A 101,163-nucleotide genomic window follows, 5' to 3' on the forward strand; every position below is an offset into this window, starting at 1 on the left:
GTCAGATATAGAGTCGTTTTTTATTTTTTCTTCAATCAAATCTTTATTAACCATTAAAAAAGAAAAGATTTCAGCCATATCTTCTGATGGAATTGATTTAGAGTATTCTGTTAAAAAACCATTGGTATTTTTATATAAATCTAAATTTAATCTATCTGAGCAAGTGGAGCATTCAGCGTATTTAAAATCAGAATTATTAAATAAAGAAAATTTTTTATCATTAAAATCATTCTCATAACTATTTTGAATCATGTGAAAAATTTCATGATGAATCATTCTTTCAAAATATTTTTCGTTAAAGTTTATGTCTAATATTAAAGTTCTATTTTTATTATCTGGTATTCCGCCAGTATTGATGTTCGAAATAAATAAACCTTCACAAAATACAACATATTTTAAATTTATTTTTTTAAGAAATTTAGAATTGTATCTTTTAATATTTCTCTCAATCGTTGGAAATTTTGTATTAAGATTTTCTTGATTTGTCTTATTGCAAGTAATGTTGTCATCTACTCCTATTTTAAAATCTCCTTTTGCATTTAAATAACGGATATTGTTCTCATTTTTTAGTTTATAGATTTGTAAGTTCGGAATTTTGATTAGATTGTATATTTCATCAGCATTTACCTGTGAAAACTGAAATATTAAGATGAATAAAATAATAATTTTCATTAATTTATTATAGACGAATTAGATTAGATAATATTATCTTAGATTATTAAAAAATGACAAAAGAAAGAAACAAAAATCCTATTCAACCAGTAAGTGGAACAAAAGTACCTCGATATGCTGGTCCAAGTACTTTTGCAAGATTACCAGAATTAAGAGATGTCGAGAGCTGTGATGTAGCGATTGTTGGTGTTCCGTTTGATGCTGGAACCAGTTATAGACCAGGAGCTAGATTTGGTCCTCAGAGTATAAGACAAGCATCTAGACATTTAAGAACAAATTATCATCCAAGTTATGATGTGGAACCTTTTAAAATTCAACAAGTTGCAGATGCAGGAGATATTTCGTGTAATCCATTTAGCATTGATGAAGCTATTAAACAAATAGAAGAGGGAGCAACTGATCTATTAAACAAAGTAGGTGGAATAATTAGTTTGGGTGGCGATCATACAATTGCAGTGCCATTGTTAAGAGCAATTAATAAAAAAAATAAAGGACCAGTTTCTCTAGTTCATTTTGATGCTCATTTAGATACTTGGGATACTTATTTTGGTGCTCCATATACACATGGAACTCCTTTTAGAAGAGCAAGAGAAGAAGGTTTATTTTTAGATGATGCTTCAATGCATGTTGGCATAAGGGGACCTCTTTATAGTAGAGATGATATTAAAAATGATGAAAGTTTTGGTTTTAAAATAATTCACTGTGATGAATTTCAAACTGAAGGAACAGATAAAATTGCAGAAAGGATTAGAAAAAGAGTAGGAGATAATCCACTTTATCTATCTATAGATATTGATGTATTGGATCCAGCTTTTGCACCTGGTACAGGTACACCAGAAATTGCGGGAATGACTACACGAGAAATGGTAAATGTATTGAGGGGGTTGTCTGGATTAAATTTAGTTTCAGCTGATGTTGTAGAGGTTTCACCAGCATATGATCATGCTGAAGTTACGTCTCTTGCAGCTGCAACAATAGTTTACGAATTAACAAATTTATTTGCAAAATCATAAGGAAAGGATAATTTTAAATCATGTTAGACAAAAAAAATTTTTATATTAATGGAGCATGGGTTAAACCAAATAGTGCTGAAGAAATTAAAGTAATCGATCCAGCAACAGAAGAAAACTGTGCTGTAATTACTTTAGGAAATAAAGTAGATGTTGATTTAGCAGTTAGTGCAGCAAAAGATGCATACGAGTCTTGGGCTTTTTCTTCTAAAGAAGAAAGGATCACATTATTAGAAAAACTCTATGAAAATTATAAAAAAAGATGGGCAGATATTGCAGAAGCTATAACTCTTGAAATGGGTGCTCCAAAAGATTTTGCTACAAAATTACAGGCAGGAACAGGAGCAAGTCATATTAAATCATTCATCAGATATTTAAAAAATTTCGAATTTGAAAAACCATTAGGTGAACACGCTCCAAATCAAAGATTAATTTATGAACCGAAAGGTGTTTGTGCATTAATAACACCATGGAACTGGCCAATGAACCAAGTTTGTTTAAAAGTAATGCCAGCAATTGCTGCAGGTTGCACTATGGTTTTAAAACCATCAGAATTGGCACCACTTTCCTCAATGATACTTGCTGAAATTATTGATGAAGTAAAATTTCCAAAAGGTGTGTTTAATTTGGTTAATGGTGATGGAGCAACAACAGGCGATGCCCTTACAAGCCATCCAGATATTAATATGATTTCTTTTACAGGTTCAACAAGAGCTGGAGCTTTGATTTCTCAAAATGCTGCTAAAGATTTTAAAAGAGTAAGCTTAGAGCTTGGTGGTAAAGGGGCAAATATAATTTTTAAAGATGCTGATCCAGAAGCAATTGAAAGAGGCGCTTTAAGATGCTTTAGAAATTCTGGACAATCTTGTAATGCCCCAACAAGAATGTTGGTTGAAAAATCAATGTATGATGAAGCTATTGAGAGATTAAAAAAATATACTGAAAACTTTGAAGTTGGTGATCCTAAAAAAGAAGGGGAGCACATAGGTCCAGTTATTTCAGAAACTCAATATAATAAAATTCAAACTTTAATCCAAAAAGGTATTGATGAAGGAGCAAAATTAGTTGCTGGAGGAACAGGCAAACCTGATGGATTAGATAAAGGTTACTTTGTTAAACCAACTGTTTTTGCAGACGTAAATAACGATATGGATGTTGCAAGAACTGAAATTTTTGGACCTGTTTTATCTGTTATCCCATTTGAAACAGAGGAAGAAGCAATTAAAATTGCAAATGATACTTCATATGGATTAACAAACTATATTCAAACCCAAGACTCTGAAAAAGTTCAAAGAGTTGCTAGAAAATTAAGATCTGGAATGGTAGATGTTAATGGAGCTGGTATTGCTGTTGATGCACCATTTGGAGGTTTCAAACATTCTGGTATTGGTAGAGAAGCTGGTGAACACGGCTTAGAAGAGTTTTTAGAAGTAAAAGCTGTAGGTGGTTGGAGTTAATTTACCGATTTATCTTTTACACCTTCTAAAAATTTAAGGCATTTTTTCATTTCGTTTAATTCTATAAACTCATCAATTTTGTGAGCTTGTTCTATGGATCCAGGTCCACAAACAACTGTACTAATTCCTAGTTCTTGAAATAAACCGGCCTCTGTTCCAAAAGAAACCACTTCCCTTGAATTATCACCAGTTATATTTGATACAAATTCACATGCTTCAGATTCATCTAATCTATTAAACCCAACCACTTCACCAATCGTTTCTTTTTTTATGTAAGAATCAGGAAATACCTTTTTCATTTCCGGGAGCAGTACTTCATTTGCATATTTATCAATTTCATTTGTTACAAATTCTCCATCCTCTTTTACAACTGGCCTTGTTTCCCATTCAACACTACATTTGTCTGCAATAACATTATGAGCAATACCACCTTTAATGCCCCCAATTGATAAGGTTGAATGTGGAGGATCAAAGATACTATTTTCTTTAACTCGTTTTTTTAACTGTTCTCTTATTTCTAAAAGTTTTCCAACATACCTAGTAGCATATTCTGCAGCATTTACTCCTAAATGTGGCTTTGAACTATGTCCTGCTAGTCCTCCAAAGTGAACTGTGTATTCATTCATACCTTTGTGAGCATCTATTATTTTCATTGTAGTTGGTTCTCCAATTATACAAATTCCATTTTTGATATCTCTTTTTTTCAATTCCTCTATCAACAGAGGAGCACCAATACACGCAGTCTCTTCATCAAAAGTGTAACAGAAATGTAAATCTCTATCTAAATTACTTTCTTTAAATATTGGTGCATAAGCGAGTGTACAAGCAATAAATCCTTTCATATCACATGATCCTCTTCCATAAAGCTTATCGTTTTTAATTGTTGCAACAAATGGATCGGTGCTCCAACCTTTAGAAACTGGAACCACATCAGTGTGTCCTGATAAAATGATTGGTTTTTTTGTGCTTTGATTTTTTGCTTTTAAAGTTCCAAATAGATTAACTCTTTTTTTATCGTCATCGTAAACTTTGAAAGTATCTATTCCGATGTTATTTAAAATGTTTTCACAATAATCAATCAAATTACTATTATCTTGGCCTGAGATAGTTTTAAATGCAATTAAGTCAGTTAAAATCTTGATTGATTTTTCATATAAATTGTTATCTATACTCATATACTTAAAACACTATATTATATTATGATTAAAGAGCAAATTACCTATGACACTTTTGACAAAGTAGATATTAGAGTTGGCACTGTTATTTCAGTTAAAAAAAATGAAAAGGCTAGAAAGCCATCTTTAGTAGTTGAAGTAGATTTTGGGAGTGAAATTGGCGTCAAACAATCATCAGCTCAAATTACTCATTATTATAATGAGGAGAATTTAAAAGGAAAGCAAGTCATTGCAGTTTGTAATTTTCCTGAGAAAAATATTGCTGGTGTAGTTTCACAAGTATTAGTTTTAGGAGCAATAGATGCTGAAGGGAAAGTTACTTTAGTACACCCGTCACAAAAAGCTGAGAATGGTTTACCAATTGCTTAGCAATGCATCCTGAAATTCTTTCGATAACTTTATTTGGAATTGTTGCTGCATTTACACCTGGTCCTAATAACTTTGTAGCTTTTTATTCTGGTTTTAACTTTGGTATAGTTAGAACACTTCCACATATAATCGGGGTTACCCTAGGTTTTCCATTTTTATTATTATGCCTAGCTTTAGGTTTGATAAATATATTTAAGCTTTATCCTTTAATTCAAGAAATATTAAAATATTTAGGAACGCTATTTTTGATTTATTTAGCTTATAAAATTTCTTTTTCAGGTCCATCAAATCAAGAAAATAAAAATAAAAATCCGATTAAATTTCATGAAACTTTTATCTTTCAATTTCTAAATCCAAAAGGTGTAATTGCATCTATAATTCTTGTATCTACTTACATAAACCCAGGAGAAACATTTGTAAGTTACACGACTCAAATTCTTGTTATGGCTTTACTAGTCTCGGTAACAAGTATAACTCTTTGGACATTTTTGGGTAAATTCTTTAGGAAATTTGCGACAAATCAGAAATTTATTAATTATTTTAATTATGCTATGTCACTGCTTCTTTTAACAAGCATAATAACTTTTTATTTATAAAATATGACACCAGGAAACAAAAATTCTTATAATTCTCTTAAAAAAATTAAAATCAACAACAAAGAGTATAATTATTATTCATTAAGCGAAGCAGAAAAAAATGGGCTAGATGGAATTAATAAACTTCCAAAATCTCTAAAAGTTTTATTAGAAAATTTATTAAGATACGAAGATGATTTGAGTGTTACAAAATCTCAAATAGAAGCAATTAAAAATTGGCTGGAAACAAAAAAATCAAAAACTGAAATTGCATATAGACCTGCAAGAGTTTTGCTTCAAGATTATACAGGAATTCCTGCTGTTGCAGATTTAGCTGCAATGAGAGAGGCTGTTAAAGAAAAAAATAAAGATCCCAATACAATCAATCCATTATCAGCAGTTGATCTTGTAATTGATCATTCTGTTCAAGTTGATCAATCTGCAAAAGCAGATTCATTTGAAAAAAACGTAGATATAGAATTCAATAGAAATGGTGAGAGATATTCATTTTTAAAATGGGGACAACAAGCTTTTGATAATTTTAGAATTGTCCCTCCAGGAACAGGAATTTGTCATCAAGTAAATTTAGAATACTTATCTAAAGTAGTTTGGTCTGAAGAATTTAAAGGTGAGAAATATATATTTCCAGATACACTTGTTGGCACAGACAGCCATACAACGATGGTTAATGGACTTTCTGTTTTAGGCTGGGGAGTAGGAGGTATTGAAGCAGAAGCAGGAATGTTAGGCCAACCTATATCTATGTTGATACCTGAAGTGATTGGTTTTGAAGTTAAAAATAAAATGCCCGAAGGTACGACGGCAACAGATCTTGTTTTAACAGTGGTTAAAATGTTAAGAGATAAAGGCGTTGTTGGAAAATTTGTAGAATTTTATGGAGATGGATTAAAAAATCTAACTCTTGCAGATAGAGCAACTATTGCAAATATGGCTCCAGAATACGGTGCTACTTGTGGTTTTTTTCCAATAGATGATGAAACCTTAAAATATCTAAAATTTTCAGGAAGAGATCAGCACACTGTTGAAGTAGTTGAAAAATATGCAAAAGAACAAGGTTTGTGGGCAAGTAATGATTTAGAATTTACTGATGTAATTTCATTAGACATGTCTACGGTTGTACCAACTATTTCTGGGCCAAAAAGACCTCAAGATAAAGTTTTGTTAACCGATGCACCAACTTCATTTAAAAAAGTTTTATCTGAAGCAACTAATAAAGATAAAAAATCAATATCAAAAGTTTCAAATACTGATTATGAAATTCAAGATGGTTCAATTTTAATTGCTGCTATAACTTCATGTACCAATACTTCAAATCCAAATGTTTTAATTGGAGCAGGTTTGCTTGCTAAAAAAGCTGTTGAGCATGGATTAGAAGTTAAGCCTTGGGTTAAAACATCATTAGCACCTGGATCTCAAGTAGTGACTGACTATTTAGAAAAAGCTGGTTTAAATACTTATTTAGATCAATTAGGTTTTAATTTAGTTGGATACGGATGCACTACTTGTATTGGAAACTCAGGACCATTACCTGAAAATATAGTAGAAGCGATTCAAAAAGAAAATATTCACGCCGTTTCTGTACTATCAGGAAATAGAAATTTTGAAGGCAGAATTTCCCCACATATTAAAGCAAACTATTTAGCTTCTCCACCATTGGTGGTTGCTTACGCAATAGCAGGACATATGGAGTTTGATTTATACAAAGATCCTCTTGGAAAAAGTAAAGATGGGAAAGATATATTTTTAAAAGATATTTGGCCATCAAATCAAGAAATAGAAGATACTTTAAAACAATCTTTGAATGCTGATATGTTTATTCAAAGATACTCAAATGTTTCTGATGGTCCTACTCAATGGCAACAAATTAAAACTGAAAAAAGCAGTATTTACCAATGGGATGAAGGTTCAACTTATGTAAAAAAACCTCCATTTTTTGAAGGTTTGTCTGATGAGCCAGAAGGATTTAAAGAAATTAAAGATGCAAGACCGTTATTAATATTGGGTGATATGATAACAACAGATCACATTTCACCAGCTGGAAGCATACAAAAAGATAGTCCGACTGGAGAATATTTTATGGAACATCAAATTTTACCTAAAGATTATAATTCTTATGGCTCAAGAAGAGGAAATCATGAAGTTATGATGAGAGGAACTTTTGCTAATATTAGAATTAGAAATGAAATGGCACCAGGAACTGAAGGTGGATTTACAAAATTATATCCTGAAGAAAAAGTAATGCCCGTTTATGATGCAGTTGTTGAGTATAAAAAAAGAGGAACTGATTTAGTAGTAATAGGTGGTAAAGAATATGGAACTGGCTCTTCGAGAGATTGGGCTGCTAAAGGTACTAAACTTTTAGGAGTAAAAGCTGTTATTGCTGAAAGCTTTGAAAGAATTCATAGATCAAATTTAATTGGAATGGGAATTTTACCACTGCAATTTAAAGATGGAGAAAATAGAAAAACCTTAAATTTAGTTGGTTCAGAACTAATAAGTGTAGTTGATATTGAAAAAGGCATAAATCCTTCTGATGAAGTTGTTATAGAGATCAAATATATCTCTGGAGAAATTAAAAAAGTGAAGACTTTATCTAGAATAGATACTAAAAATGAGCTGGAGTATTATAAAAATGGAGGAATTCTCCAATATGTGCTAAGGAACATGATTTGATATGGATGAAGATTTATCAATAATAAATGCAAATACTAGAAACGAAAAAATTAAGAATTTTTTTGTTAATAACAAAAAGGTTCTAATTTCTTCAGTTATTGTTTTAGTTTTGGTTGTAATTGGTGTTTACAGTTATGATAAATATACAACCGATAAAAAAAGACAGATATCTGATAATTTTAATGCAATTACTATTGATCATTCTGAAAGTGATAAAGAGACAACTTTAAATAAATTATTGGAGATAATTAATCAAAAAGATCCAACTTATTCTCCACTCTCTCTTTATTTTATAATTGATAACAATCTCCTTTCTGATCAAAGCGAGGTTAATAAATTATTTGATGTCATAATCGATGAAACATCACTAGATAAAGAAATTAAAAATTTAGTTATCTATAAAAAAGCACTATTTAATGCAGATCAGGCAAATGAAGCTGATTTACTAAATATGCTAAATCCATTAATTAATTCAGAAAGTGTATGGAAATCACACGCATTATACTTAATGGCCGAATATTTTTATGCACAAGATCAAAAACAAAAAGCAAAAGAGTTTTTTCAACAAATAACGACTTTAGAAAATCCAAATCCAGATATAAGAATAGAATCAGAGAAAAGATTAAACAGAGATTTGAGTGATTAGACTATTAGCATTATTTATTACATTTTTTCTTTTAAATAATTGTTCTTTCAATGAAAATTCAAGAATTTGGAAAGACAAGGAAAAAGATTTTTCAGAAAAAGAAAATGTAAAAAAAATATTTGCAGAGGAAGAAGTAAAAGTATCTGAATTTAATCAAGAAGTTAAACTTGATTTATCTGGATTAAGAACATCCAATAAAATAATAGATAATACCAATAACTATGGCGCTCAAAGCTATGAGGGTCAATTAGAAAAAATTGGTAGTTTTAAATTCTCAAAGCTAGATGAAATAAATAATCTTAATTACAAGCCAATTTTCCTATCAGGTGGATTAATTTTCTTTGATAAAAAGGGGACAATTATTAGATACGATAATAATAAAAAAGTGTTATGGAAAAAAAATCATTACTCTAAGTCAGAAAAAAAATTAAGACCAAAGTTAAATTTTGCAATTAAAGAAAACAATATATTCATTACGGACAGTATTGCTAAATATTATTCGATTAATCTTGAAACTGGTGAATTGAATTGGGTAAAAAATAATACCTATCCATTTAATTCAGATATCAAAAGTAACAAAAACAAAATTTTTGTCGTTGATTATAAAAATACTTTGAGATGTTATAAAATTGAAGATGGATCTGAATGTTGGAATTTACAAACAGAAGATTCTTTTACTATATCAAATGCAAAATATTCATTAATTGTAATTGATGAAATGATAGTATTTAGTAACTCAATCGGAGATATCACAGCAGTTGATATTGAAACTGGATTAATTACTTGGCAGTTGCCAACTCAAAGCAGTAGTATCATCAATGAAACTTATAACTTTAAAATATCAAAATTAGTATCAGATGGAAAATCCATATTTTTTTCAAATAATAAAAATGAATTTTATTCGGTGGATGTAAAAACAGGAGTAGTTAATTGGATAAATGATTTAAATTCTAATATTACTCCTATAATTACTGGTAATTTGATTTTTACAGTTTCGAATGATGGATATTTGTATGTAGTTGAAAAAAACAAAGGTAACATACTTAGAATTACGGATCTTTTTAATAATTATAAAATCAAAAAAAGAAAAGAAATTGAACCAGTTGGTTTTGTTATAGGTAATACCAATCTATATTTAACAAATTCTGATGGAAAAATAATAATTGCTGATTTAAGTGAAGGAAAAGTTTTAAACGTAGAAAAAGTTTCTGGAGATATTGTTTCAGAACCATTTATATTTAATAATAATTTGTATGTAGTTAGAAACGGTTCTATCGTACAATACAATTAAATATGATCTTGAAATTTTTAGAAAAGATCGGAAGAAAAAAAGTAGTTCTAGATAGAGGACCGTCACACCCAAAATTTGATCAAGCAAAACCATGGATGAATAGATATTATGTGATATTCAGAAATAGACCTAAATGGTTTCCGTTTAATATATTGATTCATGAAATGTTAGATGATGATCATGGTGATGGGGTGCATAACCATTTATGCCCATACATTACAATAATTTTAAGAGGAGGGTACTGGGAAACAACAAAAAATGGAAGATTTTGGCGAAAGCCTGGATACATTGGTTTTAGATCGGCAAATGCTTTTCATAGAGTTGATTTAGAACCAGGCACAAAACCAATGACAATATTTATTCCAGGACCATTTGGTTTACGAAAAGGACCACGATCAGAATATGGTATCGATTTTAAAACTAAAAGAAGTTAATGGCCTTACCTTTTGAAAAAGAATTTATATCTCACTGTAAAAAACAAAATTTAGAAATTAATCCTAGTCAGATAGATTTAGTAAAAAAATTACAAGAATACTACGAGGGTAATTTTCAATCATTAATATCAAAAATTTTTCAAAGCCAATCTTTTAAAAAAGGATTTTATTTATATGGTGATGTTGGTGTAGGCAAAACAATGATTTTAGATTTCTTTTTTGATCAATTAGATCATAAGAAACTAAGGTCACATTTTAATGAGTTTATGTTGAGTTTTCATAATTTTGTTCACGAAAGAAAAGGTAGTAATCAAGAAAATATTATTAATGAATTTGTTAAAAATTTAAAATCAAAAGCATTGATAATTTACTTTGATGAGTTTCAAGTAACCAACATTGTTGATGCTATGATTTTAGGAAAATTATTTGATCAAATCTTCAAAGAAGATATAAAAATAATCGTAACCTCAAATACTAAAATCTCTGAGCTTTACAAAGATGGTCTTCAAAGAGATCAGTTCAAACCATTTTTAAAAATAATGGAGGATCAATCTTTTCAATACGAACTTGTAATTGAAGATGACTATAGAAAATCTAATAATTCTCAAGATAGATACTTTTTTCCACTTGATGAAGAGACTAATTTTAAAATAAATAAATTTTTTAGAACTATTACTAAGGATAAAAATAAAACTGAGAAAATAATTAATGTAAAAGGAAGAAATTTTAAAATAGAAAATTTTTATGAAGGAGTGGCTAGATTTGATTTTAAAACATTATGTGATCAGAATTTAGGTGCAGAAGATTATTTAGAAATTATTAAAAATTGTGTTTTTATAGTAATCGATCAAATACCACAATTTGATAATTTTAATTCTAACCAACAGCAAAGATTTATAACTTTATTAGATATAATTTATGATAATAGTGTTCCAATTGCAGTAACAGCTAATCAAAGTTTGGATAAATTTACATCATCAAAACTATTAGAAAAACCATTTGAAAGAACAATCAGTAGATTATACGAATTAACATCTAAAGTGATGAATTCATGAAACAAGAATTTTTTAATCTTCAAATAAACACAAATGGTCAAAAGTTATATGAATTTACAGATCAAACTCTTAATTGGATAAATGAAAATAATTTTAAGAATGGAATTTTAAATTTGAGCATCCAGCATACCAGTGCGTCTTTAATTGTACAGGAGAATGCCGATCCAGATGTACAAACTGATTTGATTAAATATTTTGATAAGCTAGCACCAATGGATAATTCGCTTTATGTTCATACAACTGAGGGTAAAGATGATATGCCAGCTCATATAAAATCTGCATTAACGAATAATCAAATTTCTCTTAGTATTAAAAATAAAGAATTATTACTTGGAACTTGGCAAGGTCTCTATCTATTTGAACATAGAATACAGTCTCAAAAAAGATCTATAATTCATCATTTTTTGGGAGAATAAGTTATTTTTTCTTAAGAGATTGAAATGCATCCAATGCAGCAGCTCTTGCTTTTTCATGAATAACTATTGGTTGTGGATAGTCTTTACCTATAATTGTTTTAATTGCTTCTTGATATTTGATTTCCATTTCCCAAGGTTTGTGAATGAATTTTGCAGGAACTTTATTTAATTCAGGAACCCATTTTTTTACATAAATTCCTTCCTTATCAAATTTCTCACCCTGAAGAATAGGATTAAAAATTCTAAAGTATGGCGCAGCATCAGCTCCACAGCCTGCAACCCATTGCCATTGTGCTACATTATTAGCTTTATTAAAATCAAGTAAGCAGTTTCTAAAATGCTTCTCTCCCTCTATCCAATTAATTCTCAAATGCTTTACTAAAAAGGATCCAACAACCATTCGAATTCTATTATGCATCCATCCAGTTTCGTATAACTCTCTCATACCGGCATCAACTATTGGATACCCTGTCATACCTTTTTTCCATGCTTTTAAAAACTTTTCATTTTTAGCCCACGGGAATTTGTCAAACTCTTTTCGAAAGTTGCCTTTCAAGAATTCAGGAAAGTAATTAATTAGACTATGAGAAAATTCTCTCCAACCAAGTTCGTTTATATATTTTCTATATCCTATTCCTTTTGATTTTAGCTCACTACACTTTTTCCAAATTGTATTCACATGAATTTGACCAAATTTTAAATATGGGGATAACCTAGAAGTACCATTTACAGAAGGGATATCTCTATTAGTCCCATAATCTTTAATTTTATTTTCTAATAAATCTTTTAGAATTTTTTGAGAATCATTTTCTGAAACTTTCCAATATTTATCAAATTTTTCATACCATTTTTTATTGGGTAAAATATTTTTGAGATCTATAGAATTTTTAAAAAAATTGATGGCTTTAATTTTCTTTTTTACAGTGTAATTTTTACTTGGAGGTTGATTTAGATAAATTTGTTCAGCAGTTCTCCAGAAAGGTGTAAATACTTTAAATGGTGTACCATCATTTTTAGTTACTTCTTGAAATTCATTTAAAATATTACCTTTAAAATATTTGTATTCTATTTCGTTTTTTATGAATAGATCTCTTATTTTTTTTCCTTTAGATATAACATCTGGTTCATAAATTTTATTCCAATAGATACATACATTATCTTTTTTTTTAAGCTTTGAAAAAATATCTAACTCATCACCTTTTAAAATTTCTAGATTGATTTTAAATTTTGAAAGTTCTGTTTTTATTGACTCTAATGATTTAAATAACCACCATTTCTGAGCTTCTCTTTTGTTGTCAAATTCATTATTGTTATAAATATATAACGCAATCACATTCTCATGATTATTAGTTGCAAAGGAAAGAGCTGGATTATTATCAATTCTAAAATCTTCTCTAATCCAAAATATTCCAGTGCTTTTCATTATAATTATTTTTGATTTACTAATTTTTGATACATTTCTTGATCGGTATCACCCTCACAACCAAAAATTAATACATTAGAATTTTCATTAAGATCAATTTTTGTCTTAATTGTTTCATCTTCACAGCTTGCAATTAAACTAATTACACCTGGTGCAGCATTTTCACCTGCAATTATACTTTCTTCACTAAAGCTTGCATTTCCAAGTAATTTCATAGTTTTAGCGATATCATCATCCGGTAAACTTATACAGTGTTTAACTGAGTTTTTTAAGATTTCCCATGGCACAAGTGACACTTCTCCACACGACATCCCGCCCATTAAACTTTCTCGTTTAATATCAATTTTTTCTATTTTTCCAGTTTTAATACTTTCCATTACGCAAGCTGCACTATCTGGTTCTACGACAATTATCGTAGGAATATTATCTAGGTATCTCGCTATCCCAGCTACCATTGCACCAGCCATACCACCGACTCCAGCTTGTAGAATAATATGAGAAATTTTTTCATCACTAATTTGTTCAGCTATTTCTTTCATCATTACTGAATAACCAGCCATTGTATATTTAGGAACCAGCATATAATCTTTCCAAGCAACATCCTGAACAATTTGCCAATTATTTTCTGTAGATTGTTTTATGCATTCAATCAAAGAATTTTCGTAATTGCCTTTAACTTTTATAACTTCTGCACCAAGTGCTTCCATAGCTTTACCTCTTGCATCACTTACAAATTCACTTATGAAAATTTTGCATTTTAAACCTAATCTTTTTGCACCCCAAGCAACAGATCTACCATGGTTTCCAGCTGTAGCAGTCGCTACGATTATTTCTTTATTTCCTTTGGTAACTTTTTCGACAGCATATGCTCCTCCTAAAGCTTTGAAGGATTTTAAATTAAATCTTTTGTTTTCGTCTTTATAAAAAATATTTTTTAAATTTAATTCTTTAGTTAATTTGTTTAATTTAATTAATGGTGTAGGGGAGTATCCTTCCCACTTTGAGATAGAATTATAAGCATCATCTAGATCTTTTGAGGTTAATGAGCTTAAGATTTGATCTCTATCAAATGAATATTTTTTATTATCAGCAAATTCAGTCAATTTCCATTGATGACCGTTAGATAAAATACTCATAAACTAACAATCTAATGTGTTATCTTTTTCCCATTTAGTAACTGCTTTGGATTTATCAAAACTTTCTTTTGATTTAAATTCTTTAATTTCTGTATCTCTTAATTTTATATAACTTGAAATAACATCCGATCCAAAAGCTTCATTCATACTTTTATTATCTTTTAATTGAGAAAGTGATTGATCTAACTCATCTGGTAATTTTGGTAAGTCAGGATATTTTGCAAAGTCTTCGTACATATTGCAATACAAAGGATTGCCAGGATTGATTTTATTTTTGATACCATCTAAGCCAGCAGCCAAAATACTAGCTTGTAATAAATATGGATTTGCTGATCCATCCATTAATCTTAATTCAAACCTTCCTGGATCAGGAATTCTAATCATATGTGTTCGGTTGTTTCCAGTGTAAGAAATACTGCTTGGTGACCATGATGCTCCAGATTTTGTAGGTGGTGCATTAATTCTTCGGTAGCTATTAATTGTTGGATTAAAAAATGCCGACAACGATGATGCGTTTTTAATTACTCCACCTAAGAAAATATATGCAATTTTACTCAATCCAAGTTTATCAGATTTATCTAGAAACTTATTTTTCTTACCTTGCCAAACTGATACATGAGCATGACACCCATTACCTGTTAAATTATTAAATGGTTTAGGCATGAATGTTGCTCTTAATCCGTGTTTTTCAGCAATTGTTTTTACCATGTATTTAAAAAAGGTATGTCTGTCTGCAGTTTCTAAGCAGTCAGAGTAATCCCAATTCATTTCAAACTGTCCGTTTGCGTCCTCATGGTCATTTTGATAAGGACCCCATCCCATTTCAATCATGCAGTCACAAATTTCTTTAATTAAATCATATCTTCTCATCAATGCAGATTGATCATAACAAGGTTTTGATTGAGTATCTCTTGGATCAGCAATTGTCTCTCCATCAGGTGATATTAAAAAATATTCACATTCAACACCCGACTTCATTGTTAAATTTTGTTTCTTAAGTTTTTTAATTTGATTTTTTAACATTACTCTTGGAGAGGCTTCCACTGGTTTACCGTTCATCCATAAATCAGATGCTAACCAACCAACTTCTTTATTCCATGGTAATTGAATCAAGCTATCAGGATCAGGGATCCCAAACATATCAGAGTCTGCTGGCGTCATATCTAGCCATGCTGCAAAACCTGCAAAACCAGCACCTGCATTTTGCATTTCTTTGATTGCATGAGCTGGAACAAGTTTTGATCTTAAAACTCCAAAAAGATCGACAAAGCTAATTAAAAAATATTTAATTTTTTTTTGTTTTGCAATTTTAAATAAGTCTTTAGCCATTACCTAGCTTAACATAATTATTTAAAAAAAGATAAGATAGTTTCTTTATAATAAATCAAATTTACAACTATGATAATTATTATTGCTAAAATTACACCGTATTTAGCTTTAGGAAATGCAACTCCTCTCATTTTTGAGGGTCTTAATTCTTCATTTTCATCTGTCATAAAAAATTTAGATTAAAAAGGGCGCTATTAATTAAAACAGCGCCCAAATTTTTATTTTAATTACCAATCGGTAATATTGCTTTTATGATCATTAGCACCATGTCTCTTCTTTGCTAATCTTGAAAGTTCATCACTTTCAGATTTTGCAGTTAACACGTGCCAACCAATCCATAAAATTATAGCAATGATTACCAGTATACCTTCACTAGATCCAGCACCAGGGTAAACAGCGCCAACTACTTCTTCAGCTGGCTTGTTAAGGTGATCTATCCAGTTTGTTACTGTAGCCATATATTTCTCCTTTACCTGGTTGCAGATGAAACTGCTTTTTCATCTTCTTTAGCAGCCTCCATCATTTCATAATCTAGTCCAGCTATTTCTACCTCTCTAGGGATTCTTAATTTACCCATACCGTGAAGCACTTTAGCTATGACATAGCCTGGTATTAGTCCAAGAACAACAAACATAATTATTGCTCCGATGAACTGTCCAAGAGGATTGATTGTTGCATAAGTAGTTCCATCCCACATAGCACCCACGCTGTATCCAGATGAAGGGTAACCCCATAAAACAAAACCACAAATTATTAGACCAACAACTCCCGCATAACCGTGAACTGCTACTGCACCAACTGCATCATCGATTTTGAACTTTCGTTCAACCCAGTAATGTAGTTTGTATGCAATCACAACACCGATCATACCAATGATCATTGATTGAATTGGATGATATAAGTCATTTCCAGCTGAGGCACAGATAACACCTGCTAGTCCACTAGAGTATGTCCAGAAAGGATCACCTTTAGCAATCCAATATCCGGCCAGTAATCCTCCTGATAATGACATCAAGAAGTTAAAGGTAATACCACTAAGTGTAGTAGGAGTTACGTAAATGTTTGTAGCTGTCCAATAAGATATACCTTCCATTCCATATTCTGGACCTAAGTCGAAAATTGGAATGTTACATGCAGCATAAAATCCCCAGAAACCAGTATAAATTAAAAATAATCCAACTGTTACTAACCAAGGATTTCTAGGCCCTATGTTTCTAGGTTCACCACTTGATGAGAATTTTCCAATTCTTGGACCTAAAACCACAAGAACACCTAAAGCAAATCCACCTGCAATTGCGTGAATTACTCCTGATGCATATGCATCATGATATCCTAAAAGTTTTAACATCCATCCATCAAAGTGCCATCCCCAAGCAGCATCAATTGTCCAAAATACAGATCCGATTGCAATTGCTAGAATACCAAATGCAAAAGTTGTAATTCTTTCAATGATTGCTCCTGAAACGATAGAAGCAGCTGTCCAAGAGAAAAGCAGGAATGCAGCCCAGAAGACACCAGAAATGTGATCTCCTAGATTGATCGCCATAAGTTCACTTGTAGCTGTATACCAAGTAGCACTAAACGCAGACTCGTCTGTGATTAGAGCAGTACTCTCATTCATTATTGAAGGTGCTAATCCAGGTCCTGTTGGAAAAGCCCAGTAAATCCACCAACCAAATAAAAACCAAGTTACTGTCACCAGTGGTATCAGCATTGTGTTTTTCATAAGAGTATGTTGATGGTGTTTGTATCGAGAAGCTCCAACTTCATACATACAGAATCCAACGTGAATTAAGAACATCAGCACCACTGTTACCCAGTAGTAGAACTCTGTAAATATGGTAGTAAGAGCAGCTAACTGATCAGTCATATTCTCTCCCCATATTTGTTATTCTAAACCCTATAAAATTATTAGATTAGTTACAAATATAAAGAGAGACTAAAAACCTAGTGTGGTCACTAGGTTTTTAGAATTAAAATCAACTATTGATTGTTATTTAAAATTTTAGGTATGCCTTTTTCAAATCAACAAGAGGATGTTTTGGAGACATTTGAAACTTAACTAAAAGCTCTCTTGCAATCATGTCTCTGTCTTGTTGATTGTTAGGTAGTTTAATTGATTTTGGAATTGTTACCCATCCATTTGCATTTCTGCAAAACACAGCAGGTCTTCCTTCTTCGTAACCCATGTGTACATCTTCCAACCAATTTAAATCATCCCATCCCATTGCCTCAATATATTTTTTTAAGAATGGAGTTATTTTTTTATAATCAGGCAACAGGTTAACGTCATATCTATAACCAATCGACTGGCCTATCATTTTTTCTCTAGCAGTTTGTTTTTTTACTCCAAACTTAACTTTTGAAACTTTAGCTTTCGATTTAGTTTTTTTAGTTTTCTTTTTAGCCATCGTTACCTCTTATATTTTATGATAGTTATCAACACCAACAGTGTAGTTTGTACCTGCAAGTGGAACTTTCGCTAATGCAGAAGCTTCAGAAGTTAAAGCTGCTAAATCTTCTGGTTCTAACGAATGAATATTTGTCTTACCACAAGCTCTAGCTAATAATTGAGCTTCCAAAGTCATTGAGTGTAGATAGTTATATACTCTCAACGCTGCATCATCAGGATTTAATCTTGCTCTTAGTTTAGGATCTTGTGTAGCAACACCAACTGGACATCTTCCAGTATGGCAGTGATAACATTCCCCAGCTTTTACACCCATTTCTTTTTCGAAATCAGCTTCTGGAATATCTTTGTTGCAGTTAAGTGCAATCATTGATCCAGTACCTATAGCAATTGCATCAGCTCCAAGAGCTAAAGCTTTAGCCATATCAGCACCATCTCTTACACCACCTGCGTAGATTAACGTTACTTTTCCAGTTTTTCCCACATCATCAATTGCTCTTCTCGCTTCTCTAATAGCAGCAATTCCTGGAATTCCAGTATTTGCAGCAGCAATGTGTGGTCCTGCTCCAGTAGATCCTTCCATACCATCTAAATAAATAGAGTCTGGGTCACATTTTGCAGCCATACGCACATCATCATAAACTTTAGATGCACCAAGTTTTAATTGAATTGGAACTTTATTTTTTGTCAATTGTCTTAACTCTTCAACTTTTAGAGCTAAATCATCTGGACCTAACCAGTCAGGGTGTCTTGCAGGTGATCTTTGGTCAATACCAGATGGTAGTGATCTCATTTCTGCAACTTGGTCGGTTACTTTTTGACCCATTAAGTGTCCACCCATACCAACTTTTTGTCCTTGTCCAATAAATACTTCAATTCCATCAGCCAATTGAGCGTGATGAGGATTGAAACCATATCTTGATTGAATACATTGGTAATACCATTTCTCTGAATATCTTCTTTCATCTGGTATCATTCCACCTTCACCTGAACAAGTAGCACTTCCTGCCATAGTAGCTCCTCTTGCTAAAGCAGTTTTTGCTTCATATGAAAGTGCACCAAAACTCATTCCTGTAATGTAAACAGGTATATCTAATTCAATTGGGTTTTCGCATCTTGGACCAATTACAGTTTTAGTTTCACATTTTTCTCTGTAACCTTCGATTACAAATCTTGTAAGTGTTCCAGGCAAAAATACCAAATCATCAAATGTTGGAATTTTTTTCATTAATGCCATTCCACGCATTCTGTATCTTCCTAATTGAGATTTGATGTGAATGTCGTCTATTACTTCAGGAGTAAAAATAGCATTGTGTCCTAGTAGACTTTTATTTCTTTTACCTTCTTCATGAACATGAACGTCAGCTTTTCCACCAACGCCTTTACCGTTCTTTTTACTTTTTTTCTTAGGCATTAAATTGCTCCCTTCTTCTCTGTAGGTTCTAAATTATCGTAATTCCAAAGTTTTTTACCAGCTACAATTTTTTTCATTTTACTAACGTCAAAATTTTCACCAATTTCAGCAACTTTTAATTTTCTTTTTAGCCAATCTTGATCGCTTGCTGTTAATTCAGCATCTACAGCATCACTACCATAAGATCCAATTTCTCCTCCTACGAATATTGTCCCATCGTACATTGAGTCGCCCAGGTTAATTCCAACATCTCCAAGAATTATTATTCTTCCTCTTTGCATCATAAAACCAGTGAAAGCACCTGCGTCACCACCAATAATGATAGTTCCACCTTTCATGTCAATACCAGTTCTAGCACCAACGCTACCTTTGCAGATCAAATCTCCACCTCTGATAGCTGCACCAAAACAAGATCCAGCGTTTTTCTCAATTACAACTTTGCCAGCCATCAAGTTTTCTGCACAAGACCAACCAACTCTTCCATTGATTCTAACAATTGGTCCATCACATGAACCAATTCCAAAATAACCTAAACTTCCTTCAAAAATTAAATTTAATTTATTAAGGATACCCACACCTAAACTGTGTTTTCCTTGAGGGTTTTTGATTACAATTGTTCCGTAACCTTGGCTCATTAAATTATCAATTTCTTTATTAGCCTCCGCAGCAGTCATATCTTTAACGTCAAGATCAGTTCTTTTGTTAAAGTCTACGTCATAAGTTCCAAAGTAATAAAAATTCTCTGCCTCATCTGGGTTAAAGAATTTTTGTTGAGTTCTCCCTGTTAGAACTTCGGTATGCATACCCATTGATTGGGCTTTAGATTTTTTTGATACTGTTTTTAGATTTGCCATACTTTAACCTCCCCATCAAATGGATCATATGTGTCTATTTCTTGTGGTAACACTGATCTAATAGCTATCTCCTCTGATCCCATTGCAACTAAATCATCTGATTCATATAAAACTAAAGGTTTTGCAGCCATAGTGTCTTTAGCCATTCCCAAAGAGTCTTTTGTAGCCACAAAATAAGTAAATACACCGTCTAAACCAGTTAAACTCTCTTTCATGCCTTCTTCTAAAGTTGCACCATCTCTCATTTTTTCTGCAAGATAAACAGCGATTAATTCTGAGTCACACTCAGACATAAATCTCATTCCTTTATTTTCCAACACTCTTCTGTTGTTCCAATAGTTTGTTAACTGACCATTGTGAACTACAGAAACGTCACTAAAAGGATAGCCCCAGAAAGGGTGGGCAGATTTGATATCAACACCAGACTCAGTCGCCATTCTAGCATGACCTATTGCATGAGTTCCAACAACTTTATCTAGGCTATATCTATCACAAACCATTTTTGCGTTACCTAAATCTTTAATAACTTCTAATGATTTACCCATAGATAAAATTTCTACACCTGGAATACTTTCTATTCTTTGAGAAAAATCTAACAAATCTTTTGCGTTGTAATCAATCTCATATCTTAAAGAGTAGGGAAGTGTTCTTTCTTCTTTAACAACTTTAGCTCCCATTTCAGCTAGAGTTTGATCTACAACTTTTTTTCTTTCATCGTATACAGAAACATCTTCCATAACAGACGAACTTCCTTCTCCTACGTTTTCACCAACTTTAAAACGCATGATGAAATTTTTGCCATCTGTATCTCCATACAAAGCATATCCAGTTGAGTCTTCACCTCTATGTTTTAACGCCTGAAGCATTCCTTGTAATTCGCTTCCAACATTTGAGGATTTTCCTCTATGAATTAATCCTGCTATCCCACACATATTTTTATACCCTTTCTATTATTTTATGACCTACGGTAAACAATCAAGATAAGTATCCAGATCCCATTGAGTTGTAGCACCCAAGAATCTTTCCCACTCATCATTTTTGTACCAATGGAAAACTTTATACATTTCATCTGGCATTGCAGATTTAATTACTTCATCCTCTGCAAGTCTAGCCAAAGCTTCACCAAGACTTAATGGAAGTTTCTTAACATCTTTACCAGCCTTTTGAGCTTCGTAAATATTTCTAGACTCAGGAGCAGCTGGTTTTAATTTTTTACTAATTCCATGATCACATGCTTTTAGTAACGCTGCACCTAATAAGTATGGATTGTGCATAGAGTCTACTGATCGGTATTCAAATCTACCTGGTGCAGAAACTCTTAATCCACATGTTCTATTTTGGTATCCCCAGTCAGCATAAACTGGTGCCCAGAAACCTTGATCCCATAATCTTCTATAAGAGTTAACTGTAGAAGATCCTAATGCTGTTAGTGCTGGTAAGTGTTCCATGATACCTGCAATTGATTGTAAACCAATTTTACCTGGTAACTGCATATCTTTAGTATCAGGCATAAAAGTATTTGTTCCACCTTCAACGTAACTAAATACTTCCTCAACACCTGGAAGATTTTTGTTTCCAAGTTTGTTTACTTTAACTTTTCCACCTTTCCATAGAGACATATTTGTATGACATCCACTTGCAGAAACTCCCATGAAAGGTTTAGTCATAAAGCAAGCTATCAAGTTATGTTCTCTTGCAACTTGAGCACAAATTTGTCTGTATGTTGATAATCTATCTGCGTTTCTTAAAACGTTATCATAAGTCCAGTTTAATTCTAATTGACCTGGTGCATCTTCGTGGTCTCCTTGAATCATATCAAGTCCCATCGCTTTTGCGTATTCAATTACCTTCATAAATACAGGTCTCAACGACTCAAATTGATCAATGTGATAACAGAATGGCTTAGAAAAACCTTTACCAGTAGGGGTTCCATCTTCATTTTTTGTTAACCACATCATTTCAGGCTCAGTACCAACTCTTAATTCTAGACCATGTTTTTTCTTAAATTCATCCATGAAAATTCTTAGATTTCCTCTGCAGTCTGAAGTTAAGTGACCGCCTGGATTTTGTCTTTCTTCCCTGTTTCTAAAACATGTTACAAAAACTCTTCCAACTCTTTTGTCCCAAGGTAATTGTACAAAAGTATCTGGATCAGGTATTCCAACAAGCTCCATAGCCTCTGGACCATAACCAATGTAGTTATTATGACGATCTAAAAATAAGTTTGCTGTTGCTCCGTAAACTAATTGAAATCCTTTTTCTGCTGTTCTTTCCCAGTGATCGGCAGGTATACCTTTACCTACGACTCTTCCTGTTACAGAAATAAATTGATAATAAATATAAGTTATTCCAAGTTCGTTAATTTTTTCTCGAACTTTTTTTACTAATTTAGCTCTACCTGGCTGGTTAACATGTTTTTCTAGATCCGTCATTTTCACCCCTCAATGAATTATTAATTATTCAAGCGTAGCTGAAAACTTTATTCGTGTCTAGGCTTAGAGTTTAACTCCAAGGGAACGGACTGTTAGAAGTAGGATGAAGTTCACCCTTCTCGTAACGGTTGAATCTAAACGGTTTCAATAAATCACTTTCAGTACCAAGAATTTCTTTTGCAACAAGTTCACCAACACCAATCATTTTATATCCGTGATTAGCATCAGCAATCATGTAAACGTTTTCAAAAAATCTATCGAAGATAGGAAAAGAGTCAGGTGTCATACATCCTAAACCACCTGATGGTCCTTTTCTGTATAAGTCTGATTTTCCTTCAAATCTTTTTTGGCAATGCGCAAGTGCTGAACACCACATTTCACTAAAAGCGTCTGTTGTTTGATACTCTGGAGATTCAATTCCATAAGGATCAACATTTACTTGATCAAAATGTTTTTTAACAATGTAAGGAGAAGTTCCACCTTGTACACCTAAACCTTCGATATCAGGTTTATAATAAATTCCCCAAATTTTATCTGTTAGTAATTTTTTTGTTTTGTCAGAGTACAAAGGTGCTGTTGAGTCAACGTGAACTACAGGTGGTTGTTTACCGTCATTTGTTTTTAAGAAATCTGGCTCAACACCGATAACTCCTTCTTGAAGCATCCAGTAAGTCCACATATCAGTTTCATGCATCTTACCATCTTTACCTTTTATGTGAGCTGTCTTTGGTAACTCTAACATATTCCAAAAATCTCTTGCCCATGGTCCCGCACCAACAACTACTTGTTCGCACTCAATAGTTCCTTTGTCGGTTTCAACACCAGTTACTGCTTGACTGTTACTTCCTTTTTTAAAACCAGTTACTCTTACACCTTTCATAACTTGAACACCATTAGATGTAGATTTGTTCTCTAGGGCTTTAATTGAATCTTTATTAAAAGCGTATCCACCTTTTTTTTCATGAAGTACAGAAGTGATACCTTGAGCTTGCCAATCATCAAAAATTCCCTTCATGTAATTTGTGCAATCTTTTTCACCTTCAATAAAAACTGATTCATATCCAATTGCTTTTTGTTGTTCATATATACTTGCAACATCTTCATGCATTACTTCTGGAGATATTTGTAAGTATCCTACTGGATTATATTTAAATGCTTTAGGATCACTTTCCCAAACTGAAACTGAATGAGCCATCAATTCTCTCATTGCTGGCTGAAAATAATTATTTCTTACAACTCCACATGCAATTCCACTTGCACCAGCAGCTGTATCTTTTTTTTCTAATACAACTATGTCGCCAGGATTTTTGTAAGTTTCTGAAAGTTTCCATGCAGTACTCAAACCGTGTATTCCACCACCGATTATCACTACTTTTGCTTTTGAAGGTAATGTCGTCATATCAAAACATTATTTTTTGATAATGTTAATTAATATACTTATTTATAGAAGTAAAAATTATATATAAAAATTAGATACTTTTTATATTAGTCAAAAAATTAATTAATAACTGATGTTTTTTAGTGTTTCTAAATAGTTATTAAATTCTTTTATAAATGACTCACTTGGGACTATATTTTTAATTCGCTGGTCAGTTGAAGTTTTTTCAAGTTTAAAGAATCCTTTTTCACAAGCCTCTGTAATTATTAAAGCTGATTTTGGCCTAGATGTTTTAAATAATTTTGTTTTTAATTCTTCAACAGATAGTTTTGTTCCTTCTTTAAAAGCTGACATAACTAATAACATCATGTGATAGTGAGAAGGTGACTTTCTGAAAAAATAATTACTAGAAGTATGGGATTGTTTCATTTGTTCTTCCCAGAAATCTAATAGGGTTTTTTTTTCTTTCGGCATTTTTTTAAGATCTTACTCTAGACTTAGTTGGATCGTAGAATGGGAAGCCAACAACTTTTGCACTAATTCTTTTTTGGTGACCATCAATTTTTCCAACTTCAACTTCAGTTCCAATTTCTGAATATTGAACATCTATTCTACAAAGAGCTACATTTTTATTTAGAGTTGATGATAGACATCCACTTGTAACAATACCCACTTGAGCTCTACCAATATGAACACAATCACCATGACCTGCAATTTCTTTTCCAATCAATTCCAAGCCAACTAATTTTTTTTGAGGATTGTTTTTTCTTTTAATTAATTCTTCTTTACCAATGAAGTCTTCTTCTTTAGTTTTCAAAGGAACCGCAAAACCTATCCCTGCTTCAAAGGGATCTTGTTGACCATCAAATTCATTTCCAAATAAAATTAATCCAGCTTCTATTCTAAGCTTATCAAGAGCAGCAAAACCAGCAGGAATTAAACCGTCATCTTTTCCTGCTTCCATTAATTTATCCCAAACTTCAGGAGCATGGTTTGGATGACACCATACTTCATAACCAAGCTCACCTGTATAACCAGTTCTAGAAACAATTAGCGGAATACCTTGTAATTCTTCAATTCTACAAATTGTAAATCTAAACCAACCTAGCTCATCAATAGATGGTTGGGTAGGTGGTGTAAAAATTATCTTTTTTAAAATTTCTCTACTTTTTGGACCTTGTATAGAAACATTACTGATTTGGTCTGTTGAATTTTTAACATTTGCATTAAAATTTTTTTTCTTCGCTATTTCTTTTAACCATTCTCCAGCATACTCATCACCACATATCCATCTAAATCCTGTTTCGCTTAATCTTAATAATGTTCCATCATCAAACATCATTCCATTTTCATAACACATTGCAGAATATACAACTTGGCCAACTGATAATTTTTTAATGTTTCTTGTAAGTGTGTAATTTAATAATTCCTCAGCATCTGGACCTATTATTTCAAATTTTCTAAGTGAAGATAGATCAATTAATACCGCATCGTTTCTACAGGCATTATATTCATTTACTATTCCGTGTTTCGTATAATCATTTGGAAGCCAAAAACCTCTTGCATCAACAAAATTTCTAGTAAGTTGAGATGTACGTTCGTGGAAACCTGAATTTCTTGTTAATTTTTTTTCTGAATCTGTTTTCATTCGAAAAGCAAATGACTTTCTAAATTCTTTATTTTTGTCATAAGTTCTAACAAAAATTTCAGTAGGATTCCATGAATTACAAGCATCAATATCACTAGGACAAGCTGTAGTACCAATTGTTAAATCTTTTAACGCTCTAAACATTACATAATCACCAGGTCTAGAATAAGATTCATCAGATATTACTGAATTTAATCCAGCAGCTGAAGTATTAAAAAATAAATTAATTGCATGCCATCCTTTTTGTTTTTGAACTCCATATTTAGACATACTCTCAGTTAAATTATCAGAGCAATTAGGATGACCAAAGTAACCAGCATCTTCATAATATTTTGAAGTACATGCAAGATTAAAAGTATCATGTTTACCAACGGTATCTCTTATTACTTCTACTAAGGGTTCATGATCAGTATCATAAAATTTTGAATGTAATCCAGGACCAGGAAAAGTGTTTCCCATAAAAGTTCTAGTAGTTTGCCAATCTAATCCTTTTTCAATCCCTTTTTCTAATTTTTTTGTATCAAATGCCACAAAGTCTGAACATTGTCTCCCAGTTGGACTTATGACTTGAATGTAATCTCCTTCTTTAACTTGGTAAGATGTTGAAGTTTCTTTATCTATGTTTTCTTCATAAAGTGGTTCAAAAACTGGATCAGGTATAACGCTTAGCTCTTTATCATTTGTAATTTTTGCTCTTTTAATAAATATAGTTAAATCTGTCGGTGGATTTTGTTTGGTAACATCCATATCTTCACCTGGTGCAGCAAAGATTGCATAACATTTATCTTTTGATTTAAGTTCAATCTTTTCTTCAGCTTTTGTATCAAGATCAAAAACTATTGATGATTTAGACTCTTTTATATTTAAGCTTCTTTTTTTTAATTGATAATTTGTTGCTAAGATTGTTTCATCTTTTCCATTTAAAATGTCTCTTATGAAATTTTTTTGACTGTTTTCTTTTAAATTTAAAATTCCTAATTCTGACTTTCCATCTTTATTAAAACAAATTATTTCACAAATTTGATTTCCTTCATCGTTGATTATTTCTATTTCATCATCTGGAAAAATTTGAAAAGCAGTAAGAGCACCACCATTTACAATATGTCGTTCAACTCCAGGTGGTAAAATATTTAGTCCAGGATTTTTAATGTCTTTACTTGTTCCAAACATTTTTAAAATTTTTTAATATTGATATATTTTTTATCACCATTTTTATTGATTAAATATATATATATTTTTTAGAACTAATAATTCTTTACCTGGCTATTCGTTTTAACATAGAGTGTTAATATTAATATTAATAGAGGGGAAAAAAATGAAAAAAATAATGTCATTATTATCTGCTCTAGTTATTTCTGTAGTAAGTTTCTCAGGAATTTCTAACGCTGATAGCAAAAAGCCCATCGTAATCCCAACTCATAACTGGTCATCTCAAATTGTGATGGCTTACGTTATTGGTGGAATTTTTGAAAGCATGGGTAACAACGTAAAATATGTAAACGCTGACTCACAAGCAGTTTATGAATCAATAAGAATTGGAGACGTAACTATTTCTCACGAAGTATGGGAGTCTGCATTCGGTAAGTCATTTACTACTGCTCTAGATAAAGGTGGTTTACTTGACTGGGGTGATCATGAGGCAAGAACTCTTGAAGATATGGGTTACCCGAACTGGGTTGTTGAAAAAGGTTTGTGCCCAGGTCTACCAGATTGGACAGCTTTAAAAAATCCAGACTGTGCTAAAAACTTTACAACACCTGACTCTCCAGATGGAAAAGGAAGAATGTTGGAAGGACCTCAAAGTTGGCATGGTGATTTAATTCCGCAAAGAGTTGAAGCTTTAGGTTTAGGTGATCTTTGGTGGGTTAAATTTGCTGGAGGTGCAGATGCACTTTGGGCTGAATTAGCAGCTGCTGAAAAAGAAGGAAGAGGAACTATAATCTTCAACTGGACACCAAACTTTACAGATGGTGCTGGTTTTACATTTATTGACTTCCCTCCATACACAGCAGGTTGCAGACCAGAAGATGGTGGTGATGGTAAATGTGGATCTCCTGATGGATACTTGAAAAAAGCAGTTCATGAGGATTTCCCAAAAACTCACCCAGACGCAGCAGCAGCATTTAAAAAGATGTCATTCTCAACAAGTCACATTGGTGCGATGGCAGCTTTAGTTGATGTTGATAAAATGACTCACGAAGATGCAGCTAAAAAATGGTTAGCTGACAACGAGTCAGTTTGGAAACCTTTTACTAAATAAGGGTAAAAGTTAAAAAAATTAAAATCTCCCCCAACTTGTTTGGGGGGGATTTTTTTTTATTCTAATTTGTGTAAAGTGACAAAATGAAAAAATTTCTAATTTTCATATTTTTAATTTCTTTAATCAACTCATCTGCATTTGCTCGAAGTACAGGATGTAAAGAAGGAAACTGTGAAAATGGTTTTGGCAAATGGATTTATACCGATAAGACAACTTATGAAGGTGAGTGGGTTGCAACAAAAAAAGAAGGTCAAGGAGTTGAGACATGGCCAAACGGATATATTTACAAAGGTGAATTTAAAAATAGTGAATGGAGCGGAAAAGGAGTTTTAACTTTTCCCGATGGATCTACTTATGATGGTGAATGGTCCAAAGGTTTTATGAATGGGCAAGGAACATTTACTTGGGCAGATGGAAAACAAAAATCAGGTACTTGGGTAAACGGAAAGTTAAAAGAGTAATGTCAAAGGAAAATAGTTTAAATAAAACTGAAGACAATTCAAACTCAACAAAGCAATTCATTGGCTTAATAATTGTTACAGCAATAGTGATAGTTTTTTTTGCTGTTTTAAATGGAATATTTGGAGGGGGAGACGAGCTTGTAGAAAAAATGAAATTGGAAGAACAAAGAATTGCTGAAGAGAGAAAACTAAGTGAGCTCATATCTAAATTACCTTCAGGAATATTAGTATCCTTTGATGGAACTGACCATTATAGATTAACTGATGAGGTATATGAGCAAGTATGTAAAGCTACAAAATTAATTCCACAACGAGCAATAATGGGTGCTAATTTTTTAAATTTTAGAGCACACGAGATTTACACAATTAACGGAAATAAAATTGATGAAACTTTTGTTAAATGGGATCAAGAAAAAGGCAAGTGTTATGCAGGTTTTACAGTAAGTGGAAACAATGTTGGGGTAGATGAAACTATTACTGTTAGTGGAGAAGCTTTGAGTTTTTTAAGTACAGGTATTGATACTAGAGTTTACTATATTAAGAATTTTTAATGATGAAAGGTTACAATAATTAACATTTAAATTTTATTGAATTTCATATAACTTTGAGAAGATTTATGTCTGAGACCGTTATTAAGTGTGAGTCAGTTTATAAAATTTTTGGTGAGAATGCCAAAAAAATGCTTGAAGAATCTAACGGCAATGTAGATGCAAAGACATTTCAAGAAAACGGTTGCATAGTAGGAGTTAACAACGCTTCGTTTGAAGTTTCAAAAGGAGAAATGCTAGTAGTAATGGGTTTATCAGGATCGGGTAAATCAACATTACTAAGATGTATTTCAAGATTAACAGATGCAACTGGAGGAAAAATTTTCATAGAAGGTCAAGATTTACTTCAATTGAATAATAAAGAATTAATTGAGCTTAGAAGAAACAAAATGGGAATGGTTTTTCAAAGCTTTGCCTTGTTGCCTCATAAAACAGTTGTAGAAAATATTGCTTTCCCACTTCAGATAAAGGGCATTAAGACTGAAGACAGTATTAGTAGAGCAATGGAAATGGTTAAACTAGTTGGACTTGATGGAAGAGAAAATTATTTTCCAAGAGAACTTTCAGGAGGTCAACAACAAAGAGTTGGGATTGCTCGATCTTTAGCAGTGGAACCCGATATTTGGTTCTTAGATGAACCATTTTCAGCATTAGATCCATTAATTAGAAAAGAAATGCAAGACGAGTTTTTAAGATTGCAAGAAAAATTACAAAAAACAATTATGTTTATTACTCATGATTTTGATGAAGCTTTAAAATTAGCAGATCGAATTGCGATCATGAAAGATGGTATTATAGAACAGTTAGATACACCTGCTAACATAGTTTTAAATCCAGCTACAGAATATGTAAGAAAATTTACTGAAGAAGTTCCAAGAGAAAAAGTTTTAGTCATTGAAGATGTAATGGATAGTTCAAATAAAGATAATTTAGGAGATATAAAAGTTTCAAAAGATGACATTATTGAAAATGTTGCAGAAAAAATTCTTACCCAAGAAAAAATTGTAGCAGTGGTTGACTCCAATAACAATATTATTGGTTCAATAAAACCTTCAACAATTATAGATACAGTTTTTGGAGGAAGAAAAAATAGCAGCTAAACCATGGAATATTTAAAAAAATACCCAAAGTTGTTTCAATGGATATTTTTGTTGGTTGTATTTTTTGCCCTATGTTTTGCAATTGAAGTTCCTGAAACTTATAAATTTATAAGAGGCCAAGCAGAATTTGTAAAAGACCCTAACCAAAGTGTTTATTTTTTTCTAGGTAAAGAAGTCAGATATTATGCGTTTGATGTGTTTTGGAGATTACCACCTTTACTTGGTTGGTTGCCTATTTGGATAAACGACTCTTTATTTTTCTTAATGAACGAGTGGATGCCAATGGAGTTTTGGAATGAAGATACTCAAGAGTTTAAAACTAGACCACTTTTATTAGAGATTAGTAGAAATTTAACGTCTTTTATGACGTTTTTGATTGAGTTGATTAGAGAAATATTGCTTGGAGGATTAGAAACTATAGTTGCATTCACGAGCTGGGACTTTATTGATGCTTATCCTTGGTTAGAATTACCAGGTTTACCTTGGACTATCGTTGCAGCAGGAGCAACAATACTTGCATATAAGTTAAGCGGTATTGGCCTTGCATTGTTTGCAGGTTTAACAATGGTCTATATTTCAATTTTTGGTCAGTGGAAACCTTCAATGCAAACACTTTCTTTTATCTTAGTTGCTGTTCCTCTGTCATTTGTATTTGGTATTAGTTTAGGTATTGCAGCTTACAAAAGTAAACGAGTAGAAAATGCTTTGTATCCAATTCTTTTAGTGATGCAAACAATGCCTCAATATGCAGTATTGGTTCCTGCGCTTGTTTTATTTGGTGTTGGTGATCATGCAGCTGTAATAATTACAATGGTCGTAGCAGTTCCCCCAATGATTTTATTAACCATTCTTGGACTAAGAGCAGTTCCTCCAGAAGTAATCGAAGCAGGAAGAATGAGTGGATGTACAAACTGGCAGTTAATGACTAAAGTACTTATTCCAACCGCAAGAAGAGATATCTTAATTGGAGTTAACCAAGTTATTATGGTTTGTTTTTCTATGGCAGTAATCTCTGCGTTTATTGGTGCTAAAGGATTAGGATTTAATCTATTGCTTGCTTTAAACCAACTTAACATTGGTCTCGCTCTTGAAGCAGGTTTATGTATTAGTTTGATTGCAATTCTATTAGATAAAATGTCATTAGCATGGGCAAATCAACAACAAGATTATTTCGGTAATCTTACTTTTTTCCAAAGAAATAAAAATATTATATTTTTTGGTGGATCAATAATTGTTGGAGCTATTCTTGCTTATATCGGAACATTTATTTTTAAAGATACGTTTAATTATTTATTTGAAGTTCCACACAACAAAGGATTTTCAACAGCTGATTTTTGGAATAAGGGTGTTGATTGGATTTTTGATACATTTTTTGTTTATATAAAAGCATTTAATACATGGTTAATTACAGAAGTGCTTCAACCAATGAGAGCTTTATATTTAAGAATGCCAGCTGTTGCCACTTTAGTATTAGCTGTAGGAGCTGGTTATCTAATTGGAGGAATTAGATCAGCATTAGTTGTTGCTGCTTTAACTTTATTTATAGCATTAAGCCCATGGTGGGATAGAGCATTGGTTACATTGTACATGGCAACTTTTGGAGTAGTTGTTTCTTGTTTAATAGGTTTTACAGTTGGAACTTTATGTTTCCAGAATAAAAAGTCCGCAGCATTTATGTTAGGGGTTTGTGATATTTTTCAAACTTTCCCATCGTTTGTATACTTAATTCCAGTAATGATGTTATTTGGAATTACAGATACTTCAGTTTTAATTGCTGTAATTGTTTACGCTACAATTCCAGCAACCAGATATACTATTGAAGGGTTAAGAAGTGTACCTGCTGGTTTGCATGAAGCAGCAACGATGTCTGGTGTTAATAAATTTCAAAGATTAACTAAGATTGAATTTCCATTAGCTTTCCCACATATGATGCTTGGGATAAATCAAACAATCGTATTTGCTTTATTTATGGTCATTATTGGAGCCTTTATTGGAACAGAAGATCTTGGACAATATATTTTAAAAGCTTTGTCAGATAAAAATGGAGCTGGAATAGGTTTAACATTGGGTATTTGTGTTGCTTTCATAGGTTTGATTTTTGATAATTTAATCAGAACTTGGGTTGAGAAAAGAAAAAAACATTTAGGTATAGCTTAGTCCATTGAAAAAATTAATTATTTCTATCGATCAAGGAACAACATCATCAAGAGTAATTTTATTTGATACAAAAGGCAATATTGTTTTTGTTTCACAATTTGAATTTAAACAATATTTTCCAAAAAATGGATGGGTAGAACATAATCCGAATGAGATCTGGTCCACAACACTTAAAGCTTTAAAACAAGTAATAAATAAAGCCAAAAAATTAAAAGGTCACATACTTACAATTGGAATTACAAATCAAAGGGAAACAACAATTCTATGGAATAAAAAAACAGGAAAGCCAATTTACAATGCAATTGTATGGCAAGATAGAAGAACCCAAGATTACTGTAAACTGCTTAAGAAAAAAAATTATGAAAATCTATTTAGAAATAAAACTGGATTATTTATAGATCCATATTTTTCAGCAACTAAAATTAAATGGATTTTAGACAATGTTAAAATTTCAAAAAAACTTCTTAATTCAAATGATTTATTGTTTGGGACTGTAGATACATTTTTAATTTGGAAATTAACAAAAGGTAAACAGCATTTAACCGAAGCATCTAATGCAAGTCGGACAATGTTGTATAATATTAATAACAATAAATGGGATAAAGAAATTTTAAAAAAACTAAATATTCCACAAAAAATTTTACCAGAGGTAAGGAACTCAGCAGATAATTTTGGAAAAACAGATAAAAAAATTACAGGAGTTGAAATTTCAATTTCTGCAGTTCTTGGTGATCAGCAGGCTGCAGCATTTGGACAAACTTGTTTTGAAAAAGGATCTATAAAAAGTACATATGGTACTGGTGCATTTGTTATTATGAATACTGGTCCAAAAAAAATTAATTCGAAAAACAAATTACTGACTACTATTTGCTATCGATTAAATAATAAGAATACTTACGCCTTAGAGGGATCAATTTTTATAGCTGGCGCAGGAGTACAATGGCTAAGAGATAAAGTAAAATTGATAAAAAAAGCACCTGAAACTGAAAAAATTTCAAAATCATCTAAAATTAATGATGGTGTTTTTGTTGTACCAGCTTTTAGCGGAATGGGAGCACCTTATTGGAGACCAGATGCAAGAGGAGTAATCACAGGACTAACAAGAGACAGTGATTGGAAAAGTATAGTTAGAGCAACAGTAGAATCTGTTGGTTATCAAAGTTTTGATTTGTTTAACTCAATGAACAAGGATGGTTTGAAACCAAGAATAGTTAAGGTAGATGGCGGAATGGTTGCAAATAATTGGTTCACACAATTTTTAGCTGACATTATTAATTTAAAAGTAGTTAGACCAAAAATATTAGAGACAACTGCTTTGGGTGTAGCTTTGTTAGCTGGACTTCAAATAGGAGAATATAAATCTTTAAATCAAATCAAAAATATGTGGAAAAAAGATCGTGTTTTCTCTCCAAATATTAAAAAAACATTAAGAAACGAACTTTTAGCGGGGTGGAAACTAGCAATTAAAAAAACTTTAGCGTAACTAGTATTATGAAAAAAGTTTTAATAATAGGAGCGGGCGCAATGGGTGCTGCATTTACTTTTCCTCTTGCTGACAATAATTATAAAGTAACTTTAACCGAGCCTTACAGCAAAGATCTCTTAAATAAATTAATAACAAAAAAAAAATTTCATCCAGCATTAAAACTTAAATTATCAAAAAAAGTTTCTATCAAAAAATTTTCATCAGAATTACTTAATGAAAAATGGGACTTAGTTGTTGTTGCAGTAAGTTCTATTGGAATTGAAATGGTTAGACAGCATTTAAAAAATATAAAAAGAAAAGTTTCTATTCTCGTTTTGACCAAAGGTCTTAAATATGATCGAAATAATAAAAAAATTATTACTATGTCTGAGCAACTAAACAAAGGAAATCAAAATTTAAATATTTCAGTATTAAAAGGACCTTGTTTAGCAAAAGAGTTAGCAAAAAAAATCAAAAGTTACACTGTGATAGCAAATAAGAATATTAATATTGCAAAAAATATAGGAAAATTAATCTCAACTAAATATTACAAAACAGAATATTCAACTGATGTAAAAGGAGTTGAATTTTCATCTGCAATTAAAAATATATATTCAATGATTATTGGATCAGGTGAAGGTGAAAATACTGCTTCAGCTTTATTTAGAAAATCATTAGATGAAATGGAATATTTAATAAAATATTTTAGAGGTAAAAAAGAAACAGTTCATGGGTTAGCTGGAGTGGGCGACTTATATGTTAGTGCAGTTGGAGGTAGAAACAGTAAAATGGGTGAATATTTAGGAAAAGGTTTTACTTTTAAAGTTGCAAAAAATAAATTTATGAAAAATGATACAGTTGAGGGCGCAGATCTTGCTAGAGAGATAGCACCCTATATATTGAAAAAAATTAATAAAAATAAAATACCACTTATGCATGCACTATTAAGTGCAATCATAAAAAATAAAAAATTAAATGTTAACTATTAATTATTTATTTAAAAACGTCTTCATCGAGTCATCCATTGCAGTTTCCCATGGAGTATGGTGTATAGGTGCAACAGAACCTGTAACAGGTGATGAAAACGATTTATTTCTGTAAGTTAAAATATCTTCTACCTTATGATGTTCCCATTCTTTGAAATGTTTTCTGATTAATTCAAAATCTATTTTTGGATAATCAGACATATCATGAAGTTCTTTTGTGTACTCGGTTTGAAAATCAATCATTTGATCTGGGTTTTCTAATTTTTCCTCCATAGCAACCCATTTATTGATATCTTTGTTGATTTCATCAGCACTTGGCATTTTAATTTTCCCCATAATCACATCTCTTGCAAACCATGCTTGGCAATCAAACATATTAAAAGTATGGAATTGGTCTTGCATACCAAGATATAAAAGTTTTTGATTATCTTGCCAAACAACTCCTTTATATAATTTCGGCGGATATAATCTGTTATGTGTTTTTAACTTAATACTTTCATCTAAAAATGGAAAATGATGCAGGTAACCAGTGCACAAGATTATTGCATCTGCATCTTGTTCAGTACCATCTTTAAAAATTGCTTTTTTTCCTTCCAATCTATCTAGATAATGAACTTCTTTCATACCTTTAGGCCATTTAAATCCCATAGGTGCATTTCGATATCCAATAGTTACACTTTTAGCTCCGTATTTATTACACTGCAGAGCAACATCCTCAGCTGAATAACTGCTTCCTAAAACAATCACATCTTTTCCTCTAAACTCTTCTGCATCTCTAAAATCATGTGAATGCATTATTCTTCCTGGAAAAGAATTCATTCCTTTATATTCAGGAATAAAAGGAACAGAAAAATGACCAGTAGAAACAACTAAATAATCAAATGTATTTTTTGAAATTTCATCTTTAGCTTTGTCTTGATAAGTAATTTCGAATTTTTCATTTTCAAAAACTACATTTGTAACTCTTGTGTTTAGTTTTATTTTATTTTTAATTTTGCCTTTGCTCACTCTACCTAAAATATAATCTTGCAAAACTTCTCTTGGAGGGAAAGAAGGAATTGGTTGTCCAAAATGTTCATCAAAAGAATAATCTGCAAACTCTAAACATTCTTTAGGACCATTTGACCATAAATATCTATACATACTATTATGAATTGGGTCCCCGTATTGGTCACTACCTGTTCTCCAATTATAGTTCCACAAACCTCCCCAATCTTCTTGTTTTTCAAAACAAACTATTTCAGGAATTTTTTCACCTTTATTTTCTAAGTGTTCGAATGCTCTTAACATTGATAGACCGCAAGGTCCTGCTCCAATAATTGCAATTTTACTCATTGTGTTTTCTCCAGTTTATAAATATGCTTACCAAATATAAACAAATTAAAAATAAAATTACAATATAATTATTAACTCAAGATGGCTGAGATAAATATTTCTAATATAAATAAATCTTTTGGATCTACGCATGTGATCAAAGATGTGTCTTTGGATATAAAAAGTGAATCTTTCACTGTATTGGTTGGACCAAGCGGATGTGGAAAATCAACAATGTTAAGAATGATTGCTGGCTTAGAGGAGATCAACTCAGGAACAATTTCAATAGATGGACAAGTTGTAAATGACCTTCCTCCTAAAGAAAGAAATATCGCAATGGTTTTTCAATCATATGCTTTGTATCCACACATGACAGTGTTTGATAATATGGCTTTTGGATTAAAGATTGAAAAAAAATCTAAAGAAGAAATTACAGAAAGAGTTATGGAAGCTGCTAAAATTCTTCAAATTGAAGAATACTTAGAGAGAAAACCAAAACAATTATCAGGGGGACAAAGACAAAGAGTTGCAATTGGTAGAGCTATTACAAGAAAACCAAAAGTATTTTTGTTTGACGAACCTTTGTCCAATTTAGATGCAGCTTTAAGAGTTCAGATGAGAGTAGAATTAGCTAAATTGCATGATCAATTAAATGCAACAATGATTTATGTTACACACGATCAAACAGAAGCAATGACACTTGCAGATGATATAGTTGTATTGGACCAGGGTATTGTTTCTCAAAAAGGATCACCTTTAAAATTATATAATGAGCCAGAAAATTTATTTGTAGGTGGATTTATTGGTTCACCAAAGATGAACTTTATTAATTCTAAAGTTCTAAGTTCTAATAATTCTGGAACAGAAGTTGAAATTTCAGGACAAGGGAAAATTATTGTTCCAAAAATTTCAGATAAAGTTTCACCTGGTGATAGTGTTAAAATTGGTATCAGACCTGAGCATATCTTAATCAATGGAGGCGAAAATTGCTGGGAAAGCAAAGTATTCGTAATTGAAAAATTAGGTTCATCTACTTTTTTGTATCTTGAAAAAGAGGGAGAACCTCTAGTAGTTCAAACTGATGGAGCCAGCAAAGTTAACGTAGGCGACAATCTTAGCTTAAGTTTCGATCTAAACAAATGTCATTTATTTGATAGCAATAATTTAGCCTTTAAATAAAGGTTTTTTTCATTTCTTGTTGAAACTTACTCAAACGAGATATGACACTATTGCATAAGAAATTTCTTTTTAAAAATAATAAGGTTTAATTAAAATAATAATAAGGAGATAACAATGTTTAAAAAAACATTAATAGTATTATCTGCTTTAGCATTTTTTATTAATAATGTTGCTTTTGCAGATATCAAGTTTTGGACAACTGAAACTCAACCAGCAAGAATGGCTAAGCAAGAAGATATGGCTAAAGCTTTCGAAGCAAAAACTGGTATTGCAGTTGAAGTTATTCCAATCGATGAGAAAGAATTAGGTAAAAGAGCAACAGCTGCAGCTGCAGCAGGTGATTTACCTGATGTAATTTATCATACACTTCAATATGTATTGCCATGGGCTGAAGCAGGAATTTTAGATGTTGATGCTAACAATGATGTAGTTAAAGAATTAGGTAAGAAAACTTTTGCACCTGGAGCATTAAAAATGGCTAAGCAAGGATCAAAAATTGCTGCTGTTCCAGTTGATGGTTGGACTCAAATGATCGTTTATAGAAAAGATCTTTTTGAGAAAGCGGGTTTAGAGCCACCAACTAGTTATGCAAATATCACCAAAGCAATAGAGGTTTTATCTTCAAGTGATATGTTTGGATTTGTTGCTGCTACAAAAACAGACGAAAACTTCATGAGTCAGGTTTTAGAACATGTATTATTGGCTAATGGAGTTAACGTAGTTAAAAAAGGTGGTATTAAAAAACAAGGAAACAAACTTAAAAAAGCTTTAGAGTTTTATAAAACAATTGCAAAAGCTAGTCCAGAAGGTGAATTATACTGGAAGCAATCTAGAGAACTTTATTTTGCAGGTAAAACTCCAATGATTATCTGGTCTCCATTTATTATGGATGAGTTAGCAGGGTTAAGAGATTCTGCTCCTCCAACAATAAATGACGATCCAACTTCAAGTGAGTTAGCATCAAAAACTGGTTTCATTACAAACTTTAGTGGACCGAACAATAAAAAAGGTGCTGCTTGGGCAGATGTAAGATACTTTGGTATAACAGCTGATGCAGATACGGATGAAGCTAAACAGTTTATTCTTTATTCTATGGATGAAGGATATACTTCAACTTTAGCAATTGCTCCTGAAGGAAAATTTCCTGTAAGAAGAGGTAATGCAAGTGATCCAGCTGCGTATACTAAAGCTTGGTCAAAACTTCCAGTTGGAGTAGATAGAAAAGCTCCATTAACTGATCTTTATTCAGCAGATGTTATCGATAACATTGTAGCTGGTTTAGATACTGCTAATAGATGGGGAGTTAAAGAAGGTGAACTTTCTAGAGCTTCTAAAGTTATCAATTCTCAATTCATTAATAGAATAACAAGATTATATATTGATGATCAAATTGATGTTGATGAAGCAGTTGATATGATCAATACTGCATTAGCACAGTTCAATTAATTTTAATTTTTTAAAAAAGCGGATAATATTAATTATCCGCTTTTTTTATGAGTAATTCACTTTCAAAAATAGAAAAAAGAACTGCTTATGCCTTAACTTTGCCAGCAGTTTTAATAGTATTTGCAATAGTATTATTTCCAATATTTTCAAACGTTTGGATTAGTTTTAAGGAAGTTCAATTAAAAGATATAAGAATTCCAGAGCCACGAGCTAAAAAAATAGTTAAATCTATTAAAAACGAAGATTCAAAAATAAAGATTATATATAAATTAAGAAATAGTTCCTTAATTCAAGATATTAGAAATATTAAATTTCAAGATAAATTCCCAAGTAATGTTAAACCGATTGATTTAGATGAGAGATGTAAGTTCACTTCAAATAAAGTTCAGTGTGATTTTGGTAATTGGTCAAAAAAATACAGAGAGCAATTTATAATTTTTTTTGAGACAAAAAATGGTGAAAAAATTGATAAAAAACAATTTAAATTAAATAAACCTAATTTAAAGGGAAAAGCAGATAACATACTTTTGACAAGTGATTTTACTTTGTCAAATTTTAAAAAAGTAATCACAAACTATGAATTTAAAGATTTATTATTAACAACATTTTATTATACTTTTTTTGGAACTGTGGGTGCGATTGTTTTTGGAATTTTGTCAGCACAAATGGTAAATCAAAAGTTTAGAGGTCGAAGCTTTGTAAGAAGTACGTTATTGTTTCCTTATGTGGCTCCAGTTGTGGCCTTAGCTTTTACATGGGAACTTCTATTAGATCCTAATAGTGGTACTTTAAATAATCTATTACTGAATTATAGTATAATAGATAAGCCAATAAATTTATTAGGTCAAAAGTATGTATCAATTTTTATTTTTGGTTTTGAATTTAAATTAAGATTAGCGCTTACAACTGTTATTATCTTTGAAATCTGGAGATATTTTCCTTTAGCTTTTCTTTTTATATTAGCAAGACTTCAAGCAGTTCCTAAAGAACTTTATGAGGCAGCAGATATTGATGGTGCTGGGCCTTACACTAAATTTATGAATATAACATTGCCACAGATTACTGCAGTGATTTCAATTTTGTTTATGATTAGGTTTATTTGGAATTTTAATAAGTTCGAAGATATTTTTCTTTTAACAGGAGGTGCGTCAGGAACAAGAACACTTCCAATTAATGTCTATGAACAGGGATTTTCAATAGGAAATATTGGAATGGGATCTGCTGTATCAATGGTGATTGTATTATTACTTTTATTTTTTATGTTAATTTATTTTAAGCTTATAGGAAAAAGAGCCAATGAGAATTAAATCAATTATCACATTTAGTCTAATTTCCTCATTTTTTTTATTTTCACTGATTTCTATTTGGAAAATTTTATCCACATTACAAGGAATTGAGCTTCAAACTTTAAATTTTAATTTTTATTTTTTAAGTGGAATTATAATTTCTATTATTTCAATTTTCTTAAGTGAAAAATTTAACAAATTATCTAAAGTAATTTTATTAGCATCTGTGTTTGTTTTAGTTGATTATTTTATTAATAGTTCTTTACCTGTTTGGCATTATATAGGTACATTTCTTATACTATTATTTTTTGTTAATAAGCTATCTAATTATAATAAAAAACATTTTAATTATGATTTTTCTGCACAAATTATATTTTTTGATTTTTTAACCTTATTTGGAATAATCTTTTTTTCTTTTGTAATTTTATTCCCTTTTTACTTGATGCTAGTAACAAGCTTCAAAACCCAAGCCCTTTTATTAATTAATCCTTTAGATTTCAGTGTTGATTTAACACAAGATATAAAAACCTTATTCAAATCCTATATTGTGGTTTTTACAGAATATAATTTTGGCAGGTACATGCTTAATAGTTCAATTGTTTCAGTAGGCACGGTTATAATTACTTTATTACTTGGGATCCCAGCAGCTTATGCAGTAGCAAGATTAAACTTTTTTGGAAAACATTTTTTATCTACTTCTATTTTAATTATATATATGTTTCCAGCTATTGTCCTCGTCATACCTCTTTACACAGTTTTTAGTCAATTAGGTCTAAGAAATTCTGTATTTGGATTATTAATTATTTATACAGCCACAACACTGCCAGTTGCAATTTATATGCTCCAAGGATATTTCAAAAGTATACCAAAAGAACTTGAAGAAGCGGGTATAATGGATGGACAAAATTGGTTTGGAATAATTGTTAAAATCATTTTACCTTTAAGTTTACCAGCAATTGCCTCTGTAGCATTATATGTATTTATGATTGCCTGGAATGAGTTTTTATTTTCACTAATGTTTTTAGATAGCCCTAGCTCATTTACATTATCAAGAGCAATACAGTTCTTAAACGTAGGAGCTGAAACACCAAGACAATATTTAATGGCTGGTTCAGTAGTTGTAACTTTACCAATTTTATTTATTTTTGTTTATTTTGAAAAATATTTAGTTAGTGGATTAACATCAGGGAGCGTTAAGGGTTAATGAGTTTGTTAAAAAGAGAAGCTGAGAATATTTTATTAAATAATAGGCGTGAGGGATACACTCTGCCTACAAACAATAAGTTGTACCCAGCTCAATGGAATTGGGACTCAGCATATATAGCCCTCGGTTATTCTTATTTTAATAAAGAATACGCAATAGTTGAGTTAGAAAAGTTGTTCGAAGGACAATGGTCAGACGGTATGGTTCCTCATATTTTGTTTCATCAAAAGGATGAAAATTATTTTCCCAATCATAATACTTGGCAGTGTGGCGATAAAATTCCATCATCTGGAATAACTCAACCACCTATAGTCTCAAGTATTTTAAAATTAATGTTAGATAAGAATGAATTTAGTTCGAGTGAAATGAAAAGAATTTTGAACTTAATAAAAAAAACAAAAAAATATTTAGAATGGTTTTATAAATATAGAGACCCAAATGATACTGGTTTAGTATCAATATTACATCCTTGGGAAAGTGGCACAGATAATTCGCCTTTATGGGATTTTCCTTTAAGTAAAATTTTAATTGAAGAAAATTTGGAATATAAAAGAAGAGATTTGGATGTCTCAAGTAGTGATGTACGACCACTTAAAAGAGATTACGATTGTTATATTACTCTTTTAAATCAGTTCAGAAATGAAAAATATAATCCTGAAAAGCTCTATGATATTTCAATGTTTAATGTTGCTGATATAGGTTTTAATTCTTTGTTTTTGAAAGCTTGCAAAGATCTAGTCTATATTGCAACAAAAAATAATATTGACTGTGCTTCAATTGAAAAAAAAATAACAAAAACTGAAAATAAATTGATTAGTTTATATAATCAAAATGATAATTCATTTTATTCATTCGATGTTTTAAATAAGCAATCTTTAGAAATCCCTTCTATTACAAATTATTTTATTTTGTTTGCAGATATTCAAAATAAAGAAATTAATAATTCGATAATTCAAAGTTTAAAAAAGTATAATTCGAATGAAAAATATTTCTTTTCGTCAATAAAGCCTGATAGCAAATATTTTGAGGAGATAAGATATTGGAGAGGACCTGTTTGGATTAATTGTAATTGGATCTTATATAAAGGATTATTGGAAAAAGACCCTAATTTTGCTAATAAAATAAAATCACATACATTAGATTTAATGCATGAAAAGGATTTTCATGAATACTACAGTTGTAAATCAGGAACTCCTTATGGTGCTAATAATTTTTCTTGGTCAGCAGCTTTATATTTGGATTTAATAAATTAAAAGTCTAGTGGAATGGAATTCTCTTCCACAAGTTTTTTGAAAAAATAATATGACTTTTTAGGAGTTCTTTTTAAAGTCTTAAAATCAACGTGCACTATTCCAAATCTCTTTTCAAATCCTAATGCCCATTCAAAATTATCCATGAATGTCCATGCAAAATAGCTTTTAACTTTAGCTCCATCATCAATAGATTTTTTTACAGCATTTAAATATTTTTTAAAATAATCAATACGATCGGTGTCGTTTATTTCTCCATTTTTTTCAATTAAATCTGGATATGCAGCTCCGTTTTCAGTTAAATAAATATCTGGATTTCCATAATTATTTTTTAAATCCATAATTTGATCATAATAAGCATCTGGAACAATTTCCCATCCCATAAGAGTTAACTTTGTATCTTTATCTTCAAGACCAAAAGGTAATTCATCATTAACTGCTCCTCTTGCTTTAAGTAAATTATTGTTGTCAGCTTTAATTCTATAATGTTGATAATGGTTTAATCCTATAAAATCATTTTTTTGAAAAATAGTTTTCATGTCATCTTGTTGAATATGTTTTGAGACATTATCAATTAATAATTCTGGATACTTTCCAAGATACATAGGGTCAGCAAATGATCTATTCCAATAAGTATCAAATAATTTAGTAGCATGAAGATCTTCACTTGATTTTGTAGCAGGAATACAGGGTGCCATATTAAATGAACAACCAATTTTAATATTATTGTTTAAAGCTTTCATTGCTTGAAAAGCTGTACCATGTGCAAGATTAACATTATGTATTGATGCAAAATATTTCTCTAAATCTTTGTATCCTGGAGCCATATAACCATCTACATATCCATAAATTGTAAAAACAGCTGGTTCATTAAATGTGATAAAATGATTACATCTGTCTCCAAAATTTTTAACAATAGACTCTGAATAATCTGCAAATATATTTGTCATATCTCTATTTGCCCAACCTCCTTTATCTTGTAGAGATTGAGGAAGATCCCAGTGATATAAAGTTATGAAAGGTTCAATATTTTTTTCTAAACATTTGTCAATTAATCTTGAATAAAAATCTATCCCTTTTGGATTTATTTTACCTTTTCCTTCTGGAATAATCCTAGTCCACGCTAAAGAAAATCTATAGGAATTTAGATTTATATTAGCCATCAACTCAATATCTTCTTCGTATCTATGATAATGATCTACAGCTGTATCCCCGTTTTCATTATTTTTTACTTTTCCAGGTGTATGTGTAAAAGTATCCCAAATACTTTTACTCTTTCCATCTTTATCAATAGCACCCTCTATTTGGTAACTTGCAGTTGCAGTCCCCCAAAAAAAACCATTAGGAAAGTTATTTTTCATGTCAATTAAATTTTGGTATCCAATTTTTATGAGCTATTAACAACTCATCTACCATAGAACTTATTTGATCTAAACTTAATAAAGAGGAAGTAAGTGGATCCAACATAGCTGCATGATAAATAGCATCTTTCTTTTTAGTTCTTAAAGCTTCAACAGTTAACTGTTGTACATTTATATTAGTTTTCATTAGGTTTGCTAAATGCATTGGTAAATCCCCAACTTTTTGTGGGTTAATTCCTTCATTATTTATTTTACATGGTACTTCAACACAACAATCATCTGGTAAATTAGAAATCAACTTGTTATTCAAAACATTACCATTAATTGTGTCTTCTTTTCCGTCAACAATTGATACAATAATCCGTGAAGCATACTCTAAAGATTTCTCACAAACAAATTTTTCTCCATCTAATAAATTTTGCTCTTGTTGATCCCACTCTTTAATTTGTTTTTTGCACCTTCTAATATATTCATTAATTGGAATATTGAATTCACTCAATAAATCCTCTCTGTTATTTTTAATAAACCAAGGAGTATATTCTGCAAAGTGTTCGGATGATTCTGTAACAAAATATCCAAATTTTTCTAAAACTTTATATCTAACTTCATTCGTGCATCCGTCCCAATTGGTTCCAAATGTTTTTTCTTTTCCAGCTTTAAAAATTTTAGGATAAAGATTTTCTTTTTTTCCATCAGAATTAATTTTTTCAAACTTAGTATAAAAAGACATATGATTGATACCTGAACATTCATAACTAATATTTTTAATATCCTCACCAATATCTTTTGCTAAATCTTCAGCAGTTCCTTGCACAGAATGACAAAGCCCAACATATTTAAGCTCAGGGGCAAATTTAGACAATGCTAAACAATTAATTGCCATAGGATTAACATACTGCAACATAGTTGCGCCCGGACAAACTTCATTCATATCTTTTGCAACGGACAACAGGGCAGGAACTGTTCTCAATCCTCTCATAATTCCACCTATTCCTAAAGTGTCACCAATAGTTTGTTTTAGTCCATACTTTGCTGGTATTTCAAAATCAATAACTGTAGAAGGCTCATAACCTCCTATTTGAAACATTAATATTACGAAGTCAGCTCCACTGAGTGCTTTTTTTTGATTTTTTTCAATTATAATTTTTGGATTTACACCTATTGATTTTGCAACTTTTTCTGCGACTAAATTTGAGGTTTTTAATCGTCTTTCATCAATATCTTGCAAAACTATTTCACAGTTACTGAATTTTTTTTCAAGCAAAATATCTGTAAGTATATTTTTCATAAACACAGTACTTCCAGCTCCAATAAATGTAACTTTAATCATACTAACCTTTAGTTGCCCCAAGAGTTAATCCAGCAATAAAATGTTTTTGCATTAAGAAAAACATAACAACGGGAGGTATAGCAGCAACAATGGATCCAGTTGATAACAAGTGATAAGCTGTAATCCATTGACCATTCAATGATTTTAATCCAGCAGTAATAGGCATTGCATGATCACCTTGTATTAAGACAGTTGCCCAAAAATAATCGTTCCAAATAAATGTAAAAATTAATACACAAAGTGCTGCTATAGCTGGTCTAGTTAAAGGTAATATTATTTTCCAAAATATTTTAAATTCAGATGCTCCATCCATTCTTGCGGCTTCAATAAGCTCTTGAGGTAGAGCTTTAATAAAATTTCTCATAAAAAGTGTACAAAACCCTGTTTGAAAAGCTACATGAAATAACACCAATCCTGTAATAGTGTTGTAGAGACCAATTTTAAAAGTCAGGTCTCTAACTGGTATCATTAAAATTTGAAATGGAACAAAGTTTCCAGCTATAAAAATAAAAAATATTGTTAAATTTGTCTTAAATTTATAGTTAGCAAGTGCAAAGCCAGTCATACAACTTAAAGCAACCGCTCCTAACATTGTTGGTATAGTTACTTTAAAACTATTTAGAGTATATTTAACCATTGGAGTGTTAGTGAAAACATCGTGTAAATTTGAAAAAAGTAAAAATTCACTCGGTGTTCCCCACATGTTTCCAGCTGTAATATCTCCCAGGCCCCTGATAGATGTCATTAAAATACCAAATATTGGTATCAGCCAAATAATTAATGAGATAGGTAAAAATATTTTATAAATATATTGATTTACAACTGGTCTTTGATGAATAGGAGTAGGGAACATTTAGTTATTATCCTCTCTCTCATTTCGATACATTCTGTATATGAAAAACAAAATATAAAACATCATTATCGTAAATAAAACAGTTGCTATTGCTGACCCGTATCCCATTCTGTAACCATATTCACTTAAAGCTTGCTCAAACATGTAGTACGCCAAGACATTTGAATATCCATAAGGACCTCCTTGAGTCATTATTGCTACCATATCGAAACTTCTTAGTGCACCAATTACAGTAACTACAATTGCTAGAAAAGTTGCAGGTCTAAGCTGTGGGAGTACTATGTTCCAAAATAAATGAAACCCTTTAGCACCATCCATTCTTCCAGCTTCGATTTGTTCAGGGTTAATATTATTAAGTCCTGTTAAATATAAAATTAAACAATAAGCAATTTGCGGATATAGACCTGCAAATATTATCCCATAAGTAGCAGTATCTTCATTTGCAAGAATTGAAAATCCCTCTAACCCAATGAAATTTAGAAATGGTGCAATGACCCCATAGTTTGGTTGGTAAAACCAGGTAAAAATTAGACCAATAACCACTTGAGATATAACAAATGGAAAAAAAAATAGAGATTTTACTAACCTAATTCCAAAAACAACTTGATTTAAAAATATTGCTAATCCAAGACCAATAGGAACAGCTAGCATGAAAAATACTAACCACTTAACATTATTCCAAAGTGAAATATAAAAATATTCATCATCTAGTAGTTCAATATAATTTTGAAGACCAACATATATCGAAGGGGACAAGCCATCCCATTGATAAAAAGATATACCAATAGATACAAATATTGGAGCTATTACATAAATGAAAAAAAATATCAAACCTGGAGCTAAAAAAATCCATGGGCTTACTTTAATTTGATTTTTTTGCCACCAAGTAATTCTTTTTGCTTTTGAATTATTTAGTTCCATTTAATTCTATTTTAAAAATTGATGAAATCGATTTTAAACCTAGGGGCTAATAAGCCCCTAAGTTAAATTAAAAGTTTATTTATAAACTCTTTGACGTACTTTTTCTAATCTTTCCAAGATTTTTTGTCTTCTGTCTGGATTAGACATGTATTCTTGGAAGCCCTTCATACCTTCTGATGCCATTTGAGCTGGAGCATCTCTATCGTAGAATTGCGCCATCGCATAAGCATTATTAAGCATATTTAATCCTGCTGATAAGAAAGGATCTCCTTCTTTAACACCAGAGTTTTTGTTAATAGGTAGCTGACCTAATATTTTATTAATCTCTTCTTGCACATCAGCTCGAGACATAAATATTAAGAAACGTTTTGCATCAGTTTTATTCTTAGCTTTTGAAGGTATATGTACTGTATCAGTAGGTGCCTCCTCAGCCATTGGAATACCCGGAGTTATTTCAGGAAATTGAAAGAATCCTAAAGTATCATCATTTAAACCACCTTCTTTTAAAGGAGCAACTGCGAAATTACCCATAACATACATTGCGGCTTCACCATTAATCATTGGTGTTAGAGCTTCTTGCCAACTTAGAGCAGCATGATTTTCTAAAAAGTAACCAGGTTTAACTAATTCATCCCATTTATCAAAAACTGCTTGAACTTTAGCATCAGTGTAAGGAACTTTTCCTAAAGTAAGATCCATATGGAATTCATATCCATTTGTTCTTAAATTTAAGTAGTCAAATACTCCTGCAGTAGTCCATAGATATTTTGATCCAATAGTTATCGGTGTAACACCACTTGCTTTAATTGTTTCACAAGCTTTAACGAACTCATCCCAAGTTTTTGGAACACTAATACCTAAGTTATTAAAAATATCTTTTCGGTAATAAACTCCCCACTGATAGTAAGTATAAGGAATTCCCCATTGCTTGCCACCAATTGTCATGGATTTTTTAGCATGCTCCATATTTTCACTTAAGTTTCCATCAACCCAACCTGAGTCAGACCAAATATCAGACACATCTTCAAATAAACCTGCTCTTACAAATGGCAACATTCTGTTTCCAGCATACCAGTTTGCTACGTCAGGTGGATCAGTGTTCAAGAAATTTCTAATAGATTGTTTGTAACCTTCATGGTCAAAAACATTCCATTTTACTGTGACATCAGGATTTTCATCTTCAAATTTTTTAATGATATATTCAAAAGCTGCCTTAGGTGCTGCATCAGATGTATCTGTGTTTATTACTAAAGTACCAGCAAATGAAGTTGAAGAGATTATTCCAAACGTCATTATTAATGAGATAATAATCTTTTTCATTTATACTCCTTTTATTATGTATGAGTAATAGACTATGTATTTTTGAAATTGATTACAAACAAAATTTCGATCATTATTTGTCGCAAAAAATAAAGTCCTCAATTTACAAATAGTTTTCTATTATTAAATTATATAAAATAACTATATAATTTACTTAATTATAATTTTTTTATGTCTTGGAATTATCCTACTACTATTTGGTTTGGAGCAGGTAAAATAGAAGATCTTGCAAATGCCTGTTTGAACTTAAAAATTAAAAGTCCCCTTTTTGTAACTGATAAAGATCTCTTAAATCTTTCGATGACATCCAAAGTAATTGAAAACTTAAAAAATGATTTTGACAATTTAAATGTATTTTCAAAATTTTCAGGAAACCCAACTGGGAAAAATGTAATGGAAGGGGTCTCTTTATATATAGAAAAAAACTGTGATGGAGTAATTGCCTTTGGGGGAGGTAGTGCATTAGATGTTGGAAAGGGAATAGCTTTTATGTGTGGTCAAAAAAGACCTATATGGGATTTTGAAGATATAGGTGATTATTGGACAAGAGCTGATGGAAATAAAATTTCTCCAATTATAGCGGTTCCAACTACTGCAGGAACAGGCTCAGAAACAGGAAGAGCTTCAGCTATCATTAATGAAGAAACAGGAATAAAAAAAATAATTTTTCATCCAAAAATTTTACCTTCTATTGTAATTTTAGATCCGAATTTAACCAAAGATCTTCCACCAAGAATAACAGCTGCAACAGGAATGGATGCACTTGCTCATAATCTCGAGGCTTTTTGTGCACCTGGATTTCATCCAATGGCAGATGGAATTGCACTTGAGGGTATGAGATTAATTAAAAATTCTTTAATAGAAGTTTATAAAAATGGTAAGAACATAGAAGCTAGATCTGAAATGTTAGCGGCATCTAGCATGGGTTCTACTGCTTTTCAAAAAGGTCTTGGTGCAATACATTCTTTAAGTCATCCAATAAATGCACAGTTTGATGTACATCATGGTTTAAGTAATGCTATATTTATGCCTTATGTTTTAACTTTCAATAAATCAGTTATTGAAAACAGAATTAAGTCTATTTGTAATTATCTTAATCTAAATAGTACATTTGAAAACTTTTTAGAATGGATATTAAATTTGCGTAAAGAATTAAATATTCCTCATAAACTTTCAGATGTTATGGATTGTAATGAAATTGATTTAGAAAAACTTTCTTTAATGGCATTTGAAGATCCATCTACAGGAGGCAATCCAAAAAAAATAACACAAGATGATTTAAAAGAGATGTATAAAAAAAGTATTTCAGGAGAATTATTTTAATGAAGAAAATTTTGGTAGTAGAAGGTAATTTACAAGAGGAAAATCAAAGTTTTACAGAAGCAGGTATTCAAACTCATACTGAAAGCTTAAAACATAGTCTTTCTCATTTTACTGATCAACTAAATATAGATGTAGTTAATCCATCTTCAGATGAAAATATAAGCGAGAATATTGATCCATTAGAAAGTTATGATGGTCTTATTTGGGGTGGAAGTAGTTTAAATATTTATAACAAGACACCTGAAATTTTAAGACAAATAGAATTTATGAAAGAGTGTCAGAAAAAAATTAAAAAAGTTCTAGCGATTTGTTGGGGAATGCAAGTTGCAGTAACTGCCGCTGGTGGTGAGGTAAAAAAAGCTGAGAAGGGGTCACACCGAGGGATTGCAAGAGATATTGAAATTAATGAAAATGGTTTAAATCATCCATTATATAAAAACAAAAATAAAAAGTTTAATACTCCAGCATTTAATTTTGATGAAGTTGTAACTCTTCCAGAAAATTCAACACTGCTCGCTTCGAACCCAATTAATAATGTTCAAGGTTTAAATTTTAAAATTGGAAATTGTGATGTGTGGGGTCTTCAGTATCATCCAGAAATTACTTACAACAAGATGATTAACTTAATTATTTTTAGAAAAGATAGACTTATAGAACGTGGTGCTTTTAAAGACCAAAATCATATTGATGATCACATTAAAAATATAGAAATAGAAAACAAAAAATTAGATAAAATTTCCAGAATGAGAGAATTAGAGAATTGGTTAGATTATCTTAACTTAGAATAATCCTTCAATCTCACCTTTTTCATTTAGTTTAATAGAGTCAGCTGCAGGAATCCTAGGTAATCCAGGCATAGTCATGATTGCACCGCAAATAACCACAATGAACTCTGCTCCTGATGATAGCCTTACCTCTCTTAATGGTAAAGCATGACCTGTCGGCGCTCCTTTAAGATTTGGATCTGTTGAAAAACTGTATTGAGTTTTAGCAACACAAATTGGTAAATCACCATATCCAGCTTCTTCAAAGTTTTTAAGTTGATCTCTAATTTTTGTATCAGCGATTACTTCATCTGCTCTATAAATTTCTTTTGCAATAGTCTCTATTTTTTTAAACAAAGGTGTTTTGCTTTCGTATAAAAATTGAAATTTAGCTTCATCTTTTTCACATAATTCGGAAACATGAGCTGCTAATTCTTTTGTACCTTCACCACCATTTGCCCAATGAGTACATAGACTAGCTTTAACACCTAAATTATCACAAAAATCTATAAGTGCTTTCACTTCATTATCAGTATCTTTTATAAAATGATTAACTGCTACAGCTACAGGTAAACCAAACTTTTTAACATTTTGAATATGTCTTTCTAAATTTACTAAACCTTTTTTTAAAGCTTCAACATTTTCATTCTTTAAATCATCTTTAGCAACACCACCGTGCATTTTTAAAGCTCTTATAGTTGCAACAATTACAACACAGCTTGGTTTTAAATTTGATTTTCTACATTTAATATCTAAGAATTTTTCTGCACCAAGGTCTGCACCAAACCCTGCTTCAGTTACAACATAGTCTGCTAATTTTAAACCAGTCTTAGTTGCGATAACGGAGTTGCAACCATGAGCAATATTTGCAAATGGACCACCATGAATAATTGCAGGATTGTTTTCCAAAGTTTGTGTAACATTAGGTCTGATAGCTTCTTTTAAAAGAACTGTCATAGGACCTTGAGCATTTAGGTCTTTCGCATAAACTGGTTTTTTATCTCTAGTATACCCAATAGTTATATTTCCAATTCTTTTTTCTAAATCTTCCAAATCATTTGATAAGCAAAAGATTGCCATTATCTCTGATGCAACTGTAATATCAAAACCATCTTCTCTTGGAAAACCATTTGCTACACCACCTAAGTTTATATTTATGGATCTTAACGATCTATCATTCATGTCCATAACTCTTTTCCAAACAATTCTTCTTACATCGATATCCAGTTTATTTCCCCAATAAATATGATTATCGATTAATGCTGATAATAAATTATGAGCCGATGTAATTGCATGAAAGTCACCTGTAAAATGTAAATTGATTTGTTCCATTGGAACGACTTGAGCATAACCTCCACCAGCTGCTCCACCTTTCATACCAAAAGAAGGACCTAAGCTTGGTTCTCTAAGACATACGATAGATTTTTTTCCAATTTTATTTAAACCGTCATTTAATCCAACTGAAGTTGTAGTTTTCCCTTCACCTGCTGGGGTTGGAGTAATAGCAGTTACTAAAATTAATTTTCCATCTGGCTTGTCTTTTAGTTGCTCTAAATATTCTAAATTTATTTTTGCAATATGTCTGCCCATAGGACTAAACGCAGAGCTTTCATCAGGTACATTTATCTTTGCTAAAATATCATTTATTGGTTGCATTTTAGCTTCTCTAGCTATCTGTATATCTGATTTTACTTCGCTCATTCGTTATCCTTTATTATAAATTTTTTTGCATAATAATTATCTTATTTGAGATTTTTCGAAACTTCTAAAATATATATATAAAAAAAATAAGAACTATTTAAATTCATTAATATAAAATTCTAATATGCAAAAGTATTCTATTTTTAGCTTGGTTAAAAATGCATTAACTGGCCATCAAAATTGGGATTTAGCTTGGAAAGATCCAAATCCTAAAGAAGAGTATGATGTTGTTATCATCGGGGGTGGTGGTCATGGTTTAGCTACCGCATATTATCTAGCTAAAGAGCATCAAATTACAAAAGTAGCCATCATTGAAAAAGGATGGATTGGCGGTGGAAACGTTGGACGTAACACTACAATTATCAGATCAAACTACATGCATGATGAAAATGGTCTTTTCAGTGAGTTTGGAATGGATCTATGGAGAAAGATGAGTCAGGACTTAAATTACAACGTAATGTTTTCTCCAAGAGGAATTATTAATCTTGCACACTCAGATGCACAAATGAATGCATATGCAAGAAGAGGAAATTCGATGAGATTAAATGGAATTGATGCGGTTCTTTTAAACAGAGAAGAAGTAAAAGAATTAATTCCAATGGCTGACTTTTCAGACAACGTAAGATTTCCGATCTTTGGTGGATTGATGCAACCAAGTGCTGGAACTGCTCGTCATGATGCAGTTGCTTGGGGGTACGCTCGTCAAGCAGACTCTATGGGGGTAGATATAATTCAAAATTGTGAAGTCACAGGTTTCGATGTTTCTGCGGGAAAAATAAAAGGCATCAGAACATCGAGAGGAAATATTAAAGCAAAAAAAGTGGGTCTATGTGTTGCTGGTAGCACAAATATTTTAGCAGAAAAATTAAATATGACTTTGCCAATTGAAACTCATCTTTTACAAGCTTGTGTTTCTGAACCAGTGAAACCAGTTTTAGATAAAGTTGTAACTTTTGGTGCAGGTCATTTTTATATTAGTCAATCAGACAAAGGTGAAATGGTAATGGGTGGAGACCTTGATGGTTACAATAGTTACGCTCAAAGAGGTAATCTTCCAACATTACAACATGTTTTAACTGAAGGAATTGCGATGATGCCATTTTTAAGTAAATTAAAAATGCTAAGAACTTGGGGTGGGATTATGGACATGTCAATGGATGGTTCACCAATAATTGATAAAACTCATATTGATGGTTTGTATTTAAATTGTGGATGGTGTTACGGAGGCTTTAAAGCAACTCCAGCATCAGGATGGACATTTGCACATACTATTGCTCAAGATAGAGTTCATGAATTAAATGCAGGATACAGTTTGAACAGATTTAGTACTGGTCATCTTATTGATGAAAAAGGTCTTGGTACAAAAACTTGGATTTCATAAATGTTACATATTAAATGCCCACATTGTGGAATGAGATCTCAAAATGAATTTTCTTATGGTGGAGATGCTACTGTTAAAAGACCAGAACTAAATAAAGAAGTCACAGATCAAGAATGGGATAATTTCGTATACAATAGAGTTAGTCCCAGAGGAAAACATTTAGAACTTTGGCAGCATTTATCTGGTTGCAGACAGTGGATAAAAGTTGAAAGAGATACTGCAACACATGAAATTTTTAAAACTTATAAAGCTAACGAAGAAATTGCTTAATGACACAGAGTTATCGAATAGAAACAGGTGGCTTAATAAATAGAAATAAAAAAATTTCTTTTAAGTTCAACGGCACATCTTATTTTGGATATGAAGGTGATACATTAGCTTCAGCTTTACTAGCAAATGGTGTTCATTTAGTTGGTAGAAGCTTTAAATATCACAGACCTAGAGGGTTTTTTGGTGCAGGAGTTGATGAACCTTACGCTGTTGTTCAACTTTATAGAAATGGTGAAACGGAGCCAAATATTAAAGCAACCGAACAAGAATTATTTGAAGGATTAGAAGCAAGCAGTGTTAATTGTTGGCCAAGTGTTAACTTTGATATTGGAGCTATAAACAATTATTTAAAAATATTTTTACCTGCTGGATTTTATTATAAAACTTTTATGTGGCCAAAAAGCTTTTGGTACAAAATTTATGAGCCGTTTATCAGAAAAGCAGCTGGATTAGGAGTAGCATCAACAGAACATGATAAAGAAAGATATGAACATAAATATGAGTATTGCGATCTTTTAATTGCTGGATCTGGACCATCAGGTTTAGCGAGTGCGTATTCTGCAGCGAAAAATGGAGCCAAAGTAATTTTGGCTGAAGATAAACCAAGATATGGTGGTTCATTATTAACAAGTGATGTGAATATCGGTAACCAATCTGGAAAAGATTGGGCAGACGGTATCATTTCAGAATTGAAAGAGATGCCAAACGTAATAGTAAAAAATAGATCTCAAGTTTTTGGATATTATGATCACAACATGTTGGTAATGTCTGAAAAAGTTAGTGATCATTTACCTAAAACTAAAAAATATCATCCAAACAAAAGACTTTGGTACATTAGAGCAAAAGAAGTTCTAATTTCATCAGGATCAATCGAAAGACCAATTGTTTTTGGAAACAATGATACTCCTGGAGTAATGCTTTCATCTGCAGCTAAAGAATATTTAAAAGTTTATGGCGTCTTAGTTGGAAAAAAACCTTTAGTGTTTACAAACAATGATAGTGGCTATGAAACTGCAATTGAATTTAAAAAACATGGAGTTGAGCCTATAGTTTTAGATTCTAGATCAAATCCACAATCAGAAATTATTGATGAAGCAAAAAATTTAGGAATTAATATTAAAAATTCATATGTAGTAGTTGCAGCACAAGGTTATAAAAAAGTAAAATCAGCTGATGTGGCAACTATTTCTGAAGACAAGAAAACACTTGGCAAAATAGAAAATATAGTTTGTGATTGTATATGTGTTTCTGGATTTTGGACACCTACAATTCATTTGGCATCACAATCAGGAAATAAAACTAAATTTAATGAAGAGATAGACGCGTTTGTTCCAGGAGTTTCAAAACAAAATGAAACAACTTTGGGAGCTGCTAACGGTGTGTTTACTCTAGAAGAAACTTTAAAAACATCATTTGAAAAAGGAAAGGAATTATCAAAAAAAATTACCGATAAAGATAACGAAATATCTATTCCAAATGTAGTTGAAAAAAAATATTCTAAACATGATAAGTTTTGGTGTGTTCCATTACCAAAAGGTAAAAGTTATAAAAGATTTTTAGATTTCCAAAATGATGTTGCTGTTTCTGATGTAGAGATTGCATTAAGAGAAGGTTATAGATCAATCGAACATGTAAAAAGATATACCACTTTAGGTATGGCAACAGATCAAGGAAAAACAAGTAATCTAAATGGACTACAATTAGTATCTGAGATTGAAAATAAAGTTGTTCCGTCCGTTGGCCACACTACTTTTAGACCTCCTTATACACCTATTTCTATCGGTGCTATTGTTGGTAGAGAAGTAGGAAAGCATTCAAAACCAACAAGAAAATCTCCAATTCACAATTGGCATGAAGAGCATAACGCTGTTTTTGTTGATGCAGGAGTTTGGTTAAGACCAAGATATTATAAAAGAGGAAATGAAACTTTGTTCGAAGCTTCAAAGAGAGAAGCGAAAAATGTAAGAACAAATGTTGGTGTTTGTGATGTAACAACTCTTGGTAAGATCGACGTTAAAGGTCCTGATGCTGCTGAATTTTTAAATAGAGTGTACACAAATGCATGGTTGAAGTTACCTGTTGGAAAAGCAAGATATGGAGTGATGTTAAGAGAAGATGGGATAGTGATGGATGATGGTACAACTACTAGAATTTCAGAAAACCATTATCACATGACGACAACTACTGCTCAAGCAGCTAATGTCCTTTCGCATTTAGAGTATTATTTGCAACTTGTTTGGCCTGAACTTAATGTAAATGTAGTTTCAACAACTGAGCAATGGGCAGGAGCTGCCATAGCTGGTCCTAAATCAAGAGATTTATTACAGAAATTGTTCCCTAAAACAGATGTATCTAATGAAGGTCTTCCGTTTATGGGATATGTCGAGGGTGATTTATTTGGTGTTAAAGCTAGAATTTTCAGAATTTCATTCTCAGGTGAATTAGCTTACGAAGTTAATGTTGAGTCTGATAACGGAACATTTATGTGGGAAAAAATAATTGAACTTGGAGAAAATTTTCAAATTCAACCATATGGAACTGAAGCATTGTCTACACTTAGAATTGAAATGGGTCATGTTGCAGGTTCTGAATTAGATGGAAGAACAATTCCTTACGACAATGCATTAGAAGGGTTATTGAGTAAAAAGAAAGATTTTATTGGAAAAAGATCACTACAGAGATCAGCTTTTGTAGCTGAGGATAGACAGCGAATTGTAGGCGTTGTTCCATTGGATAAAAAAACTAGTATTCCAGAAGGTTCACACTTAGTTAAAGACGCTAATGCTCCTTTGCCGAATAAAAAATTAGGTCATATCTCAGCTTCTTGTTGGAGTGTTGAGCATGATAATCCATTTTCACTAGCAATATTAAAAGATGGAAAAAATATGATTGGAGAAAAATTATTTGTAATGTCTCCATTAAAAAACAAAGTTATTCCAGTAGAAATAGTTTCATCACATTATGTTGATCCAAAAGGAGAAAGAGTTAGATCATGAGTTTAATTTCAGCTTTAAATAATGTGCATACAAAAGGTCAATTTGGAGATTTTGAAGGTAAAGATGAAAAAAATTTACTTTCAATATCTGAAACTACTAATTTATTAATTGTACAGATAGTTCAGTATAAAAGTTCAAACTCATCATTAGACAATATACAGGTAGATGGTCTAAATTTAAGAGACAATCCATCTTTAGTTAGCTCCAATGATAACACAAGAATACTTTGGAACGGTCCAAGAAATTGGATTTTAGTTTCTAAGAAAAAGGACATTTTAAATGAAATAGAGCAAAAATTTAATGAGAATGAATTTGCAATAACAGACATATCTCATTCAAAAGCAATAATCGAAATTGAAGGTAAAGAGGCTAAGGAAGTTTTAAAAAAAGGATGCCCATTTAATTTTGGTGAGCTAGAAAAAAATCAATCTTTAAATTCCACTTATAACGGAATGTCAGTAACTATTGATATGCTTGATGATGATCCAGATAAATTTAGAATATTTGGATTAAGAAGTTTTGGTGAATCTCTTTATCACTCAATAACAGACGCATCTTTAGAATTTGGATATATTGCAAAGTAATTATTTATCTCTAGTAGCAATATAAACACCAATAGTAGCTATAAAAAATCCTAAAAGATCTAAATTAGATAATTTCTCATTTAAAAATAACCATGCCATGAACGCAGATGTGGGAGGAATTAAAAAAAATATCGAAACTGTTTTGCTTGCGGAATTTTTTTTAATTAAGAACATAAGTATTGTGAATGCTCCAAAGGACACTAAAAAAATTTGATGACTCATTGCAATTATAAATGTTTTTGAAAATTCAATGTAAGGATCAGCAAAGAAAATTATAATTAATAAATGAAATGAAAAACCCCCAAGTGCTTGGTTCATGTTACTTACTGATAAGGGTAGGTTATTACTTATTGTTTTTTGCCAAAGAGTTGAACTTGTTATTGCTATCAAAGCTATAATGGTTGCAATTAATCCAGCAGTTGGAATTTTTGATCCAATTTCAAAACCTAGAACCAAAGATGCTCCAATAAATCCCAGTAAAACACCTATCCATTGTTTAATAGAAACCTTCTCTTTAAGTATTGGTCCACTTAATGCGTTAGTTAGTATTGGCTGAAGTGTTACAATTAAAGCAGCAAGGCCAGTAGGCATTCCAATAGAAATTGAATAAAAAACACCTCCTAAATAAAATCCATGAAAAAGAACTCCACTAAAAAAAGATTGTAAAAAATTTTTTTTATTTACAATTATTTTCTGCTTTGAATAAATAGAATAAATTAAAAAACCAAATGCTACTATTGCAAATCTAAAGGCCAATGCAGCAAAAGGATCGCTGTAATCTATTATTGGTTTTGTAGTTATGAATGCTGATGACCAAAGTAAAATAAATATAAATGGAAATACCTTAATCACTGTAATTATTAATTTAAAATTTAATCAATTAAATTTAATTTAATCAAATTTTTTTGCTTAGTTTCTTTACACCACATTTCGTAACTTTCACAAACTCTCCAGAGATGATTAAAGGCTCTTTGAGATAATTCCAGAGGGAAATGAGTTTTTGTATAATATAATTTTGGTATCTTTAGCAAAAATTTAACCATTGAATCTTTTTGAATTTCCAAAAGCCTTAATGTTTCTTCGTTAATTTTTTTACCTGTAATTTTATCAATAAAATTGTTTTCTTTTAATTCTGATATCCATTTTTCATGAAATTCTCCTGAACTAATTAAATCATAATCTTTAGTTGTCATAAAAATTTCAAATGCTTGGATGTTATTAACTTCAGGATTTTGGTTTTTTATTTCAATTATTTTAGAATATATTAGTTCAGCAACTCTTAAAACATAGGGCTTATCAATTTTAGATGTCACTGTTTATCTTTTGTGTTTCTGCATTGCAGAGTGAGCAAGAATTAAATTTGGATCCAAAAATATTTTTGAAGATTTAATATTCTTGAATGATTTAAAAGCAAATATTGCAATTGGTAACTCAGTACAACCTAAAATTATTTTTTTACACTTCATTTTTAGCAAATATTTTATAGCTGGTTTAATAGCTTTTTCAGCAGCTCTAACATTGCCCATTTTTACAAACTTGATTGCTTTATTTACTGAATTTTTTTGAAGATTTTCAGATGGATTAACCAATTGATAGGTTTCGTCAAAAAATTTATTATACACTCCAGTTTTTAAAGTACCTTCAGTGGCCAATAAACCAACTTTTGAATTTTTTTTACAATTCTTTTTTGTAAATTTAAAAACTTCTTTTGGCATATTTATAATTGGGATATTGATTTTTTTTTGTAGATCATCAAACCAATAATGTGCTGTGTTACATGGAATAACAATAAATTTGCATTTATTCTTTTCTAATAACTTGCAACCTTCAAGAAGACTTTTTAATACTTTATTATATTTTGTTTTATTGGATTTATTTGTATTTAGATTTGATAAGTTTTTTGTTTGAGTACCTATAGATTCTGGTCTTCCTGGAATATTTGATTTGTTGTATAAAACAAACAAAGGATACTCTTGATCAATTTTACCTCTATTTAGCACTGCAAGCTTATTGCAAAAATCAAGACCAGCTTGAGTACCCATTCCACCTAAAATTCCGATCATAAATTTTTTATTATTTTAAATACAACTTATATAATTAAATTTTTTGACTAAAAGTTGTTTTTTATAAGATTTGGTACTGGCTGAATAAAATTATTTATAAAAAAATAAATTTTTTTCAGCCAATAGGAAGTGTGAAATTATGCAGTTTTTAAGTTAACTGCTGAAGGACCTTTAGGACCATCTTCAACATCGAAAGTCAAAGCTTGACCCTCATCTAAACCGTTCATACCAGCATCTCTTACTGCTGAAACATGTACAAACACATCTTTTTCTTTGTCTTCTCTTTCAATAAAACCAAAACCTTTGGTTGGATTGAACCATTTTACTTTACCTGTTAGACTCATATTATTTCTTCTTACTTTTTGTTATATTAATTATTACTTAAAATTTATAATTAAGTAATTTTGGCTTTCTTTAGATTTTAAAGGGTTTTGTCAACAAAATAGAGAAATTATTCGATCTTATTGTCAATCTGTAGCAATCAATTTAGTCAAATAAACAGAATTAACATCTTCTTTATAATGAGCAAAAGGTTCACAAGGCTCAAAACCACAAGATTTAAAGAGTTTTCTAGCAGGAATAAAAAAATTTCCAGCACCTGTTTCAATACTTAATCTTTTAATATCTAATTTTTTTGCCTCACTTATTAGATGATTAATAACAATAACACCGTGTCCTTTTTTTCTAAAATTGTCATGAATTCTAATTGATTTAAATTCTCCGTGACCCGCATCTAAAAATTTTAATGCACCACATCCCATTAATTGATCGTTGTTATATAAACTCCAGAATTTAATCGATGGAACTTTAAGACCAGGGATGTCTAAAACATGAGCACTTCCCTCTGGTGAGGCAGCTCTAAGTTCAACAAAATGCTTAGTTAAAAGCTTGTGAACTTCTGGATCATCGAAATTTCCTTCAATTGATTTTAACATTTTATTCTAGAATAGTGATGTGACCCATTTTTCTTTTATCTTTAATTTCTTTTTTTAAATAATCAAAAAAGAATTCATTATCTTTAAGTTTTGGAGAATTTCTATAGTGAGATATTTGATCTCCTAATAGATTTATCATTTTTGCATTTGATAATTTTTTTAAAGGTATCTGTTCAAGTCCACAAACAGCTCTGATGTGATTTTCAAATTGACTTACATTAAAAGCATTAATTGTTAAATGCCCAGAATTATGAACCCTTGGAGCAATTTCATTTACATAAAGATTATCATTTCTATCTATAAAAAATTCTACACATAGAGTACCGACATATTTAAGCTCTTCAGCAATAAGAATTGCCCAATCTTTGGATTGATTAAATATTTTTTCATTTATATCTGCAGGTATCTTGGAATGTTTTAAGATCTGATCTTCATGGGTATTTTCGATAGGTTCATAGATTTCATATTTATTATTACTAAACCTAGTTATGATAATTGATATCTCTTTTTTAAGTTTGACCAATTTTTCTAAAATATATCCTCTTGATAAATCCAATTTAAGATTTTTTAATTCTTCTAATGATGAGACAGGGTGTTGCCCTTTACCGTCATAACCTAACGTTGTAGTTTTAATTATACCTGGTAAAAAATCTTCAAGGACATCAATATCAGATTGATTTTCAACTGAGACGTATCTAGTTGTTCTTATATTTAATTTATTTACAAAATCTTTTTCTGCTAACCTATGTTGAATTAATCTATTTACTGAAGGTTTTGGTAAAACTGGTTTTAACTTATTGATATCATTTAATGTTTCATATGGAATGTTTTCGAATTCATAAGTTACGATATCAACTTTGTTTACAAATTCATTTATTTTTTCTTTATCATCATATTTTGCACCAATAAATTCATCACAAAAATTTTGAGCTGGTGCTTCCAAATCATCACAAAAAATTATTATCTTTATTCCTAATTTTTTCGCAGCTATTGCAAGCATACTTCCTAATTGGCCGCCACCAATAATCCCAAGAGTAATATTAGACATTTTATTTTGGAGCTCTTTTAACAGATTTAGTTTGGTTTGATCTCCAACTTTTTAACTTATTTTTGATTGAAGAATTATTAATAGCCATTATTTCAGCTGCAAGTAATGCAGCATTAATAGCACCATCTTCTCCAATTGCTAAAGTACCAACAGGAATTCCTTTTGGCATTTGAGCAATCGAAAGTAAACTATCTAAACCTTTTAATTTTTTACTTTCAATCGGTACACCCAAAACTGGAATTTGAGTTAATGCAGAAATCATTCCCGGCAAATGTGCTGATCCACCAGCTCCAGCAATAATTACCCCAATATTATTTTTTTCTGCCTTTAATGCAAAATCGTACATTCTCTTTGGGGTACGATGAGCAGAAACAATTTTAGTTTCAAACGAGACACCTAATTGTTTAAGAGTTTTTTCTGCTAATTGCATAGTTTTGTAGTCTGATTGACTACCCATAACTATTGAAACTTTTTTATTAGTATTTTTTTTCATGAAAATAGCTCTCTTGTTTATTTCAAAATTAATCAAAAATTTCAATAAAATTAATAGTATTTCAATTTAGATTGATTAATCTTATTTCGTTATGAATTTTAAAATCGATAATTTGCAATATTGCAATTGGTCTAGAAAAATTTTTGAAACAAACAGAGCTGCAGGTTTAGATGCAGTTCATGTAACCATAGTTTATCATGAAGATTATGATGAACTACTAATAGAATTAAATAAGTGGGAAAAAATTTTCGAAGCAAATTCTGATCTTATATTTCTGGGAAAAGATTTTAAAGATATTGAAAAAGCAAAGCTTGAAAACAAAACTGCAATATTTTTTGGTTTTCAAAATTGTTCACCAATTGAGGATGACATAGGTTTGGTTGAAAAAGTTCATGAACTTGGATGCAGATTTATGCAACTAACTTACAACAATCAATCTCTTCTTGCTACCGGTTGCTATGAAAAAATTGATAGCGGAGTAACTAATTTTGGAAGAGAGGCAATAAAAGAAATGAATAGAGTAGGCATCGTTGTTGATATGTCTCATTCTGCAGAAAAAAGTACAATGGATGCAATTGAAATAAGTGAAAAACCAATTGCGATTACACATGCAAACCCTGCTTTTTGGCATGCTGCAAAAAGAAACAAGTCTTCAGATTTGCTTAAGATGCTCAGTGATAGTGGAGGAATGTTAGGTTTATCTTTATACCCACATCACTTGAAAGAAAATACTAATTGTACTCTTGATAGTTTTTGTGAAATGGTGGCAAAGACTGCAGAAATTATGGGAGCAAGTAAAATTGGTATAGGGTCAGATCTTTGTCTTGATCAACCCGACAGCGTAGTTGAGTGGATGAGAAATGGTACTTGGACCAAAACTAAAAATTACGGAGAAGGATCAAAAAATAAACCAGGCTTTCCAAAACAACCTGATTGGTTTGAGGACACAAGAGGATTTGCAAATATAGAAAAAGGTCTCAAAAAGATTGGATTTTCAGATGATGAGACACATGGAATACTAGGAAATAATTGGTACAATTTTTATAAATCAATTTAAGTTATGCAAGTAGAACTAAGAGATCCAAATACTATTATGAAATTATCTCGATTGGGATCTTTTCATCAATCTAAATTATCTTTTTTAAGAAGTTTTTTGAATGAATTTAAAGACTGGGAATATAAACAAGATTTGTTTAATTTAGATGAAAATGGTTATGGTGAGGCAGTATATTCATTTAAAAAAGACAAAAGAGTTTATTCTTTAGTTTGTTTTGCAAATCATATTAAAGATGAAGAAAGATCAGACAGAGTTATAGCTACTAAGTGGGACGCAGCCTTTACACTTCATGATGGAGTACCAGGTAAAAAAGATATTGAAAGATTAAAGAATGAAGTTCCTAAACAAGAAGTTGGAAGACTTTCTTATAAAGAACTTACATTATCTAGAGCAAATAAATCTGTAAGACTATTTAATCATGTAACAGAGAATTTAAGTCAAGGATTACAACCAGATTTAAATTTATTATCAAAAGTTGGCTATTTATACAGAACTACTGCTGTTTATGGATCTGGTAAATTTGGTTTAGCAGATAGGTTTAGAATTAAAAATCGTGAGGAAATTAACGGACCATTTAGATTAGAAATGATGCTGGTTTATCTTGTAAGACAGTTTACTTTTGACCAAGTTAATCATGTTGCCTTTCATAAGAACCCAAAAAAAGCAGTTAAACTAGATGAGCAAATCTCTAAAAATCTAGGTATTGGAAATTCTACTGGATTAGGAATGGCACCTTTTATTGTTAATCATCCAACACTTTTAAATAACTGGATCTTAAGTAGAGAGATAGCATTAAAAAAAATTAGAGAAATTAAAGATGTAAATAAAAAAGATAGTGAACTGTTTGTTGATTGTGTAAAAAAATCATTAACAAATATCACAAGCTGGAACACTGATAGTGAGTATCAAAAAAATAAAATTAACAATCTACTAAAAGATGTTCAAAAATTTTTGAAATTCATTGAGAATGATTTTGATTTTACAAGAGAATATCCTTTCAATAGTATTTATGAGTGGCTTGAGCAAGAAACATGTGAAGAATGTATTGAATATGTTGTATCCATTATGATGGAACCATATAGTGAAATAACCGAACCTTTAGTAAAAGAAATGAGCTCTGATGAAGAAAAATATTTTAACATACCAGCTCATCGGACTGTTGAAGATTTAAGAAATATAATTGAGAAAAAATATCCAAATATTTTAGAAATTAATTTTGAAAAAAAAGAAAATAATCAAAATTTTTGGTTTATCTCAAAAAATAAAGAAGAGCCAAGATTAGCTGATAGATTTGAAGAACATGGTTCAGAATTAGAACAACCTTTAGCCATAGCCAGAGACATAAAAAAACTTTACGAAATATTATTGGTTTCTAAAAATAGTCAAACCGTATCTGACTTTTTAATAAAAAACTCTGATTTAAGACATGTTATTAGAAGGGTTTTTATAGTTGAAAAATTTCCTTATTCAGAAATTCAAGATAATACAATTGGTAAAAACATAATGCCTATAGATATGTTGAGATTGAAGCTATCTTTCTTTGGGGCTTTAAAATTTGACCCAAGATCTGACAAGTGGTTAAGAATTTGTATGTTTCAAGGAGCGCCCTTACCTCATGAATTAAAAAATTATGATGAGCAGTGGGTTTATAAAACTAACATTTAACATGAAATCATTTAGTGAAATTGAAACTACTGTTAAAAGAGCTGCTAAAGCTAGTGGATATTCCTGGGGAGTTGCTGAAGAAACAGCAAAGTGCGTAAGACTGTTAGAATCCTTTGGTCTTCCAGGTATAAAGCACATAAATAAATATTTTTCTCAAAGGAAAGAAAATAGTTTTCAAAATTTAAATCTAATATTAGAAAAAAATCTATCTTCAGCAAAACCTTATTGTCCAATTATTCTTGGTGTTAGTTTTTTAGATCAATCAAAATCTTTAGAATCTTTTAAAAAAATTGAACTAAATAACGTTGCTTACCCTTCAATATTTTTAGCTTTTGTAAGTAGAGCATCAGAAATTATTGGTAAAAAAATTCATCTAAATCTTGATAAAAAAGAAATTATTTTAAATTTAAATTTAAATTTAAATATATATTCTAATATTGCTAATAACGAATTTCCGACTGTTGCAAATCATTTAGAAATAAGTTTTCTGGAAAATATTGATAACTTTTCAGAGGAAGAGTGGAAGAATTTGTACAAATTATCCGAAGATACTTTTGTTGAAGAATCCGAGAGTTTAAAACAAGGTGGGGCAGGTGCAGGCCTAACAGATAATGACTGATAATTTTGATGAAATTAAGGATCAAGAATACAGTGAAGATTTAAATAATATTTGTGATGAGTGTAAAGAAGAGGATGAGAGTGTATCTCAAAATTTAATTTTAACTGGCTTTAAAATTTGTAAATCCTGTAGAGTTTCAAAAACTATTTTTCCAATCTAGCTAATCTGATTAGTTGGAAGCATGTTCATTCTACTCATTACAAAAGTAATTGATAGAAAAGCTATTATCAAAAAAGATAATAAGACTATACCAAAAGATTTAAAATTAGATTTTAAATTTAAAATTTCTTTTGTTGAAATGATCAGACCTGCAAAAATCCAAAATTGAGTAAGAAAAATTATAGGTATCATTAAATCTGGAGTTACTGCAAAAAATCTTAATAAACCAGGAGCATGAGCAAAACCAACTGCGGTTAGAACTTTTTTAAATGATACTTTAGTTTGTTTATCTGGAAAAAGTTTAACACCTATTACAAAAATGAAGATTGCCCATATTAACCAAGTAACTATTGCTGTTAGACCTGACATTCCTATTGCAGTTTTAATGACAGTGTTAGCTGCTACTGCACCAGCAACTCCATCTAAAATCATGATTAAGCCTGCAAAATATATGGAAGCTTCACCAAAATTTTTGTTATCAGAATAAAGCGTCTTATCTAATTTTATTGATTTGAAAACGATATTTAAAAATTCACCAAACATTAATTTTTATCTCTTTTATTTTTTTGAGCTTTATATGAAACAATTAATGGAAATACTATTAAAGCAATCGCAATAATAATGCAAATTGCTATTAAAAACCCTTTTGTCATTGAAATTTGGGGGAGTTTAAATAACTCCCCCTAAATAAATTTAGCCTTTTACAACTTCTCTTGTGTTTGCGTTGAAAGACTCTTTGAATGGAATATCCACTACTACAGCATCAACAGGTGTTCCTGGAGTTTCTGAATATTCTGCAGGTAGATGAACTTTATATTTAGTTCCCACTTTTCCTTTTGGAAAACCATTTGCATTTAATGTTCCATCGAACGGAACATATCCCATTGCAATGTTTGTTTTCTTTTCAGGATGCCACCATGGTGACGTTAAAAATCCTACTGGATCTCCACCACTTTCAGGAGAAACTAACCAAAAGTCAGGTGCATAATTATCAATAGGTTTACCACCTAATTCCATACCAACTAGTTGAAGTTTGTATGGTTTTTTACCTGCTTTTAATTCTTCTTTCATCTTTTCTAGTGCAGCCTTACCAACATAATCAGCGGTTTTGTTCCATTCTCCTTTTCCAGACAAAGAAACTTGATAACCTAAATTACATTGGAACGGATTGTGTTGTTGATCCATGTCTTGTCCCCATGAAAGAATTCCTGCTTGAATTCTTCTGTGGTGAGCAGGAGCAATGACCATCAAGCTGTGTTTTTTTCCAGCTTCAAGCACAGCATTCCACATATCCTCAGCATATAAAGTAGAGTTTCTTAGATAAATTTCATAACCAGCTTCTCCTGAGAAACCAGATTGTGAAATCACAACATCTCTTCCACCAACTTTTGCTTCAGCTAATCCATAGAAAGGCATATTATCGAAATCTACTTGATCTCCACATAAATCTTTCATTAATGCTTTTGATTTAGGACCTTGAATTTGAACTGGGCTCACATCAATTTCTTCAATTTTACAATCAAATCTTCCATCTGCGTTTACACCTTGAAGATATAAACCAATATCAGAGTCTGATAATGAAAACCAAAATTCATCTTCAGAAATTCTTAAAAGAATTGGATCATTCAAAACTCCACCATATGCATTACATAGAATTACATATCTTGCTCTCATTGGTGAAATTTTAGTTGCATCTCTAGTGATCACATAATCAGTAAATTTTTCTGCATCTGGACCCTTAACTCTTATTTGTCTTTCAACAGCAACGTTCCACATAGTTACATGGTTTACGATAGCATCGTATTCAACCATAGCTCCACCATCTTCAGGTTTTACATAACCTCTTGGGTGATAAATACGATTGTATACAGTTGCTCTCCAACAACCTGCCTGCATTGATAAATGCCAATAAGGTGATTTTCTTACCCTTGTTGAAATTAACATTTCAACTTTTGTTGGCCCACTTTGTCTTAAGTTGTATGGCACTTCTCTGTCTGACTGATCAACAGAAGTAACATGTTTTAATTTAGTATAGTCAAATTCATTAGACATAACTATTCTCCCTCAACCACTTGTTAGTTTCCTTCAAGCCGCCGAATGTATAAATGTGGAAGTTATCAGTGTGCGATTTAACTTTCCCAATTAAATCATTAGGGTCTTTAGGTTTCAATAAATCTAACGCCTTACTAAAATTAGATTTAAGAAAGTTTAAGGAATTTTTTGCCCCAACAATATTAGCAAATTTAATTAAGCTAGATATTTTTAAGGGCCCAGTGATTCCAACATGCACTGGTACGCTTTGTTTAGAAATAAAATCAACAATAGGCTGAGGATCTAATAACCATTGAGTTACTATATAATCAGCGTAAGGCTTTTTATCTATCATTGCTTTTTCTAAATCTGTGTCGGATATATCAGGACTCCCTTCAGGATGTCCAGCTATTCCTATTTTCATTTTTTCAAAATAACCTGTTTCTAAAAGTTGAAATGAACTATCAAATTTTCCAAGAGGCTCTCTTCCTCCTCCAATAATTAAAGCTTGCTTCACTCCTCCATCTTTGCATCTTGTAACATAATCTTTAAGCTCATTTTCATCATGCATTGACCTTGCTGGAAAATGTGGAACAGGATTAAATCCTTTTTTTACAAGCTCTACCGCTTTATCTGCTGTTTCTTTATAATCTCCTCCTGGAAGCATAGTGATATAGACATCACTTAATGGAGGTAAAGTTTCAAGATCTGTTTTTGGACCAATCTCCAAAGAAAAATTCATATTTCGGATCTTTATTGATTTTGAAATATGAGTCTAGAAAATTCGTTTGCGCTAAAATTACTTCTTAAGCTGACCTCTGTGCTTTTGAATTCTTTGTCCGTACTGCTGAGTAACCCTGTCGAAGATAATTGCTAAGGCTACGATAGCTAAACCATTCATCATTCCTAATGCCAAATATTGGTTAGAAATTGCTTGTAAAATAGGCACTCCAAGACCTTTTACACCTATCATAGATGCAATCACAACCATTGCTAAAGCCATCATAATCGTTTGGTTAATTCCAGCAAAGATTGTTGGAAGCGACAACGGAATTTGAACTGATTTAAGTTTCTGCATTGGAGTTGCTCCAAATGCCTCACTTGCTTCTAAAGTTTCTTTATCTACTTCTCTGATCCCCAGATTTGTTAGTCTTACAATTGGAGGTAAAGCATAAATACAAACTGCTAAAAGCCCTGGAACTTTTCCTATACCGAGCAACATAATAATTGGAATTAAGTAAACAAAACTAGGTATAGTTTGCATCATATCTAATATGGGCAAGATCGCTTTTTCTGCTCTTTGAGATTTAGACATAACAACACCAATTGGAATTCCAACCGCTATGCAAACAAGCGTAGATACAGATATTATGGCTACAGTTGCCATGCAATTTTTCCACATCCCAAAATAACCAATAATTAAAAAGCATACCACTGTACCTATGGTTAATTTTATACTTCTAGATCCAATCCAAGCTAGCAATGCAAATATACCTATTACTATAGGCCAAGGACTATTTATTAATAATTTTTCTAGCCAGATTAAAAAATATAATAAGGGATCAAAAAAACTTTCGATACCTTCTCCATAAGCTCTTGAAAATTCCTTAAAACTAAAGTCGATTCCTTTTTTAAGCTCTCTAAGAGCTACTCTGTCCATTACTGGTATTTTACTAAAGAAATCCATAAATTCTTTTTATTTAAATCGAACCCGTTTTACAACGGGTTCGATAATTTTATTTAATTAAAGTGCTTTTTTTATTTTTGCAGCAGCATCACTTGAAACCCATTTAGACCAAACACCTTCTTGTGTTTTAAGGAATTCAATTGCAGCATCTGCACCTTCAGCTTGGTTTTCTCCCATCCATACCAACATCGAGTTCATAACTGGGCCTGGGTAAGTTCTTTTTTCCAAGTAACTCATACCTTCTGCACCAGCAGTTTTTTTGTAGTTGTCGGTAGCGATAGTAAATACTTCAGATTTTACCCATGAAGATTTTTTAGGAGTACCACATTCTTGTTCAGGTTTTACAAGACAATTATCCCAATTCTCTTTTCCACCCCATTCTCCCATGTCAACTGACTGAAGATTGTATTTTCCTACTAAAGAAGTTGGTGACCAGTAATAACCAAACCAGTTTTCTCCTCTTTCAGCAGCTTTAGCAATTGAACCATCAAGTCCTGCAGCAGAACCAGTTTCAACAATTGCCCAACCTTTTTCCTCCATACCCCAAGCTTTAAAGTGTTGCTTGTTAATTAATTCACAAGCCCAACCTGGAGGACAAATGTGGAAGCCACCTTTTGAAGGATCTTCAGGATGAGGGAATAGATCAGGTCTTTCTAAAATTGCAGCAGCTGTTGTTAGTTCAGGATTTTTTTCTAGAGTAGCAGGTAATACCCACCATCCTTCACCTAAACCAGTGATTGGAGCTGTATTAATGGAATGCATTTTGCCTTCATCAACAGCTTTGTTCAAAGCAACTATTGCAGCGTTAGCCCAAAATTCTGGAGCAACATCTGGCTCACCTTTTTCTTGCATAGACGTAAAAGTAGGCATTGTTGCACCTGGCACCAATTCTACAGAACATCCATAACCTTCTTCTAATATAATTTTATCAACTTCAGCCATAAAGTTTGCTGAGGCCCAGTTCATATTAGCGATAGTAATATTTCCACAAGCAGCATTAGCTACACTTCCAAAAGAAGTAAGACCAAAAACAACGGCTAGGGAAAGAAGTATTCTTTTAATTTTCATTATATCTCCCAATATTTGATTCATTTAAAAATCAAGTTGAACATATTGAGAGAAATATTGCAAATTAAATTCAATTATGAGTTGAAGTCAAATTGTCTTTAACTATGCAATAAATTTAGTTATGGTTTTAACATGAAATTTTCTGCAAATTTTTTTTTCAAAGAGTTTGTTTATATTTTAAATTGCAAAACAGTTTTTCAGCAAATCATTATTAGAGAGTCGTAATTTTTAAACCCTAAATTAATTTTTTAATTAATTAATTAAAGGAGGTTTATGAATTTAAATAAAAAATTATCAGACATCTTAGATCCTAAAAAAATAGAAGTTGTTAAAAATCCTATAGAGAAAGCTCACGGATTACCTAATGAGTGCTATTTGAATGACGATTATTTAGAATTTGAAAAAGAAAAAGTTTTTAAAAATAATTGGACGATGGTTGGTGTTGCAAGCTCTGTTCCAAATCCTGGTGATGCAAAGCCTTTTAATCTTTTAGATATTCCAATATTAATAGTTAGAAACAAAGAGAATGAGATAAAAGTTTTTCACAATGTTTGTAGTCACAGAGGTTTCAAATTAGTAGACCAAGAATGTAAATTAAAAAATGTAATAAGATGTCCTTATCATTCATGGTCTTATGATTTTAATGGTAAATTAACTGTTACTCCTCATATAGGAGGACTAGGGAAGCATGATGTAGAAGGGTTTGATAAAAATAATAGCAACTTAAAAGAAATTAAATCAAAAGTTTGGATGGATTTAATTTTTATTAATATTAATTTTAATGCAAAACCATTTGAAGAATTTATTAAACCTTTAGAAGATAGATGGTCTAAATTTATTTCTAAAAAAGATCAGCAATTAATAAGACATGCTTCTGACAATGGTTACTTTAATATGAAAGTAAAAAGTAATTGGAAATTTGCTATTGAGAATTATTGTGAAAGCTATCATTTGCCATGGATACATCCAGAATTAAATAGAGTTTCAAATATTGCAGATCATTATCATATTGAAGATGAAAATTTTAATTTTTCTGGACAAGGAAGTGATAAATATTCACAACAGTTTGATGGAAATATAAAATTTAAATGTTTTCCAAATTGGCCGGCAGAACTTTCTGAAAAGTCAGAATATGTATCATTATATCCAAATGTAATGCTAGGAATTCATATTGACCATTTTTATGCGTTTTGGTTAGAACCAATTTCAAACAATCAAACAAAAGAACACTTTGAATTATATTATATCGGAGATGAAAGTGCTTCGAGTGATGAGTTTAAAGGTATACGAGAAAAAAATTTTGCATTTTGGCGCGAAGTTATGAATGAAGATGTAACTGCAATAGAAGGAATGCAAAAAGGGCGAAGTTCACCGGCTTACAATGGTGGAAATTTTTCGCCTGTAATGGATACGCCTACTTTGATGTTTCACAAATGGGTTGCAACAAATTTAACAAAATGAAAGGATAAATTATGAAAAAAGATTTAATTACAAGGTTAAATGAGGGTCCTATCATGTGTGCAGAAGGATACCTTTTTGCAATGGAAAGAAGAGGTTATCTTTCAGCAGGTCCATTTGTTCCTGAGGTTGTGTTGGAGCATCCTGAAGTAGTAACTCAATTACACAGAGAGTTTATCAGAGCTGGTTCAGATGTAGTTCAGGCATTTACTTATTATGGTCATAGAGAAAAACTAAGAATAATTGGTAAAGAACATTTGTTAGAACCAATGCAAAAAGGCGCTCTTAAAATTGCAAAAGACGCTGCAGCTGAATTTAAAGATTTAGATTTGATGGTTTGTGGAGATGTTGCAAACACAAACGTATTTGATCCTGGTGATCCTAATACCCACAAACAATGTCAACAAATGTATGAAGAACAAGTTGCTTGGGCAAAAGAGGCTGGAGTTGATTTTGTTATTGCCGAAACAATTAGTTGGACTGATGAAATGAAAATTGCTTTGAAAGCAATCAAAGACGCTGGGCTGATTGCAGTTTGTAATTTTGCAATTCCTAGAGGCGATAAAACGAGAGAAGGACATAGTGCTGAAGATGCATGTAAGATGATGGAAGATCTAGGCGCCGATGTAGTTGGTCTAAATTGTTATAGAGGACCAGAGATGACAATGAAACTTTTAAAAAAAGTTAGAGACAAAGTTTCTTGTCACGTATCAGGGCTTCCAGTTCCATACAGAACTACTGAGAAAGAACCTGGTTTTTTAAATATTACTGATCATGGTTGTGATTGTATTCCTGGTGGGAATGCATTTCCCGTAGCTTTAGATAATTTATTTTGTAACAGATTTGAAATGGCAGAATTTGCAAAAGAGTGTGTTGAAAATAAAATAAATTTTATTGGGATTTGTTGTGGTGCCGAAGCTCATCATGTTAGAGAAATGTCTGTTGCAATTGGTAAAAAACCAATTTCAATGAAATACATGCCAGATATGAGTAAACATTTTCATCATGGTACTGATAAATCTTTAAAAAAAGTAAATAAGGAAATTAAATATTAATGGAAAAACATGCCAAAGTTGTAATCATAGGTGGTGGCGTAGTTGGATGTTCTATTCTTTACCATTTATCAAAATTTGGATTAAAAGATTGTATTTTACTTGAAAGAAATGAACTCACATCAGGTTCTTCATGGCATGCTGCCGGAAATGTTCATGTAATTTCTTCTGACCCAAACATCTCTCGGATGATGGCTTACACAATTGGTTTATATAAAGAGATTGAAAAAGAGTCTGGTCATTCAACAGGATTTAAACCTAGTGGAGGTTTTTATTTAGCTTCAAATGAAGTGTGGGCTGATTATTTAAAGAGAGAAAGATCAAAAGCAAGATACATGGGGCTAGACCAAGAATTTATTTCTTTAGAAGAAGTAAAAAAGAAACATCCGTTAATTGATCCTTCTAGATACTTGTTAGCATTATGGGATCCTATTGATGGTGAAGTTGATCCATCAGGAGTTACTTATGCTTTTGCAAAAGCTGCAAAAGTTCATGGTGGAAAATATTACACTCACACTGTCGTAAAAGACACAAAACAAAAAGAAGATGGAACCTGGGATGTATTTACTGAAAAAGGAAACATTAATGCTGAAATAGTAATTAATGCGGGTGGTTTATGGGCAAGAGAAGTTGGTAAATTAGCAGGATTAAATCTTCCAGTTCAGCCAATGGAACACCACTATTTAATCACTGAACCTATTCCAGAAATTGAAGCGATGGGTGATCAAAGACTGCCTATCGGAACAGATTTTGAGGGAAATATTTATTTTAGACAAGAAGGTAAAGGAATGTTGCTTGGAACTTATGAGCCAAAATCAACTCCTTGGAAAGTTGAAGGCACACCAATGAATTTTGGACATGAGTTATTGGAGCCAAAATTAGATAATATTGAAGATCGATTAGCAATTGGGTTTGAGAGAATGCCAGCATTAGAACGGGCAGGAATAAAAAATATAGTTAATGGACCATTTACTTTTGGTCCAGACGGGAGTCCTCTTATTGGTCCAGTACCAGGAATGAAAAATTATTGGGTTGCAGTTGGTGTGATGGCTGGATTTTGTCAAGGGGGTGGTGTGGGAAAATGTATTGCTGAATGGATTATTGATGGTGAACCTTCTATTGATGTTTGGGCAATGGATGTTGCAAGATTTGGAGATTATGCATCCCCTCAATATGGAACAATAAAATCATCAGAAAATTATGAACGAAGATTTATTATGACGTTTCCTAATGAAACTTTACCAAAAGGAAGAAAACAAAAAACTACAGCACTTTATGATCGTTTTGTTAATCAAGGAGCTGTGATGGGAGATAGTTTTGGATTAGAAAATGTTTTGTGGTTTGCAAATAATAAAGAAGATGCTAATGAAGAACCAACGATAAAAAGATCAAGATCGCATGATTATGTTTCAAAGGAAGTTATTAATGTAAGAGAGAATGTTGGCTTGATAGAAGTTGCAAATTTTTCAAAACATGAATTCAAAGGCCCAGATGCGAGAAAATTTTTAGATCATATAATGGCTGGAAGACTTCCTAAACCTGGAAGAATATCTTTATCACCAATGTTATCTTATAGGGGGAAATTGTGTGGAGATTTAACAGTTGCTTGTTTAGATGAAAATGAATTCATGGTATTTGGTTCTGGTGCTGCTCAAGAAATGCATAGACGTTGGTTTGAAAGTCACTTAGATAAATTTAATTTAAATTATAAAAATAGATCTGATGAGTTTCATGGATTATCAATTGCAGGACCTAACTCAAGGAAAGTTTTAGAAAAAATTGTAAGAGACGATGTTTCAAATGAAAAATTTAAATTTAGAGATTCTAGAAGAATGTTTGTTGGAGGAGTTCCTGCATTAGTAAATAGAATTTCATTTACCGGAGAGCTTGGTTACGAAATATATGTAGCACCTCATTATCAATTAAAATTATTTGAAGAACTAATGGAAGCTGGAAAAGAATTTAATATTAAACCCTTTGGTGGAAGAGCATTAATGTCTATGAGGCTTGAGAAAAATTGGGGAGCATGGACATTAGATTATAGACCAGATTTTACTCCTAAAGAAACAGGATTAGATGCTTTTATCAATTGGGATAAAGAATTTATAGGTAAAGAGAGTGCACAAAATGAAAACTCTTCACATAAACTTACACCTTTAATTGTTGAAACTAATGATATTGATGTAACAAATAATGAAGCTGTTATGAATGGAGATCAAAGTATAGGTTATGTTACTTCAGGTGGTTTTGCACATTTTGTAAATAAGAGTGTCGCTTTTACTTTTATTGATCAGGATAAAATTAAATCCGAAAATAAAGTTCAAGTAGAGATAAATGGAGATTTATTTAATTGCTCAATAATTAAAGAACCACTTTATGATCCAAGTGGTCAAAAAATGAGAAGTTAATGTCTGATCAAGATAAAGACGTATCTAAAAATTTAAACATTTATAAATTAGATAAAACAGAAGACGTGATGAATTATTACGCAGATTGGGCTGAAAATAACAAATATAATAAAGACATGATTGATTGGAACTATACAGGTCCAAAAGAAACAGCTGCAGCATTTAAAAAACATCAGCAAAATAAAAATGCATTAATACTCGATGCGGGTTGTGGTACTGGCTTAGTTGCACAAGAATTAGAGAAATTTGGATTTAATAATTTTCATGGAATAGATTTATCTCAAGATCTTTTAAATTCAGTTCCAAAAAATCTTTACAAAAAATTAAGTAAATTAGATTTAAACAAAGAGATTCCCGAAGCAGATAATACTTATGATAGTGTGTTATGTGTTGGAACCTTCACATTTGGTCATGTCAAAAATAATGCTTTAGATGAGTTTTTAAGAATTACTAAATCAGGTGGCTATATAGGCTTCACTATAAATGAGGGTATTTTTAAGAAATATAATTTTGATACTAAAATAGATCAATTTAAACAGAACAAATTGTGGGAAGAAAAAGAATTCTTTAAATCAGATTACATTGCCAGTAAAAATGTAAACGCATGGTTAGGAATTTATAAAGTTACAAAATGAGATTTAGTAGAAAAATAACTCCAGAATTTAAACCAAAACAAAATTTTATTACTAAAAAAAGATTAAGAGAAGATGAAATAGATTTTGATAAACTGAGATCTTATCGTTTAGATAGAGTTAGAAAAGAATTAGAAAAAAATAATTTAGAAGCTTGCTTTTTATTTGATCCAGTAAATGTTCGATATGCATTAGACACAGTAAACATGAGTGTTTATAATATGCACAACTTAACAAGGTATTGTTTTGTTCCAGTTAATGGTCCAGTAATTCTTTATGAATATTTTAATTGCGAAAAGTTATCTGAGCATCTTCATCTTATAGATGAGTTGAGACCAGCAATAACTTGGGACTATTTTAGTAACGGAGATCAATCTGAAGAGCAATTAAAAAAATGGATTAATGAAGTTAAAGATTTATCTAAATCATATTTTAAATCAAAGAAAATTGCCATTGATGTTTTAAACGGTCCTGCAGTTTCTGCGTTAAATAAAGAACAAATTCAAGTGGTTGATGCTAAATTAATTTTAGAACAAGCAAGAGTAATTAAATCATCTGAAGAAATTAAATGTATGAGATCAGCAATAGATGTTGCTGAAATGGGTATTGTAAAAATGAGAGAACAATTAAAACCAGGAATGACAGAAAACGAATTATGGTCAATTCTTCATCAAACAAATATAGAAAATTATGGTGAATGGATTGAGTGTAGATTGTTAGCATCAGGAGAAAGAACAAATCCTTGGATGCAAGAATGTGGAAACAAAGTTATTCAAGATGGTGAACTAGTTGCTTTTGATACAGACATGGTAGGACCCTATGGATACTGTGCGGATATTTCTAGAGCATTTGTAGTTGGTAATAAATTTAATGAGGAACAAAAAAAATTATATTCAATGGCTGTTGAACAAATAGATTACAATTCAAGACTAATTAAAGATGGTTTATCTTTTAAAGAATTCACAGATAAATCATGGGTTTTACCTGAAGATTACTACCCTAATAGATACTCTGTAATGGTACATGGAATAGGTCTTTGCGATGAGTGGCCTGCGATTAGATATCCAACAGATGGTGGTGAACGTAGTGGAACGTTTCAAAAAAATATGACAATAACAGTTGAGAGCTATATAGGTAAAGTGGGTGGTAAAGAAGGTGTTAAGCTTGAGCAACAATACCTAATTGGTGAAAATGGACTTGAATTAATGTCCCATCATCCGTTAGAAGATATTTAATGAAAATTATTTTAGTAATGGGATTACCTGGTGCAGGTAAAACAACTTTAGCAAATGAAATGGCACCTCATTTAAATGCTAAAAGATTAAATGCTGATGAAGTTAGAAAAGAAGCTGATGATTGGGATTTTTCAGAGGAAGGTAGAGTAAGGCAAGCTAAAAGAATGGCTGAATTTGCTCTAAAATTAAAAGCTGAGGGTCATTATGTAATTGCAGACTTTGTTGCTCCTACACCAGAGGCAAGAAGCTTGTTTCCAGCAGATTTTAGAATTTGGGTAGATACAATAAAAAAAGGTAGATTTGAAGATACTAACCAAATGTTTGTTAATCCAAAAAACTTTGACTACCATGTAACAACTCAGGATGCTAAGAAATGGGCACCGTTAATAATTGAGGAGATTAAAAAATGACATATCAATGGGATAATAAAAAACCTACAGCGCAAATGTTAGGAAGATGGCAACCCTTTCACGACGGGCATTATAAACTGTTTAAAGAAATAATTAAAAAAACAGGACAAGTTTGTATTCAAATAAGAGATGTACAAGGAGTGGATGATAATCCATTTGATTTTGAAACTGTAAAAAAAAATATTGAAGAAAGATTAAATCCTGAATTTGAAGGTCAATTTAAAATTATGTTAGTTCCTAATATTACAAATATTTGTTACGGAAGAGGTGTTGGTTACAAAATTGAGGAAATAGTTTTAGATGAAGAAACTCAAAAAATTTCAGCTACTAAAATTAGAGCTCAAATGAGAGAAGAGGGTAAATTAAAATAACCTTTAATGAATGATAGATTAAATAATATTGTCGATTTAAAAAAATATCCTATTCACGATTTAAATTCTCCAATCATTAAAAATTTAGTAAAAAAATGTAAGGAAGAATTAGACCAATATAGTTGTTCAACTATTCCAAATTTTATTTTACCTAAATCTTTAGAGGTAATGAATTCAGAATTAGAAAAACAACTTGATGAAGTTTATATGTCTAAAGAAAGCATCAATGCATATCTTTATGCTAAAGATGATCCAAGTTTACCTGAAAAACACCCAAAGAGAAATTTTATGGAAAGGTATAATGGATATTTAAATTCAGATTGCTTTCCAAAAAATTCAGAAATGAAATATCTTTATGAAACAGAAGAACTTTTAAAATTTGTTTCTGCATGTTTAGGTATTTCCCCTATTTATAGATGGGCAGACCCTTTGGCTTGTCATGCGTACAATGTTATGAAGCCAGATGGAATTCTTCCTTGGCATTTTGATAGTTGTGAATTCACTTTAAGTTTGATGATACAGAAACCTGAAAAAGGAGGTGTTTTTGAATATTGTCCAAATATTAGAGCACCAGGTAACGAAAATTTTGATGAGGTTAAAAAAGTTTTAGAAGGAGATCGATCAAGAGTAAGACAGCTTAAATTAGAACCAGGGGATCTTCAAATTTTTAAAGGAAGATTTACTTTGCATAGAGTAACAAAAGTAGAAGGTCAAAAATCTAGATATATGTGTATTCCTGCTTATGTCTTAGATCCTTATAGAGTAAATACCCCAGAACACTCAAAAGCAATTTATGGTAAAGTTTTACCAATTCATATAGAAAGAAATCAGGCTAGATCCGATGGATTAACTGATTAAATGACAAGTAATATTAAAATAAAGAGAATTAATTCTGAGATTTCATCAATAATAATTGATGAACCAAAAACATATAATTCTCTTTCATTTAAAAATCTTTCCGATTTATTAAAATCATTAAAAAAATTAGATGCTGATAAAAAAACTAAAGTAATAATCATAGAGGGCGCAGGAAAAGGATTTAGTGCTGGCCATAATCTAAAAGAAGTCAGAAGTCTGAAAAAAAAAGATAAATATCAAAAGTTATTTAATCTTTGTTCTAAGGTTATGTTGCAAATTGTTGAAGGAAAAAAACCAGTTATTGCAAAGGTTCATGGGGCAGCTTTTGCAGCAGGCTGTCAGTTAGTTGCAAGTTGTGATCTCGCATATAGCACCAAAGACGCTTTATTCGCAACACCTGGTGTAAATATTGGATTGTTTTGCAGCACACCAATGGTGGCGGTTAGTAGAAAAATTAATCGTAAACCAATGATGGAGATGCTTTTAACAGGAGAACCTATTAAAGCAAATTATGCAAAAGAAATTGGTTTAATAAATGATCATTTTTCTAAATCAAAATTAAACGATGAAGTTTTAAAAGTAGCAAAAAAAATTGGATCGAAATCTAATTTGACCATTAAAATCGGAAAACAGGCTTTTTATAAGCAATTAGAAATGCCTCTCAGAAATGCTTATGCATACACTAGCAAAATGATGACTGTTAATATGATGGCAATGGATGCCAAAGAAGGCATCTCGGCCTTCTTAGAAAAAAGACAACCAAATTGGAAACATAAATAATAATGAAGAATAAAAAAAATATACTCATTATTTTATTTATTATTTTTGGAATGTACTTTGTATTAAATTTTAAAGATCATAATTTTAAAAGAGCGGTAGATGCTTGTATTGCAGGAAGTCAAAAATTATCTGAGACTAAAATTACTGATTTGAATGCAGCAAGAAAATTCTGCGAAGAACAAATTAAAAAAGAAAACAAATAACTAAATGAGTGACATAAAGAGAATTTTAGAAAATTCCAAGTCTATAGCGATGATTGGTGTTAGTAATGATTTAAAAAAACCTTCAACTATTGTTATGAAATATATGCAAGAGTATGGATATAAAGTTTATCCAGTTAACCCATCAGCTAAGGGTAAAAAAATTTTAGGTGAAGAAGTGTATGCTTCGATAACAGAGATTAAAGATCCTATTGACATTGTAGATGTTTTTAGACCTTCTAAAGAAGCATATGGCATAGCTGAGGATTCTGTGAAAATTGGTGCTAAGGTATTATGGTTACAACTTGGAATAAGAGACGAAAATGCTAAGTCACTTGTAGAAAAAAATAATATAGAATACGTAGAAAACAAATGTACTAAAATGGAATATCAAAAATTTTTTTTAAAAGTAAGACAAGCTTTTCCTGTTTTGAGTAATTAATTTTATGAACATAGTAAATTTTACACCAATTCCTGCCTTTACTGGCGGATTGATAATTGGATTAGCAGTAGTGGTATTTTTTTTACTGAACGGTCGTCTAGTAGGAATAAGTGGTATCGCAAGTAATGCGTTAACAGAAAAAGAAAATAAATTTGATAATTTATTATTCTTATTGGGATTAATTATTGCACCATTTATTTATTCCTTATTTTCTAAAGGAGGAATTAACATTAGTATTTCTAATTCTTATGTCTTGATGATAGCAGCGGGTTTGTTGGTTGGAATCGGAACACGGATCAGTGGTGGCTGTACAAGTGGCCACGGTATAAGTGGTATTGGAAGATTTTCTTTAAGATCAATTATTGCAACAATTACATTTATGATTGTTGGAATATTAACTGTATTTATAAAAAATTTATTATGAACAAATTAGCTTCCTTTATTTCAGGTATAATCTTTGGTATTGGTTTAGTGATATCTGAAATGGTTAATCCAGCAAAAGTATTAGGCTTTTTAGATTTATTTGGAAATTGGGATCCATCTCTTGCATTTGTCATGATGGGAGCTTTGGCTGTTTCATCTCCTTTGTTTCATATAATTAAGAAAAAAGAAAAACCACTACTTGCAGAGAAATTTAATTATTCAAATAACAAAACAATTAATAATCAGTTAATATTAGGTTCAGCTTTATTTGGTGCTGGATGGGGATTAGGAGGATTATGTCCTGGTCCAGCTATAACTTCTGTTGCTTTATTGAATATTTACTCAATAACTTTTGTTGTTTCAATGTTTGTAGGATTTTACTTAGTTAAATCATTCAATTTAAGCTCCTCAAGATAAATTTATAATTTTTCTTAATTGTTTATAATGAGTAGAAATAATTTTTATGAATAAAGTTTTAAAATTTTTAGACAGTACTTTTTTAGATTTAGGTCGACAATTTAAATGGACTTATTTGCCTCCTTTGATGGTTTATGTTGCGGCTGGTATTTCTGGATTAACTGGAATAGTTGGAACTTTTTTTGTTAAAGACTACTTAAATTTATCTGCAGCTTTTTTAGCTGGACTTGGGTTTTGGGCTGGAATTCCATGGGCATTAAAAATGCCTTTAGGACACCTGGTTGATCTTATATGGAATAGAAAAAATTATATGGTTTACTTTGGCGCTTCTTTAATCGCTTTAAGTTTGCTGATTATGTATGGACTTATAATCCATACAGAAGACATGTCTGAAATTTTCACAGTTGAAACTTGGTTTGTGATTAGCGTAATTTTAGCACCTGTTGGTTATGTAATTCAAGATGTTGTTGCTGATGCTATGACTGTTGAAGCTGTCCCACTAACTGATGAGAGTGGAAATGATTACAGTAAAGATCAAGTTAAAATTATGCATACAACAATGCAAACCCTTGGTCGTTTTGCAATTATTGGAGGCACTGTTTTAGTTGCGTTGGTGAATGTAATTTTATTTAGAGATGTAGATAGCCTAGAACAGTCTGCTAAAATTGCTCTATACGGTAAAATTTATTTATATGCGTTAGTTATTCCAGTTGTTTCAATCTTAGGGGTGTTTTTAGCAAAATATTTAAGGAATAAGAAAATTCAAAATTTAAAATCTAAAGGACTTGAATTTAAAGTAGAAAGAGGAACTGAGAAAACAAAAATTAATTGGTGGATCCTTGGAGGAAGCTTAATTTTTGTTATTTTCACTTTATCTATCGGATCGTTCAAAGTTCCTTTTGCACAAGAAATTGTTTTCATTGGTTCAGTTATCATAATTTTATTTTTGATGTTTAAGCTCATCAAAGAGTTGCCAGAAAATTTAAGGTTAACAATTGTTGGTACTGCAGTAATTATATTTATATTTAGAGCAATGCCAGGTCCTGGTCCTGGTCTAACGTGGTTTGAAATTGATGAACTTGGTTTTAATGAACAATTTTTTTCAATTTTGTCTTTACTGGCATCAATTTTAACATTGGCTGGAATTGTTTTATTGAGACCTTTTATGGCCAATAACTCAATTGCAAAAATTATTGTTGTATTAAGTATAGCTGGTGCAATTTTATTTTTACCAAGTGTTGGAATGTATTATGGATTTCATAATTGGACCGCTTCAATAACAGGTGGTGTAGTTGATGCTAAATTTATAGCGATACTAAATACAGCTTTAGAGTCTCCATTAGGTCAGGTATCAATGATACCTTTATTAGCTTGGATTGCTAAAAATGCCCCTTCACATCTTAAAGCAACTTTTTTTGCAGTTTTTGCTTCTTTTACAAATTTAGCTCTTTCAGCAAGTGCTTTAGGGACAAAATATTTAAATCAAATTTTTACAGTTACTAGAGAAGTAAAAGATAAAGTTTCAGGAGAAATTCAAACTACTGCTGATTATTCAGAGCTTGGGATATTGTTAATTGTTGTAACTTTACTTACACTTATTTTGCCTATTTTATTTGTCTATATAATTAACAATAGTAAGTACAAAACCTCAGAATAAACAATAATTTTATAGTTTTTTTGGTTTTTTTTGTTAATTAAAAATTATGAAAAAAATTTTCCTAGTTTACGGTCATTATAATGAAAATTCATTTAACGCAGCAATTAAAAATGAATTTATCAAACACTCTGAATTAAAAGGTAACAAAGTAGACGTTGTAGACTTATACAAAGAAAAATTTGATCCTGTATTTGCTGGAGAAGACCCAAGTGCTGAAGTCTTAGATCATCGTAAGAGAATAGAAGAGTGTGATACAATTGTATTAGTTGCGCCAATATGGAATTTTAGAATGCCAGCAATTGTTGAAGGATGGATTGATAAAGTGTTGGCACCGCCATGGGCATTTAGATTTAAGCAACTAGTTGGAAACTATGGTTATCCAATTGGTAATTTAAGAAAAAAGAAAGCGGTAATTTTTTGCACATATGGTTCACCAAGACTAGCTATCACTACATTTTTTTTAAATTTACCGATTAGAAGACTTAAAAGAGGGGTATTTCATATGTGTGGCATATATAACATTACCTATCGAAGATATTTTGCAGTACCTTTTGTAAGCGACTCAAAAAGACAAGAGTTCTTAGAAGATGTTAGAAAAACTGCGAATAATATTTAGCACTTTATTAATTCTATTATTAACTACTGTTTATTCATATTCAGAGTTGATAAACCCAAGCAAAAATATTACTCCAAAAGAAGTTGTTGAAATTCAACTTAATGGTCTCAAACAAAATGATTTAGAATATAAAGATAGAGGGATAGAGCAAACCTGGACCTTTGCTCACCCTAACAATAAAAAAGTAACAGGTCCCCTAGGTAATTTTAAGAGAATGATCAAAGGAGCCTCATATAAAATGATGATTAATCATCTAAGCCACACTATCACAGAGCTAGGCAGTAGTGACAAATGGGCCCAATTTGAGGTCATCATTTTAGATAAGGACAAAATTTATCATAAGTTCAATTGGCAGGTTGAAAAATATACAGACGAAGGAGTTTTAAAAGATTGCTGGTTGACCACAATGGTCTCAAGTCCAATTCCGCTCGGCAGCTCAATTTGATTATCCACAGATACATTTTTGTTTCGTTACTAATAAAAATTTAGTAGGAATCACGAAATGAAAACAAAAACTAAAGTCGTAGTAGTTGGTGGTGGAGTAGTTGGTGTCAGTGCTCTTTATCATTTAGCAAAAAAAGGTTGGTCTGATGTAGTTCTTGTTGAGAGAAAAGAATTGACCTCAGGTTCAACTTGGCATGCAGCAGGTTTATTGCCGTTATTTAATATGAGTTACTCTGTAGGTCAGCTACATAAGTATGCAGTAAATCTTTATAAAACTTTAGAAGAAGAAACTGGAAAAAATGTTGGCTTTAGTGTTGTTTCAAATATTCGTTTGGCAAGTACAAAAGATAGAATGGATGAGTACCATCAGTACGCAGGTGTCGCTCGAACGATTGGAGTAGATGTAAAATTTTTAACTCCACAACAAGTAAAAGAAATTTGGCCTCTATGTCATACAGATGATTTAGTTGGAGCAATTCAACACCCAGAAGATGGATATATCCAACCAGCAGATTTAACACAAGCTTTAGCTACCGGTGCAAGAAATAGAGGAGCAGAGATTTATAGAAACACAACTGTTCTATCAATGAGACAAACAAAAGATGGATGGATTGTTGAAACAGATAAAGGATCAATAGAGTGTGAACATGTAATTTCTTGTTCTGGAAATTTTGCAAGACAAACTGGTGAAATGGTTGGATTAGATATTCCAGTTATTCCTGTTGAACATCAATACATCGTAACTGAACCACATCCTGCTATTCAAAAAAGAAGAAAAGATGGTTTACCAGAAATGGGTGTTTTAAGAGATAGCGATAGTAGATGGTATATGAGAGAAGAAGCGGGTGGATTAATTTTAGGACCTTATGAAGATGGTGCACCAGCATGTTATGTAGAGGGACCATCAAAGAATTCTGAATACGAACTATTCCAAGAAGATTTAGATAGATTAGCACCACATATTGAAGGAGCAATACATAGAGTTCCTGCTTTCGGAGAAGTTGGGGTTAAGAAAGTTTATAATGGAGCAATTTGTTATACACCTGATGGAAATCCAATTGTTGGACCTGCTTGGGGATTAAAGAATTTTTGGATTAATGAAGGTCATAGTTTTGGAATAACTGCAGCAGGTGGTGCTGGTTGGCAACTTGCAGAATGGATTGTAGATGGTGAACCAACAATTGATATGTTGGGAGTTGAGCCAAGACGATATGGAAACTATGCAACGAAATCATATTTAAAAGCTAAGAATGAAGAAGCTTATAGTCATGTTTTTATAGTTCACTATCCAGATGAAGAAAGACCTGCAGCAAGACCCTTAAGAACAGCTCCATGTTATGAAAGAATGAAAAATTTAGGAGCAGTATTTGGTCAAAAATTTGGATGGGAAAGACCTAATTTTTTTGCAACGGATGGAATGGAACAAAAAGATGATTGGTCGTTTAGAAGATCAAAATGGTTTCATGCAATTAAAAAGGAATGTCAAAACGTAAAAGAAAATGTTGGTCTTTTAGATATGACTGCTTTTGCAAAATGCAGAATAAGAGGACCTAAAGCAGAAGAGTTTTTAGACTATTTAGTTGCAAACAAACTTCCAAAAAAGATTGGAAGAATAAATCTATGTCATGCATTAAATACCAAAGGTGGTGTGCATTCAGAATTTACAATCATGAAAGAAGCAGAGAATAGTTACTATTTAGTATCAGCTGGAGCAAATTTAAGATTAGATCATGACTGGATTCAAAAATGGATGCCAGATGACGGATCTGTAATTTTTGAGGATTTAACAAATAGTACAGGTGTGTTGGTAGTAGCTGGACCTAAAGCAAGACAACTAATGCAAAAAGTTTCAACAGATGATTTTTCTAATGATAACTTTAAATGGTTAACAGCAAAAAATGTGAATGTAGGATATGCACCAGTTAACGCCATGAGAGTAAATTTCGTTGGTGAACTGGGATGGGAACTTCATCATCCAATCGAGTATCAAAATCATATTTTTGATAAATTAATGGAAGCTGGTAAAGATTTAGGGATTAAACCATTCGGTATCAGAGCAATGAATAGTTTAAGAGTTGAAAAATCTTACAAATTAGTAGGAACAGAATTATCAATTGAATATTCTCCATATGAATCAGGACTAGATAGATTTATTCATCCAAATAAAGGAAACTTTATTGGTTTAGAGGCACTTAATAAATGGAGAGAAAAAGGTTTTGATAACAAATTAGTAACTTTAGAAGTTCACAATACTAAAGATGCAGATGTTCTAGGAAATAATCCTATATTTAAAGATGGTAAAGTTGTTGGAAGAGCAACAGGCGGTGAGTTTGGATTTAGATTAGATAAATCAATTGCTCTTGCAATGGTAAAACCTGATTGTTCTAATGTGGGCGACAAATTACAAGTTGATATATTGGGTGAAATGTATGACGCTACCGTTTTAGATGAAAGTCCATACGATTCAGAAAATAATTTGTTGAGAGCTTAATGAAAATCTTAGTAGCAGTAAAAAGAGTTATTGATTACAACGTTCAAATCAGAGTTAAAGAGGATGGTACTGGTGTAGTTACAGACAATGTAAAAATGTCAACTAATCCACCAGATGATAATGCAATCGAAGAGGCAGTAAAAATTAAAGAAGCAGGAAAGGCAACTGAAGTAGTTGCAATAACTGTAGGTGAAGAAAAAGCTCAAGAAACTGTTAGAAAGGCTTTAGCAGTTGGAGCAGATAGAGGAATTCATGTAAAAGCAGATGGAATACTAGAGCCATTAGCTGTTTCAAAAATTTTACAAAAAGTTGTTGAAAAAGAAAAACCAGATTTAGTTTTTATGGGAAAACAAGCAATTGATGATGATTGTAATCAAACAGGTCAAATGTTGAGTGCATTATTAAATTGGCCACAAGCAACTTTTGCATCAAAGATTGATGTAAAAGATAATAAGCTAGAAGTTACTAGAGAAATTGATGAGGGACTTGAAACAATTGAAATAAATGTTCCTGCTATTGTAACTTGCGATTTAAGATTAAATGAACCAAGATACGCTTCTCTTCCAAACATTATGAAGGCTAAGAAAAAACCAATTGAAGAAATTTCTGCATCTGATCTAGGTGTTGATACTTCTCCAAGAGTAGAGCAAATTAAAGTAGAAGAGCCACCGAAAAGAAAAGCGGGTATTAAAGTTGCTAATGTAGCAGAATTAGTTCAAAAATTAAAAAATGAGGCAAAGGTAATATAATGGCAGTTTTACTTATAGCAGAACATAATAATAAAGAGTTAAGACCATTTACATTAAATGCAGCTACAGCTGCTTCACAAATTGATAGCGAAGTTCACGCTGTGATAATTGGAAATAATAGTGCAGAGGCATCAAAAAAACTATCTGAACTTCCGGTAATTAAAAAAGTGTTAAGTGTTGAGGCTGCACATTACGAAAATTTCACTGCAGAAAATTTTGCTCCGGTTGTTGTTAAACTAGCAGAAAATTATTCTCATATTATTTGTTCAGCAAATACATTCGGTAAAAATTTAATGCCAAGGATTGCAGCTCATCTTGATACTTCACAAGTTAGCGACATTATCAAAGTAATATCATCTGATACTTTTGTTAGACCAATTTATGCTGGAAATGCTTTTGCAACAGTTAAAAGTAATGATGCAAAAAAATGTGTAACTATTAGACCAACTTCATTTGATCCTTGTGAAAGCTCAGGAGGTTCAGCTCAAATTGAGAAAATTGATGCTGGAGAAGAATTTTCAAATACAAAATTTGTAAAAAGAGAAGAAATTAAATCTGATAGACCTGAACTTGGTACAGCTAGAATTGTTGTATCAGGTGGAAGAGGAATGCAAAGTGGAGATAACTTTAAATTAATTACTGAAATTGCTGATAAGCTTGGAGCAGCTATTGGAGCATCAAGAGCTGCAGTTGATGCAGGTTATATAAGCAATGATCATCAAGTTGGGCAAACCGGAAAAGTTGTTGTGCCAGATTTATACATAGCTGTTGGAATATCAGGAGCAATTCAGCATTTAGCGGGTATGAAAGAAAGTAAAGTTATAGTTGCAATTAATAAAGATGGTGAGGCCCCAATTTTTAGCGTTGCTGATTATGGTCTTGAAGCAGATCTCTTTGAAGCTTTGCCTCAGTTCATGGAAGAGCTGAACAAATTAAACACTATACAAAAATAATCCTTACAGTTAAAAACTAGATTATGTCTAGAGAATCTATGGAATATGATGTTGTAATCATTGGTGGCGGCCCATCAGGATTAGCGACTGCAATTAAATTAAAACAATTAGATTCAAATTTGAATGTTTGTTTGCTTGAAAAAGCTTCAGAAATAGGAGCTCATATTTTGAGTGGGAATGTTTTTGAAACAAGAGCTCTAGATGAGTTATTACCTAATTGGAGAGAACTTAATTCGCCAATTAAAACAAAAGTAACAAAAGAAAAATTTTTATTTTTAGGAAAAACAAAATCTTTAAGTTGGCCAACTTGGCTTTTGCCAGCAGTTCAACAAAATCATAAAAATTATATTATTAGTTTAGCTAACTTATGTAGATGGTTAGCTGAACAAGCAGAAGCTTTGGGTGTAGAAATTTTTCCAGGTTTCCCAGCAAGTGAAATTTTATACAACGATGACGGGTATGTTAAAGGAGTAGCTACCCAAGATATGGGTATAGATAAAGAGGGCAACAAAAAAGATAGTTTTGAACCAGGCATTGAGCTTTTAGGAAAAGTAACAGTATTTGCTGAAGGTTGCAGAGGTCATCTTGGAAAACAATTAATTCAAAAATTTGAACTGAGTAAAGGAAAAGATCCCCAGCAATATGGAATTGGTTTTAAGGAAATTTGGGAAATAGAAGAAAAAAATCATGAAGAAGGACTAGTAATGCATACTGCTGGATGGCCACTTGATAACAATACTTATGGTGGAAGTTTTATGTATCACGCTGAAAATAAACAAGTGTTTTTAGGCTATGTAATAGGATTGGATTACAAAAATCCACATTTATCTCCATATGACGAGTTTCAAAGATTTAAAACTCATCCAGCAATTAAAAAAATAATAAAGGGAGGAAAAAGAATTTCATATGGCGCAAGAGCATTAATCGAGGGAGGATTTCAAAGTTTACCTAAAATGTTTATGCCAGGTGCCTTACTAGTAGGATGTGATGCTGGTACATTAAATATGCCTAAAATTAAAGGCTCTCATACTGCAATGAAAAGTGGAATGATTGCAGCTGAAACTATTAATGAACACTTAAAAGAAAATAAAGATTTGTCTAGTTATGAAGATAAATTTAAAAAAAGTTGGTTATATAAAGAATTGTTTGAAGCTCGAAATGTAAAACCTAGTTTTAGTTGGGGATTAATTTTGGGAATTATTTTTACAGGCATTGATCAAATTATGTTTAGAGGAAAACTTCCTTTCACTCTTAAACATAAACATGCGGATCACGAAACATTAAAACCTGCTAGTCAAATGCCCAAAATAGATTATCCAAAGTACGATAATGTAATAACTTTTGATAAAACTAGTTCAGTTTATCTTACAGGAACTAATCATGCAGACAATCAACCTGTCCACTTGCAACTTAAAGATCCTGATTTACCAATTAAATACACTTTAGAAAAATTTGACGAACCTGCACAAAGATATTGTCCAGCTGGAGTATATGAAGTGCAGAAAGAAAATAATATTAATAAGTTTGTAATTAACTCTCAAAATTGTATTCACTGTAAAACTTGCGATATTAAAGAACCTTCTCAAAACATAACTTGGGTTACACCAGAAGGAGGCGGTGGACCAAGATATGGAAATATGTAAATTAAGATAAATCTATTGCAAATTTTTTTAAAGTTTCGATAGGTAAATGTTTTAAAGTATTTTTGTGAGTTCTTTTTAAAAATATTGGACATCCTTTACCAGCCTCAACTGCTCTTGCATACCAACTCGCACATACACACCACCCATCTCCATCTTTTAATCCTGGAAATCCAAATTCTGGATGAGGTGTAATTAAATCATTTCCTGATTCCTTTAACCATTCTAAAAATTCAGTTGTAACTTTTGCACAAACAGTATGTACACCGTGGTCATTTTCATCTGTATTACAGCACCCATCTCTGAACCAACCTGTTAATGGGTCATTGGAGCATTCTTCTAAATTTTCACCCAAAACATTTTTCTGTTTGTTAATATTTTTCATTACATAGCTAATTTAAGTTTAAAATTATATTTTTTCAAAGATCTCTCTATCAATTAATGCGTTAAAAGAAATAGATCTTCTCTCTTCATCGGTTTCTTTAAAAGGATAAACAGTATGCATTAAATAATGTGGAAAAAAATAAAAATCACCTACTTTTGGTTTTATTGTAAAAATTGATTCAGATATAAATGCTCTAGATCCATGAATTAAATTTAGGGTGCCTCCAAAATAATCTTTTTCTTTATCTTTATTTTGTACATGTTTGCCAAAAGTTTTTGGAAGCTTTAAAAAACCAGCTCCCGAAATATGTCCATTATGATAATGAGCAGGATTATATTCGTTCTTAAATTGCCTGACTATCCATGACTCTAAAAGATTAAAATTTTGGATTTTTTTTCTTGTCTCCATCTCAATCCATTTGGCACTGCAGTTGGCTAAAAATTGAAGCCATCCTATTTCATTCACAAATTCTTTTTCAAGCTTGAATTCTTGTGTCACATCTCCAATTAATTGTTTTCCAAAATCAAGTTCCTTTGATTTTTTTTCGTTTTCAACAATTTTATCAATGTAAGTGTTTAAATCTTTTACAATCTTTTCTGGTATAGTTACTTTTAATATTGAAGGACCAAATGGTCTTATAATATTTGCTTGAATATCTCTCATAAAATAATTTAAATTTTTATTTTGTTCGATTGTATTTCATATTTTTATTTAGGATCAAACACTTTTTCTAATAAGAATTTTTAAAATTTATTTTCCATAAACATTATATATTTCTTCATCAATTAATGCGTTAAAAGAAATAGATCTTCTCTCTTCATCGGTTTCTTTAAATGGAAAAACAGTATGCATTAAATAATTTGGGAAAATATAAAAATCACCTACTTCTGGTATAATATTAATTGTTGAAGAAGACATAAACATTCTTGAACCATGAATTAATTGAAGATCTCCTCCTCTATACTTTTTTGATTTTTTATCTTGTACATGTTTTCCAAGATTTTTTGGAACTTTTAAAAATCCAGCACCAGAAACATGACCTGAGTGCCAATGAGTAGGATTGTATTCATTTTCAAACTGTCTCACAATCCAAGTTTCTATTAATGTAAATTTTGAGATTTTTTTTTTTTCGTTAATTTCAATATATGATCTAGTACAATTTGCTAAAAAATCTAACCAACCTGAAGATTTTGCAAATTCTTTTTCTAAAACAAATTCTTGAGTAACATCTCCAACTAAAGACTCGCCATAATTCAGGTTCTGAGATTGACTTTTATCCTTTACTACATCGTCTATATATCTGTTTAATTTATCCAAAATTTCCATGGGAATTTTTACTCTAAAAACTGGTGGACCAAACACTTTTATATTTTGATATTTTAATTCCATAATAATTAGATTTTTGTTGGATTTGGTTGACCCTTGTAAACCTCTTCAGGGTCAAATTTTTTTTCTTTTTCAAGAAATTCCATTTCCACTTTACGTCCATTATCAATTGGTCCCATAGGAATAGATCTGTAAAAGCATGATCTATATCCAACATGACAGCTAGCACCACTCCCTATATCAACTGTTAACCAAATTGAATCTTGATCATCATCAATTCTGATTTCAGTAACTTTTTGAGTAAATCCACTTGTTTTACCTTTATGCCAGATTGCTTTTCTAGATCTACTAAAGTAGTGGGCTTCTTTGGTTTCAATTGTTTTTTTTAATGCTTCAACATTCATATAGCCGTGCATTAAAATATCTTTGGTTTTTGAACACATGGTAATGACAGGTATTAAGCCATCATTATCAAATTTTGGAGAAAGAAGATTTCCTTCCTCGATATCGTAGATATTTTCTCTTTTTTTGAACATAGAATGTGATTATGTAGCACATATCTAGATATAATAAATATTTTAAAATTAGGTAATTACTGTATAAAAAGGCGCTATGAAATTAGTAAAAGATACTGACAACAAGTTAAATGAAAATAAGCAAGTTTCAGACAAAGATGCTGAAGAAGCTTTTAAGACAATTTTAACATGGATGGGTGAAGACCCAAATAGAGAGGGTTTATTAGAAACTCCAAAAAGAGTTGTTAAAGCATTTAAAGAATATTTCAAAGGTTACAAAGAAGATCCAGATAAAATTTTGGATAAAACTTTTGGTGATGTAGAGGGATATGATGACATGGTTGTTCAGAAAAATATTTCTGTTCAAAGTCATTGCGAACATCACATGGCGCCAATTATTGGAAAAGCTCATGTTGCTTATATTCCAAAAGAAAGAGTTGTCGGTTTAAGTAAGCTTGCAAGAGTAGTTGAGGTATTTTCTAAAAGACTTCAAACTCAAGAGAGACTTACAATGCAAATTGCAAATACTTTAATGGAATCATTAGATGCTAAAGGTGTTGCGGTTACAATAGATTCAACTCATCAGTGTATGACTACGAGAGGAATTAAAAAAGAACAAGCAACTACGGTAACAAATTATTATTTAGGTCAATTCAAAGAAGATTTAAGTTTTCAAAATAGATATTTACGATTTATTAGCACTACGCTAAAAGATTAAAGTGTCTGATCAATTTAAAGCAATAGTTCTTAATCAAGAAGGTGAAAATTTTTCTAGAGAAGTAAAATCTTTAGACAGAAGTTTTTTAAAACATGGGGATGTAACTGTTCAGGTAGAATATTCTGATTTAAATTTTAAAGATGGAATGATTCTAAAGAATGGTGGAAGACTAGTAAAAGAGTATCCGCACATACCAGGAATAGATTTTTCGGGAAAAGTAATTGAAAGTGAAAATTCAAAATTTAAATCAGGTGATGCAGTAATATTAACTGGTTTTAGAGTTGGAGAAGTATTTTTTGGTGGTTATTCTCAGATAACAAAAGTTAATGCAGACTTCCTAGTAAAAAAACCTGATAACTTAAGTAGCAAGCAGGCAATGATTTTAGGGACAGCAGGCTTAACTTCTTTAATGAGTGCTTTTGCAATTCAAGCAAGAGAAAGTATTTTGCTTGGAGAAAAAGTTAATGATGTTTTGGTAACAGGAGCAACAGGAGGTGTTGGCAGTATTGCAATAATGGTTTTAACAAAATTAGGATACAATGTAACTGCAGTATCTGGAAAAGAAAGTAAGTCAGATTATTTAAAGTCTTTAGGAGCAAAAAACATTATAAATAGAGCTGAATTTGATAAAGACCCAAGACCAATAGATAAAGGTTTATGGGACGGAGTGGTAGACACTGTTGGAGGAAAAATTTTAGCAAACGCAATTGCACAAACAAAGCCTAATGGAATTATAGCTGTATGCGGAAATGCAAATAGTAATGAACTTAACACTAATTTACTTCCTTTTATGTTACGAGGTATTAAGGTTTGGGGAATGGATTCTGCAAATTGCAGTATAAAAAGAAGAGAATTTATGTGGGGTGAAGCTTCAAAATTAATTGATTTTGAATTGCTTGAAAAATCAGTTTTAACAGTAGGTTTAGAAGAGCTAATTGAAACTTATCCTAAAATATTAAAAGGAGAAATTTCTGGAAGAGTATTAGTGGATGTAAATAAATAATGGATTGGGATAAATTAAAAATTTTTCATGCAGTCGCAGAAGCTGGAAGTTTTACAAATGCTACTGTAAATTTAAACCTTAGCCAATCTGCAATCAGTAGACAGATACAGTCCCTAGAACAAGATTTGAAAGTACAACTCTTTGAAAGACATGCAAGAGGATTAACACTTACAGAAAACGGTGAATATGTTTTTAAAACTGCACATGAAGTAATAAGCAAGTTAAAAGAAGTTGAAACATCTCTAGGTGATCAAAAAAATAAACCAACAGGAAAATTAACTATAACAACAGTAAGAAGTTTTGGTACTCACTGGTTAACGCCTAGAATTCAAGAATTTATGAGACTTAATCCAGAGATTGAGATTGAATTAGTCTTTGATGATAAAGAATTAGATTTAAGTACAAGACAGGCTGATATTGGAATTTTCATGAGAAGGCCAAAACAGCTTAATTATATTCAAAAAAAGCTAGTCGATATCAAATACTATATTTATGGATCAAATAAGTACTTAGAAAAAAATGGAATGCCGAAGACAATAAACGATCTAAATAAACATAAATTTATTTCATTTGGAAAAGGGGCACCGTCTCCAGTTTATAATCCAGATTGGGCACTAAAAATTGGAATGCATGATGGTAAAAAAAGAAAATCAATCATGAAGGTAAATAGTGTAATGGGTCTTTTGTTAGCTGTAGAATCTGGTGTAGGATTGGCGGCACTTCCTGAATATCTAGTAACAAACTCAAACAATGTAATTAAAGTACTTCCGAAAGTAGAAGGACCTATAACAGAAGCTCACTTTGTTTATCCTCAATCTTTAAAGAATACTGCTAGAGTTCAAGCGTTTAGAAATTTCTTATTTAGCAAAATCGGCGACTGGAAATAAAAATTCTCTATATTTAACAATAATAAAAAAAGTATTGAAATATGTGTCAATTTATGCGATTGATAATCATTCGCATTGATAATAATTCTCATTCGCAAATAAACTAAGGTAAAGAAAAGGATATAAATGAAAAAAATAACATTATTAGGATTAATTTTATTTTTCTTTGCAAAAATGAGTATAGCAGGTGAAGTAAATGTTTTTAGTGCAAGACATTACGACTCTGACATTCAGTTGTATGAAAAGTTTACGAACAAAACAGGTATAAAAGTTAACGTAGTTTCAGGTAAAGACAAAGCGTTGCAAAAAAGAATTACTGAAGAAGGAAAAGACTCTAAAGCTGATTTATATATTACAGCAGATGCTGGAAGATTAGGTGCGTTTGACGAAAAAGGTATGTTTCAGAACTCTATGTCAGTGCAGATTGAAGCTTTAGTGCCAGCAAACTTTAGATCTGATAATTGGACAGGTATCGCTAAAAGAGCAAGAATAATTTACTACTCACCAGAAAGAGTAAGTTCAGAAGATTTAAAAGGGATAACTTATGAAAGTTTGTCAGATTCAAAATGGAAAGGAAAAATTGTAATTAGAAAATCTAATAATATTTACAATCAATCTCTTGTTGCATCATTAATCAAAAATAATGGTAAAGAACAAACTTTAGAATGGGCAAAAAAATTAGTTTCAAATTTTGCAAGGAATCCTAAAGGAAATGATAGAGCTCAAATTTTAGCTGTTGCTGCTGGTGAAGCTGATTTGGCTATAGCAAACACTTATTACTATGCTTTGATGTTATCCGGTCAAAAAGGAGAAGATCAAAAAGAAGCTGCTCAAAAGGTATTACCTTATTTTCCAAATCAAAACAATAGAGGGACACATATGAATATAAGTGGTGGAGGTATTTTAAAAAATTCTCCTAATCCTGAAAATGCAAAAAAATTACTAGAATTTCTTTTAACAAAAGAAGCACAACAACATATAGTAAACAATACATTTGAATACCCAATGATAGATGGTGTTGAACCACACCCTCTTATAAAAAAAATGGGTGAAAATTTTAAACAGGATTTAAAAACAAAAGTTGGAGACTATAAAAAAAATCAGGCTGATGCATTAGAAGTAATGTTGATGTCTGGTTGGAAATAAAAGAGGTTAACACTAAGTACTTTTGGTATAAAGTTTATTACCCTACTTAATACCATTAGTACTTCGTTAAAAATGGGTAATAAAATTAATATTTGGTTTTTGAGCTCTTTGCTCATTTCTATGATAGTTGCGATACCAATTGTAACTGTATTTACTAGTTTTTTTGAACCAACTGGTGAGTATTTATCAATAGTTAAAAACACATTTTTGTTTGAATATATTTCTAATTCAATAATTCTTGTAATTGGAGTTTTAATTACAACTTTTGTAATTGGTGTGGGATCTGCTTATTTAGTTTCATTTTATAAATTTCCTGGAGTTAATTTTTTTAAATGGGTTTTAATTTTATCGTTTGCAGTTCCAGCTTATATTTATGCATATTCATTAACTGCTTTTTTTGAAAACTATGGAACAGCTTTTTCAATTATGAAAAACTTATTTGGTGATGGAAATTATAATAATGTTTTACCTAAATTTGATGGAATGCTAGGAGCTATAATTTCAATTTCATTTTCACTATTTGGTTATGTTTACGTGTTAACAAGAACCTCATTTCATTATCAATCTCAAAATTTGCTAGAACTTGGTAAAAACCTTGGTTTTTCAACAAAAAAAACATTTTTTAATATTATTTTACCATCAGCAAGACCAGCAATTATTGCTGGATTATCTTTAGTTGCTATGGAGACTTTATCAGATTTTGGTGCAGTATCTTTTTTTGGGATATCGACTTTAACCACTGGAATTTATGATGCGTGGATATCTTTTGATGATTTGGCTTTAGCAAACAGAATATCTTTTTTTCTTTTAATTTTTATATTTGGATTATTTTTTTTAGAGAATATATCTAGAAAAAAAGCACAGTATCATTCGCCTGCTAAAGGAAATTTTAAAACGAAAACTCTCAAAAAATTAACTGGTTATAAATCTTTAATGGCAATAATATTTTGTTCATTTGTATTTCTTGCAAGTTTTATATTCCCAGTTTTGCAAATGTTGTATTGGACAATTAAATTTCCAAAACATTTTATAGATTTAAATATTGTAGAATTACTGTCAAACACATTGATATTAGTCTTCTTATCAGGCTTTCTTTTAATATTTTTATCTTTCATATCAAATTATGGAAATAGAATTAGCAAAAATAAGTTACTAAACATACTAACAACTTTTTCAATTACTGGCTACGCGATACCAGGCATAATATTAGCTGTTGCATTCATAACTTTTATTTCTTGGTTTGATGAAAATTTTTTTTATTTTTTTGATATAAAACAAATTTTTATTGGATCTATAATTGGTTTAGTAATTGTTTATTTTGTAAGATTTTATTCTTTAGCTAACAACGGTATTAAATCTGGATATTTAAAAATTAATTATTCAATTGATGAAAGTGCATATCTATTAGGTTATTCAAAATTAAAAACTTTTTTAAATATTCATATCCCTTATCTTAAAAACTCAGTCTTATTAATTGCTATATTGTTATCAATCGAAATAATCAAAGAATTACCAATTACATTAATTATGCGTCCTTTTAATTTTGAAACATTTGCCACCCAAGCCTATATATTTGCTTCACAAGATTTACTAGAAGCTGCTGCTGCACCTTCGTTAATACTTATTATGATTGCAAGTATTTTTATATTAATTACATCTAAGTATATGTTTAAAGATAAATAAAATGAGAAATAATTTTTTAGAAATTGAGAATGTTACTTTTGCTGCAAGCTCTAAAAATAAAGTAACCAATGTTTCATTTAATATTGAAAATGAAGGAGACATAGTTTGTTTGTTAGGCCCCTCTGGAATTGGAAAAACTACAATATTAAGAACAATAGCTGGTCTTGAAAAAATTCAGTCTGGTAAAATTATTTTAAAAAATAAAATTATTTCATCTAAAGAAAACCATGTTGAACCTGAGGATAGAAATATATCTTTGGCTTTTCAAGACAACTCTCTATTTCCTCACTACAATGTTTTGGAAAATATAAATTTTGGGGCTGAGAGAAATAAAAAAAAGAAGAAAGGTTTAAATTTTAAAGAAATAGTGAAATTTCTTCATTTAGAAAAAATCTTAGAAAAATATCCTCATGAAATTAGTTCTGGAGAAGCTCAAAGAGCCTCTTTAGCCAGATCTTTGTTATCAAATCCTGATTTGTTACTATTAGATGAACCTTTGTCGAATATAGATCAAAGTTTCAAAGAAGAAATACAGGTAAAGTTAAAGCAAATCTTAAAAGACTTAAAAATTACAACAATAATTGTTACTCACGACTCTTACGAAGCATTCTATTTAGGTAACAAATGTGGAATTATTTTAGACGGAGAACTCAAACAATTTGATGATCCCTATAATGTTTATCACTTCCCAAATTCTGTTGATGTAGTTAATTTTTTAAACAGAGGAATATTAATTCCAGCAAAAGTTACAGATGAAAATACTTTAGAAAATGATGATTTAGGTACAATTAAAGGTAATTTTACAAAACATTATCCAAAAGGATCTAAAGTCCAGTTATTGTTACAGCCTGAAGATTTAGAACATGATGATAAAAGTAATTTAAAATTAGAAGTGGTAGATAGAAAGTTCAGAGGAACAAATTTTATATACACTCTAAAAACCAGTAGTGATTTGTTAATTCCTGTTTTTGTTCATTCTCACCACGTTCATCAACATGAAATTGACGAAAAATTTGGGATTAAACGACCGATAAATATTGATCACATAGTTTGTTTTTAATAGAACCCAAATAAATGCTTACAAAAAAACAATTATTTACTAGAGGCATGTTGGATATTTCTCCACACATGTTGTCTGTGATCCCATTTGGAATAATTTGTGGAGCTATCGGTGTTGAATTGGGATTTGACCCATTATTAGTATATGCGATGTCTATTATTATTTTTGGTGGTGCATCACAAATTGTTTTTTTACAATTACTATCAGGTGGTGCGTCTGGATTGGTGGCAGCAACATCTGTCGGCGTTATTAATTCAAGACATCTTTTGTATGGAGCAGTTTTATCAGAGTACCTAGAAAAATTATCATTAATAAAAAAATTATTAATCTCTTATATTATTGTCGATCAAGGTTTTGCAGAATCTAATAAATTTTTTAAAAAAAACAAATCAGAGCAATACTTACACTATCATTTGATTGGTACAGGTTGCACGATGTGGGTTTGTTGGCAAATTGCTACATTGTCAGGGATTATTTTAGGTTCATTTGTTCCAGAGGAACTTGGATTAAAATTTGCAATACCACTTACGTTTATAGCTATCGTTATACAAGACTTAAAAAAAATTGATCACCTAATTGTAATGATTGTGTGTGGATTGAGTTCATTGTTATTTTATGATGCTCCATTTAGATCTTATATAATTATTTCACCTATACTTGCTTTGTTTGTTGCGGCTTTAATATTGAGGTTAAAAAAATAAAATGACTTGGTTATCAATTATTGTTGCAGGAATATTAACTTACTTTACTAGAATGACGATGGTAGCTCTAGTAAGTCGAGACATGTTGGGAGATAAAATAAAAGCTGTGTTAGCTTATGTTCCATCAGCCGTGTTTCCTGCAATAATATTTCCAGGAATTTTTATAAATGACTACGGTCAGTTCATTGAAATGAATGACCCTAAAATATTTGCTGCAATTGTTGCGGTAATTGTTGGTTATTTTTCAAGAAATATAATCGCAACTATTTTGTCTGGTTTAATTTCTTATTGGTTTTTGATATTTATCTAAAATGATCTTTAGACAAATATTCGATAGTGTTTCTAGTACTTATACTTATTTAATTGCATCTGGAAGGGGACGAGAAGCTTTAATAATAGACCCAGTCTTAGAAAAAGTTGATCAGTATATTAATTTGTTAAATCAATTAGATTTAAAATTAGTAAAGGTGATAGATACCCATATTCACGCAGATCATATCTCTGGAATTGCTGAACTAAGAGATAAAACTAATTGTGTAACTGTTATGGGTAACAAAACTCCTGCCGATGTAGTTGCAATGAGAGTATCAGATGAAGAGATAATCAAAATAGATGGAATTGATCTACAAGCTTTATACACTCCTGGCCATACTTCTGAGAGCTTTAGTTTTTTGATGGGTGATAGAGTGTTTACAGGAGATACATTATTAATTAGAGGTACTGGTAGAACAGATTTTCAAAACGGAGATCCTAAAGACTCTTATAATTCAATATTTAACAAACTATTAAAACTACCTGATCAAACTCTAGTTTATCCAGCACATGATTATAAAGGAGAAATGGTAAGTACTATTATAGAAGAAAGACAATTTAATCCAAGATTACAGGTAAAATCAGTAGAAGAGTACGTGGATATTATGAATAATTTAAATTTACCAGATCCCAAAATGATGGATGTTGCAGTTCCAAGTAATCTTAAGTTGGGCATTGATTTAAACCGTCAAAAAGTAAACAATGGAATTGAGCCAGAGGAGTTTAACAAGATTAAAAAAGAGGAGAATACAGTTCTGATAGATTTAAGAGAGCAAAATGAAATAGATAAAGAAGGTAAATTAGATAACAGTAATATAGTCCCATTTCCTTCCATGCATGATTATATTGAAAAAAATAAAGATAGCTTAAAAAATAAAAAAATTCTTTTTTACTGTGCTCATGGACACAGATCTACTTTGGCAGTTCAGATTTCTAAATCATATAATTTTGGTAACTGCTTTCACTTAATTGGTGGGCTAGAAAAATGGAAAAAAAAAGGATTAGAAATTAACTAATGACAGTATCAACTTTTCATTGGTCTTGTAAACATACTTGGAGAAGAAGTGCAAAGAATACAGCATGGTGTCTATTAGGTTGTGCCATCGGAGATTTTGGAACAATTTTATTTTTTCAACTTACACAAATTTCATTTCCAGTATTAGGAATAATGATTCTAGCAATAATAAACGGTTTAATTACAAGTATAATATTAGAAACAATAATTCTAATGAGACAAGGTTTTAAATTTAATAATGCTTTGAAGACAGCTTCTGGAATGAGTTTGATTTCAATGATTAGCATGGAAGTGATGATGAATTTGACTGACTTTGTTTTAACAGGTGGTGCCATTTTAACTTGGTGGGTTATTCCAATCATGCTGGTAGTAGGTTTTTTAACTCCATGGCCCTACAATTACTGGAGATTAAAAAAATACGGGATTAACTGTCATTAAATCTTAAATAAATCTTGTTTAAATAATAAAATAAAGACAAAGCTCTCAAAATCATAAATATCGTTAGTGATATCCATACCCCATGATTTGAAATGTAATTTGTAAGAACTAAAGAAATTAATAAATATAAAGAAACAGAAAAAAACATAGCATTTCTAATTTCTTTGGTTTGAGCGGCTCCAATAAAAATACCATCAAATTGATAACAAAAAGATGCAAAAAAAGGCAAGATAATCATCCAAATTGAATAATCTAAACTTAAAGATCTTATTAGATCAATATCAGACATTATATAAATCACATTCTTATGAATAAAATAATAAACAACAGAAATACCTAAGCCTGTAACTGAACTTAAAATAAAAGAATTTTTAACAATTGAACTGAATAAATTTTTATCTTTTTTACCCAATGAATAACCAATAATTCCTTCAGTTGAAAATGCGTAAGCGTCTAAAATGAATGCTGATAGAAAGACGAGATTAATTAATATTGCGTTAGCAGCTATATACTCTTCTCCAATTTTTGATCCAAGGTATGTGAACCACAAAAAAGAAAAAGTAAGTAATATAGTTCGAATAAAAATATTAAAATTAATATACGAGACTAGCGAACAGGTAGGTTGCCCTAGTAGT

Annotated in this window: 102 protein-coding genes; 62 read left to right on the forward strand and 40 right to left on the reverse strand. The window is 31.1% G+C overall.

Translation table 11 applies throughout. The features are described from left to right. Positions 1 to 672, reverse strand: a 672-nt coding sequence (locus ACTTA5_RS01955; protein WP_440647491.1) for a putative zinc-binding metallopeptidase, incomplete at its 3' end; no start/stop codon positions are given. A 53-nt stretch (positions 673 to 725) separates the two neighbouring features. Between ACTTA5_RS01955 and speB the strand changes: the two genes are divergently transcribed. Beyond that, complete coding sequence (gene speB / locus ACTTA5_RS01960) at positions 726 to 1,685, forward strand: agmatinase (RefSeq protein WP_440614075.1); 960 nt, start codon at positions 726 to 728, stop codon at positions 1,683 to 1,685. A 20-nt stretch (positions 1,686 to 1,705) separates the two neighbouring features. Then, positions 1,706 to 3,139 carry an aldehyde dehydrogenase family protein gene (locus tag ACTTA5_RS01965; protein WP_440647493.1) on the forward strand — a complete coding sequence of 478 codons (1,434 nt, stop codon included), beginning with the start codon at positions 1,706 to 1,708 and terminating at the stop codon, positions 3,137 to 3,139. Here the strand turns inward: ACTTA5_RS01965 and argE are convergent. Beyond that, complete coding sequence (gene argE / locus ACTTA5_RS01970) at positions 3,136 to 4,314, reverse strand: acetylornithine deacetylase (protein WP_440647495.1); 1,179 nt, start codon at positions 4,312 to 4,314, stop codon at positions 3,136 to 3,138. The two genes, ACTTA5_RS01965 and argE, sit on opposite strands and share 4 nt — an antisense overlap. 27 nt (positions 4,315 to 4,341) lie before the next feature. Here argE and ACTTA5_RS01975 point away from each other — a divergent pair, with 27 nt between their 5' ends. From ACTTA5_RS01975 to ACTTA5_RS02010, 8 genes are read left to right on the forward strand one after another with little or no spacing between them, the layout of a single operon-like run. Further along, positions 4,342 to 4,683 (forward strand): tRNA-binding protein, encoded by a 342-nt coding sequence (locus ACTTA5_RS01975; protein WP_440619473.1) that lies wholly within the window; start codon positions 4,342 to 4,344, stop codon positions 4,681 to 4,683. Positions 4,684 to 4,685: 2 nt separating this feature from the next. Beyond that, positions 4,686 to 5,279 (forward strand): LysE family translocator, encoded by a 594-nt coding sequence (locus ACTTA5_RS01980; protein ID WP_440614078.1) that lies wholly within the window; start codon positions 4,686 to 4,688, stop codon positions 5,277 to 5,279. Positions 5,280 to 5,282: 3 nt separating this feature from the next. Beyond that, entirely contained in the window at positions 5,283 to 7,952 is a 2,670-nt protein-coding gene (acnA, locus tag ACTTA5_RS01985; protein WP_440647497.1) for an aconitate hydratase AcnA, read from the forward strand. A 1-nt stretch (position 7,953) separates the two neighbouring features. Further along, complete coding sequence (locus ACTTA5_RS01990) at positions 7,954 to 8,598, forward strand: tetratricopeptide repeat protein (protein WP_440647499.1); 645 nt, start codon at positions 7,954 to 7,956, stop codon at positions 8,596 to 8,598. Further along, entirely contained in the window at positions 8,591 to 9,889 is a 1,299-nt protein-coding gene (locus tag ACTTA5_RS01995) for an outer membrane protein assembly factor BamB family protein (protein ID WP_440647501.1), read from the forward strand. The genes ACTTA5_RS01990 and ACTTA5_RS01995 overlap by 8 nt, the downstream gene beginning before the upstream one ends. Positions 9,890 to 9,891: 2 nt before the next feature. Continuing rightward, positions 9,892 to 10,323 carry a hypothetical protein gene (locus tag ACTTA5_RS02000; protein ID WP_262590382.1) on the forward strand — a complete coding sequence of 144 codons (432 nt, stop codon included), beginning with the start codon at positions 9,892 to 9,894 and terminating at the stop codon, positions 10,321 to 10,323. Then, entirely contained in the window at positions 10,323 to 11,378 is a 1,056-nt protein-coding gene (gene zapE, locus ACTTA5_RS02005; RefSeq protein WP_440647503.1) for a cell division protein ZapE, read from the forward strand. Before ACTTA5_RS02000 ends, zapE begins: the two co-directional genes overlap by 1 nt. Beyond that, positions 11,375 to 11,794: a secondary thiamine-phosphate synthase enzyme YjbQ gene (locus ACTTA5_RS02010; RefSeq protein WP_440647505.1), complete on the forward strand. Its 420-nt coding sequence runs from the start codon at positions 11,375 to 11,377 to the stop codon at positions 11,792 to 11,794. Before zapE ends, ACTTA5_RS02010 begins: the two co-directional genes overlap by 4 nt. A gap of 1 nt (position 11,795) precedes the next feature. Here the strand turns inward: ACTTA5_RS02010 and ACTTA5_RS02015 are convergent, their stop codons facing one another. From ACTTA5_RS02015 to gcvT, 14 genes are all read right to left on the reverse strand, one after another. Further along, the gene (locus ACTTA5_RS02015) at positions 11,796 to 13,217 is read right to left on the reverse strand and encodes a cryptochrome/photolyase family protein (protein ID WP_440647507.1); all 1,422 of its coding nucleotides are present in this window, start codon (positions 13,215 to 13,217) and stop codon (positions 11,796 to 11,798) included. Between the two features lie 5 nt (positions 13,218 to 13,222). After that, entirely contained in the window at positions 13,223 to 14,353 is a 1,131-nt protein-coding gene (locus ACTTA5_RS02020) for a diaminopropionate ammonia-lyase (protein WP_440647509.1), read from the reverse strand. 3 nt (positions 14,354 to 14,356) lie between these two features. Then, positions 14,357 to 15,682, reverse strand: coding sequence for a type III glutamate--ammonia ligase (glnT, locus tag ACTTA5_RS02025; RefSeq protein ID WP_440647511.1), 1,326 nt, complete (start codon positions 15,680 to 15,682; stop codon positions 14,357 to 14,359). Positions 15,683 to 15,699: 17 nt separating this feature from the next. Then, positions 15,700 to 15,849 carry a hypothetical protein gene (locus tag ACTTA5_RS02030; RefSeq protein ID WP_262590388.1) on the reverse strand — a complete coding sequence of 50 codons (150 nt, stop codon included), beginning with the start codon at positions 15,847 to 15,849 and terminating at the stop codon, positions 15,700 to 15,702. A gap of 60 nt (positions 15,850 to 15,909) precedes the next feature. After that, on the reverse strand, positions 15,910 to 16,140 hold the full coding sequence (locus ACTTA5_RS02035) for a hypothetical protein (protein ID WP_440614087.1): 231 nt from the start codon (positions 16,138 to 16,140) through the stop codon (positions 15,910 to 15,912). 11 nt (positions 16,141 to 16,151) lie between these two features. Further along, positions 16,152 to 17,552, reverse strand: a complete 1,401-nt coding sequence (locus tag ACTTA5_RS02040; protein WP_440647513.1) for an ammonium transporter — start codon at positions 17,550 to 17,552, stop codon at positions 16,152 to 16,154. 127 nt (positions 17,553 to 17,679) lie between these two features. Next, on the reverse strand, positions 17,680 to 18,093 hold the full coding sequence (locus ACTTA5_RS02045; RefSeq protein ID WP_075506197.1) for a hypothetical protein: 414 nt from the start codon (positions 18,091 to 18,093) through the stop codon (positions 17,680 to 17,682). Between the two features lie 9 nt (positions 18,094 to 18,102). Further along, positions 18,103 to 19,506, reverse strand: a complete 1,404-nt coding sequence (locus ACTTA5_RS02050) for an FMN-binding glutamate synthase family protein (RefSeq protein ID WP_262590391.1) — start codon at positions 19,504 to 19,506, stop codon at positions 18,103 to 18,105. Continuing rightward, a complete protein-coding gene (locus ACTTA5_RS02055) occupies positions 19,506 to 20,360 on the reverse strand; it encodes a GXGXG motif-containing protein (protein ID WP_262590392.1) in 855 nt (284 codons plus the stop codon). The genes ACTTA5_RS02050 and ACTTA5_RS02055 overlap by 1 nt, the downstream gene beginning before the upstream one ends. Next, a complete protein-coding gene (locus tag ACTTA5_RS02060; RefSeq protein ID WP_440647515.1) occupies positions 20,348 to 21,292 on the reverse strand; it encodes a glutamine amidotransferase in 945 nt (314 codons plus the stop codon). The genes ACTTA5_RS02055 and ACTTA5_RS02060 overlap by 13 nt, the downstream gene beginning before the upstream one ends. Before the next feature lie 30 nt (positions 21,293 to 21,322). Next, on the reverse strand, positions 21,323 to 22,792 hold the full coding sequence (locus ACTTA5_RS02065; RefSeq protein WP_440647517.1) for a glutamine synthetase family protein: 1,470 nt from the start codon (positions 22,790 to 22,792) through the stop codon (positions 21,323 to 21,325). A gap of 70 nt (positions 22,793 to 22,862) precedes the next feature. Next, a complete protein-coding gene (locus ACTTA5_RS02070) occupies positions 22,863 to 24,191 on the reverse strand; it encodes an NAD(P)/FAD-dependent oxidoreductase (protein ID WP_075506192.1) in 1,329 nt (442 codons plus the stop codon). Positions 24,192 to 24,293: 102 nt separating this feature from the next. Then, positions 24,294 to 24,644: a hypothetical protein gene (locus ACTTA5_RS02075; protein WP_440647519.1), complete on the reverse strand. Its 351-nt coding sequence runs from the start codon at positions 24,642 to 24,644 to the stop codon at positions 24,294 to 24,296. Positions 24,645 to 24,648: 4 nt separating this feature from the next. Then, on the reverse strand, positions 24,649 to 26,988 hold the full coding sequence (gene gcvT / locus ACTTA5_RS02080) for a glycine cleavage system aminomethyltransferase GcvT (RefSeq protein ID WP_440647521.1): 2,340 nt from the start codon (positions 26,986 to 26,988) through the stop codon (positions 24,649 to 24,651). Between the two features lie 145 nt (positions 26,989 to 27,133). Between gcvT and ACTTA5_RS02085 the strand changes: the two genes are divergently transcribed. From ACTTA5_RS02085 to ACTTA5_RS02115, 7 genes are all read left to right on the forward strand, one after another. Continuing rightward, positions 27,134 to 28,078 carry an ABC transporter substrate-binding protein gene (locus tag ACTTA5_RS02085; RefSeq protein WP_262590397.1) on the forward strand — a complete coding sequence of 315 codons (945 nt, stop codon included), beginning with the start codon at positions 27,134 to 27,136 and terminating at the stop codon, positions 28,076 to 28,078. Positions 28,079 to 28,161: 83 nt separating this feature from the next. Beyond that, positions 28,162 to 28,539: an MORN repeat-containing protein gene (locus ACTTA5_RS02090; protein WP_440647523.1), complete on the forward strand. Its 378-nt coding sequence runs from the start codon at positions 28,162 to 28,164 to the stop codon at positions 28,537 to 28,539. After that, complete coding sequence (locus tag ACTTA5_RS02095) at positions 28,539 to 29,090, forward strand: hypothetical protein (RefSeq protein ID WP_440647525.1); 552 nt, start codon at positions 28,539 to 28,541, stop codon at positions 29,088 to 29,090. Before ACTTA5_RS02090 ends, ACTTA5_RS02095 begins: the two co-directional genes overlap by 1 nt. 65 nt (positions 29,091 to 29,155) lie before the next feature. Continuing rightward, positions 29,156 to 30,187 (forward strand): quaternary amine ABC transporter ATP-binding protein, encoded by a 1,032-nt coding sequence (locus ACTTA5_RS02100; RefSeq protein ID WP_440647527.1) that lies wholly within the window; start codon positions 29,156 to 29,158, stop codon positions 30,185 to 30,187. Between the two features lie 3 nt (positions 30,188 to 30,190). Beyond that, positions 30,191 to 32,344, forward strand: coding sequence for an ABC transporter permease (locus tag ACTTA5_RS02105; protein ID WP_440647529.1), 2,154 nt, complete (start codon positions 30,191 to 30,193; stop codon positions 32,342 to 32,344). Between the two features lie 4 nt (positions 32,345 to 32,348). After that, the gene (gene glpK / locus ACTTA5_RS02110; RefSeq protein ID WP_440647531.1) at positions 32,349 to 33,827 is read left to right on the forward strand and encodes a glycerol kinase GlpK; all 1,479 of its coding nucleotides are present in this window, start codon (positions 32,349 to 32,351) and stop codon (positions 33,825 to 33,827) included. A gap of 8 nt (positions 33,828 to 33,835) precedes the next feature. Continuing rightward, positions 33,836 to 34,798, forward strand: a complete 963-nt coding sequence (locus ACTTA5_RS02115) for a 2-dehydropantoate 2-reductase N-terminal domain-containing protein (RefSeq protein WP_440647533.1) — start codon at positions 33,836 to 33,838, stop codon at positions 34,796 to 34,798. On the opposite strand, the gene ACTTA5_RS02120 is transcribed toward ACTTA5_RS02115, so the two are convergent. Next, positions 34,799 to 36,130, reverse strand: a complete 1,332-nt coding sequence (locus ACTTA5_RS02120) for an NAD(P)-binding domain-containing protein (protein ID WP_440647535.1) — start codon at positions 36,128 to 36,130, stop codon at positions 34,799 to 34,801. An 81-nt stretch (positions 36,131 to 36,211) separates the two neighbouring features. Between ACTTA5_RS02120 and ACTTA5_RS02125 the strand changes: the two genes are divergently transcribed. The 5 genes from ACTTA5_RS02125 to ACTTA5_RS02145 all read left to right on the forward strand — a co-directional run bounded on the left by ACTTA5_RS02125 (position 36,212) and on the right by ACTTA5_RS02145 (position 42,477). Then, positions 36,212 to 37,288 (forward strand): ABC transporter ATP-binding protein, encoded by a 1,077-nt coding sequence (locus ACTTA5_RS02125; protein ID WP_440614099.1) that lies wholly within the window; start codon positions 36,212 to 36,214, stop codon positions 37,286 to 37,288. A 114-nt stretch (positions 37,289 to 37,402) separates the two neighbouring features. Further along, positions 37,403 to 38,734: an ABC transporter substrate-binding protein gene (locus ACTTA5_RS02130; protein ID WP_440614100.1), complete on the forward strand. Its 1,332-nt coding sequence runs from the start codon at positions 37,403 to 37,405 to the stop codon at positions 38,732 to 38,734. Positions 38,735 to 38,781: 47 nt separating this feature from the next. Further along, positions 38,782 to 40,041 (forward strand): carbohydrate ABC transporter permease, encoded by a 1,260-nt coding sequence (locus tag ACTTA5_RS02135; RefSeq protein ID WP_440647537.1) that lies wholly within the window; start codon positions 38,782 to 38,784, stop codon positions 40,039 to 40,041. Further along, a complete protein-coding gene (locus ACTTA5_RS02140; RefSeq protein WP_440614102.1) occupies positions 40,031 to 41,224 on the forward strand; it encodes a carbohydrate ABC transporter permease in 1,194 nt (397 codons plus the stop codon). The genes ACTTA5_RS02135 and ACTTA5_RS02140 overlap by 11 nt, the downstream gene beginning before the upstream one ends. Then, the gene (locus ACTTA5_RS02145; protein WP_440614103.1) at positions 41,224 to 42,477 is read left to right on the forward strand and encodes an MGH1-like glycoside hydrolase domain-containing protein; all 1,254 of its coding nucleotides are present in this window, start codon (positions 41,224 to 41,226) and stop codon (positions 42,475 to 42,477) included. Before ACTTA5_RS02140 ends, ACTTA5_RS02145 begins: the two co-directional genes overlap by 1 nt. Here the strand turns inward: ACTTA5_RS02145 and ACTTA5_RS02150 are convergent. From ACTTA5_RS02150 to ACTTA5_RS02170, 5 genes are all read right to left on the reverse strand, one after another. Continuing rightward, positions 42,474 to 43,835, reverse strand: coding sequence for a GH1 family beta-glucosidase (locus ACTTA5_RS02150; protein WP_440614104.1), 1,362 nt, complete (start codon positions 43,833 to 43,835; stop codon positions 42,474 to 42,476). The genes ACTTA5_RS02145 and ACTTA5_RS02150 overlap by 4 nt on opposite strands. Position 43,836: 1 nt before the next feature. Beyond that, complete coding sequence (locus ACTTA5_RS02155) at positions 43,837 to 45,165, reverse strand: alpha-glucosidase/alpha-galactosidase (protein WP_440614105.1); 1,329 nt, start codon at positions 45,163 to 45,165, stop codon at positions 43,837 to 43,839. Position 45,166: 1 nt separating this feature from the next. After that, complete coding sequence (locus ACTTA5_RS02160) at positions 45,167 to 46,018, reverse strand: carbohydrate ABC transporter permease (RefSeq protein ID WP_440647539.1); 852 nt, start codon at positions 46,016 to 46,018, stop codon at positions 45,167 to 45,169. After that, positions 46,019 to 46,939 carry a carbohydrate ABC transporter permease gene (locus ACTTA5_RS02165; protein ID WP_440614107.1) on the reverse strand — a complete coding sequence of 307 codons (921 nt, stop codon included), beginning with the start codon at positions 46,937 to 46,939 and terminating at the stop codon, positions 46,019 to 46,021. It lies immediately after the preceding gene. Between the two features lie 75 nt (positions 46,940 to 47,014). Continuing rightward, positions 47,015 to 48,259: an ABC transporter substrate-binding protein gene (locus tag ACTTA5_RS02170; protein ID WP_440614108.1), complete on the reverse strand. Its 1,245-nt coding sequence runs from the start codon at positions 48,257 to 48,259 to the stop codon at positions 47,015 to 47,017. 171 nt (positions 48,260 to 48,430) lie between these two features. On the opposite strand from ACTTA5_RS02170, the gene ACTTA5_RS02175 reads away from it, so the two are divergent. Together ACTTA5_RS02175 and ACTTA5_RS02180 are read left to right on the forward strand one after the other, a co-directional pair. Then, positions 48,431 to 49,582 carry an iron-containing alcohol dehydrogenase gene (locus ACTTA5_RS02175; protein ID WP_440647541.1) on the forward strand — a complete coding sequence of 384 codons (1,152 nt, stop codon included), beginning with the start codon at positions 48,431 to 48,433 and terminating at the stop codon, positions 49,580 to 49,582. After that, complete coding sequence (locus ACTTA5_RS02180) at positions 49,582 to 50,370, forward strand: type 1 glutamine amidotransferase (protein ID WP_262590410.1); 789 nt, start codon at positions 49,582 to 49,584, stop codon at positions 50,368 to 50,370. The genes ACTTA5_RS02175 and ACTTA5_RS02180 overlap by 1 nt, the downstream gene beginning before the upstream one ends. On the opposite strand, the gene ACTTA5_RS02185 is transcribed toward ACTTA5_RS02180, so the two are convergent. Continuing rightward, positions 50,362 to 52,047: a formate--tetrahydrofolate ligase gene (locus ACTTA5_RS02185; RefSeq protein WP_440647543.1), complete on the reverse strand. Its 1,686-nt coding sequence runs from the start codon at positions 52,045 to 52,047 to the stop codon at positions 50,362 to 50,364. The two genes, ACTTA5_RS02180 and ACTTA5_RS02185, sit on opposite strands and share 9 nt — an antisense overlap. A gap of 124 nt (positions 52,048 to 52,171) precedes the next feature. On the opposite strand from ACTTA5_RS02185, the gene ACTTA5_RS02190 reads away from it, so the two are divergent. Genes ACTTA5_RS02190 through ACTTA5_RS02205 form a run of 4 tightly spaced genes read left to right on the forward strand, consistent with a single transcriptional unit; the run spans position 52,172 to position 57,278 of the window. Then, positions 52,172 to 53,428 carry a sarcosine oxidase subunit beta family protein gene (locus ACTTA5_RS02190; RefSeq protein WP_440614112.1) on the forward strand — a complete coding sequence of 419 codons (1,257 nt, stop codon included), beginning with the start codon at positions 52,172 to 52,174 and terminating at the stop codon, positions 53,426 to 53,428. Next, positions 53,429 to 53,698: a sarcosine oxidase subunit delta gene (locus ACTTA5_RS02195; protein ID WP_075506172.1), complete on the forward strand. Its 270-nt coding sequence runs from the start codon at positions 53,429 to 53,431 to the stop codon at positions 53,696 to 53,698. After that, positions 53,698 to 56,694, forward strand: coding sequence for a sarcosine oxidase subunit alpha family protein (locus ACTTA5_RS02200; RefSeq protein WP_440647545.1), 2,997 nt, complete (start codon positions 53,698 to 53,700; stop codon positions 56,692 to 56,694). Before ACTTA5_RS02195 ends, ACTTA5_RS02200 begins: the two co-directional genes overlap by 1 nt. Further along, positions 56,691 to 57,278 (forward strand): sarcosine oxidase, encoded by a 588-nt coding sequence (locus tag ACTTA5_RS02205; RefSeq protein ID WP_440647547.1) that lies wholly within the window; start codon positions 56,691 to 56,693, stop codon positions 57,276 to 57,278. The genes ACTTA5_RS02200 and ACTTA5_RS02205 overlap by 4 nt, the downstream gene beginning before the upstream one ends. Here ACTTA5_RS02205 and ACTTA5_RS02210 read toward each other — a convergent pair whose 3' ends face one another. From ACTTA5_RS02210 to purE, 7 genes are all read right to left on the reverse strand, one after another. After that, complete coding sequence (locus ACTTA5_RS02210) at positions 57,279 to 58,130, reverse strand: DMT family transporter (protein WP_440647549.1); 852 nt, start codon at positions 58,128 to 58,130, stop codon at positions 57,279 to 57,281. Positions 58,131 to 58,150: 20 nt separating this feature from the next. Then, positions 58,151 to 58,591, reverse strand: a complete 441-nt coding sequence (locus ACTTA5_RS02215) for a hypothetical protein (RefSeq protein ID WP_440647551.1) — start codon at positions 58,589 to 58,591, stop codon at positions 58,151 to 58,153. 3 nt (positions 58,592 to 58,594) lie between these two features. After that, the gene (locus ACTTA5_RS02220; RefSeq protein ID WP_440647553.1) at positions 58,595 to 59,341 is read right to left on the reverse strand and encodes an aspartate/glutamate racemase family protein; all 747 of its coding nucleotides are present in this window, start codon (positions 59,339 to 59,341) and stop codon (positions 58,595 to 58,597) included. 137 nt (positions 59,342 to 59,478) lie between these two features. Next, positions 59,479 to 59,685 carry a cold-shock protein gene (locus tag ACTTA5_RS02225; RefSeq protein WP_075506166.1) on the reverse strand — a complete coding sequence of 69 codons (207 nt, stop codon included), beginning with the start codon at positions 59,683 to 59,685 and terminating at the stop codon, positions 59,479 to 59,481. A gap of 123 nt (positions 59,686 to 59,808) precedes the next feature. Then, on the reverse strand, positions 59,809 to 60,276 hold the full coding sequence (locus ACTTA5_RS02230) for a GNAT family N-acetyltransferase (protein WP_440647555.1): 468 nt from the start codon (positions 60,274 to 60,276) through the stop codon (positions 59,809 to 59,811). A 1-nt stretch (position 60,277) separates the two neighbouring features. Then, complete coding sequence (locus ACTTA5_RS02235; protein ID WP_440614120.1) at positions 60,278 to 61,324, reverse strand: 5-(carboxyamino)imidazole ribonucleotide synthase; 1,047 nt, start codon at positions 61,322 to 61,324, stop codon at positions 60,278 to 60,280. Position 61,325: 1 nt separating this feature from the next. Further along, the gene (gene purE / locus ACTTA5_RS02240) at positions 61,326 to 61,817 is read right to left on the reverse strand and encodes a 5-(carboxyamino)imidazole ribonucleotide mutase (RefSeq protein WP_262590420.1); all 492 of its coding nucleotides are present in this window, start codon (positions 61,815 to 61,817) and stop codon (positions 61,326 to 61,328) included. Between the two features lie 91 nt (positions 61,818 to 61,908). Here purE and ACTTA5_RS02245 point away from each other — a divergent pair, with 91 nt between their 5' ends. From ACTTA5_RS02245 to ACTTA5_RS02260, 4 genes are read left to right on the forward strand one after another with little or no spacing between them, the layout of a single operon-like run. Beyond that, positions 61,909 to 62,874 carry a membrane dipeptidase gene (locus ACTTA5_RS02245; protein ID WP_440647557.1) on the forward strand — a complete coding sequence of 322 codons (966 nt, stop codon included), beginning with the start codon at positions 61,909 to 61,911 and terminating at the stop codon, positions 62,872 to 62,874. Positions 62,875 to 62,877: 3 nt separating this feature from the next. Next, entirely contained in the window at positions 62,878 to 64,539 is a 1,662-nt protein-coding gene (locus tag ACTTA5_RS02250) for a hypothetical protein (protein WP_440647559.1), read from the forward strand. Between the two features lies 1 nt (position 64,540). After that, positions 64,541 to 65,158, forward strand: a complete 618-nt coding sequence (locus ACTTA5_RS02255; protein ID WP_440647561.1) for a DUF3726 domain-containing protein — start codon at positions 64,541 to 64,543, stop codon at positions 65,156 to 65,158. After that, positions 65,151 to 65,318 (forward strand): hypothetical protein, encoded by a 168-nt coding sequence (locus ACTTA5_RS02260; RefSeq protein ID WP_440647563.1) that lies wholly within the window; start codon positions 65,151 to 65,153, stop codon positions 65,316 to 65,318. Before ACTTA5_RS02255 ends, ACTTA5_RS02260 begins: the two co-directional genes overlap by 8 nt. On the opposite strand, the gene ACTTA5_RS02265 is transcribed toward ACTTA5_RS02260, so the two are convergent. The 5 genes from ACTTA5_RS02265 to ACTTA5_RS02285 all read right to left on the reverse strand — a co-directional run bounded on the left by ACTTA5_RS02265 (position 65,315) and on the right by ACTTA5_RS02285 (position 70,103). Next, positions 65,315 to 65,860, reverse strand: a complete 546-nt coding sequence (locus ACTTA5_RS02265) for a hypothetical protein (protein WP_440647564.1) — start codon at positions 65,858 to 65,860, stop codon at positions 65,315 to 65,317. The two genes, ACTTA5_RS02260 and ACTTA5_RS02265, sit on opposite strands and share 4 nt — an antisense overlap. Positions 65,861 to 66,010: 150 nt before the next feature. Further along, positions 66,011 to 67,369, reverse strand: a complete 1,359-nt coding sequence (locus ACTTA5_RS02270) for an aminomethyl transferase family protein (RefSeq protein ID WP_440634385.1) — start codon at positions 67,367 to 67,369, stop codon at positions 66,011 to 66,013. Then, positions 67,362 to 68,090 carry a methylenetetrahydrofolate reductase gene (locus ACTTA5_RS02275; protein ID WP_440647565.1) on the reverse strand — a complete coding sequence of 243 codons (729 nt, stop codon included), beginning with the start codon at positions 68,088 to 68,090 and terminating at the stop codon, positions 67,362 to 67,364. Before ACTTA5_RS02275 ends, ACTTA5_RS02270 begins: the two co-directional genes overlap by 8 nt. Before the next feature lie 57 nt (positions 68,091 to 68,147). Then, positions 68,148 to 69,035, reverse strand: coding sequence for an ABC transporter permease (locus tag ACTTA5_RS02280; RefSeq protein ID WP_440618189.1), 888 nt, complete (start codon positions 69,033 to 69,035; stop codon positions 68,148 to 68,150). Positions 69,036 to 69,092: 57 nt separating this feature from the next. Further along, the gene (locus ACTTA5_RS02285) at positions 69,093 to 70,103 is read right to left on the reverse strand and encodes a glycine betaine ABC transporter substrate-binding protein (protein WP_440647566.1); all 1,011 of its coding nucleotides are present in this window, start codon (positions 70,101 to 70,103) and stop codon (positions 69,093 to 69,095) included. Between the two features lie 273 nt (positions 70,104 to 70,376). Between ACTTA5_RS02285 and ACTTA5_RS02290 the strand changes: the two genes are divergently transcribed. From ACTTA5_RS02290 to ACTTA5_RS02385, 20 genes are read left to right on the forward strand one after another with little or no spacing between them, the layout of a single operon-like run. Further along, a complete protein-coding gene (locus ACTTA5_RS02290) occupies positions 70,377 to 71,564 on the forward strand; it encodes an aromatic ring-hydroxylating oxygenase subunit alpha (protein WP_440647567.1) in 1,188 nt (395 codons plus the stop codon). 11 nt (positions 71,565 to 71,575) lie between these two features. Beyond that, a complete protein-coding gene (locus ACTTA5_RS02295) occupies positions 71,576 to 72,616 on the forward strand; it encodes a homocysteine S-methyltransferase family protein (protein ID WP_440647569.1) in 1,041 nt (346 codons plus the stop codon). Further along, positions 72,616 to 75,021 carry a GcvT family protein gene (locus ACTTA5_RS02300; protein WP_440647570.1) on the forward strand — a complete coding sequence of 802 codons (2,406 nt, stop codon included), beginning with the start codon at positions 72,616 to 72,618 and terminating at the stop codon, positions 75,019 to 75,021. The genes ACTTA5_RS02295 and ACTTA5_RS02300 overlap by 1 nt, the downstream gene beginning before the upstream one ends. Further along, positions 75,021 to 75,656: a class I SAM-dependent DNA methyltransferase gene (locus ACTTA5_RS02305; protein ID WP_440647572.1), complete on the forward strand. Its 636-nt coding sequence runs from the start codon at positions 75,021 to 75,023 to the stop codon at positions 75,654 to 75,656. The genes ACTTA5_RS02300 and ACTTA5_RS02305 overlap by 1 nt, the downstream gene beginning before the upstream one ends. After that, positions 75,653 to 76,888, forward strand: coding sequence for a M24 family metallopeptidase (locus ACTTA5_RS02310; RefSeq protein WP_440647574.1), 1,236 nt, complete (start codon positions 75,653 to 75,655; stop codon positions 76,886 to 76,888). The genes ACTTA5_RS02305 and ACTTA5_RS02310 overlap by 4 nt, the downstream gene beginning before the upstream one ends. Next, a complete protein-coding gene (locus ACTTA5_RS02315) occupies positions 76,888 to 77,298 on the forward strand; it encodes an AAA family ATPase (RefSeq protein WP_440647576.1) in 411 nt (136 codons plus the stop codon). Before ACTTA5_RS02310 ends, ACTTA5_RS02315 begins: the two co-directional genes overlap by 1 nt. Next, positions 77,295 to 77,669, forward strand: a complete 375-nt coding sequence (locus tag ACTTA5_RS02320) for a cytidyltransferase (protein ID WP_075506148.1) — start codon at positions 77,295 to 77,297, stop codon at positions 77,667 to 77,669. The genes ACTTA5_RS02315 and ACTTA5_RS02320 overlap by 4 nt, the downstream gene beginning before the upstream one ends. 6 nt (positions 77,670 to 77,675) lie before the next feature. Next, entirely contained in the window at positions 77,676 to 78,527 is an 852-nt protein-coding gene (locus ACTTA5_RS02325; protein WP_440647578.1) for a HalD/BesD family halogenase, read from the forward strand. Then, positions 78,528 to 79,307 (forward strand): enoyl-CoA hydratase, encoded by a 780-nt coding sequence (locus ACTTA5_RS02330; protein WP_440647580.1) that lies wholly within the window; start codon positions 78,528 to 78,530, stop codon positions 79,305 to 79,307. 2 nt (positions 79,308 to 79,309) lie between these two features. Next, positions 79,310 to 79,510, forward strand: coding sequence for a hypothetical protein (locus tag ACTTA5_RS02335; protein ID WP_440647582.1), 201 nt, complete (start codon positions 79,310 to 79,312; stop codon positions 79,508 to 79,510). Positions 79,511 to 79,514: 4 nt separating this feature from the next. Further along, positions 79,515 to 79,949, forward strand: coding sequence for a CoA-binding protein (locus ACTTA5_RS02340; protein WP_440647584.1), 435 nt, complete (start codon positions 79,515 to 79,517; stop codon positions 79,947 to 79,949). 4 nt (positions 79,950 to 79,953) lie between these two features. Next, positions 79,954 to 80,373, forward strand: a complete 420-nt coding sequence (locus ACTTA5_RS02345; protein WP_440647586.1) for a YeeE/YedE family protein — start codon at positions 79,954 to 79,956, stop codon at positions 80,371 to 80,373. Then, positions 80,370 to 80,789: a DUF6691 family protein gene (locus ACTTA5_RS02350; RefSeq protein WP_440647588.1), complete on the forward strand. Its 420-nt coding sequence runs from the start codon at positions 80,370 to 80,372 to the stop codon at positions 80,787 to 80,789. Before ACTTA5_RS02345 ends, ACTTA5_RS02350 begins: the two co-directional genes overlap by 4 nt. Positions 80,790 to 80,835: 46 nt before the next feature. Continuing rightward, positions 80,836 to 82,446 carry a hypothetical protein gene (locus tag ACTTA5_RS02355; RefSeq protein ID WP_440647590.1) on the forward strand — a complete coding sequence of 537 codons (1,611 nt, stop codon included), beginning with the start codon at positions 80,836 to 80,838 and terminating at the stop codon, positions 82,444 to 82,446. 46 nt (positions 82,447 to 82,492) lie between these two features. Continuing rightward, positions 82,493 to 83,062: an NAD(P)H-dependent oxidoreductase gene (locus tag ACTTA5_RS02360; protein ID WP_440633576.1), complete on the forward strand. Its 570-nt coding sequence runs from the start codon at positions 82,493 to 82,495 to the stop codon at positions 83,060 to 83,062. Then, complete coding sequence (locus tag ACTTA5_RS02365) at positions 83,034 to 83,507, forward strand: hypothetical protein (protein ID WP_440647592.1); 474 nt, start codon at positions 83,034 to 83,036, stop codon at positions 83,505 to 83,507. Before ACTTA5_RS02360 ends, ACTTA5_RS02365 begins: the two co-directional genes overlap by 29 nt. 57 nt (positions 83,508 to 83,564) lie before the next feature. Then, positions 83,565 to 85,997 (forward strand): GcvT family protein, encoded by a 2,433-nt coding sequence (locus ACTTA5_RS02370; RefSeq protein WP_440647594.1) that lies wholly within the window; start codon positions 83,565 to 83,567, stop codon positions 85,995 to 85,997. Continuing rightward, on the forward strand, positions 85,997 to 86,746 hold the full coding sequence (locus ACTTA5_RS02375; protein ID WP_440647596.1) for an electron transfer flavoprotein subunit beta/FixA family protein: 750 nt from the start codon (positions 85,997 to 85,999) through the stop codon (positions 86,744 to 86,746). Before ACTTA5_RS02370 ends, ACTTA5_RS02375 begins: the two co-directional genes overlap by 1 nt. Continuing rightward, positions 86,746 to 87,699, forward strand: a complete 954-nt coding sequence (locus ACTTA5_RS02380; protein ID WP_440647598.1) for an electron transfer flavoprotein subunit alpha/FixB family protein — start codon at positions 86,746 to 86,748, stop codon at positions 87,697 to 87,699. Before ACTTA5_RS02375 ends, ACTTA5_RS02380 begins: the two co-directional genes overlap by 1 nt. A gap of 23 nt (positions 87,700 to 87,722) precedes the next feature. Further along, a complete protein-coding gene (locus ACTTA5_RS02385) occupies positions 87,723 to 89,342 on the forward strand; it encodes an electron transfer flavoprotein-ubiquinone oxidoreductase (protein WP_440647600.1) in 1,620 nt (539 codons plus the stop codon). A 1-nt stretch (position 89,343) separates the two neighbouring features. On the opposite strand, the gene ACTTA5_RS02390 is transcribed toward ACTTA5_RS02385, so the two are convergent. From ACTTA5_RS02390 to hisI, 4 genes are all read right to left on the reverse strand, one after another. Beyond that, positions 89,344 to 89,724, reverse strand: coding sequence for a DUF2237 family protein (locus ACTTA5_RS02390; RefSeq protein ID WP_440647602.1), 381 nt, complete (start codon positions 89,722 to 89,724; stop codon positions 89,344 to 89,346). 24 nt (positions 89,725 to 89,748) lie between these two features. Then, a complete protein-coding gene (locus tag ACTTA5_RS02395; RefSeq protein WP_440647604.1) occupies positions 89,749 to 90,387 on the reverse strand; it encodes a putative 2OG-Fe(II) oxygenase in 639 nt (212 codons plus the stop codon). Positions 90,388 to 90,474: 87 nt separating this feature from the next. Then, entirely contained in the window at positions 90,475 to 91,113 is a 639-nt protein-coding gene (locus ACTTA5_RS02400) for a putative 2OG-Fe(II) oxygenase (protein ID WP_440647606.1), read from the reverse strand. A gap of 5 nt (positions 91,114 to 91,118) precedes the next feature. Beyond that, positions 91,119 to 91,586, reverse strand: coding sequence for a phosphoribosyl-AMP cyclohydrolase (gene hisI / locus ACTTA5_RS02405; protein WP_440647608.1), 468 nt, complete (start codon positions 91,584 to 91,586; stop codon positions 91,119 to 91,121). Between the two features lie 76 nt (positions 91,587 to 91,662). Between hisI and folE the strand changes: the two genes are divergently transcribed. From folE to ACTTA5_RS02455, 10 genes are all read left to right on the forward strand, one after another. After that, the gene (gene folE / locus ACTTA5_RS02410; protein ID WP_440647610.1) at positions 91,663 to 92,283 is read left to right on the forward strand and encodes a GTP cyclohydrolase I FolE; all 621 of its coding nucleotides are present in this window, start codon (positions 91,663 to 91,665) and stop codon (positions 92,281 to 92,283) included. Position 92,284: 1 nt separating this feature from the next. After that, complete coding sequence (locus ACTTA5_RS02415; RefSeq protein ID WP_440647612.1) at positions 92,285 to 93,286, forward strand: MDR family oxidoreductase; 1,002 nt, start codon at positions 92,285 to 92,287, stop codon at positions 93,284 to 93,286. Further along, positions 93,286 to 94,173, forward strand: coding sequence for a LysR family transcriptional regulator (locus tag ACTTA5_RS02420; RefSeq protein ID WP_075506134.1), 888 nt, complete (start codon positions 93,286 to 93,288; stop codon positions 94,171 to 94,173). Before ACTTA5_RS02415 ends, ACTTA5_RS02420 begins: the two co-directional genes overlap by 1 nt. Positions 94,174 to 94,299: 126 nt before the next feature. After that, positions 94,300 to 95,319 carry an extracellular solute-binding protein gene (locus ACTTA5_RS02425; RefSeq protein WP_440647614.1) on the forward strand — a complete coding sequence of 340 codons (1,020 nt, stop codon included), beginning with the start codon at positions 94,300 to 94,302 and terminating at the stop codon, positions 95,317 to 95,319. A 72-nt stretch (positions 95,320 to 95,391) separates the two neighbouring features. Next, complete coding sequence (locus tag ACTTA5_RS02430; protein WP_440647616.1) at positions 95,392 to 97,002, forward strand: ABC transporter permease; 1,611 nt, start codon at positions 95,392 to 95,394, stop codon at positions 97,000 to 97,002. Position 97,003: 1 nt separating this feature from the next. After that, a complete protein-coding gene (locus ACTTA5_RS02435; protein WP_440614156.1) occupies positions 97,004 to 98,062 on the forward strand; it encodes an ABC transporter ATP-binding protein in 1,059 nt (352 codons plus the stop codon). A 14-nt stretch (positions 98,063 to 98,076) separates the two neighbouring features. Next, the gene (locus ACTTA5_RS02440; RefSeq protein ID WP_440647618.1) at positions 98,077 to 98,763 is read left to right on the forward strand and encodes an AzlC family ABC transporter permease; all 687 of its coding nucleotides are present in this window, start codon (positions 98,077 to 98,079) and stop codon (positions 98,761 to 98,763) included. 1 nt (position 98,764) lies between these two features. Beyond that, positions 98,765 to 99,073, forward strand: coding sequence for an AzlD domain-containing protein (locus ACTTA5_RS02445; protein WP_440647620.1), 309 nt, complete (start codon positions 98,765 to 98,767; stop codon positions 99,071 to 99,073). A 1-nt stretch (position 99,074) separates the two neighbouring features. Next, entirely contained in the window at positions 99,075 to 100,091 is a 1,017-nt protein-coding gene (locus ACTTA5_RS02450; protein ID WP_440647622.1) for an MBL fold metallo-hydrolase, read from the forward strand. Continuing rightward, positions 100,091 to 100,528, forward strand: a complete 438-nt coding sequence (locus ACTTA5_RS02455; protein ID WP_440647624.1) for a DUF4396 domain-containing protein — start codon at positions 100,091 to 100,093, stop codon at positions 100,526 to 100,528. Before ACTTA5_RS02450 ends, ACTTA5_RS02455 begins: the two co-directional genes overlap by 1 nt. Here ACTTA5_RS02455 and ACTTA5_RS02460 read toward each other — a convergent pair. After that, positions 100,515 to 101,163: MATE family efflux transporter (locus ACTTA5_RS02460; protein WP_440647626.1), on the reverse strand; the 649-nt coding region annotated here is incomplete at its 5' end. The two genes, ACTTA5_RS02455 and ACTTA5_RS02460, sit on opposite strands and share 14 nt — an antisense overlap.

Source organism: Candidatus Pelagibacter sp. HIMB1521 (genome assembly GCF_052047875.1).
Lineage (GTDB): Bacteria > Pseudomonadota > Alphaproteobacteria > Pelagibacterales > Pelagibacteraceae > Pelagibacter.

Excerpts from the sequence above, each read along its gene's own strand:
- speB (WP_440614075.1), top strand. The coding sequence starts at position 726 with ATGACAAAAGAAAGAAACAAAAATCCTATTCAACCAGTAAGTGGAACA.
- ACTTA5_RS01965 (WP_440647493.1), top strand. The coding sequence starts at position 1,706 with ATGTTAGACAAAAAAAATTTTTATATTAATGGAGCATGGGTTAAACCA.
- argE (WP_440647495.1), bottom strand. The coding sequence starts at position 4,314 with ATGAGTATAGATAACAATTTATATGAAAAATCAATCAAGATTTTAACT.
- ACTTA5_RS01980 (WP_440614078.1), top strand. The coding sequence starts at position 4,686 with ATGCATCCTGAAATTCTTTCGATAACTTTATTTGGAATTGTTGCTGCA.
- acnA (WP_440647497.1), top strand. The coding sequence starts at position 5,283 with ATGACACCAGGAAACAAAAATTCTTATAATTCTCTTAAAAAAATTAAA.
- ACTTA5_RS01990 (WP_440647499.1), top strand. The coding sequence starts at position 7,954 with ATGGATGAAGATTTATCAATAATAAATGCAAATACTAGAAACGAAAAA.
- ACTTA5_RS02000 (WP_262590382.1), top strand. The coding sequence starts at position 9,892 with ATGATCTTGAAATTTTTAGAAAAGATCGGAAGAAAAAAAGTAGTTCTA.
- zapE (WP_440647503.1), top strand. The coding sequence starts at position 10,323 with ATGGCCTTACCTTTTGAAAAAGAATTTATATCTCACTGTAAAAAACAA.
- ACTTA5_RS02010 (WP_440647505.1), top strand. The coding sequence starts at position 11,375 with ATGAAACAAGAATTTTTTAATCTTCAAATAAACACAAATGGTCAAAAG.
- ACTTA5_RS02015 (WP_440647507.1), bottom strand. The coding sequence starts at position 13,217 with ATGAAAAGCACTGGAATATTTTGGATTAGAGAAGATTTTAGAATTGAT.
- ACTTA5_RS02020 (WP_440647509.1), bottom strand. The coding sequence starts at position 14,353 with ATGAGTATTTTATCTAACGGTCATCAATGGAAATTGACTGAATTTGCT.
- glnT (WP_440647511.1), bottom strand. The coding sequence starts at position 15,682 with ATGGCTAAAGACTTATTTAAAATTGCAAAACAAAAAAAAATTAAATAT.
- ACTTA5_RS02030 (WP_262590388.1), bottom strand. The coding sequence starts at position 15,849 with ATGACAGATGAAAATGAAGAATTAAGACCCTCAAAAATGAGAGGAGTT.
- ACTTA5_RS02035 (WP_440614087.1), bottom strand. The coding sequence starts at position 16,140 with ATGGCTACAGTAACAAACTGGATAGATCACCTTAACAAGCCAGCTGAA.
- ACTTA5_RS02040 (WP_440647513.1), bottom strand. The coding sequence starts at position 17,552 with ATGACTGATCAGTTAGCTGCTCTTACTACCATATTTACAGAGTTCTAC.
- ACTTA5_RS02045 (WP_075506197.1), bottom strand. The coding sequence starts at position 18,093 with ATGGCTAAAAAGAAAACTAAAAAAACTAAATCGAAAGCTAAAGTTTCA.
- ACTTA5_RS02050 (WP_262590391.1), bottom strand. The coding sequence starts at position 19,506 with ATGCCTAAGAAAAAAAGTAAAAAGAACGGTAAAGGCGTTGGTGGAAAA.
- ACTTA5_RS02055 (WP_262590392.1), bottom strand. The coding sequence starts at position 20,360 with ATGGCAAATCTAAAAACAGTATCAAAAAAATCTAAAGCCCAATCAATG.
- ACTTA5_RS02060 (WP_440647515.1), bottom strand. The coding sequence starts at position 21,292 with ATGTGTGGGATAGCAGGATTAATTCATAGAGGAAAATCCTCAAATGTT.
- ACTTA5_RS02065 (WP_440647517.1), bottom strand. The coding sequence starts at position 22,792 with ATGACGGATCTAGAAAAACATGTTAACCAGCCAGGTAGAGCTAAATTA.
- ACTTA5_RS02070 (WP_075506192.1), bottom strand. The coding sequence starts at position 24,191 with ATGACGACATTACCTTCAAAAGCAAAAGTAGTGATAATCGGTGGTGGA.
- ACTTA5_RS02075 (WP_440647519.1), bottom strand. The coding sequence starts at position 24,644 with ATGCCGAAAGAAAAAAAAACCCTATTAGATTTCTGGGAAGAACAAATG.
- gcvT (WP_440647521.1), bottom strand. The coding sequence starts at position 26,988 with ATGTTTGGAACAAGTAAAGACATTAAAAATCCTGGACTAAATATTTTA.
- ACTTA5_RS02085 (WP_262590397.1), top strand. The coding sequence starts at position 27,134 with ATGAAAAAAATAATGTCATTATTATCTGCTCTAGTTATTTCTGTAGTA.
- ACTTA5_RS02090 (WP_440647523.1), top strand. The coding sequence starts at position 28,162 with ATGAAAAAATTTCTAATTTTCATATTTTTAATTTCTTTAATCAACTCA.
- ACTTA5_RS02095 (WP_440647525.1), top strand. The coding sequence starts at position 28,539 with ATGTCAAAGGAAAATAGTTTAAATAAAACTGAAGACAATTCAAACTCA.
- ACTTA5_RS02100 (WP_440647527.1), top strand. The coding sequence starts at position 29,156 with ATGTCTGAGACCGTTATTAAGTGTGAGTCAGTTTATAAAATTTTTGGT.
- ACTTA5_RS02105 (WP_440647529.1), top strand. The coding sequence starts at position 30,191 with ATGGAATATTTAAAAAAATACCCAAAGTTGTTTCAATGGATATTTTTG.
- ACTTA5_RS02115 (WP_440647533.1), top strand. The coding sequence starts at position 33,836 with ATGAAAAAAGTTTTAATAATAGGAGCGGGCGCAATGGGTGCTGCATTT.
- ACTTA5_RS02120 (WP_440647535.1), bottom strand. The coding sequence starts at position 36,130 with ATGAGTAAAATTGCAATTATTGGAGCAGGACCTTGCGGTCTATCAATG.
- ACTTA5_RS02125 (WP_440614099.1), top strand. The coding sequence starts at position 36,212 with ATGGCTGAGATAAATATTTCTAATATAAATAAATCTTTTGGATCTACG.
- ACTTA5_RS02130 (WP_440614100.1), top strand. The coding sequence starts at position 37,403 with ATGTTTAAAAAAACATTAATAGTATTATCTGCTTTAGCATTTTTTATT.
- ACTTA5_RS02135 (WP_440647537.1), top strand. The coding sequence starts at position 38,782 with ATGAGTAATTCACTTTCAAAAATAGAAAAAAGAACTGCTTATGCCTTA.
- ACTTA5_RS02140 (WP_440614102.1), top strand. The coding sequence starts at position 40,031 with ATGAGAATTAAATCAATTATCACATTTAGTCTAATTTCCTCATTTTTT.
- ACTTA5_RS02145 (WP_440614103.1), top strand. The coding sequence starts at position 41,224 with ATGAGTTTGTTAAAAAGAGAAGCTGAGAATATTTTATTAAATAATAGG.
- ACTTA5_RS02150 (WP_440614104.1), bottom strand. The coding sequence starts at position 43,835 with ATGAAAAATAACTTTCCTAATGGTTTTTTTTGGGGGACTGCAACTGCA.
- ACTTA5_RS02155 (WP_440614105.1), bottom strand. The coding sequence starts at position 45,165 with ATGATTAAAGTTACATTTATTGGAGCTGGAAGTACTGTGTTTATGAAA.
- ACTTA5_RS02160 (WP_440647539.1), bottom strand. The coding sequence starts at position 46,018 with ATGTTCCCTACTCCTATTCATCAAAGACCAGTTGTAAATCAATATATT.
- ACTTA5_RS02165 (WP_440614107.1), bottom strand. The coding sequence starts at position 46,939 with ATGGAACTAAATAATTCAAAAGCAAAAAGAATTACTTGGTGGCAAAAA.
- ACTTA5_RS02170 (WP_440614108.1), bottom strand. The coding sequence starts at position 48,259 with ATGAAAAAGATTATTATCTCATTAATAATGACGTTTGGAATAATCTCT.
- ACTTA5_RS02175 (WP_440647541.1), top strand. The coding sequence starts at position 48,431 with ATGTCTTGGAATTATCCTACTACTATTTGGTTTGGAGCAGGTAAAATA.
- ACTTA5_RS02180 (WP_262590410.1), top strand. The coding sequence starts at position 49,582 with ATGAAGAAAATTTTGGTAGTAGAAGGTAATTTACAAGAGGAAAATCAA.
- ACTTA5_RS02185 (WP_440647543.1), bottom strand. The coding sequence starts at position 52,047 with ATGAGCGAAGTAAAATCAGATATACAGATAGCTAGAGAAGCTAAAATG.
- ACTTA5_RS02190 (WP_440614112.1), top strand. The coding sequence starts at position 52,172 with ATGCAAAAGTATTCTATTTTTAGCTTGGTTAAAAATGCATTAACTGGC.
- ACTTA5_RS02195 (WP_075506172.1), top strand. The coding sequence starts at position 53,429 with ATGTTACATATTAAATGCCCACATTGTGGAATGAGATCTCAAAATGAA.
- ACTTA5_RS02200 (WP_440647545.1), top strand. The coding sequence starts at position 53,698 with ATGACACAGAGTTATCGAATAGAAACAGGTGGCTTAATAAATAGAAAT.
- ACTTA5_RS02205 (WP_440647547.1), top strand. The coding sequence starts at position 56,691 with ATGAGTTTAATTTCAGCTTTAAATAATGTGCATACAAAAGGTCAATTT.
- ACTTA5_RS02220 (WP_440647553.1), bottom strand. The coding sequence starts at position 59,341 with ATGATCGGAATTTTAGGTGGAATGGGTACTCAAGCTGGTCTTGATTTT.
- ACTTA5_RS02225 (WP_075506166.1), bottom strand. The coding sequence starts at position 59,685 with ATGAGTCTAACAGGTAAAGTAAAATGGTTCAATCCAACCAAAGGTTTT.
- ACTTA5_RS02230 (WP_440647555.1), bottom strand. The coding sequence starts at position 60,276 with ATGTTAAAATCAATTGAAGGAAATTTCGATGATCCAGAAGTTCACAAG.
- ACTTA5_RS02235 (WP_440614120.1), bottom strand. The coding sequence starts at position 61,324 with ATGTCTAATATTACTCTTGGGATTATTGGTGGCGGCCAATTAGGAAGT.
- purE (WP_262590420.1), bottom strand. The coding sequence starts at position 61,817 with ATGAAAAAAAATACTAATAAAAAAGTTTCAATAGTTATGGGTAGTCAA.
- ACTTA5_RS02245 (WP_440647557.1), top strand. The coding sequence starts at position 61,909 with ATGAATTTTAAAATCGATAATTTGCAATATTGCAATTGGTCTAGAAAA.
- ACTTA5_RS02250 (WP_440647559.1), top strand. The coding sequence starts at position 62,878 with ATGCAAGTAGAACTAAGAGATCCAAATACTATTATGAAATTATCTCGA.
- ACTTA5_RS02255 (WP_440647561.1), top strand. The coding sequence starts at position 64,541 with ATGAAATCATTTAGTGAAATTGAAACTACTGTTAAAAGAGCTGCTAAA.
- ACTTA5_RS02260 (WP_440647563.1), top strand. The coding sequence starts at position 65,151 with ATGACTGATAATTTTGATGAAATTAAGGATCAAGAATACAGTGAAGAT.
- ACTTA5_RS02265 (WP_440647564.1), bottom strand. The coding sequence starts at position 65,860 with ATGTTTGGTGAATTTTTAAATATCGTTTTCAAATCAATAAAATTAGAT.
- ACTTA5_RS02270 (WP_440634385.1), bottom strand. The coding sequence starts at position 67,369 with ATGTCTAATGAATTTGACTATACTAAATTAAAACATGTTACTTCTGTT.
- ACTTA5_RS02275 (WP_440647565.1), bottom strand. The coding sequence starts at position 68,090 with ATGAATTTTTCTTTGGAGATTGGTCCAAAAACAGATCTTGAAACTTTA.
- ACTTA5_RS02280 (WP_440618189.1), bottom strand. The coding sequence starts at position 69,035 with ATGGATTTCTTTAGTAAAATACCAGTAATGGACAGAGTAGCTCTTAGA.
- ACTTA5_RS02285 (WP_440647566.1), bottom strand. The coding sequence starts at position 70,103 with ATGAAAATTAAAAGAATACTTCTTTCCCTAGCCGTTGTTTTTGGTCTT.
- ACTTA5_RS02290 (WP_440647567.1), top strand. The coding sequence starts at position 70,377 with ATGAATTTAAATAAAAAATTATCAGACATCTTAGATCCTAAAAAAATA.
- ACTTA5_RS02295 (WP_440647569.1), top strand. The coding sequence starts at position 71,576 with ATGAAAAAAGATTTAATTACAAGGTTAAATGAGGGTCCTATCATGTGT.
- ACTTA5_RS02300 (WP_440647570.1), top strand. The coding sequence starts at position 72,616 with ATGGAAAAACATGCCAAAGTTGTAATCATAGGTGGTGGCGTAGTTGGA.
- ACTTA5_RS02305 (WP_440647572.1), top strand. The coding sequence starts at position 75,021 with ATGTCTGATCAAGATAAAGACGTATCTAAAAATTTAAACATTTATAAA.
- ACTTA5_RS02310 (WP_440647574.1), top strand. The coding sequence starts at position 75,653 with ATGAGATTTAGTAGAAAAATAACTCCAGAATTTAAACCAAAACAAAAT.
- ACTTA5_RS02315 (WP_440647576.1), top strand. The coding sequence starts at position 76,888 with ATGAAAATTATTTTAGTAATGGGATTACCTGGTGCAGGTAAAACAACT.
- ACTTA5_RS02320 (WP_075506148.1), top strand. The coding sequence starts at position 77,295 with ATGACATATCAATGGGATAATAAAAAACCTACAGCGCAAATGTTAGGA.
- ACTTA5_RS02325 (WP_440647578.1), top strand. The coding sequence starts at position 77,676 with ATGAATGATAGATTAAATAATATTGTCGATTTAAAAAAATATCCTATT.
- ACTTA5_RS02330 (WP_440647580.1), top strand. The coding sequence starts at position 78,528 with ATGACAAGTAATATTAAAATAAAGAGAATTAATTCTGAGATTTCATCA.
- ACTTA5_RS02335 (WP_440647582.1), top strand. The coding sequence starts at position 79,310 with ATGAAGAATAAAAAAAATATACTCATTATTTTATTTATTATTTTTGGA.
- ACTTA5_RS02340 (WP_440647584.1), top strand. The coding sequence starts at position 79,515 with ATGAGTGACATAAAGAGAATTTTAGAAAATTCCAAGTCTATAGCGATG.
- ACTTA5_RS02345 (WP_440647586.1), top strand. The coding sequence starts at position 79,954 with ATGAACATAGTAAATTTTACACCAATTCCTGCCTTTACTGGCGGATTG.
- ACTTA5_RS02350 (WP_440647588.1), top strand. The coding sequence starts at position 80,370 with ATGAACAAATTAGCTTCCTTTATTTCAGGTATAATCTTTGGTATTGGT.
- ACTTA5_RS02355 (WP_440647590.1), top strand. The coding sequence starts at position 80,836 with ATGAATAAAGTTTTAAAATTTTTAGACAGTACTTTTTTAGATTTAGGT.
- ACTTA5_RS02360 (WP_440633576.1), top strand. The coding sequence starts at position 82,493 with ATGAAAAAAATTTTCCTAGTTTACGGTCATTATAATGAAAATTCATTT.
- ACTTA5_RS02365 (WP_440647592.1), top strand. The coding sequence starts at position 83,034 with ATGTTAGAAAAACTGCGAATAATATTTAGCACTTTATTAATTCTATTA.
- ACTTA5_RS02370 (WP_440647594.1), top strand. The coding sequence starts at position 83,565 with ATGAAAACAAAAACTAAAGTCGTAGTAGTTGGTGGTGGAGTAGTTGGT.
- ACTTA5_RS02375 (WP_440647596.1), top strand. The coding sequence starts at position 85,997 with ATGAAAATCTTAGTAGCAGTAAAAAGAGTTATTGATTACAACGTTCAA.
- ACTTA5_RS02380 (WP_440647598.1), top strand. The coding sequence starts at position 86,746 with ATGGCAGTTTTACTTATAGCAGAACATAATAATAAAGAGTTAAGACCA.
- ACTTA5_RS02385 (WP_440647600.1), top strand. The coding sequence starts at position 87,723 with ATGTCTAGAGAATCTATGGAATATGATGTTGTAATCATTGGTGGCGGC.
- ACTTA5_RS02390 (WP_440647602.1), bottom strand. The coding sequence starts at position 89,724 with ATGAAAAATATTAACAAACAGAAAAATGTTTTGGGTGAAAATTTAGAA.
- ACTTA5_RS02395 (WP_440647604.1), bottom strand. The coding sequence starts at position 90,387 with ATGAGAGATATTCAAGCAAATATTATAAGACCATTTGGTCCTTCAATA.
- ACTTA5_RS02400 (WP_440647606.1), bottom strand. The coding sequence starts at position 91,113 with ATGGAATTAAAATATCAAAATATAAAAGTGTTTGGTCCACCAGTTTTT.
- hisI (WP_440647608.1), bottom strand. The coding sequence starts at position 91,586 with ATGTTCAAAAAAAGAGAAAATATCTACGATATCGAGGAAGGAAATCTT.
- folE (WP_440647610.1), top strand. The coding sequence starts at position 91,663 with ATGAAATTAGTAAAAGATACTGACAACAAGTTAAATGAAAATAAGCAA.
- ACTTA5_RS02420 (WP_075506134.1), top strand. The coding sequence starts at position 93,286 with ATGGATTGGGATAAATTAAAAATTTTTCATGCAGTCGCAGAAGCTGGA.
- ACTTA5_RS02425 (WP_440647614.1), top strand. The coding sequence starts at position 94,300 with ATGAAAAAAATAACATTATTAGGATTAATTTTATTTTTCTTTGCAAAA.
- ACTTA5_RS02430 (WP_440647616.1), top strand. The coding sequence starts at position 95,392 with ATGGGTAATAAAATTAATATTTGGTTTTTGAGCTCTTTGCTCATTTCT.
- ACTTA5_RS02435 (WP_440614156.1), top strand. The coding sequence starts at position 97,004 with ATGAGAAATAATTTTTTAGAAATTGAGAATGTTACTTTTGCTGCAAGC.
- ACTTA5_RS02440 (WP_440647618.1), top strand. The coding sequence starts at position 98,077 with ATGCTTACAAAAAAACAATTATTTACTAGAGGCATGTTGGATATTTCT.
- ACTTA5_RS02445 (WP_440647620.1), top strand. The coding sequence starts at position 98,765 with ATGACTTGGTTATCAATTATTGTTGCAGGAATATTAACTTACTTTACT.
- ACTTA5_RS02450 (WP_440647622.1), top strand. The coding sequence starts at position 99,075 with ATGATCTTTAGACAAATATTCGATAGTGTTTCTAGTACTTATACTTAT.
- ACTTA5_RS02455 (WP_440647624.1), top strand. The coding sequence starts at position 100,091 with ATGACAGTATCAACTTTTCATTGGTCTTGTAAACATACTTGGAGAAGA.